Raw genomic sequence first — 115,343 nt, 5'->3', positions numbered from 1 at the left:
GGGCCGACACCGCCGGGGCGCTGAGCGAGCTGCTCGGCCGGGTTCCGGACGCCGCCGTGGTGGCGGTCGACATGCCGCTGGGGCTGCTGGCGGGAGGATGGCGCGAGGCGGACCTCATGGCCACCGCGATGGTGGCCCCGCACCGCTCCCGGGTCTTCCCCGTACCACCGCGCGAGGTCTGGGAGGCGGAGGGCTACGACGAGGCGAAACTGGTCTGCCAGCGGCTGACCGGCCGGATGCTGAGCCGCCAGTCGTGGGGTCTGGCCGCGAAGCTGCGCGAGGCGAACGCCTGCCGCGACGGGGGCGACCACCGGCTGTACGAGGTCCATCCCGAGGTCTCCTTCGCCGCCCTCGGCGAGGGGCGGCCGGTGCCCTGGAGCAAGAAGAGCTGGAACGGCCAGGCCGTGCGCCGCCGGCTGCTCGGGGACCAGGGCATCGTCCTGCCCGACGCTTTCGGACCGGCCGGGCGGGTGCCGCCCGACGACGTCCTGGACGCCGCGGCGGCGGCCTGGAGCGCGCGGCGCATCGCGCTCCGGGCCGCCCGGAGCCTTCCCGATCCGCCGCAGACGACGGAGGCCGGGCTGCCCGTCGCGATCTGGTACTGACCGGTCCCGGCGCGGATGGCGGGAGGCCGCCCGAGCCGTGCCTCGGGCGGCCTCCCCTTCCCCCACCCCTCGGAGGTGGACCGTGCGGACGCCAGGCGTCCGGTGTGCGGCGTCAGACGCTGACGCCGTGGGAGCGCAGATAGGCCAGCGGGTCGATGTCGGACCCGTAGCGCGGGCCGGTGCGGACCTCGAAGTGGAGATGGGGTCCGGTGGCGTTCCCGGTGCTGCCGGACCGGGCGATCCGGTGGCCCGCCTGGACCGACTGCCCGGTGCGGACCGTCAGCGCCGACAGATGCGCGTAGTGGGTGTAGAGGCCGTCGGCGTGGCGGACGATGACCTGGTAGCCGAAGGCGCCGCCCCACCCGGCCGCCACCACGGTGCCCGGGGCGGCCGCGCGCACGGAGGTGCCGACGGGCACCGCGAAGTCCACGCCGGTGTGATGGCCGCTCGCCCACCGCGAGCCACGAATGCCGTACCCCGCGCTGACCGGCCCGCTGACCGGGGCCGCATGCGGGCGGGCGGCCGTCTTGCGGACCACCGTGTGGCTCGAGATCGCCGAGGCGCGGTGGCGGGGCGCCGCCTTGTGCGGATGCCGGGAGCCCGCGGGCAGGGTCAGCCGCTGCCCCGGGTGGATCAGATCCGGGTTGGGGCCGACGGTCCCGCGATTGGCGTGGTACAGCGCCTTCCAGCCACCTTGGACGGACGCACGCGTGGCGATGCGGGACAGCGTGTCGCCGCGGACGACCGCGTAGGAGCCGGACGCCGCCGCGCGCCGGGCGGTGTGCTGCCGGGCCCGGGACTTCGCGGCGGACTTGGCCGACTTCTTGGGCTTGGCCGGGTGCTGGGCGCGGCGGTGGGCGTTCTGGCTCGTCACTCCGGCGGGTGGACCGGACCGGGTCAGCCGGCTGCGGACGGAGCACACCGGCCACGCGCCGGGCCCCTGTTTGCGCAGCACCGCCTCCGCCACGGTGATCTGCTGGGCCCTGGAGGCCAGATCGGCCCGCGCGGCGTAGGCGGTGCCGCCGAACGCCGCCCAGGTGTGCTGGGAGAACTGCAGCCCGCCGTAGTAGCCGTTGCCGGTGTTGATGTGCCAGTCGCCCCCGCTCTCGCACTTGGCGACCCGGTTCCAGGTGTCGACCGAGGCCGCGTGGGCGGCGCCGGTGCCGAGGAACGGCAGGACGATGCCGACACCACCCGCGGTGAGCGCCGCGCACAGCGGCGAGACCCGGCTGGGCGATGCGGGGCGTCGGTGACTTCCTCGTACGGCCATGAGGCTGGTTCCTCTCCACAACGGCTCTCGACGTCGCCCTCCGGAGGACCCGGCGGGCTGTACGAGTACCGCAGCCCGGCCCCGCCGGTCACAAGGCGCAGGGGGCCTCATGGACCGTCGCGCGCCGCCCGGTGCCACCCCGGAATCGGCTGACGCTCCCTCAGCTGTGTGGTGGGAGGCGCATGGAGGGCCGGGGGCGCACGGCCGCCGGCGGGGCGGGAGCGGCGGGCCGGGGGCGGGCGCGGGCGATCACGCGCCGCCGGACGCCCTCGTACGGCGGGAAATGATTCTCCGGGGCGCCGGACACGGCGGACGCTATTCCGCCGGATTGGTTTCCGGGTGATCGGAGACCGATCCCGGACGGCGGTCCGGGTGAATTTGGAGCCGGGGGGCGGAAGGTTGAAGCGCGGACGAGCGGCGGGCGGCTCAATACGGCGTCCGGTGCGGGGCGGGCGCGCGGCATGGGATCTTCTCCGGCGCTATTGCGTCGCCGCCCGGTCAAGATCGGCCGCTTGGCGGCCGGGCCCGGGGAGGCGGCCGTAACCGCGCGGCACCGCGCCGGAACCGACCGTTCCGGTCCTCTCCGCGGCATCCGGAGAATGCCGGGGAGGGGAGGAGGGGAAGGGGAGAGCGGGAGACGGCGGGAGGGGCGGGAAATAGGACGGCCTTGCGGTCGGGCGGGGAAGAGGGGGACGCATGAGCGAACGCGCCCGAGGTGCCCGGCGGAGTTTCCCGGGGCGCGGCGGGAGACTGAAACGTATCGACGGAGGCCCTGCCGCCGACCGTGGCCTTCAGGGGCGGGGCCGGCCGGGAGCGGCCGCGGCCCCGGGCGACGGCGGGGCGGGGAGACGACGAGGACACGACGGGAGACGGCGGGGCGACCGCCTCTTCTCGGGTCGCTCGCCTCCGGGCGCTCTGATCCGGTGCCGACACTCCTCGTCGACGCTCGCTCGTTCCTCGCTCCCGTCGCTTTCGGCACCGGCGCGCCCTACGGCTCGCTCCCGGGGGCGCCGGGCGCCGGGCGCCTAAGGGCTGTCCCAATCCCCAGCGGGCTCCCGGCGCCAGCCAACTCGTGGGCCATGCAACGGACTTGACTCGGCGTTTACCGTATCTCTTGTCGGGCATCGCCTCGCCGACGCCCGTGTACCGCGCCAGTTCTCCGAAAAGGGGCCGGCCGTCATGGCGGCGGGGAACTGGCGGAGAATCACGCCGCCCGTGTATAGCGGGAACCGCGCCGCCGCGCATATCATTGCCTCACATCGACTTCCTCCCTTCCAGCCGCTCGCGGGAGCGGCCCGGAATAATCACCCCTCACCCCGCCTGTCCGGGACCCGGGCGGCGCCGGGGGCCGCGCTTTTCCCGTGGCCTCGTCCGCCGCTCCCTGGAAACGGTTCGTTTTGGGTTCCCGTCGACGGAAGGCGCGGCGCGCCTACGGCGCATGCCGGTGGTCACCGGCCGTGCGCGGTGGATCATTCGGCGTACTCGGCGCTACGCCCCGCCGCTGGACGCCGGGCCGCGGGCGCATGGCGGAGCCGGGCCGTGCGATGAAACGCCGGTCGGGCACCGGGCGAGGGGGAACGAGCGCCCCGATCGGCCGCGCGGAGGCGCCGCCACCCCTGGGGTAAGGTGCCCGCGTGGCCACCGTTGTCGAGCTGACCTGCTATCCCATCAAGGGCTGCGCGGGCGTTCCCCTGTCCGAGGCGCTGCTGACGGAGGCGGGTCTGCGACACGACCGCGGCTTCATGGTCATCGGCGAGGACGGAGAGTGCCGCACTCAGCGGCGGGATCCTCGGCTCGCCGTCATCCGCCCCGCCATCGACCCGCACGGCACCCGGCTCACCCTGTCCGCACCCGGCGAGGACGAGGTGGCCATCGACGTCGACACCACCTCCGCCCGGCGCGAGGTCACCGTGTTCGGCACGCCCTACCTCGGCATCGACCAGGGCGAGGACGCCGCCACATGGCTTTCCCGGTTCCTGGGCGCGCCGAGCAGGCTGGTGCGGGTGCCCCCGGAACACGACCGGGTGACCGGCGGATGGATCCCCGGCACCTGTGGCTACGCCGACAGCGCCGCGGTGCACATCGTCTCCCGGGCCAGCCTGGACGGGCTGAACGAACGGATCGCCGAGGCGGGCGGCGCGGCGCTGCCGATGAACCGCTTCCGCCCCGGCATCGTGATCGGCGGATGGGACGAACCCCATCGGGAGGACCGGGTCCGCCGGATCGCCATCGGCGGTGCCGAGCTCGGCTTCGCCAAGCACACCGCCCGGTGCGTCGTGACGACGGTCGATCAGAGCGAGGGCGTCAAGGCGGGCCCGGAGCCCCTGCGCACCCTGGCCGGCTACCGGCGCGGCCCCGGCGGCGCCACCCTCTTCGGCTGCCAGTTCTCCGTGACCCGCGCCGGAAAACTGGCCGTGGGCGACGAGGTGGACGTCCTCGAGTGGGACGGGCCGCCGCCGGGGGAGTGACCGGGTCCGGCCGCCGTCCGGATCGGCGAAGGTGGCGGTCATCTGTCCCGGCTCAGCAGCTTCCCGTCCTCGCGGCCGATCCAGTACCGGCGCAGCACATCGAGGACCACCGACACCTCGCAGGCGGTGATGCCGGGGAGCGTCGCCAGATCGCGGGTGAGCAGCTCGGCCAGGCCGTCCTCGTCCCGGAACACCCCGTGGTGGATCACCGAGGAGGTGCCCGCCACGATCGAGACATAGCGCGCCGAGGGATGCCGGGCCAGTGCGTCGGCCACTTCGTGGATGGCCCCGGGCGCGGCGTGCAGTTCGATCACGACCTCCAGCGGATGGCCGAGCAGCGCCGGTTCGATCTCCACACGGGGCCGCACCAGCCCGCGCTGGAGGAGTGACTGGGTCAGCCGGTAGGCGGTGGACCGGCTGATGCCGAGCCCGCGCGCCACATCGGCGGCGCTCGCCCGGCCGTCCTGGCGCAGCAGCTCCATGGCCCGCAGCTCGTCGTCGCTGAACCCGGTGACGGACGCGGGATCCGCCACCGGATCCGCGACCTCCCGCAACGCCCGCACCTGGGCGTCGTCCAGCCGCCGCAGCCGCCAGGAGTCGGACTTCGCCGTCGCCCGCAGCACCAGTTCGGTATGGGCCGACCGCACACCCGGGACCGACGGGATCCGTGTCATCAGCAGCTCACGCGCCCGGTCGCGCCGGGTGGCGTGCAGGGAGCAGTAGACATCGGCGCGGCCCGTGGTCGTGGCGACGAACGGGATCTCGGGCAGCTCGGACAGCTGCCGGGCCACCTCCCACGCCTGCCCCGGGGCCGTGGCCACCCAGATGTGCATGGGGTTGCCCTCGGCCAGCATCGGCCACTCCACCTGCCCGATCACCCGCAGCAGCCGGTCCTCCGCGAGCCGGGCCAGCCGGCGGCCGACGGTGCTGGCGGAGCTGCCGAGCACCTCGGCCAGCGCGCTCAGCGGCGCCCTCGGCGCCACTTGCAGGGCGGCCACCAGATCGAGGTCGGCGTCGTCGAGCACGGGTGGTGTGGAGGGAACGGCTGCCATGGTGACGAATCTATCGTGCGATTGGTGCGTCATGTGTGGATCATTCTTGCGTAACAACTCTTTTACTTGCCTCATTCCGTCATGCCTTCTCTAATGGACGACCACTACTGCGTCGTCGACGAAGGAGCGCGGACGGTGAGTTCCAACGACACCACGACCACGCCCGGCAACACCCCCGGCAAACCGCCTCCCGACGCGCCCGGGGACTCCTCGGCCGCGCTGTCCGCACTGCTCCGGGTGCTCGGCGCCGTCGAGCGCGCGGGCAACAAACTTCCCCACCCCTTCTGGCTGTTCGCCGTCCTCAGCGCCGTCCTCGCACTGATCAGCTGGGGGCTCGCCACCGCGGACGTCTCCGCGGTCGACCCGGCGGGGGATAAGACCGTGGCGGTGCGCAGCCTGATCTCGGTCGACGGGGTGCGGTCGATGATCAACGACGCGATCACCAACTACGCCACCTTCCCACCGCTGGGCACCATCCTGGTCGTCATGCTCGGTGTCGCCGTCGCCGACCGGTCGGGGCTGCTCGCGGCGATGCTGCGGGCCGGTGTCGCCAAGGTCCCGGCGCGCTGGATGACCTTCGCCCTGGCCTTCACCGCGATGGTCGCCCACATCGCGTCCGACGCCGCCTATGTGGCGCTGGTCCCCCTGGGCGGGCTGGCCTTCCGGGCCATCGGGCGCAGTCCGCTGCTGGGGATCGTCGTGGCCTTCGTCGGCGTATCGGCCGGCTATGACGCCAGCCCGCTGATCACCCCGATGGACGCGGTGCTGTCCGGGCTGACCACGGCCGCCGCGCACACCGTGGACCCCGGCTATGTCGTCACCCCGCTGTCCAACTACTTCTTCTCCCTCGCCTCCTCGGTGGTGCTGGCCGCCGTGATCACCTTCGTCACCGAGAAGGTGCTGGTGAAGCGGGTGGCGGCGCTTCCGCCCGAGCCCGAGGAGGCGGACGGGCAGGCCGCGCACACGGCCGGGGACGCCCCGGAGGTCGAGCTCGCCCTGGCCCCCGAGGAGCGCCGCGGGCTGCGCCGCGCCGCCGTCGCCCTCGTCCTCTTCCTCGCGGTGATCGTGGTGGCGATGATCCCCACCGGGTCCCCGCTGCGCGGCGAGGGCGGCAGCATCGTCGAATCGCCCGTGCTCTCGGGGATCGCCGTGGTGCTCGGACTGCTCTTCGCCCTCCTCGGCGCGGTCTACGGGCGGGCGGCCGGCACCGTCCGCGGCGGCCGTGACATCCCGGACTTCATGGCGCAGGGCATGCGGGAGATGGCCCCCATCCTGGTGCTGTTCTTCGCCATCTCCCAGTTCCTCGCGTACTTCAAGTGGACCGGCGTCGGCCAGGTGCTCGCCATCCGCGGCGCCGATCTGCTGAAGGACCTCGGGGTCACCGGCCCGGTCGCCTTCCTCGGCATCGTGGTGGTGTGCACGGTGATCAATCTGGCGATGACCAGCGGTTCGGCCATGTGGGCGCTGGTGGCCCCGGTCTTCGTGCCGATGCTGATGCTGTTGCACATCCCCCCGGAGGCCACCCAGGCCGTCTACCGCATCGCCGACTCCTGCACCAACGCCATCACCCCGATGAGCGCCTACTTCGTCATGGCGCTCGGCTTCCTCCAGCGCTACCGCCGTTCCGCCGGAATCGGCACCCTCGCCTCGCTGACCCTGCCGCTGTCCGTGGCCATGCTGGTGGCCTGGACCCTGCTGTTCTACGTCTGGTGGGTGCTGGGCATTCCGCTCGGCCCCGGCGCGCCCGTCCGCTGATCCCCAGCCGCTCCCCCATCCACGCCACCCCCGGGAAGGACCGCCCTCGCATGACCCCCTCCGACCTCGCCGCCGCCACCGCCCAGGCGCTGCCCGAGATGATCGAAGACCTACGGACGCTGGTGGAGCTGGAGACGCCGAGCAACGACAAGCGGCTGCTGGACGCGGGACTCGCCACGATCAGCGGCTGGGTCGTGGACCGGCTCGGCGAGCCGGATGGAACCGAGCGCCACGACTGCGGACCGCACGGCGATGTGCTCGCCCTGACCTATCGCGGCACGGCACCCGGCACCGTGCTGATGCTGTGCCACTACGACACGGTGTGGCCGGCCGGAACGCTCGCCGAATGGCCCTTCGAGGTCGAGGACGGCCGGGCGAGCGGCCCCGGTGTCTTCGACATGAAGACGGGTCTGGTGCAGGCCGTCTGGACCCTGCGGCTGCTGCGCGAGCTGGAGCTGCCCCACCCCTCGGTGCGGCTGCTGCTCAACGGCGACGAGGAGATCGGCAGCCCCGCCTCCCGCCGCCATATCGAGCGGCTCAGCGAGGACGTCCTGGCCACGCTGGTCTTCGAGGCGTCGCTGGACGGGGCGCTCAAGACCTCCCGCAAGGGCGTCGGGCTGTTCGATGTGACGGCCCACGGCATCGAATCGCATGCAGGTCTCGACCCGTTCGCGGGCGCGAGCGCCATCCACGCGCTGGCCGAGGTCGTCCCGCGGATCGCCGCGCTCAGCGCCCCGGAGCGGGGGACCACGGTGAACGTGGGGCTGATTCAAGGCGGCACCGGTCGCAATGTGATCGCCGCGCAGGCGAGTTGCGGCATCGACATCCGGATCGCCGAACCGGAGGAGATGAAGCGGATCGACGCCGCGCTGCACGCCCTCGCCCCCTCCGACCAGCGGGTGCGGCTGACCGTCACCGGCGAGTGGAACCGTCCGCCGATGGTTCCGGGCGACCCGTCCCGCCGGCTGTTCGAGCGGGCCCACGCGATCGCCGCCGAACACGGCTGGGAGCTGGAGGAGACCGCGGTCGGCGGTGCCAGCGACGGGAACTTCGTCTCCGCGCTGGGCCGTCCGGTCCTCGACGGGCTCGGTGCCCTCGGCTCCGGCGCCCACGCCCGCCACGAACACACCGTGCTCGCCCCGATCCCGGCCCGCACCGCGCTGACCATCGACCTGCTGCGGTCACTGGCGGCCGACGCCACGTAACGGCCGGCACACCGGCGCCGCGCCGACGCCGACGCCGACGGCCCAGCGGCCGTCAGGCGTCGGCGGGCGGGAGGCGGTTCAGCAGACGAGGAAGTCCGCCTCGCCCGCCTTGGCGCCCTGGATGAACGCGATGATCTCGCTGTGGGTGTAGATCAGCGCCGGACCGTCCGGATCGGTCGACTGGCGGATCGCGACCCGGCCGTCGTCCAGCTTCATGGCTTCGACGCAGTTGCCGCCGTTGCCACCGCTCCACGGCTTGTGCCAGCCCTCACTGCCGAGGTCGCTCGCGCGCATGCCGTTGTGAATGCGATCCATTCCGATCAGAGCTCCTTGCGGAAATCCCGGAGGATTTCCTTTGTGCGTCGTGCGGTTGCCGCCTGGGCCGCCATGCGGTCCATGGCCTCCAGATGGGAGGCCACCTCGATGCGCTCATCGAGGTAGACGGCGCCGGTCAGGTACTCGACGTAGACCATGTCCGGCAGTTCGGGGACAGCGAAGCGAAAGAGGACGAAGGGCCCATACGTGCCCGGATGGTGCCCGGAGGAGAACTCCGAGACCTGCAAGGTGATGTGCGGCATCTCCACCGCCTCCAGCAGCCGGTCGACCTGCCGGCGCATCACCGCCGCCGAACCCACCTGCCGGCGCAGCACCGTCTCGTCCATCACCACCCACAGCCGGGGCGGATCCCGCCGGGTGAGCAGGGACTGCCGCTCCATGCGCAGCGCCACATGGCGCTCCGCCTGCCGGGGGCCGGCCTGGCCGACGGCGCCGGTCTGCATGACCGCGCGGGCGTAGTCCTCGGTCTGGAGCAGCCCGGGCACGAAGTGCGGCTCGTACGCCCGGATCATCTCGGCCGCGCCCTCCAGGCTGACGTGGACGCTGAACCAGTCCGGCAGGATGTCGTGGAACCGCTGCCACCAACCGGGCTTGTTGGCCTCCTCGGTCAGGGTGATGAACGAGTCGAGCTCCTCACCGGTGATCCCGTAGGCGTCCAGCAGCATCTGCACATACGGCACCTTCAGCGCGACCTCGGCGGTCTCCATGCGGCGGATGGTGGCAGGCGCCACCCGCAGCACCCTGGCCGCCTCGTCGCGCTTGAACCCCGCCTTCTCCCGCAGATCCTGCAGCCTCTTGCCGAGGACGACCTGACCCACGGTCGGGGCCGACCGCGGTTCGCTCACCTGAATCCCTCCCTGACCTCAGCAACGCTGATGTTCGCAGTGTGCCATGGCCAGTGCGGAACAGACACATTGCACTGACAACTCTGCACTTTTCAGAGTGCCGCTTGCCAAGTGTCCCCGGCGGTGCGCATAGTGGCGTCATGATCCCGTTACCGCGCTCCGTCGCGGCGACCGCAGGCACCATCGGCCCGACCTCTGTGAAGTGCCCTTCGATGACGTACGCCTTCGCCGGTGCGCTGACCGGCCTCGTCCGCGGCCGGTTCGGCCGGCGGGGATTCCGCGCGGTGTCCGGCCGCCACCGCCTTCAACTGCCCCCGGCGCTGCGGACGGACCGGGCCTACGACGCGGTGGGGGTCGCCGAGCGGCACGGTCCCGGGGTGATGGCCCTGCTGCCCCGGGCGGGATGTGTGCTCACCGGCGCCGGGTGCTGGTGGTGGATCGTGCCGCCGCATTCGGACGTCGGGGTCGACTGGCCCGCACCGGCCGTCTACGCGGTCGGCGCCATGGTGACCGGCCCGCCCGGGCGGCGGACCGGCCCCACGGGGAGGGAGGAGCCCGGTGTGGTGCACTGGCCGGGCGACGGGGAGCCGTACACCCATCCCCTGCTGCTGCACATCGCGGTCTGCGCGGCGGCCGGGGTCTCCCCGGCCTGGCCGTGCGACAACCGGCCGCCACGGTCATGACCTCGGAGCCGGGGCCCGGTCATGCGGTCGAGTCGTCCTGGAGGTACGCCGCGGGGCGCGGATAGCGCATCAGCGCCGGGGTCTGGCCGGTCGGGTCGTCGTCCTGCTCGCTGAGGGGAACCACCGGGGCCGCTGCCGCGGCCGCGGCCTTCAGCTCGGCGGGGTCATAGGTCATGGCCTGCGTCCGCTCCATCGGCGACGGCTCGGGGATTCCGGTGCCCTGCTGCCCGTAGGCCGGGATCTGATCGATCGTCGTCTCCTCGGGGCGGGTCTGGGCGTACGCCGCCGTCCCCTGCGCCTGTGCACCCTGGGCCTGGACCTGGGCCATCGGCATCTGGGAGGTCTGCGCCTGGGCGCCCTGGTACTGCGCGCTCTGCGGCTGGGGAGCCATCTGCATGAACGGTGCCTGGCCCTGCGGCGCCTGGCTCTGGGCCGGCTGCAACTGCGGCGCCTGGAACTGCTGCACCGGTGCCTGCTGTTGCGGGATCTGCGGCTGCGGGGCCTGGACCATCTGGGGCTGCGGCAGCGCGGCCGGGGCCTGGTACAGGGGCGGCTGGGCCGGGGGAGTGGCGACATACGCGGGTGACAGCTCCGGGAGCGGCTGCTGCTGGACGTACCCCGCCGAGGCGCCCGGGCCGGTGCCCGCGCCCGTGCCCGCGAAGGACGCCTGCCCGTACAGGTCGCCGGAGACGCCCTGCGGGGCCGGAAGGGCGGCCGCGGAGTACATCGGCTGGGGCTCCTGCGCCACCGGCGCCGCGGCCAGCTGGGGCGGCTGCTGGTAGGAGTAGTCCAGCGACGGCTGCTGGTCCCAGCTGACCTGCGGGGCGTAGAACGACGTCCCGTACAGCACCGTGCTCAGCCCGGTCAGCAGCCGCTGCACATCCGGCTGGGACCGCACCACCAACCGCATGAACTGGCTGCTGCTGCCCAGCTTGTTGCCGCATTCGCGCACCAGCACCTTGTGCTGGGACAACAGTTGGTCACGGACCCAGGTGCCGTCCGTACCGGCCGGCAGCTTGACGAAGACGAAGTTGCCCTGGGAGGGGTAGACCGTCATCCCGGGCAGCCCGGCCAGCTGGGTGGTCATCTGCTGCCGGTCGCGGCTGAGCATGCGCAGGCTCTCCACGTACTCCTGCCGGTACCGCTTCAGCATGAAGACGATGACCTCGGCGAAGGAGTTGAGGTTCCACTTCGGCAGCCGGGAGCGGATCTGCACGGCGAGCGACGGATTGGCCACCAGATAGCCGAAGCGCACCCCGTGCAGCCCGAAGTTCTTGCCGAGGCTGCGCAGCACGATCACGTTCGGGCGCAGGATGGCCTCGTCCACGACGCTCGGATACGCCTCGGCGTCCGCGAACTCCAGGAAGGACTCGTCGATCACGATCAGGTCGAGGTCGGCCAGGGCGTCCATGATGCCGATGAGGGCCTGGCGGGACACCAGCCCGCCGTCGGGGTTGTTGGGATTGCAGATCACGGCGACCCGGGAGCCCCGGGAGCGTACGAAGTTGACGAAGGCGTTGGGGTCGAGCGCGAATCCGCTCATTTCCGGGAGCTGGAACATATCGACCCGTTTGCCGGTCTCCATCGGCTGGTCGGTCCAGCGGCCGAAGGTGGGAATCGGCACCGCCAGGCTTTCCTTCACCAGCAGGTGGTCGATCCAGGTGATGAGCTCGGTCGAGCCGTTGCCCATCGCCATGGTCTGCGGCTGCAGCCCGAGCACATCGGCCAGTTCGGCGGTGATGGTCTCCGCGGAGCTCGGGTAGTAGGTGAGGATATCCCGCAGCCTGACCGCCATCACGGCGAACATCGCGGGGGTGGGGAAGTACGGATTGCAGGGGATGCAGAAGTCCACGAGCTCCTGTCCGCCACCCGTGACCCCGGCGCGGTTGAGCGCGAAGAACGACGGGCTGTGGGCGGTGCCACGGAAAAGCTCCATGGCATCACCGGTATTGCCGACTGCGGCAACAGTCACGGCGGGACCTCCTCGGTCGCATGAGCCGCGTCGACGCACTGACACGGCCGTAGCGGCTCGTCCCTCGAGCCTGACGCATGATCTCTCGAAGCCGGGGCGGGCGAGGATTTTCGTGGGGGTTGTGAAAACCTCCGGGACACATGCTCCGGTCTCGAATAGAATTCCGCCCCTTGCCCCTTGAGAATGCCGGCGCGGCCTTCAGGCCGTATCCCCCGGCGGGAGTTCGCCATCGGCCTCGCTGGTGCGGTGCTGTTCCGCTACCCAGACCGCCACCTGAGCACGCGAGGTGAAACCCAGCTTGCTCAAAATGTGCTCAATATGGCCCTCGGCCGTGCGCTGGGCGATGACCAGGGACGAGGCGATCTCCTTGTTGCTGAGCCCCCGCGCGACCAGCTGCGCGATTTCCGACTCCCGGGGCGTCAGCGGCGACGGCCGCCCGCCCGCCGCCGTCTCCCCGCTGGGCAGTTCGTCCTCCAGCGCGTACTCCAGCGCCTCGGCGTAGGACAGCCGGGCACCCTGTCTGCACGCCGCGTTGAAGGCCGGTTTGCCCAGGGCCCGCCGCACCGCGGCCTCGCAGTCCTCGTGGTAGTGGACGAGGTGCCCGTAGCCGGAGAGCGGGGCGCCGATGGCGTGCCAGAGGGTCCCCAGGGCGCCCAGCAGCCTGGCCGCCCGGGTGTGGTCCCGTTCGGTGGCCGCGATCCAGGCCAGCACCTCCAGATTGACCCCGACGCCCAGCGGGTCGTCCAGCGAGCGGTTGAACGCGAGGCTCTCCTTCTCCAGGGCGGCCGCCCGGGCGGTGTCGCCCTGGCGCCAGACGTCCACGCCGAGCGCCATCATCGTGTAGGCCCGGTGCCAGCCCTCCCCGTACGCGTCGCACACCTCAAGCGACTCCTCGCCCAGGGCGATCGCGCGCGGTGAGTCGCCGATGAAGGAGTGGGCGAGCGAGAGCCGGATGAGTGCCAGGGCCAGCCCCACCGGATCGCCGGTCGCGCGATGGCGGACCACGGCCTCCTCGTAGAGCGCGATCGCGGACCGGGTCTCGCCCCGGTACATGGCGACCATGCCGGAGTAGAGCGCGGTGTAGGCGAGCACCGGCTCCAGGCCCAGCCGGGTGCCGAGGGACCGGCTCTCCTCGAGCATGGCCGCGGCGGCGTCGATGTCGGACTGGATGACGGCCAGCCAGCTGTCGGTCCACAGGGCCCGCGCCCGTGCCCCGTCGGGTTCGGTGCACAGTGCGAGGGCCTGGTCCAGCCAGCGGCGGCCCTCGCCGAGGTAGTAGCTGGTGATCCAGTGGTAGAGCAGATCGGCGGCCATGTCGAGGCCGCATACGGTCTGCTCGGGCTCGGCCAGGCAGCGCTCCAGGGCGGTGCGCAGATTGGCGTGCTCCAGGTGGAGCCGGGTGAACCACTGCACCTGGGCCGGTCCGAAGAGCGCCGCCCGCGCGTCCGCGGCGAGCCCGCGGTAGTAGTCGCGGTGGCGCCGCAGCCGTACGGCCTCCTCCCCGGAGGCGGCCAGCCGCTCACGGCCGTACTGGCGCAGCGTGTCCAGCATCCGGTAGCGCACCGTCGTCCGGTGCTCCTCCCTGAGCAGCACCGACTTGTCCACCAGCTCGGTCACCAGGTCCAGGATCTCCTCGCGGTCGATGCCCTCGCCCGAGCAGACCGCCTCGGCCGCCTCCAGGTCCAGGCTTCCGGCGAACACCGAGACCCGGGCCCACAACAGCCGCTCCCGCTCGGTGCACAGCTCATAGCTCCAGTCGATCAGCGCCCGCAGCGTCTGGTGGCGGGGGAGGACCGTCCGGGAGCCGAGGGTGAGCAGCCGGAACCGGTCGTCGAGCCGGTCCAGCAGCTGCTGGACGGACAGGGCGCGCAGCCGTACGACCGCGAGCTCGATCCCCAGCGGGATGCCGTCGAGCCGGCGGCAGATCAGCTCCACCCCGTCCCGGTTGTCCTCGCTGAGCTCGAACCCGGGCACGATGGCCGCGGCCCGCTCGACGAACAGCCGTACCGCGTCCCACTGGGCGAGTGTCGCGAGCGACGGCCTGGGTCCCTCGGGGTCCGGCAGCCCCAGGGTGGGCACGGCCAGGCTCTGCTCACCGGCGGCTCCCAGCGCCTGACGGCTGGTGGCCAGCAGCCGCAGCCGGGGGGCCGCGCGCAGCAGCCGGTCGGCGAGCCGGGCGCAGTCCTCCAGGAGGTGTTCGCAGTTGTCGAGGACGATCAGGGCCTGCCGGTCCCGCAGATGGTCGACGAGGACGTCCATCGCCGGGCGGGAGGAGTGGTCGCGTATCTCCAGCGCCTCGGTGACGCCCTGGGCGAGCAGCGTGGGGTTGTCCAGCTCGGCGAGTTCGGCCAGCCAGACCCCGTCGGGGAAGGCCCGCCGCGCCTCGTCCGCGACCCGCAGCGCCAGCCGGGTCTTCCCGACCCCGCCGACCCCGGTCAGGGTGACCAGGCGGGACGCGGACAGCATCCGCTTGACCTCGGCCGCCTCGTGCCGACGTCCCACGAAACTCGTCACCTCGGCCGGCAGCCTGACTGTCTGCCGCCCGGTCGGGGTGCCTGTCGCCACCGCACCCATCGATGCCTCGCACCGGGCCCCGGGTGGGCGGGACCCGCGCCCCGCACGGACCCGAAGCCCTGTTTCCAGGCTATGCCCGGGCCCGGGGCCGCCGCACACACCCCGGGCTGGAGGTCGCCTGGAGTGCGCGACGGTCGACCGACCGTGACATTCCCGGTGGGGCAGGGGAGCGGGACGGGTACCGATGCGGGGATATCTCCCCTCGCCGCGCCCGGCCGCGTGGACCCAGGATGGTGGTCTCGGTGAGTTCCGCCGCCCCCTCTGGCGGAAGATCGAAGGTTCGGACCATGTGCCCCCACCAACCCCCATGTCCCCCCGCCGACGCACCGGACCATGATTCGGCGCGTCCGGTGGCCTCCCATCCCGGGCAGGGATGGAGCCTGCTCTGCAACGGAGTGGTGATCTTCACCGACACGGGCGAAATCCTTCCCGACGGGCGCGTCATCCCTGCCCCCCGGACCAGCCCCGACCCGTCAGCATGAACGCCGCCGCCCTCGCCCTCACGAACGGCTCCCCGATGAGCACCGAGCGCCGCCCCGACACGGCGCCTCCCGCCACCAGCGCCGGGACGTCCTGGCTGCTCCCCTCCGAGCCGTCCTCGGTGCCGACGGCCCGGCGGCTGGCGCTCGCCCAGCTGTCGGCGTGGACGCTGCACGACTTCGCCGACGACGCCGAACTGCTCGTCAGCGAGCTGGTCACCAATGCCCTGCGGCACGCGGGCGGACCGATCCGCCTGACGCTCTCCCTGTGCTCCGCCGACCGTGCCTTCCGCTGCGAGGTGGCGGACGAGGACCCCGGGCAGCCCCGGGTGCGCCGGGCGTGCGGCGATGACGAGGGCGGGCGCGGACTGCACCTGCTGGACCTGCTCTCCCGCTGCTGGGGATCCACCTGTACGGCGGCGGGCAAGGTCGTCTGGTTCGAACTCCACCCGCCTGCCACCGCCCTGGAGGCCGCACTGGAAGAGGCCCCGACGACCCCGTGATCGTGAGCCGACGAAGGGAGATGCCATAGACGACTTCACGCCTCGTACCCACACAGTGATACCGAACGGCCCGGGGACGGAATGGTGAACGCCCTCACCACGCCTTCCGTCTCCGGGCTTCGCTGATCGCGCTCGGGGCGGGACGACCGATCGGAGTTTCCTGATGACTGATCGGGGTTGCATGACGACTGATCGGGATTGATCGTCGTCATTCCGCTCGTGTAGCCTGCTGATCGCGGCAGCAGCACGCCTTTTCGAATTCTTCGCATTTTGTGGCTCCAGGAGGCTGCGTGGAGGACCGGAAAACGGATTCCGGTTTACCCGGCGCGCTGGTCGGACGCGCCGCCGAACTCGCCGCGCTGACCGCCCACGCGGAGGCCGCCCACAGCGGCCGTTCCGGTCTGGTGGTCCTGTCCGGTCCGGCCGGAATCGGCAAGACCAGCCTGCTGCGCACCTTCCTCGACGGCGACGCCTGCCGGAAGATGACCGTGCTGCACGGCGCCTGCGGTGAAGTGGTGGCCGGCGCCGGTTACGGCGGGGTGCGCGCCCTCTTCGGAAGCCTCGGGCTCTCGGCCGAGGACGCCCAGGACTCCCCGCTGCTGCGCGGCAGCGCCCGCCGCGCCCTCCCCGCGCTCAGCCCCCGCCCCGGCGAGGAGGGGCCGTCCACGGCCGCCGCCGTCTACCCGGTGCTGCACGGCCTGTACTGGCTCGCCGCCAACCTGATGACCCAGGGCCCGCTCGTGCTCGTCCTGGACGATGTGCACTGGTGCGACGAGCGCTCCCTGCGCTGGATCGACTTCCTGCTGCGCCGGGCCGACCAGCTGCCGCTGCTGGTGGTGCTCGCCCAGCGCAGCGAGGAGGAGCCGGTCGCCCCCGCGGCCCTGGCGGACATCCTCGCCCAGCCGCGCTCCGCGGTGATCCGCCTCGACCCGCTGACCGACGCCGAAGTGGCCGAAATGGCTCACCAGGTCTTCAGCGCCCCCGTCGCGCCCTCCTTCGCCGAACGCGCCGCCGCCGTCTGCGGCGGCAACCCGCTGACCGTCACCCGGCTGCTGCGCGAGCTGCGGGCCAAGGGCGTGGCGCCCGACGAGAGCGGCATCCGCGAGATCGCCGAGGTCGGGAGTTACGTGGTCGCCCTGTCCGTGCGCGCCCTCTTCGACGCACGGCCCGACTGGGTCCGGGACGTGGCCACCGCCATCGCGGTGCTCGGCGAGGAGGACGCGGAGCACATCGGCGCGCTGGCCGGAGTGCCCGTCACCCGGGTCACGGACGCCGTGGAGCAGCTGCGCGAGGCCGATGTGATGGCGCCGGACCGGGCGGACCTGGCCCATGACGTGGTGCGCTCCGCGGTTCTGGAGGCCGCGGGGGAGGAGCGGCTGGCCGAGCTGCGCGCCAGGGCGGCCCTGCTGCTGAGCGACGCCGGGCGGCCCGCCGAGGAGGTCGCCAACCAGGTGCTGCTGGTGCCCGGCACCCCCCAGCCGTGGATGGGCTGGGTGCTCCGGGAGGCCGCCGCCCAGGCCGAGCACCGCGGCGCCCCGGAGGCCGCCGCCCGCTATCTCTACCGGGTCCTGGAGGCGGAGCCGGACAGCCTGTCGGCCCATGTCTCGCTCGCCAAGGCGCTCGCGGAGATCAACCCCGCCGAGGCCATCCGCCTGCTCAAGCGGGCGCTGGAGCTGGCCACCGATATCCGCACCAAGGCGCCCATCGCCGTGCAGTTCGGCCTCACCTGCCTCACCGTCCAGCAGTCACCGGCCGCCGTACGGGTGCTCAGCGAGGTGCTCGACGAACTCGAGGCCGAGCTGGGGCCGGACCCCGATCCGCGCGACCGCGAGCTGCGCACCCTCGTCCAATCGACGCTGCTGATCAGCGGATCCGACGAGAAGGCCACGATCCACACGGTCCGGGAGCGCTTCGCGCGCATCCCCGAGCCCCCCGGGGACACTCCCGCCCAGCGCCAGATGCTCGCCATGATGACGGTCCTGTCCGCGATGGAGGGCCGCTCGGTGCGGCGGGCGGTGGGGCAGGCCCGCCGCGCGCTGAGCTCCGCGGACCGGCTCGACAACTGGTCGCTGCTCTTCTCCGCGTTCACCCTCGGCCTGGCCGACGAGATCGAGGAGGCGATGGAGGCACTGGAGCACGCGCTGCGCCACGGCCAGGACAACGCCGCGGTGTGGTCGTACGTGATCACCCTGTCCTACCGCGCCCTGCTGCTGCACGGCGTCGGCGCGATCCCCGACGCCCTCGCCGACGCCCAGACCGCCGTCGAGATCATCGGCGAGGAGCGCTGGAGCGCCAATGTGACCATGCCGCAGACCGCGCTCGCGACGATCCTGATCGACCGGGGCGAACCGGAGCGGGCCGAGGAGCTGCTGGCCGCCGTCACCCGGCCGAACCTGGACGGGTTCGTCATGGAGTACCACTCGTATCTCATGGCCCGCGCCCGGGCCCGCTGGGCACTCGGCGACAGCGCCACCGCGCTGCGGCTGCTGCTCGACTGCGGCGCCTCCCTGGAGGAGTCCGGTTTCGCCAACCCGGTGTTCCTGCCCTGGTGGACCGAGGCGGCCTGTCTGCTCGCGGCCGAGAAGCGGGCGGACGAGGCGCGGGACCTGGTCGAGCACGGCGCCGAGCTGGCCCGCCGCTGGAGCACCCCGCGCGCCTTCGGACTCGCCGCCCTCGCCCGCGGGGTGACCACCCCCGGCGAGGACGGCATCGCCCGACTCACCGAGGCGGTCGAGCACTTCTCCGGGTCGCCCGCCCGCTCCGAGCACGCCCGGGCCGAGTACCTGCTCGGCGGGGCGCTGCTGGACGCGGGGCGGCCGCGCGAGGCCCGGGAGCGGCTGCGCTCGGCCGTCGACCTCGCGCAGGGCTCCGGGGCGCTCGCGCTCGCCAGGGACGCCCGCAACCGGCTGGTCGCGGCGGGCGGCCGGAGGCGCGAGATCACCGCCTCACCGGTCGACCTGCTCACCGGCACCGAGCGCAAGGTGGCCCAGATGGCCTCGCGCGGGGCGGGCAACCGCGAGATCGCCGAGTCGCTGTTCGTCACCGTACGCACCGTGGAGACCCATCTCACCAGCGTCTACCGGAAGCTGAGCGTCAGTCAGCGCGGGGAGCTGGCCTCGGTGCTGAACGGCCCCAGCCTTCCCGACCCGCAGGCCCCCGCGTGGGTCTTCGCCTCGCGCGGCCGACGCTGAGCGCCTGTGTCATATCCCCGGCCGGGCGTGCGACGTCTGGCACGCTCCCCCAGCTACCGCTGGGAGGTGCCCCCTGACGCCGCACGCTGATCCGACCGGGGATATGACACAGGCTCTGACGCGTGCACGGCGGTTGGGCGACAGGTTCGCGCTCCATCCCAGGCATATAGTCGCACCATGCAGCTCAACGGGCTCCCGTTCCCCGGGCGTGAACGAGAGCAGGCCATGCTTGCCCAGACCGTCGCCGATCTCGGCCGGGGCCGTTCCTCGGTGGTGACACTGATCGGCAGGCCCGGTTACGGACAGAGCCGCCTGCTGAACCTCGCCGCCCGGCTGGCCGAGGACCAGGGCTTCCGGGTGCTGCGCGCCAAGGCGACCCCCGGCGAGCGCGATGTGCGCTACGGCGTGGTGGGGCAGTTGCTGGCCCCGATGGACGGGCTCACCCGCGGCTCGCTGAAGGCCCTGACCGGACAGGGGCCCGAGAGCCGCTTACCGGGCCTGACCGAGTTGCTGCGGACCGCCCGGGAGCGTCCCACACTGCTGGCCGTCGACGATGTGGAATGGCTGGACCCGGCCTCGCAGCGCTGGTTGGGGGCGCTCATACGGCGGCTGCCCGACGCCCTGATCGTGCTGCTGTTGAGCGGCACCGGCCCGCTCCGCCCCGGCGCGTGCCCCCTGTCCACCGCGCCGCAGCAGGTCATCACCCTCGAATGCGAACTGGCCCCGTTCGCCCCGCGCGACGTGGCCGCCACGGTCGCGCTGATCTGCGGCCGCCCCGGCGACAACGCCTTCATCTCCGCGGCCCTGGAGGCGAGCGCGGGCAACCCCGAGGTGCTGTCCGAGGCACTGCGCCGCTTCACCAAACACGGCTACGCGCCGGTGGCCGGGCGGGTGCCGGAACTGTCCACCATCACCGAGGCCGTGGGCGGTGAACACGTCGTCCGCGTGCTGGGAGGGCTGTCCGACACGGCCGTCGGGCTCGTCCGCGCGCTCGCCGTCTGCGGCGATCTGCTGGACGTCCCCCTGCTGTACGCGCTCGCCGGCCCCCGCGCCGCGCGCGAGCCAGGACTGCCCGAAGTGCTCCAGGAGAGCGGGCTCGCCATCGCCTCCGGGACCGGGCTCCGGCTGACCCGGCCCGAGGCGCGCAGCTGGATCCTCGCCGAGATGCCCGGCGACGAGCGGGCCGAACTCCACGCCCGCGCGGCCGAATTGGCCTACCGGGCGGCCGTGGCCGACGAGGACATCGCCCGGCTGCTGCTCGCCGCCCGCCCGGTCGACGAGCCCTGGGTGATCCCCGTGCTGCGCCGCACCTGCGCCGCGGCCCTGCGCGCGGGCCGGACCGCCCAGGCGATCGCCTGTCTGACCCGGGCGCTGGAGGAGCCGCTGGACCCGGCGCCGCGCGCCCAACTGGGCCTGGAACTCGCCGCCATAGAAGTGCTGGCCGCCCCCGAGGCGGCGGGCCGCCGGCTGGCGGAGATCATCCGCACCGGGGACGGCGGGCCCGGCCGGATCCGGGTGCGCGCCGCCGACCTCGGGCTCTCGCGCGGCGACGACAAGGCGTTGCGCCGCGCGATCGTCGAGGCGCTGCCCTCGACCGAAGGCGAGGAACGGGGGGCGCTCGCGGGGCTGTTCTGGCTCACCGAGTCCGACGGGCAGGACGACACCGATCTGGTGCCGGACGGAATCCCGCCGCTGCCCGACGACCCCACCTGCCCGGTGCAGGCCGCGGCGCGCGCCTGGCGGCTGGCCCTGCGCGGGGCGGACCTGACCACCGCCCGGGCGCTGGCCCAGCGGGTCTTCACCCTGGACGGCGGCGCGGGCGCCCTGATCCTGCCCCGGCTCACCGCCGCCCGGACCCTGCTGCTGACCGACGACCTGGACGAGGCCGAGGTCCGGCTGGACGTCCTCCACACCGACCTGCGCCGGCGGCAGGCGCGCGCGGCCGCCGCCCAGACCCTGGCCGTCCGCGGCGAGCTGAACCTGCGGCGCGGCCGGCTCGACATGGCCGAACGGGACGTGGCCGCCGCCGAGCGGTCACTGCCCCGCTCCCTCTGGCACCGCTACACCGTCCCGTATCTGCTGGCCGTCCGGATCCTCATCGCCCTGGAGCACGGCGACCTCGGCCAGGCCGGTGCCCTCGCGGCCGCCTCCGCCCCCGCCGAGTCGCGCGAGGGCGCCTCCTGGGGCTATCTGCTCTTCGCCAGGGCGCTGGTGGCCGTCAAGGACGACCGGCTGCCCGAGGCGCTGGAGCTGTTCCGGGCCACCGGCAGATGGCAGTTGGGCCGCGGGCGGATCAACCCCGCCCTGATGCCGTGGCGCTCGCTGGCCGCCCGGGTCCACGACGCCCTCGGCGACCACGAGGAGGCACGGCGGCTCGCCGACGAGGAGCTGGCGCTGGCCCGGTTGTGGGGCGCCCCCAACACGCTCGGCTGGGCCCAGCTGGGCGCCGGACGGGTGGCCCGCGAGGGACGGGTCGAGCGGCTCCGGGAGGCGGTGGCCACCCTGCGCGGCACCCCGGCCCGGCTCGCCTACGCGGGGGCGCTGTTGGAGCTGGCCACGGCCGAACTCGACACCGGGAACCCGCGCGCCGCGGCCCCCCTGGTGGCCGAGCTGTTCACCTTCGTCACCGCCCACCGGCCCTCCAGCAAGCTGGTCGCCAAGGTGCGCGAGCTGTCCGAGCGGACGGGGCCCTCCGCCGTCCGCGGACGCGTCCCGCATCCGGCGTGGGCGACGCTGACCGAACCCGAGCAGCGCACCGCCTCCCTCGTCGGACTCGGCCATGGCAACCGGGAGATAGCCGAAACCCTCTCCGTTAGCAGACGCACCGTGGAGCTGAGGCTCAGCGGCGCGTACCGAAAACTGGGGATCGGCGGCCGCGCGGAGCTGATCGCATTGCTGCGGGCGGCGCAGGGAGGCGGAATCGATGTTGCTTGAACGGGAGGCCGAGCTGGCGGGGGTCGCGGAGGCCCTGCGGGCCGCGGCGGCGGGCGACTCGTCACTGCTGCTGCTGACCGGCCCCCTGGGCATCGGCCGGACCGCGCTGCTGCACCAGCTGCCGATGCTCGCCGAGGGCGAGAAGATCAGGGTCCTGCGTGCCAACGCCGCGCCGATGGAGCAGGACTACGACCTCGGGGTGGTCCGCCAGCTCTTCGACAGCCTGCTCACCGGCGCCCCGGAAGAGCTCCGCGGGCACCGCATCGAGGCAGAGGTCGACCTCTGCCGGACGGTCTTCTCCGACGACGCCCCGCCGCTCGACGAGAACGGGGCCGTCACCATCCCCGAGGAGGCGCTGTACGGCCTGCGCTCGGTGCTGGCCATCGCCGGCGCCGAGCGCCCGCTGCTCATCCTCGTGGACGATCTGCAGTGGGTCGACACCCCCTCGCTGCGCTGGCTCGCCTTCCTCGTCAAGCGGCTGCACGGGCTGCGCGCCGTGGTCGTCTGCGCGCTGCGGGACGGCTACCGGCGCCCCGGGGACCCCCTGCTGCGGGAGATCGTCGAGGCGGCGCGGCGGGTGCTGCGCCCCGCGCCGCTGTCGCTGGGCGCCACCAAGGAAGTGATCCTCGAGCAGTTCGGCGTGTCGGGGGACGAGGAGTTCGCCCGCGCCTGTCACGAGAGCTCCGCGGGCAACCCGCTGTTCCTGAAGTCGGTGCTGGTGGAGCTGGCCATGCGCGGCCACCGGCCCACCGCCGAGCACGTCGAGACGGCCCGCTCCCTGCGCCCCGCCCAGCTGCGCGAGCGGCTGGCCAGCTCACTGCGTGCCCAGCCCCGGCCGCCGCGCGACCTGGCCGCCGCCATCGCGGTCCTCGGCGATCAGGCCGAACCGGAGCTGCTGGCCCGGCTGGCCGGGCTGGACCCGATCGGCTTCCTGGCCGCGCTGCGCGACCTCCACCAGCTGGGGCTGCTCGCCGCCGAGCAGGAGCCACGCTTCCTCCACCGGGTGGTGCGGGACGCGGTCGAGTCCTCGATGACCGTGGCCGAACGGGAGCGGCTGCACGACGCCGCGGCGGCGCTGATGTACCACAACGGACGCCCCGCCGAACTCGTCGCCGCCCAGCTCATGGCCGTCACCACCTCCGACCACCCCTGGGCGGTGGAGGTGCTGCGGGCCGCGGCGGACACCGCGCTGCGCCGCGGCGCGCCCCGCACCGCCGCCCGCTATCTGCGCCGCGCCCTCCTGGACGGCTCGCTGGCCGGGGAGGGCCGGGCCCGGCTGCTGATCGATCTGGCCACCGCGGAGCGCGGCTTCGACCCGGCCGCCTGTGAACGCCATATCTCCCAGGCGATCCCCCTGCTGACCACGGCCAGGCTCCGGGCCGCCGCGGCCCTGCGGATCTCGCCCAGCATCGTGGGCCTGGGGCCCCCGTCGGCCATCGATCTGCTGCACCAGGTCGCCGAGGACCTGGGGCCCGCCGCCTCGCTGGAGGGCACGGCCCGCGATGTGGCGCTGCGGCTCGAGGCGCGGCTGCGGCACGCCGGACACGAGGACCCGGCGGAGCTGGCCACGGCGGTCGAGCGGCTGTCCGCGCTGGGGGATGAGCCGCCACTGCTCACCCCCGCCGAGCGTGAGCTGACGGCGGTGCTGCTCAACGCGGCGGTGCTCACCGCCCGCTGGCCCGCGGTCGAGGTCTCCCGGCTGGCCAACCGCATCCTGGAGCGCGAACCGGCCACCTCCGACCAGGTCCACAGCCCGCTGCCGCTGGTGGTGATCGGGCTGGTGGCCGCCGATTCGGTACGGGGGATCAGCTCCTGGCTGGCGATGGAGCGGCAGACGCGGCGGCAGGGCGGCACGGTCGTGGACGCGCTCGTCAACGTCCAGCAGGCCATGGTGCTCAGCGCCCGTGGCCGCGTCGCCCAGGCCCGCGAGTACGCCGAGCGCGCCGTGCGGCTGGCCGAGGTGCACTGGCAGGAGACCGGGGTCGTCTCCACCCTCGCCCTCACCCGCGTCGCCCTTGACCTCCAGGACTCCGCGCTGATCGAGCGGATTCTGGACGGCCCCGGCCGGCGCCGCTCCTCGAGCCTGGCCCTGACCGCGGCGCTGCAGTTCGTCAAGGCGGCGCAGGACGCCGAGCAGGGCCGCTGGACCAGCGCCCTGGAAACCCTCCTGGCCTGCGGCCGGCAGCTGGAGGCGTCGGGCTGGCGCAATCCCGTGCTCTTCTCCTGGCGGCCCTGGGCGGCCGACCTCCAACGGCGGGTCGGCGACCCCTGCGCGGCCGGGGCGCTGGCCGAGGAGGAGCTGCTGCGGGCGGCGGAATGGGGCGCCCCCGTGGCGCTCGGCCGCGCGCTGCGGGTGAAGGCCCGGTTGACCGACGGCGACCAGGGGGTGCGGCTGCTGCGCGAATCGGTCGATGTGCTGCGTGCCTCGGCCAATGAACTCGAACTCGCCCGCACGCTCCTGCTGCTGGGCAAGCGGCTGAGGCCGGGAGGCGGCGAGGCGGCGGCGGTACTCCGGGAGGCCGCGGCCCTGGCCTCGGCGTGCGGGGTGCCACGGCTGGTCGAGCGGATCCGCGCGGCGGACGGCAGCGGTGCGGCGGCCGCCCCGCCGGAGGCGACCCTCACCCGTACCGAACGCACCGTGACCTCCCTCGTCGGACGCGGCCTGACCAACCAGGAGGTCGCGGCCGAGCTGGGGGTGAGCTCCCGCGCCATCGAGAAGCACCTGACGAGTTCCTATCGCAAGCTGGGCGTCTCCGGGCGGCGCGAGCTCATCGAGCTGCTGCCTCGCATGCATTCGTGAACAGCGCGTTAACGGCGATAATTGGACGCTGTTTGACGAGGATTCGTGAACCGACCGTACCGGCCCACCGAAGGGGTGGGGTGCGGACCGAACCTTCGGGGCACCCCACCACGGGATTGGGCGGCGACACCCCTGTTGACGTTGACTTCCGTGCCCGTAGATCCCTAGTCTCAATTCTGAAATCAACATTCGGAATTGAATATTGATATTCGATTCCGAATACTGAGAATTAGGAAGGGATGGCAGTCCCTTGGCATTGCCTTTACTAGCGGATTCGGCTCGGCCAACCCCCCACGAGCTTGGACACGAGCAGACCGAGTACACGGATCTATTGCGCCAGTTCGATCAGCCAGGGGCGTGTGTCGTCTGTCTCGACCCGTCGCTCATCGTCCAGCAGGCGAACCGGGAATTCTTCCGGCAGTTCGACGACGCCTCCTCGGACGTGTGCGGCCGCGACTTCATCGACCTAGTCCACCCCAGCGTCCGACAGGCGCTGAAGCGGCAGTTCACCCGGCTCCTCGACGGCTCCCGCCACCGGTTCACCACCCATGTGGTGGCCATCGGGGCCGAGGGGGCCGCCTTCACCAGCGGGCTCACCGCCGTGGCGGTGCGCGAGGGCACCGCCCATGTGGCCTCGGTCCTCGTGGTGATGCGTCCCACGGCGGGTGGCGAGGAGGTGGACATGGTCACCAACCGTAAGAAGCTCCTCACCGAGACCGAGGCGCGCATCCTGGAGGGCATCGCCGCAGGGCTCTCCACCATCCCCCTGGCCTCCCGGCTCTACCTCAGCCGGCAGGGTGTCGAGTACCACGTGACTCGGCTGCTGCGGAAGCTGCGGGTGCCCAACCGCGCGGCCCTCGTCTCCCGCGCCTACTCCATCGGCGTACTCAACGTCGGCTGCTGGCCGCCAAAGGTCGTTGACGACTTCGTCAAATGACCCCCCGAGCCGCGGAGGTCCACGAACGCGCCACGGCCGGCCCGGATTCGATCCGGGCCGGCCGTGGCGCGTCGCCGTCTCAGGACGGGGCCGGGCCCCGGGACAGCCGCAGCAGACGGAAGGCGGTGAGCGCCACATGGAGCTGGGTGCGCTGCTCACCCGACTCCAGATCGCAGCCCAGCACCCGCTCCACCGAGTGCAGCCGCTGGTAGAACGCCTGCCGGGACAGGTTCGCGCGCCTGGCGGCCACCGTCTTGTTGCCCGCCGCGTCCAGGAAGGTGTGCAGCACCGGCAGCAGATCGGTGCCGTGCCGCTCGTCGTAGTCCACCAGCCGCCCCAACTGCCGCTCCACGAACTCCTGGAGCCGCACATCGCCGCGCAGCGCGTACAGCAACTGCCGCAGCCCGATGTCGGACAGCTCGTGGAACGCCTTGTCCGGCGTCCCCGGAACGGCGGCGTCCGCGACCCGCGCCGCCTGCTGGAACGACCGGGCGGTCTGCGACAGGTCCGACACCTCCGAGCCGACGCTGATCACGGCGTCCGGCCGGGACTCCCGCACCGACCGGCTCAGCCGCTCCACCAGTGGCCGCCACGGCGTGGCGGCCGGCAGGGCCAGCAGCACCCCTATGTGGTCACCGGGCACCGCGCCGACCAGCACGGCGGCCCCGGCCGCGCCCAGCTCGTCCGTCAGCCGGTCCTCCAGCTCGGTCGTCTCCCCGGCGCCGGGCCCGGGGCTGACCAGCACCACCATCAGCCGGCGGCCCGCGACCGGCACGCCCAGCGCCTCGGCCCTGGCCCGGGCCTCGCCCCTGGACCGGCAGCGCTGCTCCACCAGATCCAGCAGCAGCGTGCGCTGGGCCCGCCGCTCCCAGCGGGTGTGATGGGTGAGCCGGGCGATGGTCAGGGCCGTGGCGGTGCGCTCCAGGACCATCGCGTCCTCGGGGCCGACCGCCGGGTCCCCGGCGCCGTCCGGGAGCATCAGCAGCCGCCCCCACCGCTCGCCCCGGTACTCCACCGCGGTCACCAGCCAGTCCTCCGGGCCGCTCAGCCCGGTCCGGTCGGGCGAGGGCGTGGCGCGCGAGCGCCGCTCCCAGCCGGTCAGCGCCCCCTCCACCCCGCGCCCCGGTGAACCGCAGATGACGGCCTGGTGCACCAGGTTCTCCAGCACCACGGGGTGCCCGCTCAGCTCGGCCGCCATGTCCACCACCTCCTCGGGCCCGGCGCCGCGCAGGGTCAGCGCGGTGAAGGTGTCATGGACGTCCTGGGCCCGGCGCAGGCTCTCCACCTGACTGCCGACGATCAGGGAGTGGAGCACCTGGGTGACCTCCACGAAGTTCACCGTCCGGGAGAGCAGGACGAGCGGGAAGTCCCGCGCCAGACAGGCCCGTACCAGCTCCGAGGGCGGCCGGTGGTAGCGCCGCACCAGCTCGATGACCAGCCCGGCGGCGCCGATGTCCGCGAGCTCGTCGACATACCGGCGGACCAGCGCCGGGTCCTCGGGCAGCGGCATCCCGGTGGTCAGCACCAGCTCCCCGCCCTTGAGGAAGGACGCCGGGTCCACCAGCTCGGTGATGTGGACCCAGCGGACCGGCCGGGCCAGCTGCCCGTGGCCGGAGACCACCTCCGGCGCCCCGGCGGCCAGCACCGGAAGCCGCAGCACCTCGGCGAGGCTGAGCGGCGGGCGCCCCGGGATCCGCGGGGGCTCCGAGGGGCGGCTCCGCGGCCGTCCGGCAGCGTCGTGCGCGGTGCCACCGGAGCCGTTCATGCCGCTCACTCTGGCAAGCCCGCACGCCGAGCGCAACCACGATCCCGGTCGACCCCTTGACAGGACCCGCCCCCGGAGTCGTTGACAGATCGTCCATAGCGATCACCACCCCGCGACACAGTGATCATTGTCCTGACCGGGTCCGCCCCCTCACCCTCGAAGTGTCCGAGCGCATCGCCGACCCGTGGGTGTGGGAGAGAACATGACCAATCTGTCGCCGCAGCTCCGTCAAGCCACTCCGGTGGTCGCCGTCCGCGGAGAGGGCGCCTACGTCGACGGTGAGGACGGGCGGCGATACCTCGACTTCACCGCGGGCATCGGCGTCACCAGCACCGGGCACTGCCATCCGCGGGTCGTCGCCGCCGCCCAGGAGCAGGTGGGCACCCTCATCCACGGCCAGTACACGACCGTGATGCACCCGCCGCTGCGGCGGCTGGTCGAGAAGCTGGGCGAGGTGCTCCCCACGGGTCTCGACAGTCTGTTCTTCACCAACTCCGGCAGCGAGGCCGTGGAGTCGGCCCTGCGCCTGGCCCGCCAGGCCACCGGCCGGCCCAACGTCCTGGTCTGCCACGGCGGATTCCACGGCCGCACCGTGGCCGCCGCCTCCATGACCACCTCCGGGACCCGCTTCCGCTCCGGTTTCTCGCCCCTGATGAGCGGCGTCGTGGTGACCCCGTTCCCCACGGCCTACCGGTACGGCTGGGACGAGGAGACCGCGACCCGGTTCGCCCTGCGGGAGCTGGACTATGTCCTGCAGACCATCTCCCCGCCCGACGACACCGCCGCGATCATCGTCGAACCGGTGCTCGGCGAGGGCGGCTACGTGCCCGCCACCGAGGGCTTCCTCCAGGGCCTGCGGGAGCGGGCCGACCGCCACGGCTTCCTGCTGATCCTGGACGAGGTGCAGACCGGGGTGGGCCGCACCGGACGGTTCTGGGGCCATGACCACTTCGGCGTCCGCCCCGACATCCTGGTCACCGCCAAGGGGCTGGCCAGCGGCTTCCCGCTGTCCGGCATCGCCGCCTCCGAGGAGCTGATGAGCAAGGCGTGGCCCGGCTCCCAGGGCGGCACCTACGGCGCCAACGCCGTGGCCTGCGCGGCGGCCGTCGCCACCCTCGACGTGGTCCGCGAGGAGAACCTCGTCGCCAACGCCGAGGCCATGGGGGCGCGGCTGCGCAGCGGTCTGGAGGACGTGGCCGCCAAGACCCCCGCCATCGGCGATGTGCGCGGCCTCGGGCTCATGCTGGCCAGCGAGTTCGTCACCGCTGACGGCGAGCCGGACCCGGCGACCGCGGCCCGGGTGCAGCGCGCCGCCGTGGACGAAGGGCTGTTGCTGCTCCTGTGCGGCGCCTGGAACCATGTGGTCCGGATGATCCCCGCCCTCGTCGTCGACGAAGCGGCGATCGACGAGGGTCTGCGCGCCTGGTCCGCCGCCGTCAGCGCCGGCACAGCGGACTCCTGACGCGCACCGCACATCCGCCCACACGGGAGCCCGATCCGCCCGCCGGTCCGAACCCCTCGGACCGGCGGTGGTCCGATAGGAGATTGCCCCTATGTCCACCCCCTCGTACCCCTCGGCCGCCGAGGTCCTCGCCGCGGTGCCCAAGCAGCTCTTCATCGCCGGGTCGTGGTCCGACGCGGCGGGCGGCCAGACCATGCCGGTCGACGACCCGGCCACCGGCGAGGTGCTGTGCGACGTCGCCGACGCCGCCCCCGCCGACGGGCAGCGCGCCCTGGCCGCGGCCGCGGAGGCCCAGGAGAAGTGGGCGGCCACCGCGCCCCGTGCGCGCAGCGAGATCCTGCGCCGCGCCTATGAGCTGATCATGGAGCGGGCCGACGCGCTCGCCGCGCTGATGACGGCCGAGATGGGCAAGCCGCTGGCCGAGGCGCGCGGAGAGGCGGCCTACGCCGCGGAGTTCTTCCGCTGGTTCTCCGAGGAGGCCGTGCGCGTCGAGGGCGGGTTCTCCACCCTGCCGGACGGCAAGAACCGCATGCTGCTGATGCGCCGCCCGGTCGGCCCCTGTCTGCTCATCACGCCGTGGAACTTCCCGCTGGCCATGGGCACCCGCAAGATCGGCCCGGCGATCGCCGCGGGCTGCACCATGGTGCTCAAGCCCGCCCCGCAGACCCCGCTGTCCAGCCTGGCGCTGGCCGGGATCCTGGCGGAGGCGGGGCTTCCGGCCGGGGTGCTCAACGTGGTCACCACCTCCCGCGCCGGAGAGGTGGTGGAGCCGCTGCTGACCGGCGGGCACGTCCGCAAGCTCTCCTTCACCGGCTCCACCCAGGTCGGCCGCACCCTGCTCGCCCAGAGCGCGCCCGCGGTGGTCCGCACCTCCATGGAGCTCGGCGGCAACGCCCCCTTCATCGTCTTCGAGGACGCCGACCTCGACGTCGCGGTCGAGGGCGCCATGACCGCCAAGATGCGCAACATGGGCGAGGCGTGCACGGCGGCCAACCGCTTCTTCGTCCACTCCTCCGTGGCGGCCGAGTTCGCCGACCGGCTGGCCCGCCGCATGGGCGCGCTGGAGGTCGGCCCCGGCAGCCGCCCCGGTGTCCAGGTCGGGCCGCTCATCGACCAGGCGGGCCGTACCAAGGTCGAGGAGCTGGTCGCGGACGCCGTGGCACGCGGCGCCGAGGTCCTGGTCGGCGGCAGCACCCCCGAGGGCCCCGGCTGCTTCTACCCGCCCACCGTGCTCACCGGGGTCTCCCCGGCCAGCCGGCTGATGGAGACCGAGATCTTCGGACCGGTCGCGGCCGTGCTCACCTTCGACGACGAGGACGAGGTCGTCGCCACCGCCAACAGCACCGAATGGGGCCTGGTGGGCTATGTGTTCACCCAGGACCTGGGCCGCTCGCTGCGGGTGAGCGAGCGGCTCGAGGTCGGCATGGTCGGCCTCAACACCGGACTGGTCTCCAACCCCGCGGCCCCCTTCGGCGGCGTCAAGCAGTCCGGGCTCGGACGCGAGGGCGGCCGCGTCGGCATCGACGAGTTCCTGGAGTACAAGTACGTCGCGGTGCCGGTCTGACGACGGCCCTCCGCACGGCCGGCGGGCGCCCTGCCCTCCGCACGGCCAGGGCGCCCCCGCCGGAACCGCCGGGGGCGCCCGGGCGTTGCCCTCATGGACGCGTTGCCCCAGATACGCGGCGGTGAGGAGCGGACATGGGCGAGTTGGTGCCCGGCGGGAACCAGGCGCTGCCCGACGGCGCGCTGACCATCCGGGTGCCGGGCCCGTTCGACCTGTCCGCGCTGATCACCGACGAGGACGGAAAGGTCGCGGGCGACGGCGACTTCGTCTTCTTCAACCAGCCCACCGCGCCCGGCGCCCGGCTGGACGGCGACACCGTCACCCTGCGGCCGCGGGCGCTGCGGCCCGGCGCCGCCCGCGTCACCCTCGTCATCAGCCCCGCCGACCCGGGCACCCCGCTGGGGCGGCTCCCGGCGCCCGTGCTGAGCGTGCTGGACGAGCGGGGAGCGACGCTGGCCCGGTTCGCCCCGCCGCGCCCCTCGCGGGAGACGGTGCTGCTGCTCGCCGAGATCTACCGCCGTGGCGGCGGCTGGAAGGTGCGGGCGATCGGCCAGGGGTACGCCGACGGACTGGCCGGTGTGGCCCGGGACTTCGGTGTGGACGTCGCCGACGACGGAGCCGCCGCCGCGCCCGGGGCTCCGGCGCCTGGCATGTCTCCCACGCTCGCGCCTCCCGCCCCGGCGCCTCCCGCGCCCGTCGACGGGGCCTCGCGGCAGGCCCTCGACGTGGTGAACGCGGCGCGGGCGCGGGCCGGGGCCGCGCCCGTGGCCCTCGACGGACGGCTGACCGCGGCCGCCGAGGCGCACGCCCGGGCCATGGCCGCCCACGGCGCGCTGGCGCTGGAGGGCCCGGACGGGACCTCGCTCTTCCACCGGATCGCCGCGCACGGATACCGCCCGCTGACCATCGCCGAGCACATCGTCTCCGGGCCGCGCACCCCACGGGAGTTCGTGGACTACTGCCTCCAGGGCGCCGAGCGCCGGGGCCCGTTCCACGACCCGGCCCTCGTCCACCTGGGCATCGGCCGGGCCGACGGGCCCACCACCGGGGACGTCTACTGGACGGCGGTGTGGGCCCGGCCGTTCACCCCGGACGGGCTGCTGCGCCTGGCCTCCGAGGTCATCGCCCTCACCAACGCGGAGCGCGCCGCCGCCCGGCTCGCGCCCCTCGCCCCGGACCCACGGCTGACGGCGGCCGCGCAGGCGCACAGCGACGACATGGCGGCCCGCGACTTCTACTCCCACACCGGTCCCGAAGGGCATCAGCCCTGGGACCGGGCCCGGGCCACCGGGGCCACCCACCGCGGCATCGGCGAGAACATCGCGTGCGGCCAGCGCTCCCCGGAGGAGGTGGTGCGCGGCTGGATGAACAGCCCGGGCCACCGGGCCAACATCCTGAAGCCCGACTTCACCCACATCGGCGTCGGCCACGCCACCGGCAGCCGTGCGGGCACGTACTGGACCCAGGTCTTCGGCGCCGCCTGATGGCACCCCCGACCCTGTCCGCCTCCGGCCGCGGCGTCAGGTGCGCGACTCCAGACCGCGCCGTGTGGCGCTCCCGTACACCCCGTTCGCGTCGCCCCGGATCCCGTACCACACCTGGAACCGGGAGACGGCCTCGGCCAGCGTCTGGTCGTACTGGCCGTTGACCTGCCCGCCCTGGTACACGTTCGGGACCCGCAGCAGCCGCTCCTGGAGCTCGGTGACCTCCGGGCCGGTGCTGCCGAGGGTCAGCACATCGCCCGGGTCGCCCGGCGGCGGCAATGCGTCGTCCGGGCCTTGCGAGGCGGGGGCGCTCGGCGTCTGCGGCGCGCCGGAGGTCGCGGGCGCGCTGGACGACGCGGTCGGTGTGGCCGACGCGCCGCCCCCGGCCGCGCCGGACGCCGAGTCCCGGTCCACCATCACCACCAGCGAGAGGGCGACCCCCGCGCCGAGCCCGGCCAGCACCAGCAGCGCGGCGCTGGGTTTGCGCCGCCCGGCCGGTGCGGGCGGCGCGGGCGGTTGCTGAGGCGCCGCCGGTGCCTCCTGCGGGGGCCAGGCGTCGGCGGTGGACGGGCCGCCCGTCATCTCCTGGGTGTCGTCATCCGCCATGGGCGGCGCCTCGGGCGGCAGCTCGGTGCCCGGCGGGCGGAAGAGGTCGAGCTCCTCCATCCACCCCTCGACCGGCCCCTCCTGGGCCTCGTCGTACTCCGGCGTCGCGGGGAAGACGGCGGTCGGCTCGATCACCTGACGCCCGGCTGGTCGGTCCGGATCGGGTTCGGCTGCCATACAGACCTCCTTATGCGCCCCACACCATCACGCGGGGATACGGACGCGGGCGCGGGAAGATTCAAGCCGATCGTGAACCTTGAGGCCCCGGAGCGCCGCGGCACCGGTGTGGCGTGGCGCCGCCGGGTAACCCCTCCTGAGAGGGTGCCCATGGCCTCGGGGACGTCGAAGGGAGCCGTGAGATGGAGCGGACCACATGCTGTGTGGTGGGCGGCGGGCCGGCCGGGATGGTCCTCGGCCTGCTGCTCGCCCGGGCCGGGGTGGAGGTCACCGTCCTGGAGAAGCACGGGGACTTCCTGCGCGACTTCCGCGGCGACACGGTGCACCCCAGTACCCTGAGGCTCCTGGACGACCTGGGCCTCGCCGACCGGTTCGCGGCCCTGCCGCAGCGGCATGTGCACTCCATCCAGCTGCCCATAGGGCGGGGCGGCGAACTGTTCACGGTCGGCGAGATCGGCTCACTGCCGGGGAAGTACAACTACGTGGCGATGGTGCCGCAGTGGGACCTGCTCGATCTGCTGGCGGACGAGGCCAAGCGGGAACCCACCTTCCAACTGCGGATGAACACCGAGGTGACCTCCTTCCTCATGGAGCGCGGACGGGTCACCGGAGTGCGCTACCGCGACCGCACGACCGGCTCCACCGGCGAGCTCCGCGCCACCCTCACCGTGGCCTGCGACGGCCGGGGGTCCCTCGCCCGCGACCTGCCGGAGCTCGGACTCCAGGAGTTCGCCTGCCCGATGGACGTCTGGTGGTTCCGGCTGCCGCGCGAGGAGAGCGACCCCCGGGGGCTGGTGGGCAACGCCGGCGAGCGCTTCCTCACGGCGATGATCGACCGTGGTGACTACTGGCAGTGCGCCGCCCTGATCCCCAAGGGGGCCGACGCCACGTGCCGCGCCGAAGGTCTCGACCGGTTCCTCGCCGCGTTCACGGAGGCCACCCCGTGGATGCGGCAAAGGCCCGACCGCGCACCGGGCCCGCGGTCCTGGGACGAGGTGAAGCTGCTGGACGTACGGATGGACCGGCTCCGCCGCTGGCACCGCCCCGGACTGCTGTGCGTCGGCGACGCGGCCCACGCGATGTCGCCCGTGTTCGGGATCGGCATCAACCTCGCCGTCGAGGACGCGGTCGCCGCCGCCCGCCATCTGGCCCGGCCGCTGCGCGAGGGCACCGTGGGCCTCGCCGACGTACGCGCCGTCCAGCGCCGCCGGTGGCCGACCACCGTCGCGACGCAGGGGCTGCAGCGGATCGCCCACGCACGGGTCATCGGGCCGCTGCTGCAGGGACGTTCACCGGTCGCCGGAGGGCAGCCGCTGCGGCTGGCCGAAGTGCTCACCAAGGCGCCCTGGCTGAAGCGGGCACCCGCGTACTTCCTCGCCTACGGCGCGGGCCGCGAGCGGCCCCCGGCCGAGGCGCTGCGCCGTTCCGGATGAGCCGGTGGAGCCGGGTGCGGACATCCCTCCGCACTCGGCTCCCGGCATGACGAAGGCGTCTCAGACGATGCCCTCGGCGATCTCCGCCTGCTCACGTGCCGTGCCGTACGCGGACGGCGTGTTGTACGAGCGGCGGGCCACGAACCACCAGATCGTGGCCAGCAGCAACACCACGGCCAGCGCGATCGAGGCGTAGTTCATCGAGTCCGCCGTCACCGGGCTGGACTGCGGCAGACAGAACAACACCGTCACCACCGCCACCCAGACCACCGCGATCCAGCCCACCGGCTTGCTCCAGCGGCCCAGGTGCCACGGGCCCGGCTGGAACCGGTCCCCGGCACGCAGCCGCAGGAAGATGGGGATGGCGTAGGCGGGCGTGATCCCGATGACGTTGATGGCGGTCACCGCGCCGTAGGCGGTCTCGGAGTACAGGGACGGCAGGGCCAGCACACACGCCACCACCACCGACAGCCAGACCGCGAGCACCGGCGTCTGGGTACGCGAGCTGACCCGCTGCCACAGCCGTGAGCCCGGCAGCGCGCCGTCCCGGCTGAAGGCGAACACCATCCGGCTGGCCGCCGCCACCTCGGCGTTCCCACAGAACAACTGGGCCACGATGACGATGAGCAGCATCGCGGTGGCGCCACCCGTGCCCAGGGCGTCGATCAGGATCTGTGCCGGCGGCACCCCGGTGGCGCTTCCCTGCGTACCGGCGTAGTCCTGGATGGCGAAGGTGAGCCCGGCCAGCAGCACGAACCCGGCCACCCAGGACACCCAGATGGCGCGGACGATCCCCCGGGCGGCGTAGACGGAGGCGTTGGAGGTCTCCTCGGACAGATGGGCCGAGGCGTCGTAGCCGGAGAAGGTGTACTGGGCGAGCAGCAGTCCGATCGCGGTCACATACAGCGGATTCGACCATCCGGTGTCATTGACGAATTCGGTGAAGACGAATTCGGGCGACTGGTGGTGGGAGGGCACGATCGCCAGCGCGCCGACGATGATGGCGACGCCCGCCAGATGCCACCACACACTGACCGAGTTGAGCACGCTCACCAGCCGCACCCCGAACAGATTCAGCGCCGCGTGCAGCAGCAGAATGCAGACGAAGATGAGCATGGTCGATTCCGGTGTGGGGTCGAATCCCCACTGGAGGTTGAAGAGCGCGCCGGTGAACAGGGCGGCGCCGTAGTCGATTCCGGCGATGGCCCCGAGCAGCCCCAGCAGATTGAGCCAGCCGGTGTACCAGCCCCAGGTCCGTCCGCCCAGCCGGTCGGCCATGTAGTACAGCGCCCCCGAGGTGGGGTACGCGCTGGTCACCTCGGCCAGGGCGAGCCCGACGCACAGCACGAAGAGCCCCACTCCGGCCCAGCCCCACATCATGACCGCGGGGCCCCCGGTGTCCAGCCCGAAGCCGTACAGCGTCATGCATCCGGAGAGAATGGAGATGACCGAGAAACTGATGGCGAAATTGCCGAAGCCGCCCATGCGGCGGGCCAAAACGGGTTGATAACCGAGCTCACGCAGCCGCTGTTCATCGTCCCGGTGGGGGGCGGGACTCGAACTCGACCATGCCGTGGACATGAATGTACCTCCGGAATGCTGGGGCGGGCGATGGGTGGTACAGGTGGGGGGAAATCGACTCAGCCGCCGGCCCCGGGTCTTGGCCCGCGGGCGCCGGCCAGTGAGCGGACCCGGGCGCGAAGAAACATTTCTTCAGCCAGGGCGCGGTCGCTGGCGTCGCGGGTGCGGTAGGCCCAGGGGAGCGGGGTGAAGTACGGCCCCAGCGTCTCGAAGACGCGGGCCGCGTCGGAGAACAGCAGCGCGCCCCACAGGGCGTGTGCCAGATGGTTGAGATCGAGCAGGGAACTCGTCATGACGTCCGCGTGGTCGAACCAGCCGTGCAGCGCCTTCTTCGCGTCCCGGGTGGCGTCCTCGGTGGCCCAGTGAAGGTCGAGCGCCTTCTCGTAGCCCCGCTCCTCGCGGTACCGCTCGACATGGACGTACAGCGGCAGCACCTGCAGCGCGGACCCCTCGGGCGCGCCCGAGACCACCCACTGCACGAAGTTGACCGCCTCGGCCAGCGAACCCCCGGCCCGTCGGGCGTACACGAACTGCAGCATCCGGTGGTACGCCTCGCGGTTGTACGGATCGCGCCGGTCGGCCTCCGCCAGCAGCCCCCAGGGGCCGGGGAACAGCAGCGGGCCGGGCGGGGCCACCCGGTGTTCCTCCTGCCGCTGCTCCTTGTCCAACTGGGCCAGGGCCAGCAGACACACCCAGGGCACCGGATCCGCCGGGGAGTTGTGCGCGGCCAGCTGGCAGGACTGCCACGCCTCCCGCCACAGCTCCCGGGTGCGGGGGTGTCCCTCGCGGTGTGCGCGCACCGCGCGCTCCACCCCGACCCGGGTGTGCATCACCAGCGCCGCCACGCTCCGCGGCTCCTCGGCCCGCCACGCGTCCACCACATTGGATCCGGCGGCGGCCGTGGCCAGCACCTGGGTGCGCTGGGTCCACAGCGACCAGGTGGGAGTCTCCGCGAGCAGATTGCGCATCGATATCCAGCGTCCGGTGCGCAGATCCTGCAGCGCGACGCGCAGCCCGCCGTCATAGCCCGCGGGGTGGTACACGGGGCGGAACTCTTCCTCGGGCATCGGATGACTTTCGTACGGGGCTGACGTACCGGACGCGGGAAAACGATGGGCCTGGGGGATGATTGCAGGGATCTTATAGTCCTGGCGCAACGATTCGGGAACGGGGGACTCCGGTCCGTGCCCGAACGGGCGTCTTGACGCCCGCCCCGCGCCTGCACCAGGCTTTCCGCAAGATCTCCGCGCCCCGAGAGCGCGCCGTCCCCGTGCCCGAGCCGTCCCCCGAGCCCGAAGCGATCCGCCCGTCCCGAGCGAAGAACCGGACATGCTGCCTGCAGAGCGTCGCCACCGCACCCCGGCCGACCCCGCGACCGGCCCGGTCCTCGCCATCGACCAAGGCACCTCCGGCACCAAGGCGCTGGTGCTCTGCCCCGAGCGCGGGGTGATCGGCTCCGCCGAGGTGCCCGTACGGCCACGCCATCTGCCCGGCGGACTGGTCGAGGTCGATCCGGCCGCGCTGCTCACCTCGGTCCTCGACGCCGGGCGCCGGGCTCTCGCCGCCGCGGGGGAGCCGGTCGTGGCGGTCGGGCTGGCGAACCAGGGCGAGACCGTGCTGGCCTGGGACCCCGTCACGGGAGAGCCGTTGACGGACGCGCTGGTCTGGCAGGACCGGCGGGCCCGGACGGTGTGCGAGCAGCTCGCGCCGCACGCCGGGACGCTACGCGAACTCACCGGCCTGCCCCTCGATCCGTACTTCGCGGCGCCCAAGATGGCGTGGATCCGGCGCCATCTGACCGGCGAGGGCGTGGTCACCACCAGCGACGTCTGGCTGGTCCACCGGCTCACCGGCGCGTTCGTCACCGACGCCGCCACCGCCGGGCGCACCGGGCTGCTCGACCTGGACCGCGTCGCCTGGTCCCCGAAGGCGCTGGACCTGTACGGGCTGACCGCCGAACGGCTGCCGCGCGTCGTCGACGCCGCCGGGCCGGTCGGCACCACCACGGCCTTCGGCGGCGAGGTCCCGCTCACCGGGCTCCTGGTCGACCAGCAGGCCGCCCTGCTGGCGCAGCGGGTGACCGAGTCGGGCACCGCCAAGTGCACCTACGGCACCGGCGCCTTCCTCCTCGCCCAGACCGGCGACCGGCCCCTGCGCGGTCCTCACGGCCTGGTCTCCTGCGTGGCCTGGCGGTTCGGCGGGCGCACCAGCTACTGCCTGGACGGGCAGGTGTACACCGCCGCCTCCGCGGTGCGCTGGCTCGGCGACCTCGGGGTGATCCAAGGGCCCCAGGACCTCGACCCGGTCGGTGGGACCGTGCCCGACGCCGGGGGAGTCACCTTCGTACCGGCGCTCGCCGGACTCGCCGCGCCGTGGTGGCGCGGCGACCTCAAGGGCTCGCTGACCGGGCTCGGCCTCGACACCACCGCCGGACACCTGGTGCGCGCCCTGTGCGAGGGCATCGCCGCCCAGGTCGTGGAGATCGCCGAGGCGGCCGTCTCCGACCTGGGCGCGCCGCTGACCGTCCTGCGCGTCGACGGGGGACTGACCCGCTCGGCGCTGCTGATGCAGACCCAGGCCGACCTGCTGCAGCGGCCCGTGGAGGTGTCGGCGCTGCCGGACGTCACGGCGCTGGGCGTGGGCGCCGCCGCGCGGATGGGGCTCGACCCGGGCCTGACGATCGAGGAGGCGGTCCCCGCGTGGGAGCCCGCCGCCGTCTACGAACCGCGGATCGGCGCGGAGCGGGCCGCCGAGCGGTTGGCCGCCTTCCGCTCGGCCGTGGCCGCGCTGCTGGACCACGCGCCGACGGCCGCCGCCCACGACTGAGGCCCCCGCGCACCAGGAGCCGTGTCCACCACCGAGCAAGGGACCACCATGACCGTTACGACCACGGGTGACCTCCCCGACGAGGTCTACGACGTGGCCATCATCGGCGCCGGGGTGGTCGGCGCCGCCATCGCCCGCGAACTGGCCCGGTACCGCTTGCGGATCGCCCTGGTCGAGGCGTCGAACGACGTCGGCAACGGCACGTCCAAGGCCAACACCGCGATCCTGCACACCGGCTTCGACGCCACCCCGGGCACCCTGGAGGCCCGCCTGGTGCGCGAGGGCTACCAGCGGCTGACCGCCTACGCTGCCGAGACCGGCATCCCGCTCGAACCGCTCGGCGCGCTCCTCGTCGCCTGGGACGGGGAACAGCTCGCCGCGCTGCCTTCACTCGCCGAGAAGGCCGCCCGCAACGGCTACGACGAGACGGCCATCCTCGACGCGGACGCGGTCTACGCCCGCGAGCCCCACCTGGGACCCGGCGCCCTCGGCGCGCTCGAGGTCCCCGGCGAGAGCATCATCTGCCCCTGGACGACGACGCTCGCCTACGCCACCCAGGCGGTCCGCGCGGGTGTCGCCCTGCATCTGAACTGCCCGGCCGGGGCCATCACCACCGGTGCCGAGCACCACGAGATCGCCACCCCGCGCGGGGTGCTGCGCACGCGTCACCTGGTGAACGCGGCGGGGCTGTACTCGGACGAGATCAACCGGCGGCTCGGCCACGAGGAGTTCACCGTGACCCCGCGCCGCGGCCAGCTGATCGTCTTCGACAAGTTCGCCCGCGGCCTGGTCGACCACATCCTGCTGCCGGTGCCCACCGCGCTCGGCAAGGGCGTGCTGGTGGCGCCGACCGTGTATGGCAATGTGATGCTCGGCCCCACCGCCGAGGACCTCGACGACAAGACCGCCACCGGATCGTCGGCCGACGGACTGGCCTCGCTGCGGGAGAAGGGCGCGCGGATCCTGCCGGAGCTGCTGGAGGAGGAGGTCACCGCGGTCTACGCCGGGCTGCGCGCCGCCACCGAGCACGGCGACTACCAGATCCACGCCGACCCCGGGCGGCGGTATGTCGCGGTGGGCGGCATCCGCTCCACCGGGCTCACCGCCTCCATGGCGATCGCCGCGCATGTGGCGGACCTCCTCGTCGGCTGCGGGCTGGACCCCGGGCCCGAGCGGGAGATCGAGCCGGTACGGATGCCCACCATCGGCGAGGCGTTCCCGCGCCCCTACCAGCGCGCCGACCTCATCGCCGCCGACCCCGCGTACGGCACCGTGGTCTGCCACTGCGAACGCGTCACCCGGGGCGAGATCCGCGACGCGCTGACCGCCACCGTGCCACCGGCCTCGCTCGACGGCCTCCGGCGCCGCACCCGGGCCCTGGCCGGGCGCTGCCAGGGATTCTTCTGCGGCGCCGAGGTGCGCGCCCAGTTCGAGGCGGCCACCGCGGCCCAGAACCGGACGGAGGCCCGGCGATGACCCCCACCGACCGCATCCACCGCAGCGTCGACGTACTGGTCATCGGGGCCGGACCGGCCGGGCTCGCGGTCGCCGCGCGGCTGGCCGCCGCCGGGGTGGGCCGGGTCGAGGTCCTCGACCGCGAACAGCGCGCGGGCGGCATCCCCCGCCACTGCGACCACACCGGATTCGGACTGCGCGATCTGCGCCGGGTGATGACAGGACCGGACTACGCCCGCCACCACACCGCCGCCGCCATCCGCGCCGGGGCGGTGCTGCGCACGGGTGTCACGGCCACGGGCTGGGCGGCGCCGCGGACCGTGGACATCACCGGCCCGACCGGCCTGGAGCGGATCACCGCCACGGCCGTCGTCCTGGCCACCGGCGCCCGGGAACGCCCGCGCAGCGCCCGGCTGGTGCCCGGCACCCGGCCGGCGGGCGTCTACACCACCGGGCAGTTGCAGCAGGCCGTCCTGCACCACCAGAGCGTCGGCCGCCGCGCCGTCATCGTCGGCGCGGAACGGGTCAGCTACTCCGCGGTGGCCACCCTGCGCCGGGCCGGGGCCGAGGTCGCCGCCATGGTCACCGACCAGCCCCGCCACCAGACCCACCCGGCGCGCCACCTCGGCACCCGGCTGCGCCACGGCGTACCCCTGGTCACCGACGCCACCGTGGCCGAACTGACCGGCCGGGAGCGGCTGGAGAGCGTACGGCTGCGGCACCGGGACGGCAGGACCGCGGCCATCGGCTGCGACACCGTGGTGTTCACCGGCGACTGGATCCCCGACCACGAACTGGCCAGGAGCGCCGGGATCGCCCTCGACCCCGGCACCCGGGGCCCGGCCACCGACGCCGAGTTCCGCACCGGCGAACCCGGGGTCTTCGCCGTGGGCAATCTGCTGCACCCGGTCGAGACCGCCGATGTCGCCGCCCTCGACGGCCGGTTCGCCGCCGGGCCCGTACTGCGCCACCTCACGGGCGTGCCATGGACCCCGGGACCGCTGCCGGTGCGGGTCGAGGCGCCGCTGCTGTGGATCTCACCCAACCGGCTCACCCCGGACGGGCCCCGTCCGCCGCGCGGCCGGTTCACCCTGCGCACCACGCGGTTCCTGACCCGGCCGGTGCTCACCGTCAGCCAGGACGGCCGGACGCTGCACCGCGGGCGCCTTGCCTCTACGGCGGCGCCCAACCGGCCGTTCCACCTGCCCGCCGACTGGATCGCCGGGGCCGACGCACACGGCGGCCCGGTGCGCATCACCGTGGACTGACCTGGCCTCAGGGGTCCTTGCACTATGCCCGCCCGGGTCGCGCGGCCTGGCACCGCACCTCGCCGCGTTGCCGAAACGCCCACGTGGCTCCGCCACGAGGGCGCTCCGGCGCCTTGCGATGCTCCCCCAGCTACCGCTGGGAGGTGCCCCCTGCACCAGGCCACGCGACCTTATCGGGCGCTCATAGTGCAAGGACCCCTCAGCCGAGGCCGCCGGGCATACCGCGCAGCCGCTCCATCTCGCGCCGGTCGCGCTTGGTGGGGCGGCCCGTCCCGCGGTCGCGCAGCCCGATCGGCACGGTGTGCTCGCGCGGAGGCGGCGGCGGGCTGTTGTCGACGTAGCACTCCACCGCCACCGGCGCCCCGACCCGTTTGCGCACGATGCGCGAGACGACCACGACCCGGTCGCGCCCCGCATGGCGCAGCCGCACCTCGTCCCCGGGCCGCACCGTGTGTGCGGGCTTGACACGCTCGCCGTTGACCCGGACGTGCCCCGCGCGGCAGGCCGCGGACGCCATGGAGCGCGTCTTGGTCAGCCGCACGGACCAGATCCAGCTGTCCACCCGTACGGACCCCTCGTCTGAAGCCATACCCCGACTCTAATGTCTAAGGTGCGACGCATGAGCGCACATTTCGACGTGGTGGTCCTGGGAGCCGGGCCGGGTGGCTATGTCGCCGCGATCCGCGCCGCCCAGCTGGGCCTGAGCACGGCCGTGGTCGAGGAACGCTACTGGGGCGGCGTCTGCCTGAACGTGGGCTGCATCCCGTCCAAGGCCCTGCTGCGCAACGCCGAGCTGGCCCATCTGTTCATCCACGAGGCCAAGGACTTCGGCATCCGGGTGAACGGCGATGTCACCGTGGACTACCGCGACGCGTTCGAGCGCAGCCGCAAGGTGGCCGACGGACGGGTCAAGGGCGTCCACTATCTGATGAAGAAGAACAAGATCACCCAGTACGAGGGCCGGGGCGCCTTCACCGGGCCCCACGACATGCGGGTCACCCGCTCCGGCGGCGGCACGGAGACGCTCACCTTCGACCACTGCGTCATCGCCGCAGGCTCGCTCACCAATCTGCTGCCCGGCACCTCCCTCAGCGAGCGGGTGGTGACCTACGAGGAGCAGATCCTCTCGCCCACCCTGCCCGGCAGCGTCCTGATCGCGGGCGCGGGCGCCATCGGCGTGGAGTTCGCGTACATCATGCACAGCTACGGGGTGCAGGTGACGCTGGTGGAGTTCATGGACCGGATCGTGCCCCTGGAGGACGAGGAGGTCTCCGCCGAGCTCACCCGGCGCTTCCGCAGGCTCGGCATGAACATCCTGACCTCCACCCGGGTGGAGGCGATCAACGACGCGGGCCCCGCGGTCAAGGTCATGGTGACCACCGGAGGCCAGCGGCAGACCCTCCAGGCCGCCCGGGTGCTCCAGGCCATCGGGTTCCGGCCGCGGGTGCACGGATACGGGCTGGAGCACACCGGCGTCCGGCTCACCGAACGGGGCGCCATCGGCATCGACGGCCGGTGCCGCACCAATGTGCCGCACATCTTCGCCATCGGCGACGTCACCGCCCAGCTGATGCTCGCGCACGCCGCCGAGGCCATGGGCATCGTCGCGGCCGAGACCATCGCCGGGGCGGAGACCATGGAGCTGGACTATGTGATGATCCCGCGCGCCACCTTCTGCCAGCCGCAGATCGCCAGCTTCGGCTGGACCGAGGCCCAGGCGCGCGAGCGCGGCTTCGACGTCCGGGTGGCGAAGTTCCCGTTCACCGCCAACGGGAAGGCCCAGGGGCTCGGCGACCCCGTCGGCTTCGTCAAGCTCATCAGCGACGGCCGCCACGGTGAGCTGCTGGGCGGCCATCTCATCGGCCCCGAGGTCACCGAGCTGCTGCCCGAGCTCACCCTCGCCCAGCAGTGGGATCTCACCGTGCACGAGGTGGCCCGCAACATCCACGCCCATCCGACCCTCAGCGAGGCGGTGAAGGAGGCCGTCCACGGGCTCGCCGGACACATGGTCAATCTGTGACCGCCGGTGCCCCACCCCGGCCGCCACCAGGTGTGCGACCCGGCGATGTGCGTTAGACAGAGCATGTGAACGTGCGCTCGCGCTTGAGCTCGCGCAGTGTCGGCGGGCAGGTGTTCGCCCTGATGCTGATCATCGTGACGCTCCTGGTGCTCGCCGCGGGGGCCACGCTGTCCCTCCAGGCGCGCGGCAGCCGGGACACCCAGGCCCGGGGCCGTGCGCTGACCGTCGCACGGACCGTCGCCGTCGCCCCCGGCGTCCAGCGGGCCCTGGAGTCCCGCGACCCCTCCAGGACCCTCCAGCCCTACGCCGAGAAGGTCCGGCGGCGGACCGGTGTCGACTACATCGTGGTGACCACTCCCCGGGGCATCCGCTGGAGCCATCCGAACCCCAAGCTGATCGGCAAGCGCGTCGACGGCAGCCTCTACCCGGCCACGGTGGGCCGGGCCTTCACCGACAAGACCCCGGGCGTCACCCGCCCGGCCCCCTCGATCCGGGCCGCCGTGCCGGTTACCAACGCCCGGGGCCGGGTGATCGGCGTCGTCAACGTCGGGGTCTCCATCCCCTCCGTGGCCCGCACGGTCGGCCGTCAGCTGCCGGTGATCTACGGCTCCACGGCCTTCGCCCTGCTCCTGGGCGGGGGCGGTGCGGCGCTCGTGGCCCGGCGGCTGCGGCGCCAGACCCACCGGCTCGGCCCAGCCGAGATCACCAGGATGTACGAACACCACCACGCCGTGCTGCGCTCGGTCCGGGAGGGGGTGCTGATCCTCGACGACGAGGGACGGCTGCTGCTCGCCAATGACGAGGCGCTGCGCCTGCTGGGTCTCGCACCCGACGCGCACGGACGGCAGATCACCGACGTCGGCCTGCCCCCGGAGATCGCCGGGCTGCTCGCCTCCGCACGCGAGGCCACCGACGAGGTGTACGAGGTCGGGAACCGGCTGCTGGCGGTCAACCAGCGCCCGGCGGAGCGGGACGGACAGCCCTGGGGCAGCGTCGCCACCCTGCGGGACACCACCGAGCTGCGCTCCCTGACGGACAAGGCCGACCGGGCCTACGCCCGCCTCCAGCTGCTGTACGAGGCCGGTGTCCGGGTGGGCAGCAGCCTCGACATGGAAGGCACCGCCCAGGAACTGACCCGGGTCGCCGTGCCGCGCTTCGCCGACTACGCCACCGTCGATCTGCACGAGGCCGTACTGGGCGGCGAGGAGCCGGGCGACCGGTCGCCGCTGCGCCGGACCGCCTTCAGTGGCGTGAGGCAGGACCCCCCGCTGCGCCGGGTCGGCGAGCGCGTCTCGTCCTTCCCCGTCACCCAGCGGGCCGGGGGCACCGGCCAGGCGCGCGTGTTCGCCGTCGGCGAGCTGCCGTCCTACGCCGACTGGACGCCCCAGGACCCGGAGCGGCTGGGGTGGGTGATGGAGTACGGCATCCACTCGCTGCTCACCGTGCCGCTCAGCGGGCGCGGCGTCCGGCTGGGCCAGGCGGCGTTCTGGCGCTCGGGGGACGCCCCGCCGTTCGACGAGGAGGACCGCACCTTCGCCGAGGAGCTGGCCGGTCAGGCGGCCGTCGCCATCGACAATGCCCGCCGCTACGCGCGCGAGCACGCCACCACCCTGGCCCTCCAGGAGAGCCTGCTGCCGCGCGGCCGCCCCGAGCAGCAGGCCGTCGTGGCCGCCCAGCGCTATCTGCCCGCCCCCGGCGGGGTGCGGGGCGACTGGTTCGACGTCATCCCGCTGTCCGGGGCCAGGGTCGCCCTCGTGGTCGGCGATGTCGTCGGCCACGGACTGCACGCCGCCGCGACCATGGGCCGGCTGCGCACCGCCGTGCGCAACTTCTCCGTCGTGGACCTTCCGCCCGATGAACTGCTCGCCCGGCTCGACGACGTGGTCGACCAGCTCGACCGGGAGGAGACCGCCGTGGGCGGCGGCGCCGGGGCCACCTGTCTGTACGCGGTCTACGACCCGGTCTCCCGGCACTGCACCCTGGCGCGGGCCGGTCATCCGCCCCCGGCCCTGGTCCGTCCCGACGGCTCGGTGACCTTCCTCGACCTGCCCGCAGGACCGCCGATGGGCCTCGGCGGACGGCTCTACGAGGCGGCCGAGACGGAGCTGCCCGAGGGCAGCCGTCTCGTCCTCTACACCGACGGGCTGGTCCGGGACCGCGAACGGGACATCGAGGCCGGGCTCGACCAGCTGCGGGACGCCCTCACCGATGCCGACCCCGACCCGGAGCGGGCCTGCGACTCCGTGATGGCCGCCCTGCTCTCGCCGCGCCGCACCGACGACGTCTGCCTGCTCATCGCCCGTACCACCGCCATGGACGCGCGCCGGGTGGCCTCGTGGGACCTCCCGGCGGACCCGGAGGTGGTGGGCCGGATGCGGGCGGCCGTCGCCCGCACCCTGGCCGAGTGGCACCTGGAGGAGGCCGCCTTCACCACCGAGCTGGTGGTCAGCGAGTTGCTGGGCAACGCCATCCGGCACGCGGTGGGTCCCGTGCGGCTGCGGCTGCTGCGCAACCGGGCGCTGATCTGCGAGGTCGCCGACGGCAGCACCACCGCGCCCCATCTGCGCCGGGCGGCCACCACCGACGAGGGCGGGCGCGGGCTGTTCCTCGTCGCCCAGATGGTCCAGCGCTGGGGCACCCGCTACACCAGCCGGGGCAAGATCATCTGGACCGAGCAGGACCTCCCGGCCGCGGCGCGCGCCCCGCGGTGACCAGGCGGTCAGGCCGAGGCCGTCGGCGCGCCCTCGCGCCGCTCCCATGCCACCTGCGCCAGATCGGCCATGGTGGCCACGAGGTCCGCCGCCTCCTCCACGCCGTTCAGATGCCGGTACTCCGAGCCCACCGTGATCACCAGCCGCTCGGGCAGGCCCAGCGACGGATAGGCGTTCTCGGCGATCAGGGTGCGGGCCGCCTCCAGGGCCGGTACCCCGGCCGTGTGCAGCTGCCGGGTGCGGTCCCGCAGATGCTCCAGATAGCCGATGTGGCCGTGGACCCCCTCCCGGTCGAGCACCGGGCCATGGCCGGGGACGATCACCTCGGCCCCGGTCGCGAGCACCCGCTCGCACGCGGAGATCACATTGTCCAGCGGGCCCGCCCAGTGCACCGCGTGGTCGCCGGGGTCCTGCGGACCGGAGGCGAAGATGACATCGCCGGTGAACGCCACCTTCTGCCGCGGCAGATACGCCACCAGATCGCCCGCGGTGTGCGCGGACTCCAGGCTGAACAGCCGCACCGGCACCTGGCCCACGCGCAGGTCGAGTTCGCCCACGAAGGTGAGCGTCGGCTCGACCACCTCGGTGGCGGACCAGTCGAACCGCCCGAAGTGCCGCTGGAGGTACCAGCCGAGCGGAGTCGCCGGATCGCTGCCGTGCACCAGGCCGTGCAGCTGTTGCGGCGAGGGCTCGTACTCGATGTGGCCGAGCGCCTCGCGGGTGGCGACGATCTCCGCGTCCGGTACGACCTCCGCGCCCCACAGGTGGTCGCCGTTGGCATGGGTGACGATCACCCGCTCGATCCGGCCCCCGTCGGGCAGCAGGGCACGGCTGTGCTGGAGGAACTCACCGGCCATCCGACGGTCGTAGGGGCTGTCGATCCAGGCGGCGTGGCCGTCGGGCGAGACGATCAGACCGCAGTTGGCCAGACCCCAGCCGGCGCTCGGGGTGGGGGACCAGATGTGCACACCGTCGGCCACGGTGAGGAGGGGGGATTGCGAGATCATGGACGCACACTATGCCCGAGCCACGCGCCCGCGGCAGGTGGCCCGCCCTCCCCGCGCGGTTCCCCGGCCGCCCGGCCACCGCCGCGTCGGGCCGTCCATCGGCGGGTCGGCCGTCAGGCCCGCCCATCGGCGGGTCGGTCGTCAGGCCGTCATCGGCAGGTCGGTCGGCCCGACCGGTGCCGGGAGCGTCGTGGAGCCCGCGAGATAGCGGTCCACGGCGGCCGCGGCCGAGCGGCCCTCGGCGATCGCCCAGACGATCAGCGACTGGCCACGGCCCGCGTCACCCGCCACGAACACCCCCTCCGCGCTGGTGGCGAAGGACGCGTCACGGGCGACGGTGCCGCGCTCGTCGAGCTCGAGACCGAGCTGGTCGATCAGCCCGCCGTCCCGCTCCGGGCCGCGGAAGCCGAGGGCCAGCAGCACCAGATCCGCGCGCAGCACCCGCTCCGTGCCCGGCCCGGGGCCGCCATCGGCACCGGTCCCGACCAGACGCAGCGCCCGGACGCCGCCGTGCGGCCGCTCCGCGTCCGGTGCGGTCCCCTCGAAGCGGACGGTGGCCGCGGAGAAGACCCGCGCGTCCACGTCCGCCTCCGGAGCGGCCGCCAGCTCCCGCGCCTCCTCATGGGCGGCGGACATCCGGTAGATCTTGGGGTAGGTGGGCCAGGGCTCGCCCTCGGCCCGCTCGTCGCCGGGCCGGGGGTGGATGTCCAGCTGGGTCACGGAGGCGGCGCCCTGCCGCAGCACGGTGCCCAGACAGTCCGCGCCGGTGTCCCCGCCACCGACGATGACCACATGCTTGCCCTCGGCGGTGATCGGCGGCCGGGCGTAGTCGCCCTCCAGCACCCGGTTGGCCATCGGCAGATACTCCATCGCCTGGTGGATCCCGGCCAACTCCCGGCCCGGGACGGGCAGTTCGCGCCAGGCCCGGGCGCCCACGGCTATCACGACCGCGTCGTAGCGCGCCCGGAGCTCGGCGGCGTCCATATCGGTGCCGACGTCCACGCCGGTACGGAACTTGGTGCCCTCCGCGCGCATCTGCTCCAGCCGCCGGTCCAGATGGCGCTTCTCCATCTTGAACTCGGGGATGCCGTAGCGGAGCAGTCCGCCCGCCCGGTCGTCGCGCTCGTACACCGCCACGGTGTGCCCCGCGCGGGTGAGCTGCTGGGCCGCGGCCAGGCCCGCGGGCCCCGAGCCGATGACGGCGACGGTCCGGCCGCTCAGCCGGTCCGGGGGCTTGGGGGTCACATGGCCGCTCTCCCAGGCCCGGTCGGCGATGGCCACCTCGACGTTCTTGATGGTGACCGCCGGCTGGTTGATGGCCAGCACACAGGCGCTCTCGCAGGGGGCCGGGCACAGCCGGCCGGTGAACTCGGGGAAGTTGTTGGTGGCGTGCAGCCGCTCGCTCGCGCGCAGCCAGTCGTCACGGGAGACCAGGTCGTTCCACTCCGGGATGAGGTTCCCCAGCGGGCAGCCCTCGTGGCAGAACGGGATGCCGCAGTCCATGCAGCGGCCCGCCTGCGCGTTGATGATCGGCAGCAGTCCGCCGGGCGCGGGAACCTCGTCCCAGTCCCGCACCCGCTCGTCCACCGGACGCCGGGGTGGAAGACGGCGCGGTGTGGTGAGGAAACCCTTGGGGTCGGCCATGACGACCTCCCCTTACCCGTGTCGTGGTCCGGCCGCTTTCACCCCACTGTACGACCGCTGGTCAGCCGGTCCAGGGTCGCCGCGGTCTCGGCCATGATCCGGTCCACCAGCTCCGCGCAGGAGGGCAGATCCCCGATCACCCCGGCCACCTGACCTGAGGCCATCACCCCCGTGTCGGTGCGGCCGTCCACCATCGACGCCTTCAGCAGCATCGGGGTGGTGGCGGCCAGCAGGACCTGGCTCCAGGTGAGGTCCTTGCCGTGCCGCATCGCCAGCCCGTCGCGCACCATCCGCGGCCAGCTCAGCCCGGCCAGCCGCCGGAACGCGGCGGCGTGGCGGACGGCGCGCAGGAGCGCGGCGGCGCGGCCGGAGCGCTCGAGGGAGTCGACCAGCTCGCTGCGGAGCATCCGGTGCGGGAGCCCGTCGACCGCCGTGGTGACGGTGACATCGGTGACCGCCGCCGCCAGATAGCGCGCCTTCACCGCGTCCGGGACCGTGCTGTCGGAGGTGAGCAGGAAGCGGGTGCCCATGGCGATCCCCGCCGCCCCGTAGGCGAGCGCGGCCGCCAGCCCCCGCCCGTCGTGGAAGCCGCCCGCGGCCACGACCGGGATGTCCACCGCGTCCACGACCTGGGGGAGCAGCACGGTGGTGGCCACCTGCCCGGTGTGGCCACCGCCCTCGGCACCCTGCACCACCACCGCGTCCGCGCCCCAGCCCGCCACCTTCTCCGCGTGGCGCCGGGCGCCCACGGACGGGATGACCACCACCCCCGCGTCCTTCAGCCGGTCGATCAGCTCACGTCTGGGAGCCAGCGCGAACGAGGCGACCCGTACCCCCTCCTCGACGAGGATCCGCACCCGCTCCCCGGCGTCCCCGGCGTCGGCGCGCAGATTGACGCCGAAGGGGGCGTCGGTGCGGGCGGCGACCTCGCGCACGGCCGAGCGCAGCCGCTCGGGCGACATGGTCGCGGAGGCCAGGATGCCCAGCGCCCCGGCGTTCGCCACGGCGGACACCAACCGGGGCCCGGCCACCCACCCCATGCCCGTCTGGACGATCGGATGGCGCACCCCGACGAGCCGGGTCAGCGGGGTGTCCATCAGGACGGCACCTCCCGCTCGCGGGCCCCCTCCGGGTCGATGACCTCCCGGATCAGCCGCAGCTCGGCGGGGGTCGGCTCCCGGGTGCACGGGACGTCGTCGGCGATGTCGAGGGGGAAGCCGGTGGCCTCCCGCACCGCCTCGGCGGTCACCCCCGGATGCAGGGAGCGCACCCGCAGGGTGCGGTCGGGCGTGGCGAAGTCGAGGACCGCCAGATCGGTCACCACACACCGGAGGTCATGGAAGCGGGCCGCGGCCGGCCCCGCGGCCGCCAGCCGGTCGTATCCCACCCCGCACACCATGTCGACACGTTCGACGAAGACCCGCCGTGAGTGCCGGGGCACCCAGTAACTCGTGGGGTTGTTCAGGGTGTTGACCGGCGCTCCCCGCACCCCCAGCAGTTGCCGTGTGGGCCGCTTCCAGTCGCCGATACAGCTGATGTTCTGGTTGCCGTGGCGGTCGAGCTGGCTCGCGCCCATCATCACGTGGCGCCGGCCGCCGGTGACCATCGCCAGGTGCGCCCGGTACGGCAGCCACCCCTCCACCACCTCGGGATCGCCGCCCACGATCATCGCCTCGCCGTCCGTCAGCATCAGCTCGGGCGCGAAGGTGAGCTTGGCCAGCCGGGCGCCGATCCTGGGCACCGCGCCCATCGGGGCGGCCAGGATCTCCCCGTCGCCCCGCCATGCCTCGGCACAGGCCACCACGCAGTACTCGGCCCGGGTCACCCCGCCGGTCATGCGCCCTCCCTCCCGAACGCCGCCACCGCGGCCCGGTACCGCTCCTCGTCCCCGGACAGAAACCGCTTCGTGAACTCCCGCCACGCCTCCGGGTCGGCGGCCGCCTTGGCGTACGCGCTCTGGAACGCCTCGTCCCGTCCGTAGTCGGGGACGCAGGAGGTGAAGTGCGCGCCCTGCGGGGCCTCGATCACACCGGTCACCGCATGCCGTTTGACCAGCAGTGTCCGCGGATCGCCCGCCTCCGCGAACTCGGAGGTGGTGACGACGCGTTCACAGCAGAGATACGTCTCGGCGGCCGCCTCGCAGAACAGGTCGTCGAAGTACGGATCGGGTCCGAGGTACTGCCCGTTGCCCTGTGCGTCCGCCCGGTTGAGGTGCACCAGCGCCACGTCCAGGCGCAGCGCGGGCACCGCGACCAGCTCCTCACCGTCCTCGTACGGCGATGTCACCGTCCGCAGGCCGGGGTTGACCGTCATGACGTCCGAGCCGAGTCCCGCGCGGACGGGCAGGAACGGCAGCCGGTGCACGGCGGCGGTCAGCCCCCACATCATCATCGCCTCGTCCAGCTCGGTCAGTTCGATGTCCCCCCGCTCGCGCGCCGCCCGGAAGTGCGGCTCCAGGGGGATCGAGTCGAGCGTCGCGAAGGCCGTCACCAGCTTGCGGATCTTCCCGGCGGCGGCCAGCAGCCCGACGTCGGGGCCGCCGAACGAGACCACGGTCAAATCGCCGACCTCCGACCGCAGCAGGGCGCGGACCAGCGCCATGGGCTTGCGCCGCGACCCCCAGCCGCCGATGCCGACCGTCATACCGCTGCGGATCCGGCCGACGGCCTCCTCGGCCGTCATCCTCTTGTCGGCCAACGCCGCTCACCCCTTCCCGGTGCTCCTGGCGACGAACGCGTCGCGGTGCCCGTCGGACAGGCCCGCCAGATTGGCCTCGAAGGTGAAGCCCTGCTCAAAGCGGTAGCTGTGACGCACATCGACCGGATCGATGCCGTTGATGGCCGCCTTCGCCAGCCGCAGCAGCGCACCGTCCTTGGCGGCGATCTCCCCGGCCAGCTCCAGCGCCGCCTCCCGCAACTCGGCGCGCGGCACGACCCGCCACACCGAGCCATGGCGGTGCAGCTCCTCGGCGGTCGCGGTGCGCGCCGTGTAGTACAGCGCGCGCATCAGGTGCGGCGGGACCAGCCGCGCCAGATGGGTGGCCGCGCCCAGCGCGCCCCGGTCCAGCTCGGGCAGGCCGAACGTGGCGTCCTCACTGGCCACGATCGCGTCGGCGTTACCCACCAGCCCGATGCCGCCGCCCAGGCAGAAGCCGTGGACGGCGGCGACGACCGGGACCGGGCAGTCGTAGACGGCGGCGAACGCCTCGGCGCATCCGTGGTTGGCGCCGATGAGCGCCGCATGGCCCTCGGCCGCCTGGATCTCCTTGATGTCCACGCCCGCGTTGAAGCCCCTGCCCTCGGCGGCCAGCACCACACAGCGCACCGACGGGTCGGCGCCCGCGGAGCGCAGTGCGTCGGCCAGCTCGTACCAGCCCCGCACGGGGAGGGCGTTGACGGGTGGGAAGTCCATGGCGACCAGGCGGACGCCGGCCGCGGGGGCGGAGGTGGAGACACCCATGAGCAGATCCGATACCTTTCCACCAAACATTTGTTAGGTGAGAAGGTAGCAGCGCTCATCGCACAGCGGGAGGTGTCTTGTGGCCGTCACCATCGATCTCGCCGGGCGCGTCGCCGTGGTCACCGGCGGCACGCGCGGTGTCGGAGCGGGGATCACCCGGGCCCTGCTCACCGCCGGGGCCGAGGTGGTGATCTGTGCGCGCCACGCCCCCGGCAAGCCCATCGAGGCGGACGGGCGCACGGCGCGCTTCGAACCGCTCGACGTCCGGGACCCGGACGCGGTCGAGGCGTTCTTCGCCCGGCTGCGCGGCTCCCACGGGCGGCTCGACCTGCTGGTCAACAACGCCGGGGGAAGCCCCTACGGGCTGATCGCCGAGGCCGGGCAGCGGCGCGCGGCGCGCGTCGTCGAACTCAATCTGATCGCTCCCATGACCGTCTCCCTGAGCGCGTACGAGCTGATGCGCCATCAGGAGGGCGGGGGCTCGATCGTGATGATCGGCAGCGTCAGCGGCACCCGGCCGTCCCCCGGCACCGGCCCCTATGGAGCCGCCAAGGCAGGGCTGGAGAACCTGGCCCGCACCCTGGCCGTGGAGTGGGCCCCCGCGGTCCGGGTCAACACGCTCGTGCTCGGCATGGTCCGCACCGAACTGTCGCATCTGCACTACGGGGACGAGGCGGGCATCGCCGCCGTCGGCCGGACCGTGCCGCTCGGGCGGCTGGCCGAGCCCGTCGAGGCCGGAGACGCCTGTGTGTTCCTCGCCTCGGGGCTGGCCGCGTACATCAGCGGCGCCAGCATCGCCATCCACGGAGGCGGGGAGCGCCCCGCGTTCCTCGACGCCGCAAGCGTCAACCAGCCGGCCCCCGGCACCGGCCGGGCAGAACCACGGGAGGACTGAGATGAGCGGACTGTGCGAGGGGCGCGTCACCGCCGTCACCGGAGCGGGCCGCGGCCTCGGGCGCGCCCACGCGCTCGCCTTCGCCGCCGAGGGCGCGAAGGTCGTCGTCAACGACCTCGGCGTGGCCCCGGACGGCGCCGGGGCGTCGGCGGGCCCGGCCCAGCAGGTCGTCGAGGAGATCCGGGCCGCGGGCGGGGAGGCGGTGGCGCACGGCGGCGACATCGCCACCACCGATGGCGCCGCCTCCCTCGTGGCCACCGCCCTCGACACCTACGGCCGGCTCGACACCCTCGTCAACAACGCCGGATTCCTGCGCGACCGGATGCTCGTCAACCTCGGCGAGGACGAGTGGGACGCGGTGATCCGCGTCCACCTCAAGGGCCACTTCCTGCCGCTGCGGCACGCCGCCGCCCACTGGCGCGCCGAGGCGAAGGCGGGCCGTACGCCGGTCGCTCGGGTGGTCAACACCAGCTCCGGGGCCGGGCTGCTGGGCAGCGTCGGACAGGGCAACTACTCCGCGGCCAAGGCCGGGATCCTCGGCCTGACCTCGGTGGCCGCCGCCGAACTCGGCCGCTACGGGGTCCAGGTCAACGCCATCGCACCGGCGGCCCGCACCCGGATGACCGAGACGACGTTCGCCGGTGACATGGCCGCGCCGGAGGACCCCGCCGCCTTCGACGCGATGGCCCCCGCCAATGTCTCACCGCTCGTCGTCTGGCTCGGCTCGGCCGCGTGCGCCGGGGTCACGGGCCGGGTCTTCGAGGCCGAGGCCGGGCGGATCACCGTCATGGAGGGCTGGCGGCCGGGCCCCACCGCCGACAAGGGCGCCCGCTGGACCCCCGCGGAGGCGGGCGAGGCCGCGCGGAAACTCCTCGCCGGAGCCGCACCGCCGGGGCCGGTGTACGGGGCACCCTGACGGGCCGTCCGGCCCCTGTGGGGTGGGGATGTCCCCCGTACGGGAAGGGCGGTAGCGGGATGGGAGCCCGGTGCGCCGCGACGGCACGATGATCCGCGAACGGCACAGGGCAACAAGGCAAGGAGCGGGTTCGTGTGGAGCCCCCCGGTGGTCCCCGCGCCGCTTCGCGCCCAAGGCCGGTGTCGCGGCCGCTACTCCGCCGCGGCCGTCAGTGTGGGCACACAGCCGGCCAGCCGCAGAAGGGTGCTGAAGCGCGAGGCGAGGACCGGATGGCCGTCCGCCGCGGGGTGCAGCCGGTCCGAGCCCTCGGCCTCCAGCATCAGCCGCGTATGGACGGGGCCGAACACATCGGGGCCGTGGAGGTAGTGCAGCCGCGTGTCGCCGTGGTCGCGCAGCAGGGTCACGGCCCGGCGTACGCGCGCCCGGCACTCGCGCATCGTCATCCCCGAAGGACCCGGCACCTCCTCCCGCTCGGGCGCGGTGATCGTGGACATCACGGCGAACGGGGTCGCGGGGTGGCCCTCGCGCACGGTGCGCACGAAACCGACGAGCGCCGAGACCAGCGCGTCGCGGCTGTGGCTGCCGAGCGCCTGGACGTTGACCCCGACGCAGAGGGTGAGGAGATCGGCCGGCAGATCCCGCATCAGCCGCGCCGTCATGGGCTCCAGACCGCTGGACCTGCCCAGGGCCAGCGAGGTGAGATCCCAGCCGTTCCGCCGGGCCACCAGGGCGGTCCAGGTCCGGCTGGGGGACGCGGCGCCGCGCCCCTGCGAGATGGAGCTGCCGCAGTGGACCCAGCGCGGCTGCGGCCCGGGGTCGTCGCCCGCCACGGCCGCGCCCGCCTCCACGGACAGTCCGCACAACCGGAACCGATGGTAGAACGGCAGCCACAGCTCGACCGTCGCCATCCGCCCCGGCAGCCCCTCGCACCGGAACTCGGCGTCCCCGCCGTGGGTTTCGAGCTTCACGGTGTGGGTCCGTCGCCCGTCGCACACCACATCGAGGTGGGCCCGCTCCTCGGGCCCGTTCAGCGTGGGCGCGGGGTCGGCCTGGTAGCGGCAGACGAGCGAGGAGCTGTCGGTGCGCAGCGTCACCCGCACCCCGGACGGCATCGCGGCCCGGCCCAGCCCGCCCTCGGGGAGATACAGCGCCGCCTCCTCGCGCGGCAGCCGCCAGGGGGCGGTCCATCCGGGACCCCGCCGCAGGGACACCGCGCCCCGGTAGCGCAACCGGGGGTCGTCGTGAGGGATCTCGAGCGAGGCGTCGAGCGAGGCGCGGGCGGGACGGGTCTGCATGGCCGCGAGTCTGGCACCCGCCTCGGACAAGTGGGGATAACGCGCCGCTCGGAGCTGCCGGGCTGTCCGACGGGAACCCCTAGGCCAAAGGGGTGATTTTCGGTACCCAGTGTGGTGAATCACCCCGCGCGTCGCTGTACTGGTCCTGACGACTGTGGGGTGCCCATCTCCCTGTCGGGGTCAGGACCGAGATCGTTTCCGCGTTCTCCGTTCCCGTCCTTCGGGCACCCCCGGCAGCGAGCGGCAGCCCCACCACCCTCACCCGAAGGGGCTGCATCATGTCAGTCGCAATCACTCCCGCCTCACCCGTGGCGTGTACCACGTTCACGGCGCAGGTCACCGCCATCCCCGCCGGGGTCAGCGCCGGAAACACCGCCACCTTCACCTACGACGGCCAGACCCAGACCGCGACCGTCGCCGCCAACGGGACCACCTCGCCGGTCACCTTCACCGCCGTGGGAACCGGGCCCCAGACCGTCACCGTGGTGTACACCAGCGGCGCCACCATCACCGGTACCGAGGTCGTCCCGGTCACCGTCACTCCCGCACCCCCCGGGACCCTGACGACCACCCTGACCGTCATGGGCACGACCACACACGCCAGCACGACCCTCACCTGCGCCGGCGGCACCTCCTCGATCAACGGCACGATCCAGTACACCCTGCCCGGCGGCGGGACGGTGTCGACGCCCGTCGTCAACGGCGTCGTGACCCCCGTCGACCTCGGGGTGCTGCTGACCTCGGGGCAGTCGGTGACGGCCACCTTCGTGGCGGCTGCCGGAACCTGCCCCGCGTGCACCTTCGCTCCGGTCACCACGAGCCTGTGCACGGTGGTGCTGCTGCCTCCGGCGGGGGTGGTCACGGCGGGCCAGCCGACCACTCTGCAGGCGCTGGTGCTGTGCAACGGTGTCCCGGTCAGTGGTGCCACGGTCTCCTTCTCCACTCCGAGTGGCACGTTGGGCACGGGGACGACGAACGCCTCCGGTCTGGCCTCGGCCACGGTCACCTTCCCCACTGCCGGGGCGACGACGGTGACCGCCACGGTTACCGCCACTCCCGCGGGCACCACCTGCAGCTGCACCGGGACGGCGTCGGCTCCGCTCCCCGTCGTGGTGGTGCCCGCGGCGGTCTGCACGGTGGTGCTGCTGCCTCCGGCGGGTGTGGTCACGGCGGGTCAGCCGACCACTCTTCAGGCGCTGGTGCTGTGCAATGGCGTCCCGGTCAGTGGTGCCACGGTCTCCTTCTCCACTCCGAGTGGCACGTTGGGCACGGGGACGACGAACGCCTCCGGTCTGGCCTCGGCCACGGTCACCTTCCCCACCGCCGGGGCGACGACGGTGACCGCCACGGTCACCGCCACGCCCGCCGGCAGCGCCTGCAACTGCACCGGATCGGCGTCCGTCCCCCTGCCCGTCGTCGTGCTGCCCGGGGCGCTCTGCACGGTGGTGCTGCTGCCGCCCGCCGGCCTGGTCACCGCGGGCCAGCCCACGACCCTTCAGGCGCTGGTGCTGTGCAATGGCGTCCCGGTCAGCGGTGCCACGGTCACCTTCTCCACTCCGAGCGGAACCCTGGGGACCGGGACGACGAACGCCGCCGGTCTGGCCTCGGCCACGGTCACCTTCCCCACCGCCGGGGCGACGACGGTGACCGCCACGGTCACCGCCACGCCCGCCGGCAGCGCCTGCAACTGCACCGGATCGGCGTCCGTCCCCCTGCCCGTCGTCGTGCTGCCCGGGGCGCTCTGCACGGTGGTGCTGCTGCCGCCCGCCGGCCTGGTCACCGCGGGCCAGCCCACGACCCTTCAGGCGCTGGTGCTGTGCAATGGCGTCCCGGTCAGCGGTGCCACGGTCACCTTCTCCACTCCGAGCGGAACCCTGGGGACCGGCACGACGAACGCCGCCGGTCTGGCCTCGGCCACGGTCACCTTCCCCACCGCCGGGGCGACGACGGTGACCGCCACGGTCACCGCCACGCCCGCCGGCAGCGCCTGCAACTGCACCGGATCGGCGTCCGTCCCCCTGCCCGTCGTCGTGCTGCCCGGGGCGACAACGCCGGGGCCGCTCCAGGCACTTCCCGCCTGCTGGCGGATCAGCCTGACCAACCCGACCCTCTTCCCGACCACCCTGACGGCCAAGGTGACGCCGCCGACCGCGGGCATCTCCGTGCAGTTCCTCGTGGGCGGCGTGCCCGTGGGGACGGCGACGACCGATGCGACCGGCACCGCCACCCTCCCGGTGAACCTCACCGCGTTGCAGATCCTCAACACGACCTACCAGGCGACCGCCGTCATCGGAGGCACCACGGTCACCTCTACAGCCTCCCTGCTGCCGTGCGTCCCGCCGGTGTGACCGTGGTCCACGGGTGAACCGGTACCAGTGAGGTGAACCCGTACCAGTGAAATGGGCTGTCCCCCGTCGTGCGAGTACGGGGGGCAGCCCGCCTCCAGTATGCCGCCCGACATTCTTCGCGTAGCATGATGAAACCAGACAAAAGCACCGCATCGCGCGATGGCAGGAGGGGCGCCGGATGGCCGAGGCAGACGCCGTCGTCGTCGGGTCCGGTGTCAACGGGCTGGTCGCCGCCGCGGAGCTGGCCCTGGCCGGATGGTCCGTCATCCTGGTGGAGCGCGAACCGGACATCGGCGGGTTCATCGCCACCGAGGAGCGCACCCTGCCGGGCTACCTCCACGACACCTACTCCTCCTGGCATCCGCTGTTCGTCTCCGGCCCGGCGTTCGCACGTCTGGGGGAGCCCTTGCGACGGCATGGGCTGGAGTACCGCAACACCGACGAGTGGGCCATCGCCAGCGTGGCCGACGACGGCAGGGTCACGCTCGCCCACCGCGATCCGGAGCGCACCGCCGATGGTTTTGCTCACCAAGCGGACCGGGCCGCGTATCTGGCCGCGCTCGGTCGGCTGGGCGCCAACATGGAGGCGATCGGCGGTCTGATGGGCGGTGAGCTCCGCTCACCGGCCGCCCTCCGCCACGCGGCCGCCCTGCTGCGCGGCGGCGGGCGGCAGGGGGTGGAGCGGTGGGTACGCCAGGTGGCCGCCAGCGGCCGTGGGTACCTGCGCGCGGAGTTCCGCGGGGACGAGGTGGACCACCTCTTCGCCCCGTGGCTGCTGCACGCGGGCCTGTCACCGGACCACGCGTCGGGCGGATTCCTGGTGACGCTGTTCGCCGCCACCCTGCATGGCGCCGGGGTGCCGGTGGTGGCCGGGGGCGCGGGCCGGTTCCTCGACGCCTTCAGGTCGCTGCTGACGACGACGGGCGTACGGGTGGAGACCGGCACCCGGGTCGACCGCATCCTCGTCGAGCGGGGCCGCGCCGTGGGAGTGGCGGCGGGCGCCCGGGTCTTCCGCGCCCGCCGTGCGGTCCTCGCCTCGGTGACCCCCACCGCCCTGTACGGCACCCTCCTTCCGGAGGGCTCGGTGCGCCCCGAACCGCGCGACGAGGCGCGGCGATTCCGTTACGGCCGCGCCGCGATGCAGATCCATGTCGCGCTCTCCGAGCCGCTCGGCTGGCGCGACGCACGGCTGAACACGATCCCGCTGGTGCACCTGACCGACGGTTCGGGCAGCACCGGTATCGCCTGCGCCGAGGCCGAGGCGGGCCTGCTGCCCCGGCGGCCCACGGTGGTGGTCGGGCAGCAGTACGTGCTGGACCCCGGCCGGGTGCCGCCCGGGGCCGCCGCGCTGTGGCTCCAGTTGCAGGAGGTGCCGTACACCCCGCGCGGTGACGCGGCCGGTGAACTGGACACCGCTCAGGGCTGGAGCCCGGAGCTGGCCCATGGCTACGCCGACCGGGTGCTGGACCGGATCGCCCGGCACGCACCCGATCTGCCCGGCAAGGTCCTCGCCGTCGACGTCATCGCGCCCCCGGACCTCGCCCGCCGGAACCCCAACGCGGTCGATGGCGACCCGTACGGTGGTTCCCTCGAACTCGACCAGAGCTTTCTCTGGCGCCCCCTGCCCGCCTCCGGACGGCATGCGACCGATATCGACGGGCTCTGGCACATCGGCGCGTCCACTCACCCGGGGCCCGGGCTGGGCGGTGTCTCCGGGCACATGGTCGCCACCGCGCTCACCAAAGGGCCGCGTTTCGCGCGCCTGGCGCGGCTCTCACCCGGACGAAGGCTCAGAGGCTGACGCCGTGTGACCGCAGATAGGCGAGCGGATTGATGTCCGAGCCGTAGCCGGGGCCGGTGCGGATCTCGAAGTGGAGATGCGGTCCGGTGGCATTGCCCGTCGAGCCGGAACGGCCGATCTGCTGGCCGCCGTTGACGCTCTGCCCGGCCCGCACCGACAGCTGCGAGAGATGGGCGTACTGGCTGTACTTGCCGTCCGGATGCCGGATGACCACCTGATAGCCGTACGCGTCGCCCCAGCCCGCCGAGACCACATGGCCCGAGCCCACGGCCTTCACCGAGGTGCCGATGCCCACGGGGAAGTCCACCCCCGTGTGGTAGCCGCTCGACCAGCTGGAGCCGGCCGCCCGGTAGGCGGTGCTCGGGCTGACACCGCTGACGGGAGCGGTGAAGCCCGAGGAGACGACGGGCTTGGCGGCCCGCTCCCGGCTGGTGTGCTTCTCGGCCTTCGGGTGCGGCGCGGGCTTCGGCTTCGGCTTCGCCTTGGCCTTGTGGTGGGGCTCGGGGTCCGCCTTGGGCTTGGCGGTGGCCTTACCGCCCCTGAGAGAGAGCTTCTGACCGGGGTAGATCAGATCGGGATCGCCGCCGATCGTCTCGCGGTTGGTCTCGTAGAGCGCCTCCCAGCCGCCGTTGACGTCGTGGGTGTCGGCGATACGGGACAGCGAGTCACCGCTGACGACCACATAGCGGCCGGACTTCGAGGAGGCGCGCCCCGGGAGACTGGTGGGCGTGGGCTTGCTCGCCGCGGCCTGCTGGGCCTTCTCCGGCCGATGGGTCTGCTCGACCGGGGCGGCGGCCGTCCTGACGGCCTTCTGGGCGCTCTGCTGCGGCGCCGCGTCGTCCCGCGTCAGACCGGCCTTGCCCGAACACACCGGCCACGCGCCGGGGCCTTGGCCGTCGAGCACCTTCTCCGCGATCGCGATCTGCTGGTCCTTGGTGGCCAGATCGGCCCGTGCCGCGTACGCCGTGCCGCCGTACGCCGCCCATGTGCTCTGCGTGAACTGCAGCCCGCCGTAGAAGCCGTTGCCGGTGTTGATGTCCCAGTTGTCGGTGGACTCGCACTGGGCCACCTTGTCCCAGGTTTCGCCCGAGGCCGCGGACGCGCCCGCGGCACCGATGAGTGGAAGGGCGATTCCGGCGCCGCCCGCCGTGACGCTCAGCGAGGCACGGGAGATGCGGTTGGGCTTGTAGCGGCGGTGGCGTCCCCGTAAGGGCATGGACGGCTCCTTCTCGTGCTGCCGGGTGCGGCGAGCTGCCGGGCGGGCCAAAGATAAGGGGACCGATTTGGCCACAACAAGAGGGAGTTCACCTGGAAAGAGGGCCACAGCGCGCTGTGCTGCGGCCCTCTTCCGGTTATGTGATGTGCATCACATCGAATTCGGTCGGTGGTTCGGGCGGGACACAGGGTGACCGGCCCGCCCCGGCCACCAGGAGAACGACCCGGCGGAGGGCTCGGACGGGGTGAACGGCTCGCCCACGGCCCGGACTCCGCCTCGCCCCCCGCACAGCGAGCCGCCGCCCGCGACCGGTGGTCCCGGGCGGCGGCGTACCGCGATCTGCCGAGGAGTTACCGGCGCACGGCGAGCGACACCGCGAAGCGGCCCTCCGCGTCGGTCCACCAGCGCCGCGACTCCATCCCCGCGGCGGCCAGTTCGGCCCGTACCTTCTCCTCCCGGAACTTGGCGGACACCTCGGTGCGGACCTCCTCCCCGGCCGTGAAGTGGACCGCGAGATCCATGGCGGGGATCTTCGCGGTGAGCTCCTTACGGGCCCTGAGCCGCATCTCGATCCACTCCTCCTCGGCGTTCCACACCGCCACGTGGTCGAAGTCGGAGGGGTCGAAGTCGGCGCCCAGTTCGCGGTCGAGCACCGTCAGCACGTTCTTGTTGAACGCCGCGGTGACCCCCTGGGCGTCGTCGTAGGCGGAGACGAGCGTGGCCTCGTCCTTGACCAGGTCGGTGCCGAGCAGCAGCGCGTCGCCGGGCGCGAGCAGTTCGCTCACCGAGGCGAAGAAGGCGGCGCGCTCCGCCGGCAGCAGATTGCCGATGGTGCCCCCGAGGAAGGCCAGCAGCCTCGGCCCCGGGGTGTCGTCGGGCAGCGCGAGTCCGTTCATGAAGTCGGCCACCAGCGCGTGCACCGTCAGCCGTGGACGCTCGGCCAGCAGGCCCTCCCCGGCCAGTTCCAGCGCGCTCTCGCTCACGTCGACGGGGACGTAGACGTGCAGATCCGGCAGTGCCCGGATCAGGTGGCGGGTCTTCTCGGAGGAGCCGGAGCCCAGTTCTATGAGGGTGCGGGCCCCGGTGGCGTCGGCGATCTCCGCCGAGCGGGCGACGAGGATCTCCCGCTCGGCGCGGGTCGGGTAGTACTCGGGCAGCCGGGTGATCTCTTCGAAGAGCGCGCTTCCCCGGGCGTCGTAGAACCACTTGGGCGGAAGCTGTTTGGGGGTGCTGGTCAGCCCGTCGGCCACATCGGCGCGCAGCGCGGCCGCGGTGGCATCGGCGGGCAGGGTGCGGGTGACGGTGAAGGGGCTCAACGGGAAGCCTCCTTGAGTGCGGTGAGCAGTACATCGGTGCGGGTGGCGGTGAGCAGGGTGCGGTCGGGGACCTCGGTCCAGCCGGGGTCCTGGTCGTACGGCTCGGAGGCCACCACCACGCCCCGCTCCGGATCGGCCAGGTACCACAGCGTGTCGCCCCAGGCGGTGGCGGCGATGGTCTCGCCGTCCATGAGCAGCAGATTGAGCCGTGAGTCGGGGGAGGCGCCGGCGAGCTGCCGGGCGGCCTCGGCCAGCGCCTCCGGCGGCGCGTGGCCCAGCCGCAGCCGGTGCAGCACCAGCGCCCAGACGAACGCCGAGTCGCACCGCGCCTCCAGGCCGAGCAGATCCGCCGGTGGCAGCGCGGCGGCGAGGTCCGCGACCGCGTGCGGCCAGCCGCGGATCGCCCCGTTGTGGCTGAACAGCCAGGTCCCCGAGGCGAACGGCGAGGCGCCCGCCTCGCCGTCCGCGCTCGCCTCGGTGGCATCCCTCACGGCGGCCATCAGCGCCCCGGTGCGCACCACGCGGGCCAGGTCGGCGAACGACAGATCGCCCCAGATGGGCCCGGCGCGGCGGTAGCGCGCGGGCACCGGGTCGCCCGACGCGTACCAGCCGACGCCGAACCCGTCGGCGTTGACCGTGCCGTGCGCCTGCCGCCGCGGCGCCCACGACTGCCGGAACAGGCTGTGCGCGGGCGCCACGACCACCTCGCCGATGGCGGTCCGCGGCCCGAGGTAGGCCAGGTGCCGGCACATCAGGAAGCGTCCCGCGCGGTGCGGAAGCCGGCGAAGATCTGCCGGCGGACCGGCAGGTCCCAGTTGCGGAACGTGCCCCGGCAGGCGACCTCGTCCACCGCGAAGGAACCGCCGCGCAGCACCTTGTGCGCCGGGCCGAAGAACACTTGCGAGTACTCGCGGTAGGGGAAGGCGCGGAACCCCGGATAGGGCAGGAAGTCGCTCGAGGTCCACTCCCACACATCGCCGATCAGCTGCCGCACCCCCAGCGGGGAGGCACCCAGCGGATAGCTGCCGGCCGCCGCGGGCCGCAGATGGCGCTGGCCCAGGTTGGCGTGGACGGGCGTGGGATCCTCGTCGCCCCACGGGTAGCGCCGGGACCGGCCGCTCTCCGGGTCGTGGCGGGCGGCCTTCTCCCACTCCTCCTCGGTCGGCAGCCGCCGCCCCGCCCAGCGGGCGTAGGCGTCCGCCTCGTACCAGCTCACATGCACCACCGGCTCATCCGGCGGCACCGGCTCCGTCACCCCGAACCGCCGGCGCAGCCACTGCCCGCCCTCGCGCCGCCAGAACAGCGGGGCGGCGAGGCCGTGCTCCTGGATGTACGCCCAGCCATCTGCCGTCCACCAGCGCCGCTCGGTGTAGCCGCCGTCCGCGATGAACCGCTGGTACGCGCCGTTGGTCACCGGAGTGGTGTCGATGTGGAAGGCCGGGACCAGCCGGTGGTGCGCGGGCCGCTCGTTGTCCAGGGCCCAGGGCTCGGCCGAGGTGCCCATGGTGAACGGGCCGCCCGGGACCAGCACCTCCTCGGGCAGCGCCGCGCCGTCCGCCGTGTCGGGCGGCGGCGGGGCGGTGAGCGCGGCGGGTCCGCGGCGCAGCTGGTGGGTGATGAGCATCGTCTCGTCGTGCTGCTGCTCGTGCTGGGCGATCATGCCGAAGGCGAAGCCCGCGTCCACCAGCGGGGCGCCGCGCAGCTCGATCCGCTCCAGGACGTCCAGCACCCGGCCGCGCACCTCATGGACATAGCCGCGGGCCTCGGCGGGCGCCAGCAGCGGCAGGGTGGGCCGCTCGGCGCGCGGATGCTCGAAGGCGTCGTATATGGAGTCGATCTCGGGGCGCAGGGCGTCACGTCCGCCGACCGCGCGCAGCAGCCACTGCTCCTCCTGGTTGCCGATGTGCGCCAGATCCCACACCAGCGGGGACATCAAAGGGGAGTGCTGGGCGGTGAGGTCGGGCTCGTCCACGCAGGTGGTGAGGGTGTGGGTGCGGTCGCGCGCGGTGCGCAGCGCCTTCTCGGCGCGCCGGCGCAGCGTCTCGGGGTCGATGGTGGGATCGGAATCGGGGGCGGTCATGACCGTCCCTCCTTACCGGTGAGGGGAGCGAGCAGATCGTCGGCGGGACATCGGCCGCGGAGCACATAGCGGTCGGTGAAGGCGGCGACGGCGGCCGTGATGGCGGGGGAGGCGCCGATACGCGGCAGCGCCTCCAGCGCCGTGGTGAAGCAGCTGACGGCGGCGGTGCGCAACTCGGGGTCGGCCAGACCGTGGCGGGCCGCGGCGCGCCACAGCGGATTGCCCGGTGCGGGGCGGGCGCCCGCGGTCTCGGCGAGCGGCTTCACCACCCGGTAAACCGTTTCAGCAGCCTCGGGATCGTCGAAGAGCGCGACCGTGACGGCGAGGGGGACGATCCATCCGTCCTCACCGCTCTGCGCGTCGATCATGCGCAGTTCCAGATGGCCGCGCGGGCGGACGGGGGGAAAGAGCGTGGAGATGTGGAAGTCGAGGTCGTCATGGGTGGGTGGCCGGGGCAGCCCCGTCCGGGCCCACCGGCGGAAGGTCACCCCGGACGGCACCGTCCAGGGCGCCTTCTCGTCCCGGATGGCCATCACGGGCGCGTCCAGCACGTAGTGGGACCAGGCCGTACGGGGATCCCGGCCGTCGGCCGGGGCGTGGGTGCGTCCGGGCTCCATCGCCGTCCACAGCGCCTGCCGGGTGGAGCGGTAGCCCGTGGGGCGGCCCTGGCGCAGGGGCGAGTTGGCGAACGCGGCGGTCAGCACCGCGCCCAGCAGATGGGCGAGCCGCCAGCGCCGTGCCATGCCGAGCGGTCCGGGCTCCTCGTGCCCGGCGTCCACGCAGACCTGCACGGAGGCGGTGTTGCACATCATGGAGCGCCCGGCAGGCCCCCGGCGGTCGAAGTAGGACTCCATGCACTCGTACCGGGGCGTGGTGAGGAAGCGTCTCGGTGGGCGCCAGGGGTCATGTCCGTGGCCGGCGAGACCGAGTCCGAGGCCGGTGAGTACGGAACGTACGAGGACCAGATCGGCGGCCGCGGACTCCACACACGCGGTGAGGGAGTCGGCCGGGAGGGAGCTGAGCTCCACCTGACCGCCGGGTTCGAAGGTGATGGCGGACCGCAGCGGCAGTCCGCGCAGGGCGGTGACCGCGGCTTCGAGCCGGGCCGCCTCGATGGGTCGTGCGGGGTCGTGCGGGTCGTACATGAGCCATTCGAGTTCGACGCCGATGCGGCGCGGCGGCCCGGTCTTGAAACAGATGCCGTGCAGCCTGGCCTCCATCTCGGCCTCGCTGATCGCCTTGTCGTCGGGCACAGTCGTCATCTCCCGTCCCGTTCCGGCAACGGCTCGCTGGGAAACGAGCCGATTTGTCGCCGTCCACTCTTTACCGCCGACGCGCCGGGCTCAAGGGTGCCTCCAGAGTTGCACAAGAGTTCATCCACCGCCGGGTGGGCAGGTCAGGATGGCTGACGGCGGTGGCGGTTCCGCTGCTCGTACCGACTGGTTAGTATGTTCGACCCGGCGCGGTACCGCGTTCCGACGATCCGTTTGTGGAGGCCACCGGATGCAGGCATGGCGAGTGCACGACAATGGCGAGCCCGGTGAGGTCATGCGCCTCGACGAGGTGCCGGACCCCGAGGCGGGACCGGGACAGCTGCTGCTGCGGGTCCGGGCCGTCAACGTCAACTTCCCCGACGCCCTGCTGTGCCGCGGCCAGTACCAGGTGCGCCCGCCCCTGCCGTTCACCCCCGGCGTCGAGGTGTGCGGCGAGGTCGTCGCCGTCGGCGAGGGCGCCGAGGCCGTGGTGGGCTCCCGCGTCCTGGCCACGCCCACGCTCCCCGCGGGCGGCTTCGCCGAGCTGGTGCCCGTGGCGGCGGCGGCCGCGCTGCCCGCGCCCGACGCCCTGGACGACGCCGAGGCCGCGGCGCTGCACATCGGCTACCAGACCGGCTGGTTCGGCCTGCACCGCAGGGCCCGCATCCAGTCAGGCGAGACGCTCCTGGTGCACGCCGCCGCGGGCGGGGTCGGCAGCGCCGCCGTCCAGCTCGGCAAGGCGGCCGGGGCCACCGTGATCGGGGTCGTCGGCGGTGACGACAAGGCCCGGGTGGCCAGCGAGCTCGGCTGCGACCTCGTCCTCGACCGGCGCGCCGACGACATCGTGGCGGCCGTCAAGGAGGCCACCGGCGGACGTGGCGCTGACGTCGTCTACGACCCGGTCGGCGGCGACGCCTTCGTCAAGTCCGTCAAATGCGTCGCCTTCGAGGGCCGCATCGTGGTCGTCGGCTTCGCCAGCGGCGTCGTCCCCCAGGCCGCCCTCAACCACGCCCTGGTCAAGAACTACGCCATCCTCGGCCTCCACTGGGGCCTGTACAACACCCACGACCCGGCCGCCATCCGCGCCTGTCACGAGGAGCTGACCGAGCTCGCCGCACAGGGCACCGTCAAACCGCTGGTCAGCGAGCGCGTACCGCTGAAGGACGCGGCCGGCGCCGTCCAGCGCGTCGCCGACGGCGTGACCACCGGCCGCGTGGTCGTCGTCCCCGGGCAGGACGCCGGAGGGGATCGATGAGCACCACCCGGCACCGCCCCGCCGTGGACGCCGACGAGCTGCGCCGCCGCGTCCGCGAGCTCCTGGACGCCCATCCGCCCGCCACCACCGACCGCCTGGACTTCCTGCGCGCCCGCTTCGACGCCGGGCTCGCCTGGGTGCACTACCCGGCCGGACTCGGCGGCCTGGACGCCCCGCGCTCCTTGCAGGCCGTCGTCGACGCCGAGCTGGAGGCCGCGGGGGCGCCCGACAACGACCCCCGCCGCATCGGCATCGGCCTCGGCATGGCCGCCCCCACCATCCTCGGCTTCGGCACCGACGAGCAGCGGCAGCGGCTGCTGCGCCCGCTGTGGACCGGCGAGGAGGTGTGGTGCCAGCTGTTCAGCGAGCCCGGCGCCGGATCCGACCTCGCGGCGCTGGCCACCCGTGCGGTGCGCGACGGCGACGACTGGGTGGTCGACGGACAGAAGGTCTGGACCTCGAGCGCCCATCTCGCCCGCTGGGCCATCCTCATCGCCCGCACCGACCCCGGCCAGCCCAAACACCGCGGCATCAGCTACTTCGTCTGCGATATGACCGACCCCGGGGTCGAGGTACGGCCACTGCGCCAGATCACCGGCGAGGCGGAGTTCAACGAGGTCTTCCTCACCGGGGTGCGCATCCCCGACAGCCGGCGGCTCGGCGAGATCGGCGAGGGCTGGCGCGTCGCCCAGACCACCCTGATGAACGAGCGGGTCGCCATCGGCGGCGGCCGTGTCCCCCGCGAGGGCGGCATGATCGGCCTCGTCGCCGACACCTGGCGCGAGCGGCCCGAACTGCGCACCCACGACCTCCACCAGCGGCTGCTGCGGCTGTGGGTGGAGTCCGAGGCGGCCCGGCTCGCGGGCGAGCGGCTGCGCCAGCAGCTCGCGGTCGGCCAGCCCGGCCCCGAGGGCTCGGCCATGAAGCTCGCCTTCGCCCGCCTCAACCAGCACATCAGCGCGCTCGAGGTCGAGCTGCTGGGCGAGGAGGGGCTGCTCTACGACGACTGGACCCTGCGCCGCCCGGAACTGGTGGACTTCACCGGGCGCGAGGCCGGCTACCGCTATCTGCGCGCCAAGGGCAACTCCATCGAGGGCGGCACCTCGGAGGTGCTGCTCAACATCATCGCCGAACGCGTCCTGGACCTGCCGCCCGAGCCGCGGACCGACAAGGACGTCCCGTGGAAGGACCTGCCCCGATGAGCGCCGCCGACCTGCTCTACTCCGAGGCGGAGGACGATCTGCGCGCGGCCGTACGGTCGCTGCTCACCGACCGATGCCCGCCCGCGACGGTGATGTCCGAGGCCGAGAGCGGCCGGGCGTACGACGTGGCGCTGTGGCGCGCGCTGGGCGCCGAAATGGGCACCGCGGGGCTGCTGGTGCCGGACAAGCTCGGCGGCCAGGGCGCCACCGCGCGTGAGGCGGCGGTGGTGATGGAGGAACTCGGCCGCGCCGTCGCCCCCGTGCCCTACCTCACCAGCGCCGTCCTCGCCGCCGCCGCCCTGCTCGGCTGCGACACCGGCCAGGAGGCCGTGGCCCGGCTGCTCGGCGCGCTCGCCGAGGGCCGTACGGTCGGCGCCCTCGCGGTGCCGCTGTCCACCGTGGCCGTGGTGCCCGGCGATGGGACGGGCGCGCCTGCCGCGACCGTACGGGCCGACGGCGACGGCGCGCTCAGCGGCCAGGTCTCCGGTGTCGCGGGCGCGGCGGGCGCCGATGTGCTGCTCGTCCCCGCCACCGGCGCGGACGGCTACGGTCTTTACGCCGTGGAGACCGCCGAGACCAGCGTCACCGTCGAACCCCTCACCTCGCTCGACCTCACCCGCCCGCTCGCCGCGGTGACCCTCACCGGCGCCCCGGCCCGCCGGCTGGCCGGGCCCGACCGGGCCGAGGCGGCCATCGGGCGGGCGCTGCTGACCGGGGCCGGGCTGCTCGCCTCCGAGCAGCTGGGCGTGGCCGAGTGGTGTCTGACCGAGACCGTCCGCCACACCAAGGAGCGCCATCAGTTCGGGCGCCCCATCGGCTCGTTCCAGGCGCTCAAGCACCGCATGGCCGCGCTGTGGCTGGAGCTGGTCTCGGCGCGCGCCACCGCCCGGTACGCCGCCGACGCACTGGCCACGGACAGCCCGGACACACCGGTCGCGGTGGCCGTGGCCCAGGCGCACTGCGCCGAGGTGGCGGTGCACGCGGCCGAGGAGTGCGTCCAACTGCACGGCGGCATCGGCATGACCTGGGAGCACCCGGCGCATCTGTATCTCAAGCGGGCCAAGAGCGACGAGATCGCGCTGGGCACCCCCGGCCGCCACCGGCAGGCGCTCGCCGGGCTGGTGGATCTGCCGGCCCCCACCGGCTGACCGGCCGGATCCGGCGAACCCGCCCCCGCTCCGCGATCACGCCACTAGAGTGCCGAACAGCTGTGCGGCACATCGGGTGGGTCCGGAACGGGGGCACATGATGAGCGACTACGACTACATCGTGGTGGGGGCGGGCTCGGCGGGCGCCGTGGTGGCGGCCCGGCTGACGGAAGCCCCGGACGTACGGGTGCTGCTGCTGGAGGCCGGGAAGGACGACGCCGCCGAGCAGATCCACGACCCCACCGCGTGGTTCACCCTGATCGGCGGTGAGCACGACTGGGGCTACACCACCGTCCCGCAGCCGGGCCTGGCCGGGCATCCCCAGGCCGCGGTGCGCGGCAAGGTGCTCGGCGGCTCCAGCAGCATCAATGTGATGACCTACGTCCGCGGCCACCTCGGCACCTTCGACGCCTGGGCCGCCGACGGCTGCACCGGCTGGGACGCCGCCTCGGTGCTGGAGGCCTTCCGCGCCCTCGAGCACACCGAGGGCCGCGACCCCCGCTTCCGGGGCACCGGCGGTCCGCTGCGGCTCGGCCGGGCCGGGACGCCCAACCCGCTGAGCACCGCCTTCCTCGACGCCGCCAAGGAACTCGGCCACCCCTACAACGACGACTTCAACGGCGCGGAGAGCGACGGCGCCGGGCGCCATGAGTGGACCATCCACGAGGGGCGCCGCCAGAGCACGGCGGTCGCCTATCTCGATCCCGCGATGGACCGCCCCAACCTCACCGTCCGCACCGAGGCCCAGGCACACCGGCTGCTCTTCGAGGGCACCCGCTGCGTCGGCGTCGAATACGCGGGCTCCGGCGGTGCGGCACGGCGGGTGCGCGCGGCACGGGAGGTCATCGTGTGCGCGGGCTCGGTGGACTCGCCCAAGCTGCTGATGCTCTCCGGCATCGGCCCGTCCGGCCATCTGCGCGACGTGGGCGTCCCGGTGCTGGTGGACGCACCCGAGGTGGGGGCCAACCTCCAGGACCACCCGCTGGTCGGGCTGGTCCACGAGGCGGGCACCCCGCTGCCGCCGCCCCCGCCGACCACCGCCGAGGCGGCCCTGTTCACCCGGACCGACCCCGGGCTGCCCGGCCCCGACCTCGAGGTGTTCCTCTTTCACATCCCGTTCCACCCCAGGCTGCTGCCGTTCCCGCCGAACAGCTTCACCCTGACGGCCGCCGCGATGCGGCCCCACAGCCGGGGCACGGTCCGGCTCTCCGGCGCGGACCCCGAGGACCGGCCGCTGATCGACCCCGGCTATCTCGGCGACGAAAGGGACCTCGCCACCCTCGTCCAAGGGGTCGAACTGGCCCGGTCGCTGGCCGCCACCGACGCGTTCCAGGCGTGGCAGCCGCGCGAACTGCTGCCCGGCCCCGGGGTGAGCGGCCGGGACGGACTGGCCGACTTCGTCCGCGAGAACGCCGGCACCTACTTCCACCACGTCGGCACCTGCCGGATGGGCGGGGACGAGCAATCGGTGGTGGACCCCCGGCTGCGGGTCCGGGGCGTCGAGGGGCTGCGGATCGCCGATGGATCGATCATGCCGTCGATCGTCTCGGCCAACACCAACGCGGCCTGCGTCATGATCGGCGAGATGGCCGCCGAGCTGATCCGCGCCGACGCCTGAGCGGGCTCGCCACGCCCCCTCACCGCGCGGGGGCGACCGCCGGGGAGCAACCGAACAGCAGATCGGCACCCGTATGGAGCACCAGGTGGCGGCGGTCCAGGGGCGATTCTGGGCCACACTGACGGCCGGATTCCGATGCTCCGTAGTGGCCGAGGAGGCTCCCCATGGCCATTTCCATCTCCGTGGTCCTGCTGCTTCTGATCCTCACAGTGGTGTTTCTCCGCAGCGGCGGACTGCGCATCTCGCATGCGCTGGTCTGTGTGACGCTGGGCTTCTACCTGGCGAGCAGCAGTGTGGCGCCCACCATCTCCGAGGGGCTGGCAGCCACCGCGGACGTGGTCAGCAGCGTCCGTCCCTGATCCACGCCCGCGGCGACCGGTCTCCGACGGCCGGGCTCAGCGGCCGATCTCGACGTCCTCCAGCACACCGAGGGCGTCGGGCACCAGAATCGCCGCCGAGTAGTAGGCGGAGACCAGATAGGACGTCACGGCCTGCTCGCTGATGCCCATGAACCGGACGTTCAGACTCGGCTCGTACTCATCCGGGATACCGGTCTGATGCAGACCGATGACCCCCTGGCTCTCCTCGCCGGTGCGCATCGCCAGGATCGAGCTGGTACCGGACTCGCTGATCGGGATCTTGTTGCAGGGCAGCAGCGGAACCCCGCGCCACGCCCGCACCGCGACCCCGGCCACCTCGACGCCCTGCGGATACAGACCACGGCTGCTGCACTCCCGCCCGAAGGCGGCGATGGTGCGCGGATGCGCGAGCAGGTACTGGGTCTTGCGGCGCCGGGCCAGCAGTTCGTCGAGGTCGTCGGGGGTGGGCGGGCCGCTGCGGGTGTGGATGCGCTGGGAGAGGTCGGCGTTGTGCAGCAGGCCGAATTCGCGGTTGTTGACGAGCTCGTGTTCCTGGCGTTCGCGCAGGGCCTCGATGGTGAGGCGGAGCTGCTGCTCGACCTGGTTCATGGGTTCGTTGTAGAGGTCGGCGACGCGGGTGTGGACGCGCAGCACGGTCTGGGCCACGCTCAGCTCGTACTCCCGCGGCTCCAGTTCGTAGTCCACGAACGTGCCCGGCAGGACCGGCTCGCCCGAGTGGCCGGACGCGATGGCGATATCGGCCTCACCGCGCCGGTTCTGAGCGGGCGCGGTCCGCTCGGAGAGCCCCCGGAGATGGTCGCGCAGCGACGCGGAGCGGTCGGCGGCCTCCTGGACGACGCGGCGGGGGAGGGTGAGCACCGTGGTCCGGGTGACGGCCCGGGCGGTGAACTCCCAGGTGCGCTCCGGACCGGTCAGGACCGCGTCGCCGAAGTACTCCCCGTCGGCCAGCACCGCCACCGTGCTGCCCTGGTCATACGCACCGGGGGCGATCTGGCGGACCTTGCCATGGGCGATCAGGAACACCTGGTCGGCCGGGCGGCCCGCCTCCACCAGCACATCCCCCGGCGCGTACTCGCGCTGGACACAGCCGTCGGCCAGCGACTCCAGTACGGAGGTGTCCCCGAAGCCGCGCAGCGTCGGCAGCTCGCCCAGTTCCGGGGGGATGACCCGCACCTGTGATCCGGTGGTGATGAACTCCACCCGCCCGTCCCCGACCGTATAGGTCAGCCTTCGGTTCACCCGGTACGTACCGGCCGACACCTGGACCCAGGGGAGGACGCGCAGCAGCCACCGGGAGGAGATGGCCTGCATCTGCGGAACCGACTTGGTGGTGGTCGCCAGGTTCCGCGCGGCGGCCGTGCCCAGGCTCAGCGGCTGCTCACCGGACTCCACGGAGGTGGTCATAAGTGCTCATCACCTAATTTCAGTAGCTATTCGGGAAGGTATGCGGAGGCCACAGGCCCGGTCGGGTGGACGTCAGCGTCCGTCGGGCGGATTCAGAGCCCGACTTCCACGTCCTCCAGAATTCCGAGCGCGTCCGGGACGAGCACGGCCGCGGAATAGTAGGCGCTGACGAGATACGAGATGATGGCCTGCTCGCTGATTCCCATGAACCGCACCGAGAGGCTCGGCTGGTATTCGTCGGGAATTCCGGTGCGGTGCAGTCCGATGACCCCCTGGTTCTCCTCCCCGGTGCGCAGAACGAGAATCGAGCTCACCCCGCTCCGGGAGACCGGAATCTTGTTGCACGGGAGGATGGGCACGCCCCGCCAGGCCGGCAGCGCATGCCCGTTCACCTCCGTGGGCTGCGGGGAGATGCCATGGCTGTTGAACTGCCGGCCGATCGCCGCGATGGCGCGCGGATGCGCCAGGATCAGCCCCGGGTCCTTCCAGACGGTGGCCAGCAGCGCGTCGAGGTCGTCGGGGGTGGGCGGGCCGCTGCGGGTGTGGATGCGCTGGGAGAGGTCGGCGTTGTGCAGCAGGCCGATCTCGGGGTTGTTGACGAGCTCGTGTTCCTGGCGTTCNCTGGGCCACGCTCAGCTCGTACTCCCGCGGCGCCAGCTCGTACTCCGCGAAGGTGCCCGGCAGGACCGGCTCGCCCGAGTGGCCCGAGGCCAGCGCGATGGCCGCCTCCCCGTGCTCGTTCCGCTCGGTCTCCGGCTCCGAGCGCACCGCCTCCACATGCGCGCGCAGCTCGGGTGAGCGGTCCAGCTGCTCCTCGAACTCCTGCCGGGGCAGGGCCAGCACCGTGCAGGACGTCACGGCCTTCACGGTGATGCCCCAGGTGCCCGCCTCGGCGGCGGTCAGCTCCGGCTCCCCGATGTGGTCGCCACCGGCGGCCGAGCCGACCACCGAGGGCTCGTCGAACGCGCCCTCGGTCAATTTGTCGACCTTGCCGTGGGCGATGAGGAGGAGCTCATCGGCCGGACGCCCGGCCTCCACCAGGACATCGCCGGGCGCGAACTCCCGCTGGGTGAAGCGGTCCGCCAGGGCCTCGAGCACCGCGGTGTCCTCGAACCGGCGCAGCAGCGGCAGCTCGCGCAGCTCGACCGGGATGACCCGCACCTGCGATCCGGCGGTGGTGAACTCCACCCGGCCGTCCCCGAGCGTATGGGACGCCCGGCGGTTCACCCGGTAGGAACCACCCGGAACCTGCACCCACGGCAACATGCGCAGCAGCCACCGCGAGGTGACGCCCTGCATTTGCGGAACGGATTTGGTCGTCGTCGCCAGATTCCGCGCGGCCGCCGTGCCGAGACTCAACCGCGGCTGCGAAATGTCGGTACCGGAACCCGGTTCAACGGACGTCGTCATCGTGAATGCCCACCCATCCCTGTACGGACCTTGAAGAAAAATTCCGCTCGAGCAACTGCCAAGCTATCAGCGGACTTTGGGCGGTTGCATTCACTCAAAAGAGTGCCCGGGTGAGGGTTATGACGGCCGCCGCCGACGGGTAAACATTCCGATTGCGCCGTGGGCCGACGGCCGCCGCGCCCCGCCCGTACTCCGGCGCGCGCATCCGACCCGCGCCCCCACGGGCACCGCCGTCACCGCCCCGGCACCTCGGGAACGGCGAGGAAATGGCCGGGGACCACCCGTGGAACTCTTCGCTCAGTACTGCCCTTTGGGTGTACGGCCGCCCGATACTCACTGGCGTCGAGCCTGCGTATCCGGCACCGCGCCGGGTCGAGAGCCGGGAGGCCCCATGGACCGCCGTACACGCCGTGCCTTTGTCGTCACCCTCGGAGCCGCTCTGGCGGGCGGCGCGGCCGCGCCCGCGTTCGCGAGCACGTCCGCCGCGTCCGGCGACACCGCCGTCGCGAAGGACAACTCCACAGACGGCTCGAGGGACCGTTCCAAGGGCGAGCGGCCGCTGGCCAGAGCCCACGCCCACAACGACTACGAGCACCCGCGTCCGCTCCTCGACGCGCTCTCGCACGGCTTCGGCAGCGTCGAGGCCGACATCTGGCTGGTCGACGGCCAGCTGCTGGTCGCGCACGACGCCACGGACCTCGACCCCACCCGCACCCTGGAGTCGCTCTACCTCGACCCGCTGGCCCGGCGGGTGCGGGCCAACGGCGGCCGGGTCTACCGCGGTTACGACCTGTCGCTGCAGCTGCTGATCGACCTCAAGACCGCCGGGGAGCCCACCTACCTGGAGCTGACCAAGCGGCTGCGCCGCTACGGCCACCTGTTCAGCGCCGCCTACGGCGGGGTCGGCGGCCGGGTGCGCCGCGGCGCGGTGACCGCCGTCATCTCCGGCGACCGCGGCGCCCGGGCCCCCATGGAGGCCGAGAAGGTGCGCCACGCCTTCTACGACGGACGGCTGGAGGACCTCGGCTCGGGCGTTCCCGCCTCCTTCATCCCGCTCATCAGCGCCGACTGGACCAAGACCTTCACCTGGACGGGAGCCGGTCCGATACCGGCGGCGGAGCGCGAGACGCTGCGCCGCCTCGTCGCCTCCTCGCACGACGCCCGGCAGACCGTGCGTTTCTGGGCCACCCCGGACGTGGCGGGGCCGGCGCGCGACGCCCTGTGGCGTGAGCTCCTGGCCGCCGACGTGGACTACCTCAACACCGACGACCTGGCGGGCCTGGAGGCCTTCCTGCGCGCGGCCCGCTGACGCCTCGCGGGGCGGCGGCGGGGAGAAAATCACTGCGGGGAGAAAATCACTCGCGTGCCGCCGCCCGCACGGCCATGCTGGCCCTCATGCTCATCAGGACCGCCACCGCCGAGGACTGGCCCGCCATCTGGGCCTTCCTGCGCCGCATCGTCGCCGCGGGGGAGACCTACACCTACCCCCGCGATCTGGACGAGGACCGGGCCCGCGAGATCTGGATGCTGGAGCCCCCGAGCCGTACCGTCGTCGCCACCGAGCCCGGCGGCACGGTCCTCGGCTCGGCCAAGATGAACCCCAACCACATGGGGCCCGGCGCGCATGTCGCGGGGGCCAGTTTCATGGTGGCCCCCGAGCACGGCGGGCGCGGTGTGGGCCGCGCCCTGGGCGAGCATGTCCTGGGCTGGGCGCGCGCCGAGGGCTACCGGGCGATGCAGTTCAACGCCGTGGTGGAGAGCAACACCCGGGCGGTGGCGCTGTGGCGCTCACTCGGCTTCGAGGTCATCGGCACCGTGCCCAAGGCGTTCGCCCACCCCACGAACGGCTATGTGGGGCTGCACATCATGCATCGCTTCCTCTGATCCCGGCCGGCTCACCGGCCCCGGCGGGGTCCCTGAACCCCGCCGGATCGTCGAGGACCGCCTGCACCACCGAGCTGGCCGCGCCCAGCAGCGGTCCGTCCGGGCCGAGCCGGGAGACGGTCACCGCCCCGCTGCCCGGACGGGCCGGGTCGGTGAGCCGCCGGCCCAACTCCCGCTCCAGGGCGGGCAGCAGCCAGGGCGCCAGCGGCGTCAGCGCGCCGCCGAGCACCACCTTCTCCGGGTCCAGGAGGTTCACCGCGCCCGCGAGGGCGATCCCGAGCGCCGAGCCCGCACCGCGCAGCGCACGCCGCGCCCGCTGGTCCCCGCTCGCCGCCCGCACGGCCAGCACGGCGATACGGCCGCCGGGGCCCGGGTGCTGGGCCGTGGCCTCCTCCGAGGTCAGGCCGCTCGCCCGCAGCACCGCCTCCTCGCCCGCGTACTGCTCCAGACAGCCGCGCCCGCCGCAGGCGCAGTCGGGCCCGTCGGGACGCACCGGCACATGGCCCAGCTCGCCCGCGAAACCGTGGGTGCCGCGCAGCAGTTGCCCGTCGAGCACGACCGCGGCGCCGATGCCGATCTCGGCCGAGACATGGACGAAGTCCCGGGGCGCCGGGTCGTGGCCGCCCCGCCACAGCTCGGCGAGCGCGCCCAGATTCGCCTCGTTGTCCACGGTCACCGGCAGACCGGGCAGCGCCGCGCGCAGCTCGGGGCCGATGTCCACCCCCTCCCAGCCCAGGTTGGGGGCGCGGACGACCCGCGACGAGTCCCGCGCCACCAGGCCGGGCACCGCCACCGCCAGCCCCACCGGCCGCAGCCCGCCCAGCTCCGCCTCCGCCGCGACCTGCCGGACCAGGCCGGCGAGCTGGGCGAGTACCGGGTCCGGTGCGCGGTCGCGGTTCGCCGAGGCGAGCTCCGTACGGGCCCGTACCCGCCCGGCGAGGTCCACCGCGCACACCGCGAGGTGGTCGACCCCGATCTCCGCGCCCAGCCCGGCCGGACCGTGCTCGTTGAGCTGGAGGGCGCTGCCGGGGCGGCCGACCGTGCCGGGCCGGGAGGGGCCCAGCTCGACCAGCAGCCCGTCCCGGATCAGCTCGTCGACGAGGGTGGAGACGGCGGCGCGGGTGAGCCCCACCCGCGCCGCCACCGCGGCACGGGACAGCGGGCCGTGGGCGGCCACGGCGTGCAGCACGAGGGAGAGATTGCGCCGGCGCATCGCCTGCTGGGTGTTGGGCAGTGGCGCTGCCACCTGAATCCGTCTCCTCTCGGCCGATCCGCTCATTGTGCCGGGCCGGTACGACACCGGGGCGCCCGGCCGCCGCCGTACGGCGTTCACGCGTGGCGCGGCGCGCTCACGCGTGGCGCAGCAGGCCGTCCGCGTCCGCCAGCACCCGGGAGAGCCGCTCCAGCGCCGCCTCGTCGCGGGGCACCGGATCGTAGGACGGCCCCTCGGCGGTGGACCAGCGCCGGGCCACCGCCGCCGGGTCCTCGCCCAGCACCAGCCCCGCGGCCTGGGCGGCGGCCCCGAGGGCGACCAGTTCCTCGGCCCGGGGCACCTGGACCGGGCGTCCGCTCAGCCGCAGGACCGTCTCCCGCCACGCCGTGCCCTTGGCGCCGCCGCCGATGAGCAGCAGCGGGGCGTCGGACGACGCGTCCTCGTCCAGTACCTGGTCCAGCGCGGTGAGCAGGGCGAAGACGGCGCCGTCGTAGGCGGCCTGGAGCACCTGGCCCGGTGTGGTGTCGTGGCGCAGACCGTGCAGCAGCCCGGAGGCGTGCGGCAGGTTGGGGGTGCGCTCACCGTCGAGGAACGGCAGCAGCACGGCCGAGCCGCCCGGCTCCACCGCCTCCCGGTCGCGGCCCAGCAGCGCCGCGATCCGGTCGACCGCGAGCGTGCAGTTGAGCGTGCAGGCCAGCGGCAGCCACGCGTCACGCGTGTCGGCGAAGCCGGCGACCACCCCGGTGGGGTCGGCGGGCCGGTGCACCGAGACCGCGTAGACGGTGCCGGAGGTGCCCAGGCTCAGCACCGGCTGTCCCGGGCGCAGGCCGAGCCCCAGGGCGGCCGCCATGTTGTCGCCCGTGCCGGTGGCCACCAGGGCGCCGGTGGGCAGCGGCAGATCGGGCAGCTCCCGCACGGTCCCGGCGGCCTCGCCATGGCGCAGCACGCGCGGCAGCAGCTCGGGGGAGAGCCCGACCAGGTCCAGGATCTCCTCGTCGTAGGACTCGGTGCCCGAGGCCCACCAGCCGGTGCCCGAGGCGTCGCCGCGGTCGGTGGTGCCGTAGCCGGTGAGTCGCTCGGTGAGGTAGTCGTGAGGGAGCCGGACGGCCGCGGTGGCGCGGGCCGCCTCCGGCTCGTTCTCCATGAGCCAGGCCCACTTGGTGACGGTGAACGACGTCGGGGGCACGCTGCCGATCCGCTCCGCCCAGGTCTTGGGGCCGCCCAGCTCCTCGATGAGCCGGTCGCGCTGCGGCGCGGAGCGCACATCGTTCCACAGCAGGGCGGGCCGCACCGAGCGGCCCGAGGCGTCCAGCGTGACCAGACCGTGCTGCTGGCCGCCCACGGAGACCGCGGCCGCCTCCCGGGCCGGGGTGCCGCACTGGCGCAGCGCCTCGGTGAGCGCCTCCCACCACTGCTCGGGGACGGACTCCTTACCGGTGCCGTCGCTGCCGCCGCCGACGGTGTGCGGGGCCTGTCCTCGGGCGACGACCGCACCGGTCGCGGAGTCGACGACGAGCGCCTTGGTCGACTGCGTGGAGCTGTCCACGCCGACGACGAGCGGTCCTTGCGGCACGGGCACGGCTGCTGCTGCCATCTCGCGCTCTCCCTTGCGTCCATGGGTCGTGCGGTGTGCGGGCTGTACGGGGCTTCCCCGGAATGCTCGCGCATACTAATTTGTAAAGCGCCATGACGAAATAGGCGAGGGAGCCGCGATGAGCTACAACCCCACCCCCGAGGACAGGTTCACCTTCGGACTGTGGACGGTCGGCTGGCAGGGCCGGGACCCGTTCGGGGACGCCACCCGCCCGGCGCTCGACCCCGTGGAGTCCGTGACCCGGCTCGCCGAACTCGGCGCGTACGGCGTCACCTTCCACGACGACGACCTCATCCCCTTCGGGGCCTCGGAGACCGAGCGCGAATCGCACATCAAGCGCTTCCGGCAGGCCCTGGACGCCACCGGGATGACCGTGCCCATGGCCACCACCAACCTCTTCACCCATCCGGTCTTCAAGGACGGCGCCTTCACCGCCAACGACCGGGATGTGCGCCGCTACGCGCTGCGCAAGACCATCCGCAACATCGACCTCGCCGTCGAGCTGGGCGCGAAGACCTATGTGGCCTGGGGCGGTCGCGAGGGCGCGGAGTCCGGCGGCGCCAAGGACGTGCGCGCCGCGCTCGACCGGATGAAGGAGGCGTTCGACCTGCTCGGCGCGTATGTCACCGAGCAGGGCTACGATCTGCGCTTCGCCATCGAGCCCAAGCCCAACGAGCCGCGCGGCGACATCCTGCTGCCGACCGTCGGCCACGCCCTGGCCTTCATCGAGCGGCTGGAGCGGCCCGAGCTGTACGGGGTCAACCCGGAGGTCGGCCACGAGCAGATGGCCGGGCTGAACTTCCCGCACGGCATCGCGCAGGCGCTGTGGGCGGGCAAGCTCTTCCACATCGACCTCAACGGCCAGAACGGCATCAAGTACGACCAGGACCTGCGGTTCGGCGCGGGCGATCTGCGCGCCGCCTTCTGGCTGGTCGACCTGCTGGAGACCGGTGGCTACGAGGGCCCGCGCCACTTCGACTTCAAGCCCCCGCGCACCGAGGACATCTCGGGCGTCTGGGCCTCGGCGGCGGGCTGCATGCGCAACTACCTCATCCTCAAGGAGCGCGCGGCCGCCTTCCGCGCCGACCCCGAGGTCCAGGAGGCGCTGCGGGCCTCGCGCCTGGACCAGCTGGGCCTGCCGACCCTCGACGAGGGCGAGACCCCGGCGGCGCTGCTCGCGGACCGCACCGCCTTCGAGGACTTCGACGTCGAGGCGGCCGCCGAGCGCGGTATGGCCTTCGAGCGCCTCGACCAGCTGGCCATGGACCATCTGCTGGCCGCGCGCGGCTGACCGTGTCCGACTGATCGTGTCCGGTCGGCCGTGTCCGGCCGCCGGTCCCGCCCCCCGACGGGACCGGCGGCCGGGGCTCTCACCGGCTCAGGGCTCCGGCAGCCGATTCAAGACCCCGGCTGCCGACCGCTCAGGACGACGGCTGCCAGCCGCCGAGCCAGTCGGCGATCTCGTAGTCCGCGGCCTGGGCGTCGGTCAGCTGCGGCCGGTCGGTGCTCGCCGCACCGGAACCGGCGCCGGTGTTCTTGTACTCCGCGAAGCGGTCGTCCTTCCAGGAGAAGCCGCTCATGTCCGTCCACGGTGTGGTCTTGATCGCCGCTGACAGATCCGTATTGCGGACGATCGCCTGCGGATCGAGACTGGCGTCGCCGCCCGCGTGCCAGGGACGGCCGAGATAGAACGACCGGCTGCTGACATCTCCGGTGATGTTGCTGTTGATGAACAGGAAGCCCTTCTTCCCGGCCGCCGTCGAGGGCGCCGCGACATAGCCGCCGGAGCTGCCGTCGTAGCGCTTGACGAGCCGGATCGCCGACTTGTTGATCACGGCGGAGGCCCGGCCGAAGATGAAGTCGACATTTCCCTGGATCCAGGCGTTGTTGACATACACCCGGCCGACCTTGTCCTTGCTCGCCGAGTCCAGCAGCAGGGTGTCCTGGTCCCCGACCGCGCCGATGTTGTCCAGGACGATCCGGTCGCCCGCGGTGCGCAGCGCGACCGCCTGCTTGTCGGTGATGCTGGTGTTGCCCTCGTTGAAGTCGTTCACGAACTGCAGATTGCGGGCCTGGAAGTCATCGGCCTCGACGGCCACGGTCGCGCTGCCGCTGGTGCCGTAGGTGCCTCCGCCGGGCTTGGGGGTGCCGGAGGCGTTGTTGTAGACGATCGTCACGTCGTTCTTGCTGCTCGTGGTCCCCACCAGCCGGATGTGCGGCTTGTTGGCGGGGATCTTCACCGTCTCGCGGTACGTACCGGGCTTGACGGAGATGGTGACGGCGGACGGGTTGTTCGCCGGCACCGCGTCGACGGCCGCCTGCACGGTGGTGTAGGTGCCGCTGCCGTCCTTGGCCACCACGATGGTGGCCGCCGCGGCGGCCGTGGGCGCGGCGGCCGTGGGCGTCGCGGCGTGGGCCGGGGCGACGGCGAGCCCGACGCCGGTGGCCAGGGCCAGGGAGCCGATGAGCGGAGCGGGGCGGCGGCGCCGGGGGCGCCGTGGACTGAGGGTCATGGTCGGTGACTCCGTCCCGTGGAGGCGTGCCGAGGTGGTTGACGCCTTACGGTCTCCACGGGCAACCCAAAGGTTGCCGCCCGGCTGCCTTCGGCGTGGCTGGCTCCTCGCTCCGGCTGGATCTTCGGCCTGTCTCGTCCACGGTCACCGGCCGCATCGGACGGGGCAACGCCGAACCATGGTCCGGCAGCCCGTACGGGCTGGCCCGCGAGGCGTATTTCGGCCGCTCCGCGAGCCGGGGCGACGGCCCGGGCCTCACCCCTTCCGTACGGGCGGCCGGGCTCGCTGCTTCCCTGAGGCCGGACCTCGTGCCTTCCTTACCGGCAGCACCGGCAGCGCTATCGGGATCGGGCGAACCTCCTGGCCCGAGGCCCGAGGCCCGAGGCCCGAGGCCCGGTACCGGTGGCGGAGGGACACCGCCACCGGTACCGGCCGTGCACCGCGTCAGCCGTCGGAGCCGGGCATCGCCAGCGCCGCCGCCGGGTCGAGTCCGGCCGGGCCCGCGGGCCACCAGCGGCCGCGTTCCCTGCGGTACGGCCACCAGCGGCCGTCGTGGCCGTAGCGCACCTGGAGATCGGCGCCCACCACCGTCCAGCGGTTCGCCGTGGCGCGCAGCCGGGGCGCCTGCTCGTCCCCCTCCCAGGCGGCCGCGAGCTGGGCGCGGGCCCGCGCGAGGGCATCCGGGTCCGGCGTCCACTCCTCCTCCAGCACGGTGAGCGCGGCGGCCCCGCCGTCCTCCCAGGCGCGGACGGCCCGCGCCAGATCGGCGCGGTCGCGCCCGCAGCCGGCCGCGAGCCGGGCGGCGATCGGGGCCGGGGGACCGGCGGCGGTCAGCCGCACCGTGTCCTCCCACACCGTCAGCGCGGCCGGGACCGGGGAGGCGGCGTGGCCGGGCGCGAGCGCCTCGGCCAGCAGCCGCTGGGCGCGTACCGCGGCGTCCGCCGCCAGGAACTCCAGCGCGGCCACGTCCAGCCCCTCGGCCGGCTCCGTGCCGCCCGCCAGCGCCGGAGGGCGGCCGGGCGCGGCGACGGCGGGCGGGGGCTCGGGCAGCGGGGGCGGCCCGGGCGCGGCGAACGCCTCCCGGGCCGGTACGCCCTCCGGGGCCGGGGGAGGGGCCGGGGGAGCGGCGTCCTCCGCCGGCTGCGGAAGGTGCCGGGCGGCCCGCGCCGCGCTGCGCACCTGGAGCTCGTCCAGCAGCTCCCGCTCCCCGCGTCCGCGCATCAGGAGCAGCACATACGGATCCTCGTCCAGCAGCCGGGCGAGCTGGTAGCACAGCGCGGCCGTGTGCGGGCAGTGGTCCCACGCCTCGCAGCCGCACTCCGGCTCCAGATCGCCTATCCCCGGCAGCAGTTCGACGCCCACGGCCGCCGCGTCCTCGGCCAGCTGCGGGGGCATGTCGCGGTCCAGCAGGGCGGCGATATGGCCGGAGCGGTCCGCGACCACCCCCAGCAGCCGGTCCCATTCCGCGTCGGTGAACTCCCGCAGCAGCACATCGGACCGGTACGGCGTGCGGTCGCGGTCCCGCACCACGGCGGTGACCCGGCCGGGGCGTACGCACACCGCTCCCACCGCTCCCTCGCGCGCCTGCTTGCGGCCGCGCTTCAGCTGCTCGCCGTCCAGCGCCGTGTCCTCCAGGGCCTTCAGCCACGCCTGGCCCCACCAGGTGCGGGCGAAGCCGCGGCCACGGGCGGGCGGCAGTGCGGCGAAGGTGCGCTCGGACTCGGTACGGCTCATCGTTCGGTCCCCCTCAGCTCCACGAGCTCCGCCAGCTCGGAGTCGGTCAGTTCGGTCAGCGCGCCTTCGCCGGAGCCGAGCACGGCGTCCGCCAGCTCCCGCTTGCGCGTCAGCATCGCGGCGATGCGGTCCTCCACGGTCCCCTCCGCGATGATGCGGTGGACCTGCACCGGCTGGGTCTGGCCGATGCGGTACGCGCGGTCGGTGGCCTGCGCCTCGACGGCCGGGTTCCACCAGCGGTCGTAGTGCACGACATGACCGGCCCGGGTGAGGTTGAGCCCCGTGCCCGCCGCCTTCAGCGACAGCAGGAACACCGGGACCTCGCCGTCCTGGAAGCGCCGCACCATCTCCTCGCGCCGCGCCACCGGCGTACCGCCGTGCAGCAGCTGGGCCGGCACCCCGCGCGTGGCCAGGTGGTCCTCGAGGATGCGCGCCATCTGGACGTACTGGGTGAAGACCAGGACGCTCGCGCCCTCGGCCAGGATGGTGTCCAGCAGTTCGTCGAGCAGCTCCAGCTTGCCGGAGCGCCCGGGGATCACCGGCCGGTCCTCCTTCAGATACTGCGCCGGGTGATTGCAGATCTGCTTCAGACCGGTGAGGAGCTTGACGATGAGTCCGCGCCGGACGAGGCCGCCGGTGCCGGAGATCTCGGCGAGGATCTCGCGCACCACCGCCTCGTAGAGCCCGGCCTGCTCCTTGGTGAGTGCCACGGCCCGGTCCGTCTCGGTCTTGGGCGGCAGCTCGGGGGCGATACCGGGGTCGGACTTGCGGCGCCGGAGCAGGAAGGGGCGGACCAGTTTCGCCAGCCGCGCGGCGGCCTCGGGGTCGCTTCCGCTCTCCACGGCCTGGGCGTAGCGCCTGCGGAACGCGCCATGGGTGCCCAGCACTCCCGGCGTGGTCCAGTCGAGGATCGCCCACAGCTCGGAGAGGTTGTTCTCGATGGGGGTTCCGGAGAGCGCCACCCGGGCCTTCGCGCCGATGGTGCGCAGCTGCCGCGCCGTCGCCGAGAACGGGTTCTTCACGTGCTGCGCCTCGTCCGCGACCACCATGCCCCACGGTCCGGCCTCGGCCAGCCGCTGGGCGTCGAGCCGCATGGTGCCGTAGGTGGTGAGGACGAACTCCCCGTCCGCAAGGCCGTCCAGGCTGCGCGCGGAGCCGTGGTAGCGGCGCACCGGGGTGCCCGGCGCGAACCGCTCGATCTCGCGCCGCCAGTTGCCCATCAGCGAGGTGGGGCAGACCACCAGAGTGGGTCCGGAGGCTTCGGGGATGCCCATGCGGTGCAGATGGAGCGCGATGAGGGTGATGGTCTTGCCGAGCCCCATGTCGTCGGCGAGACAGCCGCCGAGGCCGATCGAGGTCATCCGGACCAGCCAGTCCAGGCCGCGCAGCTGATAGTCGCGCAGTGTGGCGGCCAGGGCGGCGGGCTGGGACACGGGCGTCCGCTGGGCACCGGCGGTCCCCTCGGGGTCGGCGAGGTGGTCCCGCAGGGCCTCCAGCCAGCCGGTGGCCCGCACCTCCACATCGGTGCCGTCGGCCTCCGTGCGACCGGTAAGGACGGCACCGAGGGCGTCGGCAGGGGTGAGCTTGCGGTCCTGCCGGTCCTGGACCCGGCGCGCCGCCTCCGGGTCGAGGAGGACCCATTGGTCGCGCAGCCGTACCACCGGCCGGCTGGCCTCGGCGAGCCGGTCGAGCTCGGCACGGGTGAGCTCCTGGTCGCCTACGGCGAACCGCCAGCTGAACCGCAGCAGCGCGTCGGCGGAGAGGAAGGCGGGGAACCGGGGCCCGGCGTCGTCCTGAGCCTCGTCGTCGCCGTCCGGGCCGATGACGGCGCGGACGGTGAGCCCGCGGGCCAGCTCCCTGGGCCAGTGCACCTGGACACCGGCGGCGTCCAGCGCTCCGGCGGCCGGACCGAGCAGCTCGGTGACCTCCTCGTCGGCGAGGTCGAGGGCGTCGGGCACGGCGGCCGACAGCAGCGGGGTGAGCGGCGCCCAGGCGCGGGCCGCGCGCCGCAGGGTCAGCAGGGCGTCCATACGGGCGCGCGGACCGAGGGCCGGGGCGATGGGCGAGGTCCCCGCCCAGACATCGGCGGCGTCCGCGACCAGCGCCGGGTCGGTGAGGCTGTGCAGCTGGAGGACGGCACGGAAGCGCGGCCCGTCCGCCTTACCGTTCCCACCGACGCCGTGCAGCAGCTCGATACGGATCGAGAGCCGCACCCCCGCGTCGTGCCCGGCGGCCACGTCGGCGGCCCAGGCGCGCTGTTCGGGCAGCCGCCGTGGCGCCGGGGCGGCGAAGGCGGGGCCGCCCGCGGCCAGCGCCGCCGCGGGCGAGCGCGGCAGCCCGTCCGCCACCGCGTCCAGGAACGCCCGCAGATGCCGCTCGGGCTCGGGCAGCAGCACCGGCCCGGAGACGGGCAGCGGGGTCGCGTGCGCCGTGGGCGGCATGGCGGCGGCCAGCTCGCGCACCCGCGTCAGATCGTCGGGGGCGAGCGGGCCGACGCGCCAGGCGTCGTGGTCGGTGGCACTGAGTCCGGGCAGCAGCCTTCCGCGGGCCGCGAGTTGGAGGGCGAGTACGGCGGCGGCGCCCCAGAAGGCCGTGGCGGGGTCGCACTGCCCCGGACCGGCCTGCGCGGCCCGCGCCCGGGCCCGGGTGAGCACCGGCAGCGCGTCGCCCAGGGGCAGCACGAGCGCCCTTACGGTACGCGTCTGGACGTCGAGGCCGGTGGGGTCGTCATGGGGATCGTCATCGGCGCCGTCCACCGGGACGACGACCGTCAGCTCCTCGGTGGAGCCGGTGGCGGGACCGGAAGGAGGCGCGCCGTCCGGCCGCCAGAAGGCGACCCGGCCGGTGCGTGCCGGGTCGCCGGGCAGGAAAACGGCGGTGCAGCGGGAGAGTTCGGCGATGTCGGAGGGTGTTGCCGCGGAGGGTGGTGTCACAGCGCTGAGCGTTCCTCAAATTTGACTAGTCGAGCCCGGGCCGCCCGAGGGTACAGGATCACGGCGCGAGGAGGAACCGGGTGCCGCCGGTGTCCGTTGTGTGGAGTGAGTGCGGCTATGGGCCGCGAAGGAGGCGGGTGAGATGTCCACACGCGCGAAGGTCGCCACCGGTGGTGTGGTGGCGGGTGTGATCCTGCTCTGGGTGTTGCCCTTCTGGGCGGCGCTGCTGGTGATGGTGGGAGTGCCGGCGGCGGCCTATCTGCTGCTGGACCCCTCCCAGCGCCGCAGGCTGAACAGGGTCACCCGGAAGCAGCTGGGCCGCTGAAGCAGCTGGGCCGCTGAAGCAGCTGGGCCGCTGAAGCGGCCGGGCCGCCGAGCGCGGCCGCGGAAGGCGGCCGGCTGGGCCAGGGGCCACGGGCGGAGCGCAGCCGGGAGTGACCGCGCAGTACCGATCGCGGACCGCCCGCGACCCCGTTCCGGCCCGGCCGGCTGGGGAGCGGTCATGCCCCCTTGGGCTCCGCCGAGGCCCGGAGCAGCGTCCGGACCCGGGCTTGAGAGGGCCGCGGCGACCGTAAGGGCGCGGAATCACCCGCGTCGGCGTGTCCGACCGGCCCGGACCCGGCGTGCCCGACCGGCCCGGACGGCATCGCTGACCGGCTCCTGGCGGCAGCCTTGACCGACCCCGTACGGGAGCGGGAAGGGCGGGGCGTCAAGGTCTCAGTGCGGGCGCACGGCCAGCTTGTCCAGAGCCGTCAGCAGCCCCGGCAGCTCGGGGCCGCGGCCGACCGGCAGCACCTCGCCCGGTGCGTCGTCCAGCAGCACGAACGCGATGTCGTCGGTCCGGGCCACCATGCTCCAGCCCGGCCCGTCGGCCCGGAGCGTCCTTGCGTCACCGGAGGCGAACGCCGAGCGGACCCGCCCCAGCGGCGGGGGTGAGTCCAGATAGCCACGCGCCTCCTCGAGCACCCGCCGCACGCCCCCGTGCGGCTTCTCGCCCGGGGACACGAACGTCACATCGCTGTCGACCTGCTCACGCCAGATCGCCCACTGGAGCGCGATCTCGTCGGCGCCGAGCCGCCGCTGGGCCGGGCCCCACCGCTCGGAGTCCGGTGGCGACAGCGGCGCCCGGGAGGCGTCTTCCCCCAGCTCGGGGTCGGGCGCGGGGTCATGGGGAGCCGGTACGCCCGGGGCGGCCACGGCCACCGCGAGCGGCCAGCCGGGAAGCGAGGCGACCACCGTGCGGTCTTCGATGGCCAGGGCGTACTCCATGCCGCAGTCCCAGGTCGCGATGGCGATGGCCACGAGCGACACATCGTCGGTGACCACCGTCCAGCGGGCGCCGCCGCCGTCCTGCCCCAGCACCAGTCCGTAGCCGGTCTCGTACGGCTCCAGCCCGAGCGCGGCACATGCCTCGGGATAGTCGTCGCCGAGCACGCTCGGGAATTGAGCGGGTGTCAGCAGCACCGCGGTCAGCACATACAGCGCCTCGTCGCGTGACTCCTCCGTGGCGGGCACGACAGCCTCCTCCTGCGCATGCGGATCCGATGAGCGATCCGTCGTCGCGCACCTTAACCACCCAGTAGCCACGGAGTCGAGACATCGGGAGGCGGTCGGCCCTCAGCCGTCGGTCGCCGCCCGGAGCGTGTCCAGCGTGCGCCGCAGCCAGGACAGTTCGGCCTGCCTGGTGGCGCGGGCGATGGTGAGGATGCCGCGCCGGAAGGGATCCTCGACCTCTTCGGCCCGCAGCGGGCGGTCGCCCTCGTAGAAGAAGCTCGACGGCTGGCGCAGAAAGGCCATCCGGCGCTCCAGCACCTCCGTCTGGGCCGACGGGTCGTCGAGGTGGCGCAGGAACGCCAGCACGGTGAACCAGCGGTTCTCGTCGGTGATGTCGACGTCAGCCGGATGCGCGAGGCGGCGGCGCAGCTCCGTCTGCCCCTCGGCGGTCAGCGTGAGCACGTGCCGGGGCGCGGCCCCCGCGCCCGGCTGGGTCCGGCGGGCCAGCAGACCGGCCCTCTCCAGCCGCTTGACCGCCGGGTAGAGGGTGGACTCGGCCACGGGTTTCACATGTCCGGTCAGCGCGGCGATGCGCTTGCGCAACTCATAGCCGTGCAGCGGGGCGTCATGGAGGAAGCCCAGGATGGCGAGTTCGAGCATGGCCGCATTGTGCCGCATGGCCGCTGTACCTCGCTGAGGCGCTACATCGACATCGATGTATTGTCGCCGCCCGACGCGATCCTTGAGCGACCTACTCAGTCGACTTCGCGGACGGAGAGCGCCAGAAAACGCGTGTCCTCGTCGGTGTACGACTCCAGCCGCCAGCCGGCGTCCGCCAGCAACGGCCGCAGCTGGGGCTCCGCCCGCAGGTCGTCGGGGGTGAGGGCGCGGCCGTGGCGGGCGGCGAGAGCGGCCCGGCCCACCGGATGGAACAGCGTGAGCCGCCCGCCGGGGCGCACCACCCGGGCCAGTTCGCGCAGGTTCTCGCGGGGGTCCGAGAGGTGGGAGATCAGCCCGGCGGCGAACACCGCGTCGAGGCGGCCGTCGCGCAGCGGCAGCCGTGCCACATCGGCGAGGGCGAGGCCCGCGAAGCCGTCCCGGCCCTCGCGCAGGGCGGCGTCCAGCATGGCGGGTGTGAGGTCCACTCCGAGGACCGTCCCCCCGGGGCCGACCGCGGCGCGCAGCGCGGGCAGCGCACGCCCCGTTCCGCACCCCGCGTCGAGCACCGCGTCCCCGGGGCGGAGCCCGAGGTCGGCGACGGCGGCGGCGTAGGCGGGGCCGTCGTCCGGGAAGCGGCGGTCCCAGTCGGCGGCTCGGGGGGTGAAGAAGTCCCGTACATCGGCCGCGCTGTTTCCGTGGGAGGGCTCATGGGGCACGGGAACTCCTCGGGACACCTGGGATACGACGGTGGGACGCTGCGCTGAGCAAGCAGCCTACGCCCGCATCGAGTGCAGATTCGGACGCTTATCGATCGCTCTGGCATCTGACTCTGTCAATTTTCAACAGGTTCCGTAATGCGCCCTCAATGTGCGCCCCCGCCGGGGCTAGCGTCCCTGACCCAGGGGGAACACCTGGAGCGCCGCACGGCGCGGCGCATCCCGACCGAGGGAGACCGCCCATGACCAAGCCGCGCAGCACCGCCGCACGCTCCATGGCCGATCTCGACCGGATCTTGAACGATCTGGTGGCCGGGGCCGCAGGCGTACGCCATGCCGTGGTGCTCTCCCGGGACGGGGCGACGGTCAGCGCGTCCGGTGGGCTCTCCCGCCATGAGGCCGAGCACCTGGCCGCCGTCGCCTCCGGGTTCCACGGCATCGCCGCGAGCGCAGGGCGCCGGGGGCGCGGTGGCCCACCCCGGCGGACGATGATCGAGATGGCGGCGGGCACCCTCTTCGTCGCGGCGCTGGCCGACGGCGCCTGCCTGGCCGTGCTGGGCACCGCGGGTGCCGAGCCGGCCGTGATCGCTGAGGACACGACCCGGCTCGTGGACCTGGTGGACCGGCGGCGCCGTCCATGGCCCCGCCGACGGTTCGGCCGGATGCGCCGGGGTACCCGGAAGGGGCCCCGGAAGATCATTCCCACGACTACGGCGAAGGGATGCGGCGATGCGAGCGGTGACCTGGCAGGGCCGACATGATGTGCGGGTCGAGACGGTGCCCGACCCCATCATCAAGGAGCCGACGGACGCGATCGTCCGGATCACCACCACGGGGCTGTGCGGGTCCGATCTTCATCTGTACGAGGTGCTCACGCCGTTCATGACCCCCGGTGACATCCTCGGCCACGAGCCCATGGGCATCGTGGAGGAGACCGGCCCGGAGGTGACGCACATCAAGCCAGGCGACCGCGTGGTGGTCCCGTTCCAGATCGCCTGCGGACACTGCTGGATGTGCCGCTCCGGTCTGCCGACGCAGTGCGAGACCACCCAGGTCACCGAGCACGGAATGGGGGCTGAGCTCTTCGGCTACACCAAGCTCTACGGCGCGGTGGCCGGCGGCCAGGCGGAGTATCTGCGGGTGCCGCAGGCCCAGTACGGCCCGATCAAGGTGCCCGAAGGAGTCCACGACGACCGCTACGTCTATCTGTCCGACGTATTGCCCACGGCGTGGCAGGCGGTTGAGTACGCGGAGCTGCCGCGCGGCGGCACGCTCGCGGTCCTGGGGCTGGGCCCCATCGGGCTCATGGCCTGCCGGGTGGCGAAGGTCCAGGGTCTGGCGGACCGGATCATGGGCGTGGACCTCGTCCCCGAACGGCTGCGCCGGGCGCGCGCCGACGGCGTCGAGGTCCATGACCTCAATGACTTCTCCGGCCAGGAGGACCTGGTCGAGGCCGTCCTCTCCACCACCGGCGGCCGAGGACCGGACGCGGTCATCGACGCGGTGGGGACGGAGGCCCACGGCAGCCCGCTGGGCCGGACCGCCCAGCGGGCCACGGGTCTCCTGCCGAGGGAATGGGCCGCCAAGCTCACGGAGAAGGCCGGGGTCGACCGGCTGGCGGCGCTGCGGCTGGCCATCGCGCTGGTGCGGCGCGGCGGAACGATCTCCCTCAGCGGGGTCTACGGCGGGATGGCCGATCCGCTGCCTCTGATGACCATGTTCGACAAGCAGATCCAGCTGCGGATGGGCCAGGCGAACGTGCGGCGCTGGGCCGACGACATCTTCCCGCTGCTGACGGACGACGACCCGCTGGGCGTCGACGGGTTCGCCACCCATCGCGTGCCACTGGAAGAGGCACCCCGCGCCTATGAGATGTTCCAGCACAAGGAGGACGGTGCGATAAAGATCCTCATGCGCCCGTAAACGTCGGATGGGCCGGGGTGCGTCATGAAGGGTTGGATTTCGGTCGAATCTCGCTACTCGGCGACCCCGGAGAGCGCGAGCACCTTGTCGATGCGCACCCTGACCAGCAGCTCGCCCGGCACGCCATTGCGGGCGCCGTACTCCTCGGCCCGGTCCTCGCCCATGTAACGGGCGGCGATCCGGGTGGCCCAGTCGCGGACCTGCCCCAGATCGTCGATGAGCTCGGCGCGTCCCCGCAGGGTGACGAAGGCGAACGGCGGCCTGTCGTCGTCCACACAGATGGTGAGCCGGCCGTCCCGGGCCAGGTTCCGTCCCTTGACCGTCTCCTGACCTGTGTTGAAGACGAGGTCGTCGCCGTCGAGCAGGAACCACACGGGGGCGAGGTGCGGACTTCCGTCGGCCCGCACCGTCGCCAGCTTCGCGGTGCGAGTGCCCTCCGTGACGAACTTCTGCCACTGATCCTTGGTCATGTTCTGTGCCATGTCCCCATCCTGCGTCAATCAGCGCACAAGCGTGGGGTGCCGGGCGGGGTGGGTTGCCCAGACGGCGGCAGTGAGAAAGGCTGGCACGCAGCTGAAGGGGAATCGGGGAGGAATCGGATATGGCAGTGAACAAGGGGCTCGACTGGTTACTGGACGACCTGACCGAGCGGATCGCGGAGATACGGCACGCGCTGGTGCTGTCCAACGACGGGCTGGTGACGGGGGCGAGTTCCACGCTGGTGCGCCAGGACGCCGAGCACCTGGCGGCGGTGGCGTCCGGGCTGCACAGCCTCGCCAAGGGATCCGGGCACCACTTCCGCACGGGCCGGGTGCGGCAGACGATGGTCGAGTTCGACGAGGGCGTCCTCTTCGTCACGGCGGCGGGGGACGGCAGCTGTCTGTGCGTGCTCACCGGGCCGGACGCGGATGTGGGGCAGGTCGCCTACGAGATGGCGCTGCTGGTCAACCGGGTGGGGGAGCACCTGGGGGTCGAGGCCAGGCAGGAGAGCGGAGCGCCCAGCTGATGCCGCGCGGAAGTTATCCACAGGCCTGACCGACCGTCTTGCTTCGCGGCTATCGTCGTCACTGTCAGTGATTGAGGCAGTGCGGGGGAGGACGTCGCATGGCAGTGCGGGTGGATCAGGAGCTGCGGGAGAGCCAGGGGCCGTGGAGCCCGGAGTGGCTCGGCGAGCCGAGCGTGCCGGGACGGGCGAGCGGGCCGGGAGACCCTGGCGGGCCGGCGGGGCCGGGGGGATCGGGCGAGAGCGTCGCGTTCGGCGCGGCGGCCCGGGCGCTGGGGCTCACCACGCGCCAGTTCGAGCTGGCCGTTCAGTTGGGGGAGGTGCGCACCGTCACCACCGATCTGGGCCGGCGGGTGGCGTGCGAGGAGCTGAGGCGGGTGACCGCCGCCGAGGGCTTCCCGGAAGCGCTCATCGCCCGTCTCCGCGTGGTCGGCACCGCGGAGGGCGCGGAGCTGCTCGGCATCACCCAGGGGCGGCTGACCCGCCTCGCGCGCGGGGGTTTCTTCGCCCCCGTCCGGTTCTATGTCAATCGCTATCGGGCCGTCGTATGGCTCTATCTGGCGTCGGATCTGACCGAGTTCGCCGTCAGGCAGCCGGAGTTGCTGAGCGGCCGCACGCCGCCGGGGCTGAGCGCCGCATTGGCCGCCGGGGAGGACTGGCGGGCCGCCAAATGGCGCAGCCGCAGGATCGGCCAGCTGCTCGCCCAGACCGAGGACCCCTGGGAGCGGGCCGCGGTCCTGGCCTCGGTGCTGGGCTCCGTCGAGCTGGCCTCGGCCGTGGCCGATCCGTATGAGCGGGCGCATCTGCGGGAGCTCCGCCCCGCGCTCGTCCGGACGCGCCCCGATGCGGGTGCGGTCCGGGATGTCATCGACACGGTGGTCACGGCGGACGATCCACGGGAGATCCGGCGCTATCGGGCCGCCCTCGCCTCGTCGTTGGACGACGCCCGCCGGGCCCGGTCCGCGCCGCGCCCGGACGCCGGGCCGGAGCCGACGCTCGATGACCACACCCCGGTTCCGGGCCGCCCGCGGAGCCTGTGGCAGAAGCTGATCGGCAGGCGATGAGTCACGGCGCGGCCACGACGGTGGGGCACGCCACGGCGCGGCACACCACGGTGGGGGTCAGTCGCCGTCCGCGGCACCCTCGGCGGGCGGCAGCGGACGAAACAGTCCCTCTTGCACCACGGACACCAGGAGCCGGCCCGCGCGGTCGTAGATCCGGCCGCGCGCCAGTCCCCGGCCGCCCGTGGCCACGGGCGACTCCTGCTCGTAGAGAAACCACTCATCGGTGCGGAACGGCCGGTGGAACCACATGGCGTGGTCCAGCGAGGCCATGTCGAAGCCCCGTGGGCCCCACAGCGGCTCGATCGGAACCCGCACCGCGTCCAGCAGCATCATGTCGCTCGCATAGGTGAGCGCACAGGTGTGCACCAGCGGGTCGTCCCCGAGCGGCCCCACCGCGCGCATCCATACGGCACTGCGCGGTTCCGCGCCCTTGAGCTCCTCGGCCGTCCAGCGCAGCCGCTCCACGTAGCGGATGTCGAAGGGCTGCCGGCGCTCCATGCGGGCGAATGCCTCGGGGAGCGTGCCCAGATGGGCGCGGACCTCGTCGGCGAGGGTCGGCAGACCCTCCGGCCCGGGCACATCCGGCATCGGCAGCTGCTGCTCGATACCGGGCTCAGGAGAATGGAAGGAGGCCGTCAGATTGAAGATCGTGCGACCCTGCTGGATGGCGACGACCCGGCGGGTGGTGAAGGAGCGCCCGTCCCGGACCCGCTCCACCTGGTACACGATGGGCACGCCCGGCCGACCCGGCCGCAGGAAGTACGCGTGCAGTGAGTGCACCGGACGCTGCCCATCGGTGGTCCGCCCGGCGGCCACCAGCGCCTGGCCCGCCACCTGCCCGCCGAACACCCGCTGCAGCGACTCATCGGGGCTGCGGCCGCGGAAGATGTCCAGCTCGATCCGTTCCAGGTCGAGCAGATCGACCAGGCGCTCGGCGGGATTGGTCATCGATGGTGCTCCTTCGCTGAGGGGGCCGGGCCGGTCCCCGGCGTGGACCGCGTCCAGGAGGCTACAGTTGGCCCACGTCGGTGACCCGGACCACCGCCCGGCCCTCCTCGTCGGAGGCGGCGAGATCGACCTCCGCCGAGATGCCCCAGTCATGGTCGCCGTTCGGGTCGTCGAAGGTCTGCCGCACCCGCCACAGACCGTGCTCGGGGTCCTCCTCGATCCGCAGCAGCTTCGGCCCGCGGGCCTGCGCTCCGGTCCCGAGCTCCTCGTACTCCTCCCAGTACCCGTCCAGCGCCTCCGCCCAGGCGTCCTCGTCCCAGCCGGAGTCGGCGTCCATCTCCCCGAGCTCGGCGACCTTGTCCAGCGCGGCCAGCTCCACCCGGCGGAACATGGCGTTGCGCACCAGCACGCGGAAGGCGCGGGCGTTGGCGGTGACCGGCCTGACCTGGTCGGCGCGCTCCTGCGCCTCCTCCGCCGACTCCTCCTCCGGGTTGGCCAGCTGCTCCCACTCGTCGAGGAGGCTGGAGTCGACCTGCCGCACCATCTCGCCGAGCCAGGCGATGATGTCCTGGAAGTCATCGGACTTCAGATCGTCCGGCACGGTGTGGTCCAGGGCCTTGAAGGCGCTGGCCAGGTAGCGCAGCACAATGCCCTCGGTCCGCGCCAGGTCGTAGAACGAGGTGAACTCGGTGAAGGTCATCGCCCGCTCGTACATGTCGCGGATCACCGACTTGGGCGAGAGCGGATGGTCGCCGACCCATGGATGGCTTTTGCGGTAGAGCCCGTACGCGTGGAAGAGAAGGTCCTCCAGCGGCTTGGGGTAGGAGATGTCCTGGAGCCGCTCCATGCGCTCCTCGTACTCGACGCCGTCCGCCTTCATCGCGGCCACCGCCTCACCGCGCGCCTTGTTCTGCTGCGCCGCCAGGATCTGCCGGGGGTCGTCCAGTGTCGACTCCACGACCGAGACCATGTCCAGGGCGTAGGAGGGCGATTCGGGGTCCAGCAGCTCGAAGGCGGCCAGCGCGAAGGTGGACAGCGGCTGGTTGAGCGCGAAGTCCTGCTGCAGATCCACCGTCAGCCGGACGATCGGGGCGCCCCCGTCCTCGCCGTCGGCGTCCCTGGGCTTCACCTGCTCGACCACCCCGCCGTCCAGCAGCGAGCGGTAGATCGCGATCGCCCGGCGGATGTGCCGCAGCTGGTTCTTGCGCGGCTCGTGGTTGTCCTCCAGCAGGTGGCGCATCCCCTCGAAGGCGTTGCCGGGACGGGCGATCACCGACAGCAGCATCGCGTGGGTGACCCGGAACCGGGAGGTGAGCGGCTCGGGTTCGGAGGCGATGAGCTTCTCGAAGGTGTTCTGGCCCCAGTTGACGAAGCCCTCCGGCGCCTTCTTGCGGACCACCTTGCGGCGCTTCTTCGGATCGTCCCCGGCCTTCGCCAGCGCCTTCTCGTTCTCGATGACGTGCTCGGGCGCCTGGGCCACCACAAAGCCCGCGGTGTCGAAGCCGGCCCGTCCGGCCCGGCCCGCGATCTGGTGGAACTCCCGGGCCCGCAGCGTCCGCACCCGCTGACCGTCGTACTTGGTCAGCGCGGTGAACAGGACGGTGCGGATGGGCACGTTGACGCCCACGCCCAGGGTGTCCGTACCGCAGATGACCTTGAGCAGCCCGGCCTGCGCCAGCTTCTCCACCAGCCGCCGGTACTTGGGCAGCATGCCCGCATGGTGCACACCGATCCCGTGCCGGACGTAACGGGACAGGTTGCGGCCGAACTTGGTGGTGAAGCGGAAATTGCCGATCAGCGAGGCGATCTCGTCCTTCTCGGCGCGCGAGCACATATTGATGCTCATCAGCGCCTGGGCCCGCTCCACCGCCGCCGCCTGGGTGAAGTGGACGATGTAGACGGGCGCCTGCTGGGTCTCCAGCAGCTCGGTCAGCGTCTCGGTCAGCGGCGTCGTCCGGTACTCGTAGCTCAGCGGCACCGGCCGGGTCGCCGACCGCACGACCGCGGTGGGCCGCCCGGTGCGCCGGGTCAGATCCTCCTCGAACCGGCTCACATCACCGAGCGTCGCCGACATCAGGATGAACTGCGCCTGCTCCAGCTCCAGCAGCGGGATCTGCCACGCCCAGCCCCGGTCCGGCTCCGCATAGAAGTGGAACTCGTCCATCACCACCTGACCGATATCGGCGTCCTTGCCGTCCCGCAGGGCGATGGACGCCAGCACCTCGGCCGTGCAGCAGATGACCGGCGCGTCCGCGTTGACCGACGCGTCGCCGGTGAGCATTCCGACGTTCTCGGTGCCGAAGAGCTTGCACAGCTCGAAGAACTTCTCCGAGACCAGGGCCTTGATCGGCGCGGTGTAGAAGGTGACCTCGTCCCGGGCGAGCGCGGCGAAGTGGGCGCCCGCCGCCACCAGGCTCTTGCCCGAGCCGGTGGGGGTCGAGAGGATCACATTCGCCCCGGACACCACCTCGATCAGCGCTTCCTCCTGGGCGGGGTACAGCGAGATGCCCCGCTCCTCGACCCAGGTGGAGAACGCCTCGAAAAGTGCGTCGGGGTCGGCGTCGCTCGGCAGCTGATCGATAAGAGTCACGCACCTATACTGCCTGGTTTCCCCGCCGGGGCGGGAACCGGCTGTACGTGCGAAGATCGTCCGCCGCTAGGCTGTGCCGGGCCGAAGCAGTCAACTCCCGCTCGGAAGCGGGAAAGAACAGGGGCGGGGTACGACCATGATGGGACCGGCGCATTCGCTGTCCGGGGCGGCGGCCTGGCTGGGGGTGGGGGCGGCGGCCGCGGCGGCCGGCCACGCGATGCCCTGGCCGGTGCTGGTCGCCGGCGCGCTGATCTGCGCGGGAGCGGCGCTCGCCCCCGACCTCGACCACAAGGCGGCGACCATATCGCGCGCCTTCGGGCCCATCTCGCGGGGACTGTGCGAGGTGATCGACAAGCTCTCGTACTCCGTCTACAAGTCGACCAGGAAGGCGGGCGACCCGCGCCGCTCTGGCGGCCACCGCACCCTGACCCACACCTGGGTATGGGCGGTGCTGATCGGCGCCGGAGCCTCGGGGCTCGCGATGATCGGCGGCCGCTGGGCGGTGCTGGGCATCCTCTTCGTCCATATGGTGCTGGCCGTCGAGGGCCTGCTGTGGCGGGCGGCGCGGGTCTCCAGCGATGTCCTGGTGTGGCTGCTCGGGGCGGCCAGCGCCTGGATCCTCGCCGATGTGCTGCACAAGCCCGGCAATGGCTCGGACTGGCTGTTCAGCGCACCGGGCCAGGAGTACCTCTGGCTGGGCCTGCCGATCGTGCTCGGCGCCCTGGTCCACGACATCGGGGACGCGCTCACCGTCTCCGGCTGCCCGATCCTGTGGCCCATCCCGATCGGCCGCAAGCGCTGGTACCCGGTCGGTCCGCCGAAGGGGATGCGGTTCCGGGCCGGCAGCTGGGTCGAGTTGAAGGTGCTGATGCCGGTCTTCATGCTGCTCGGTGGCATGGGCGGACTCGCCGCCCTCGGCGTGATCTGAACCCCGGACGGCACCGGGGCGGCCCCGGGCAGTACCGGGGTGGCCACGCCGGTGCGCGGCCACCCCTCCCGCTACTGGTGCCAGGAGCGCCACAGCGCGGCGTACGCCCCGTCCGCCCCGACGAGTTCGTCATGGCTGCCCAGCTCGGTGATCCGGCCGCTCTCCACCACGGCGATCACATCAGCGTCATGCGCCGTGTGCAACCGGTGGGCGATCGCGACCACGGTCCTGCCCTCCAGCACCCGGCCCAGAGACCGCTCCAGATGGCGCGCCGCCCGCGGGTCCAGCAGCGAGGTGGCCTCGTCCAGCACCAGCGTGTGCGGATCGGCGAGCACCAGCCGGGCCAGCGCGATCTGCTGCGCCTGTGCGGGGGTGAGCGCGAGACCGCCCGAACCGACCTCGGTGTCCAGGCCCTCGTCCAGCGCGCGGGCCCAGCCGTCGGCGTCGACGGCGCCCAGCGCCGCCCACAGCTCGGCGTCCTCGGCGAAGGCGCGGGCCAGCAGCAGATTGTCCCGCAGCGAGCCCACGAAGACATGGTGCTCCTGGTTGACCAGGGCCACATGCTCCCGGACCCGCTCGGTCGGCATCCGCGCCAGCTCCGCACCGCCCAGGGTCACCCGGCCGGTGCGCGGGGAGTAGATACCGGCCAGCAGCCGCCCCAGAGTGGACTTCCCCGCCCCGGACGGGCCCACCAGCGCCAGCCGCGTCCCCGGGGGCACCTTCATGGACACCTCGTGCAGCACATCGCTGCCCTCGTGGTAGCCGAACCGCACCTCGTCCGCCCGCACCTCCCGGCCACCGGGGACCACCCCCTCGTCGGCGGGGCCCGCCTCGATCTCCCGCACCCCCACCAGCCGGGCCAGCGACACCTGCGCCACCTGGAGCTCGTCGTACCAGCGCAGGATCAGCCCGATCGGCTCGACCAGCATCTGCGACAGCAGCGCCCCGGTGGTCAGCTCGCCGATCGACATCCAGCCCCGCATCACGCACAGGCCGCCGATCATCAGCACCGAACCGGTGATCAGCGTGTAGCTCACATTGATCACCGGGAAGAGCACCGAGCGCAGCCAGAGGGTGTAGCGCTCCCACGCCGTCCACTGCCGGATGCGCAGCTCGGACTGGGCGATCCGCCGGTCGCCCAGCCGGTGGGCCTCGATGGTCCGCCCGGCGTCCACGCTCTCGGTGAGGGACGCGGACACCGCCGCGTATCCTGCCGCCTCCGAGCGGTAGGCGCTCGGCGCGCGCCGGAAGTACCACCGACAGCCGATCACCAGCACCGGGAGCGCCACCAGTACCGCGAGACCCAGCGGGGGAGCGGTCAGGGTCAGCGCGCCGAGCAGCAGGCCGGTCCACAGCACACCGATGGCGAGCTGGGGCACGGCCTCCCGCATCGCGTTCGCCAGCCGGTCGATATCGGTGGTGATCCGGGACAGCAGATCCCCGGTCCCGGCCCGCTCCAGCACCCCCGGGGGCAGACCCACCGACCGTACGAGGAAGTCCTCCCGCAGATCGGCCAGCATCTGCTCGCCCAGCACCGCCCCGCGCAGCCGCACCAGCCGGACGAACACCGTCTGCACCACCAGCGCCACCGCGAACAGCGCCACGGTGCGCCCGATGTGGAGGTCCTTCTCGCCCTGGGAGAGATCCTCGACCACGCCACCCAGCAGCTGCGGGCCGACCATGGAGGCGAGCACCGCGGTCGCGTTCACGACCATCAGCACGGTGAAGGCGGCCCGGTGCCGCCGCAGCAGCTCACGCACATAGGCCCGCACGGTGGTGGGTGTGCCGACCGGCAGCGTCGTCGCCGACTCCGGTGCGGCCGGGTCATAGGCGGGCGGTGCCACGCCGATCATGCCGACTCCTCGATCTGTTCCTCGATCCGCCCGATGTCTTCCCGCGCGATGTCCTCTCGCACGGTGCCCTTCAGGCCGTGGCCGGCCGACCCGGTGGGCCGCTCGGGCCACCGCACGGCGGCCTCGCCGTCCGTCTCGCGGGTGACGACCGCGCGATACGCGGGATCGGTGCCCAGCAGTTCACGGTGGGTGCCCACCCCCGCCGCCTCGCCGTCGGCCACGAACACCACCCGGTCGGCCCGGTCCAGCACCAGCGGGCTGGAGGTGAACACGATGGTGGTCCGGCCCGTCCGGAGCCGCCGCACCCCGTCGGCGATCCGCGCCTCGGTGTGCGAGTCCACCGCGGAGGTCGGCTCGTCCAGCACCAGCACCTCCGGATCGGTCACCAGCGAGCGGGCCAGCGCCAGCCGCTGCCGCTGGCCACCCGACAGTGAGCGGCCGCGCTCGGTGATCCGGGCGCGCATGGGGTCGGCGTCGCCCTCGTCGGCCGCCGACGCCTGCGCCAGCGCCTCCAGCACATCGCCGCACTGGGCCGCCTCCAGCGCCTTCTCCGCCGAGACCCGCCCGGACCTCGGCACATCCAGCAGCTCGGCGAGCGTCCCCGACAGCAGTACCGGGTCCTTGTCCTGCACCAGCACCGCCGTGCGCGCCGAGGCCAGCGCCACCTCGTCCAGGGCGACCCCGCCGAGCAGCGCCGACGGCGCCCCGCCGTCGTCCCCGTCGCCCGGGCCGCCGTGTGCGGGATGCCCGCCGAGCCGGTCCGCCAGCCGCCCGGCCGCGTCCGGATCGCCGCACACCACCGCGGTCAGCACCCCGCTCGGCGCCAGCATCCCGCTCACCGGGTCGTACAGATCCCCGCCGAGGGGTGCGGTGGCCTCCTGCGCTTCCGCGCGCTCGCCCCCGTAGGATGCCGCGGTGGCCACGGATGCCGCGGTGGCCGCGCCCTCGCCGCCCGCGGAGGAGCGCCGCAGCGCCAGCACCCGGGCCGCGCGCCGCGCGGAGGGCCGGGAGAAGGAGTACGCCATGGCGATCTCCTCGAAGTGCCGCAGCGGGAAGAGCAGAAAGGTGACCGCGCTGTAGACGGTGACCAGCTCGCCCACCTCGATCCGCCCCTCGCGGGCCAGCGACACCCCGTACCAGACCACACCGATCAGCAGCAGCCCCGGCAGCGCCACCTGTACGGCCGCGATCAGCGCCCACATCCGCGCGCTGCGCACCGCCGCGGCCCGCACCTCCTGCGAGGCGTCCCGGTAGCGGCTCAGGAACAGCTCCTCACCGCCGATGCCGCGCAGCACCCGCAGCCCGGCCACGGTGTCCGAGGCCAGCTCGGTGGCCCGGCCCGCCTTCTCCCGCTGGTCGTCGGCCCGGCGCGCCGCGCGCGGCAGCAGCGGCAGCACGGCCAGCGCCAGCGCGGGCACACCGACCGCCACCACCACTCCCAGCGCGGGCTGGTAGAACACCAGCGCCACGCAGAGCGCGACGGTGGTGATCGCGGCCGCCGCGAAGCGGGACAGGGCCTCCACAAACCAGCCGATCTTCTCGACATCGCCCGTGGAAACGGCGACGACCTCACCGGCCGCCACCTTCCGGGTGAGCGTGGACCCCAGCTCCACCGCCTTGCGGGAGAGCAACTGCTGCACCCGGGCCGCCGCCGTGATCCAGTTGGTGACCGCCGCACGGTGCAGCATGGCGTCCCCCAGCGCGGTGAGCACGGTGAGCCCCACCATCAGCGCCCCGGCCATCGCCAGCCGGGAGCCGGAGCGGTCCACCACCGCCTGCACACCGAAGCCGATGGCCAGCGGGAAGGACACCAGCGCGGCCATGTGCACCAGACCCCAGAGGGCCGCCTTGACCTGACCGCCCAGCTGATTCCTGCCCAGCCAGAAGAGAAACCTCGGACCTGACCGCACGTCGGGTCGGCCGGGATCGGGGTACGGAAGATCGCGAATGTGCATGACGTCCCAAGGTCGGGCGGGCGGCGGAGGGAGGGGAGGGCAGGAGACGTGCCAGGCTGACGTTCTCACGCTGCGGATTTCAACTGGTTTTCCCGGGACCGGCCGGAACACGCCAATCCCGCATGCCGCACTGTCCTATGGGGGTGGGACCATGGGGACATGCGAATTTCCGGCACGATGTCCATGCGTGCGGCGGCCGCGGCCGCCGCGGCCCTCGTCCTCCTCACCGCCTGTGGCGACGGCGGCGGTGACAGCGGTGGTGACAAGGGCGCGGACCAGGGCAAACAAGCGCTGCGCGGCGGGGCGCCCACGTCGGATCCCACGCGTATCCCGGACGTGGGGGACACGCTCCAGTCCCGGATCCCGGACCAGTCCCGTCAGGTCGTGGCGGTCTACGGCAAAGGGGTGAACTCCGCGGACGCGACCGTGGTCCTCTACACCAAGGAGGGCAAGGCATGGGAGCGGACGCGCAGTTGGGCCGCGCACAACGGCAAGCGCGGCTGGACGACGAGCCATCACGAGGGCGACAAGCGCAGCCCGGTCGGGGTCTACACGCTCAGCGACGCGGGGGGTGTGCTGCCCGACCCCGGTGCCCGGCTGCCGTACACGTCGTCCGGATCCTTCGCCGCGCCGCACTACTGGCCCAAGTCCCACTGGACGGACTTCAACTACGTCATCGCCATTGACTACAACCGCGTCAAGGGCACCTCGCCGCTGGACCAGACCCGGCCCGAGGGGCAGAGCAAGGGCGGCGGCATCTGGCTGCACATGGATCACGGCAGCGGCACCTCGGCCTGTGTCAGCCTCTCCAAGTCCGGTATGGAGTATCTGCTGAAGAACCTCGACCCCAAGCTGCACCCGGTGGTGGTCATGGGGGACAAGGCGCATCTGGCCGCCTGAGCGCGGCACCGGGGATCTCCCGGCAGTCACACGGAGCCCGGTGGCGGGGTCACACGGACCCGGTGGTGCGGTCAAGGGCTCTCAGCGGCGCGGTCGCCCAGATCTCAGCAGCGGTGGTCCGGGGCGCCGGACAGGGTGTCCAGCAGCGCGCCCAGCGCCTCGCGCTGCTGATCGCTGAGCGGCGCCAGGATGTCCTCCGCGGCGGCCCGGCGCGCCTCGCGCAGCGCGCGCAGCGTGGAGCGCCCGGTGTCGGTGAGCTCGACGCGCACCACCCGGCGGTTGGTCGGATCCGGTACGCGGCGCACCGAACCATGCGCCTCCAGGGCGTCCACCAGCGTCGTCACGGCGCGCGGGACCACCTCGAGGCGCTGGGCCAGGTCCGCCATCCGCGGCGGCCGGTCGTCATGGGCGACGGTGCGCAGCAGGCGGGACTGGGCGGGGGTGATGCCCAGCGGCTCCATATGGCGCTTCTGGGCGCGGTGCAGTCTGCGGGTCAGGCGCAGCAACTGCTCCGCGAGGAGGCCGGATGTCTCGGACGTGGGCATGATCGCAGTTTATCAGGACGGGATTCATTGTGAGCATAGGTAACAATGAGCTATGCTCTCAAAATCCGCGCCGACGCGGCCACGGCTCGACCATGCCGACACCCGCGGCGGCCACCCTGTCTCCAGAAGGAGCCCATGCACCCCGACACACCTCCGTCATGGACCCCGTCCGCCCAGGAGCCCGAGCAGCCCGCCCAGGTGCGCCGCATCCTCCGGCTCTTCCGTCCCTATCGCGGCCGTCTCGCCGTGGTCGGCCTGCTGGTCGCCGCCTCCGCGCTGGTCTCGGTCGCCTCGCCGTTCCTCCTCCGGGAGATCCTCGACACCGCCATCCCCGACGGCCGCACCGGACTGCTCACCCTGCTCGCCCTCGGCATGATCGCCGCGGCGGTCGTCAACAGCGTCTTCGGCGTTCTGCAGACGCTGATCTCCACCACCGTCGGCCAGCGCGTGATGCACGATCTGCGCACCGCCGTCTACGACCGGCTGCAGCGCATGCCGCTCGCCTTCTTCACTCGCACCCGCACCGGCGAGGTGCAGTCCCGTATCGCCAATGACATCGGCGGTATGCAGGCCACCGCCACCTCCACCGCGACCTCCCTGGTCTCCAACCTCACCAGCGTGGTCGCCACCGTGGTCGCGATGCTCGCGCTCGACTGGCGGCTGACCGTCGTCTCCCTGCTCCTGCTGCCGGTGTTCGTCTGGATCAGCCGTCGCGTCGGCGCCGAGCGCAAGAAGATCACCTCACAGCGCCAGAAGCAGATGGCGGCCATGTCCGCGATGGTCACCGAGTCCCTGTCGGTCAGCGGCATCCTGCTCGGCCGCAGCATGGGCCGGTCCGAGTCGCTCACCCAGCAGTTCGCCCAGGAGTCCGAGCGCCTCGTGGGTCTGGAAGTGCGCTCCAACATGGCCGGCCGCTGGCGGATGTCCACCATCGGCGTCGTCATGGCCGCCATGCCCGCGCTGATCTACTGGGCCGCGGGCATCGCCCTCCAGGCCGGTGGCCCCGCCGTCTCCATCGGCACGCTCGTCGCCTTCGTCTCGCTCCAGCAGGGGCTGCTCCGGCCCACGGTGAGCCTGCTGTCCACCGGTGTGCAGGTGCAGACCTCCCTCGCCCTCTTCGCCCGCATCTTCGAATACCTCGACCTGCCGATCGACATCACCGAGCCCGCCGACCCGGTGCGCCTGGAGAAGGTGCGCGGCGAAGTCCGCTTCGACGGCGTCGACTTCGACTACGACAGCACCCCGCCCGGCCCCTCAAACGGCTCGTCGAAGAGCACCGTGCCGAAGAACACCGCGTCGAAGGGCACCGCGTCGAAGGGCACCCTGCGCGGTATCGATCTGACCGTCCCCGCGGGCGGCAGCCTGGCGGTCGTCGGACCGACCGGCTCCGGCAAGACGACCCTCAGCTATCTGGTGCCCCGGCTCTACGACGTGACCGGCGGCCGGGTGCTGATCGACGGGGTGGACGTGCGCGACCTCGACTTCGACTCCCTCGCCCGGGCCGTCGGCGTCGTCTCCCAGGAGACCTATCTCTTCCACGCCTCCGTCGCCGAGAATCTGCGCTTCGCCAAGCCCGACGCGACCGATGAGGAGCTCGTGGCCGCGGCCGAGGCCGCCCAGATCCACGGCCACATCGCCTCCCTCCCGGACGGCTATGACACCCTCGTGGGAGAGCGTGGCTACCGCTTCTCCGGTGGGGAGAAGCAGCGTCTGGCCATAGCCCGCACGATTCTGCGCGACCCGCCCGTCCTCATCCTCGACGAAGCCACCAGCGCCCTGGACACCCGCACCGAGCAGGCCGTCCAGGATGCCATCGACGCACTGTCGGCCGGTCGCACCACGATCACCATCGCCCACCGGCTCTCCACCGTGCGTGACGCCGACCAGATCGTCGTGCTCGACGGCGGCCGCATCGCCGAGCGGGGGACCCACGAGGAGCTGCTGGCCAAGGACGGACGCTACGCCGCACTGGTGCGGCGCGACGCCCATCTGTCGCCGGTGGTCCCCGCCGTCTAGCGCCCGAAGCCCTCCGCACGACCCGCGGAGTGAGCGGGCACCCGTACGGTATTGCTCCTGCTGGACCAGCACCCACTCGTTCTCCGACCACTCCGGTGGGAGATCGGCGGAGAGGTCCTCACGGGTCTGCGCGGTGAGGATGTCATCGCACGGCCGCGACATATCGAGCAGCCGGTGCGCGCGTCGCCGATGACCTGATGACCAGCAAGATCACATCTCCGGCTCTAGCCGGCTGCGGCAAAGGTCAGCGGAAATGCCTCGCCGGAATCCGCGTAACGGTGGAACCGCCCGACCCAGGACGGCTCCTTGAGGGCCCGGATGTGGGTGCGGGGCAGCGCGATGTGCACATCGCGGCCGCCGTTCTGGTCGGCCGGGGTCGGCGCGATATGCACGGTCCAGGGAATGGGGGTGGGGGAGAAGTCGTACCAGAAGGGGGCGCCCTGCCCGAAGTCGAGGCGATAGAAGGGCAGCTTCGACCAGTTGTTGATCGCGATGGTGGTGTCGAACGAGTCCAGCGCCATGGTGGTCATGACGCGCTTGAGGCGCCCCGCGTCGCGTTCGGCGCACAGGAACGCCACTTCCTCGCGGATTCGCTCCTCCGTGTTCTCGGCGTAGCCCGCGCGGATCGCCGCGGCGACCTCGCCGAGCGGGCGCGAGCGCAGTTCGGCCGCGGTCATCCCGGGCCGGGTGTTGGTGACGGCGTTGCCCCAGTAGTCATCAGGAACGGCCGCGCCGACGAACGAACGGAAGTCGGCGATGAGGCCGAGCCGTTCCTCGCTCGCATCGGGGCGGTCACGCAATGCGCCGAGCACTTTCCACAGATGGGCGGTGAGCGCGTCATTGGTCGACACCCACCGCTCCGTGCCCGCGAGGTCGGCCATCGCGGCGTCCTTCATGGCGGCCAGCTCGGCGGCGGTGAAGCGGGTGGTCACCGTCGTCACACTGCCGAGGCTGCCCTTCAGGGCGCGGCCCACGAAGGCGGCCTTCCGGCCGCGCCCGGTGACCGTGAAATGGGCGCCGCCGGTGAGGCCGCCTGTGTGGGTGTCATCGGAGGCCGAGGCGCCGAGCGCGTCGATGACCCCGCGGTCATGGCTGGGCTTGGCGTACCCGAGGCCCCGGTGCTCGTGCGACCAGGCCTCCAGGAAACTCATATAGCTGGACCCGTCGCCCACCGCGTGGTTCATCGTGAGCCCCAGGATGGAGCCGCCGCCCTTCATATGGGTGAGCTTCACCGTGAAGAGCGGCGTGTCGCGGTCGACCACCCAGAACGGCATGGCGTGACTGAGATAGCGATCCAGTCCCTTTTTCGCCGTGTGGCGGGGCCCGTAGTCCGGCATGGGCACGGATGCCTGGGCCTCGACGAAGCGCACCCCGGAGTCGTCGCAGAGCACACTGAGACCGCCGTCGGGGTCCTTCTTCATGCGGCCCGAAAGGACGGGGAAGTTACGCAGCGTCCGGCCGAGGGAGGCGCGCAGCGCCTCGCCGTCGAGCGTCTCCCGGTAGAAAAAGGCGCGGGTCGTGTAGACCGTGCTGAAGAGCATGTCGTAGACGCTCAGCCGTACGCGGTCACCGCTCGCCTCTCCGGCACACACGGTGAACGATCGCTTGGCGCCGCTCTCGGTGGCGGAAGCCGTCATACTCACACGCTCTTTCGTCGGGCCCAAACGCACTGTCATCTCGACGAGTTGACCCTAACCCCACGGGTGCGAGCGGCCTCCTGAAGGGGAACCGGGTTTAGGGAAATTCCCCAACTTCCGTCCGGCCTCGATCTTTCTCGGCGGCCGTGAGCGTGTTACGGGGCGTCCGGATCTTGATCTGCTGTGACTTCGGGGCCGCGACGACGTAGCCCGGCCCGGCCTCCTCGAGCATGCGGCGGAAGCGCCAGTCCTGGCCGTAGAGAGCGTCCGCCGTCACCCACGCGATGGGCAGGGGTGAGGCAAGGGCCCGGACGACAAGGCTCCGGGCAAGCTCGGTCTTGGTCGCGAAGGCCCGGGCGTCGGGCGCCCCTGCCGCGCGGCACCGTTCCCGGTCGGACGTCCAGGACTTCGGTGCTGCAAGCCGGCCGGGGCGTCGTGGCCGACATACTCCGCGAGCCTCAAGCTCCGAAGCCCAGGCACCAGGCCGCACATCGTTTGGCGCGATCAGCACAACAGCCATCGCAAGCCACCGGTCACGAACCCCGCCACATGACGGTGGGGTTGGAGAAGCCGAGTCCGGGGAAGGAGGGAGGCGAGCGATGGGGGCGCGACGCTCGGACGTCGCGGACGGCGCGGTGAGTCCACCCGCGCGCACGGGGTCAACAGCTCCCGCCTTTGTCTAAGGAAATTCGCAGATGTTGTCTGCGGGGACCTTTGGGTGCGCTTTTGAGCCGACCGCGAAGCTAGCATCGACATCGAGTCAGCCGGTGTAGCCGCCGACGACCTCGATACATGGGTTATAAATCGATGGAGGAGTCTTGGTCGACGCCCTGCACCCCCCTGTGTCAATGCCTACCAAGCGGAGCCGCCCCTTCAACCCTCCGGATGGCTACACCCCCCTGCGCGAGCGGGAGCGGATAACGCGCATGAGTTATCACGGCGGGACGACCGGGTGGCTCATCACGCGCCACGCGGAAGCGAAGGAACTGCTCACCCATAAGAGCTTCAGCGCGCGCCAGGAGGGGATAATCTCTCCTGTCCCCACGGAGCTGGGGTACGCCGGCCCGGCCGATCCGGGCGCCTTTGCGAAGACGGATGACCCGATCCACAGCCGGTATCGCAAGCTGGTCACCGGCTTTTTCACGGTTCGGCGCACGCGTCAGTTCACCCCCATGATCGAGCGAATCGTGCACGAACAACTCGACGACCTGGAAAAGGCCGGACCGGGCGCCGATCTGGTGGAGGTCTTCACCGAATCCGTTCCCTCCCGGGTGATGTGCGAGATGATCGGCGTCCCCGAATCGGAGCGGAAGACCCTGCAGCGGCACGTGGAGACGCTCGGACGGCTCTCCTGTACCGTTCCCGAGGCGCTTGCCGCGGTGTCCGGGATGAGTGGATTCCTGTCGCGCTTCGTCCCCGTCAGGATGGACGACCCCCGAGACGACCTCCTCGGAGATTTGATCCGGGGCGGACAGCTCGATGAGCAAGAACTCATGGGCATGACCGCCACGTTGATCACCGGGGCCTTCGACACCACTGGCAACATGCTCGCCATGGGCGTCTTCACCCTGCTCGAGCACCCCGATCAACTCGCCAAGCTCCGCGAGGACCCGGAGCTCATGGGGAACGCCGTCGAGGAGCTCCTCCGCTTCCTCACCATCTCCCACCTCGGGGCCAGCCGGTGGGCGCTGGAAGACGTCGAGTTCGCCGGCCAGAGCATCAAGAAGGGCGAGGTGGTCACCGTCGCCCTCCCCGCCGTCAACCGCGACCCCGAGCGCTACGACAACCCCGATCAGCTGGACGTCGGCCGTACGGACCACGGTCACCTGGCACTCGGTCACGGCGTCCACCAGTGTCTCGGTCAGCACCTCGCCCGCACGATCCTGCGCGTCGGCTACGAGGCCCTGTTCGACAGGTTCCCCACGCTGCGGCTGGCCGTGCCGGCCGACGAGGTCCCCATGCGCGACGACTTCGTGCACTACGGCCCCAGGTCGCTGCCCGTCACCTGGGACGACTGATCGAGATACCAAGCGGTGGATGTGACGGACGATGCGGAGTTCTCGCATCGTCCGTCAAGCAAGTTGGCCCACAAGACATGCCACGAACAACAAGGTAGGACTGAGACCCGATGAGGATCACCGCCGACCGTGAGGTGTGCTGTTCGGCTGGCCAGTGCGCGCTGATCGCGCCTGACCTGTTCGACCAGAGCGACGAGGACGGCTCCGTCGTTCTGCTCGACGCACAGCCCGACACCGGACGGCTGGACGTTCTGCGAGAGGTCGTATCCCGCTGCCCGACCGGTGCGATCCGTGTGGAAGAAGACCCTGGCGTGTGAAAACAGCGCATGAAATTTCGGGGGCATGAATAGCGCCGGAGAAACGCAGAGTGGCAAGAGTCACACGGCCGGTGAAACGCTACTGAAACCAAAACCCGGGAACACGCCCCGGGGTGTCGACCACGCCTGAGTGGGTTTCTAGGGTTTCCCTTATGGGGGCAGAGCTAGCGTGGTCGGTGTCCGTCTGGCGAACCGTGTTTTCATTACTTTCAGGGCCGTTGCGCTCTTCCAGCGAACGACGTGTTTAGTGTGGAGTTTTTGATGCCTGCTGCATCCAACCAGAACAAGGCTGTTGAAGCGCTGCGCAAGTCGTTCAAGGAAATCGAGCGGCTCCGGCGTCAGAACCGCCAGCTGACCAGTGCGGCCACCGAGCCCATTGCGATCATCGGTATGGCCTGCCGATTTCCGGGTGGAGTGAATTCTCCGGAAGCGCTGTGGCAGTTGGTCGCCGACGGATCGGACGCGATCTCGCCCTTCCCGACAAACCGTGGCTGGGACGTGGAGGGGATCTACAATCCGGACCCGGAACATCCGGGTACCAGTTACGTTCGCGAAGGCGGTTTCCTCCACGACGCGGACCAATTCGACTCCGCGTTTTTCGGCATCTCGCCTCGTGAGGCCCTGGCCATGGACCCCCAGCAGCGGCTGCTGCTGGAGACGTCGTGGGAGGTGCTGGAGCGGGCGGGCATCGACCCCGCGTCACTGCGTGGCAGCCAGACAGGCGTCTTCACCGGTGCCATGCACACCACGTACGCATCCGAGGCCGCGCAGATCCCGGACGAGATCGAGCCGTACCTCCACAACAGCGCCACCACCAGCATCGCCTCGGGCCGTGTCTCCTACACCTTCGGCTTCGAAGGCCCCGCACTGACCGTGGACACCGCTTGCTCATCGGCGCTGGTCGCCCTGCATCTGGCCGCTCAGTCGCTGCGCCAGGGCGAGTGCTCCATGGCACTGGTCGGCGGTGCGACGGTCATGGTGAGTCCCGAGGGTTTTGTCACCTTCAGCCGGCAGCGCGGTCTGGCCGTCGACGGCCGGTGCAAGGCGTTCGCCGACGGAGCCGACGGCACCGCATGGTCCGAGGGCATCGGTGTGCTGCTGGTGGAGCGGCTGTCCGACGCGCGGCGCAACGGGCACCGGATACTCGCGGTGGTGCGCGGCTCCGCAGTGAACCAGGACGGCGCGAGCAACGGTCTGACGGCCCCCAACGGCCCGTCACAGCGCCGCGTCATCCGGCAGGCCCTGGAAAACTCCGAGCTGACTCCCAGCCAGATCGACGCGGTCGAGGCGCACGGTACGGGTACGACGCTGGGCGACCCGATCGAGGCGCAGGCGCTGCTGGCCACGTACGGGCAGGACCGGCCGGAGGGGCGGCCGCTGTGGCTGGGCTCGCTGAAGTCGAACCTCGGCCACACGCAGGCCGCTGCCGGTATGGCCGGCGTCATGAAGATGGTGCTGGCGATGCGGCATGGTGTGCTGCCGAAGACGCTGCACATCGACGCTCCGTCGAGCCACGTGGACTGGTCCGAGGGCCAGGTCGAGCTGTTGACCGAGGCGCGGGCATGGCCGGAGACGGGCGAGCCGCGCAGAGCAGGCGTGTCGTCGTTTGGTGTGAGCGGGACCAACGCGCATGTGATCCTGGAGCAGGCTCCCGAGGTCGAGGTGGCCGAGGTCGAGGCCGAGGAGCCCGCTGACGGTGGTGTCGCGGGCATCGCGGGTCCCGTGGCATGGGTGGTGTCGGGCAAGAGTGACGCCGCGTTGCGGGCGCAGGCCGGGCGGTTGCGAGAGTTCGTGGCGGAGCGTCCGGAGCTGGGCGCAGCCGATGTGGCTCTCTCGCTGGCGACGACCAGGTTCGCCTTCGAGCAGCGCGCCGTCGTGACCGGGGCCGGCCGTGAGGAACTCCTCGAGCGTCTGGAGGCGGTGGCCGAGGGGGTGAAACTTCCCGGTGTGGTCTGGGGGAAGGACGCCGAGACGCCTGGCCGGTCGGTGTTTGTGTTCCCGGGGCAGGGGGCGCAGTGGGTGGGTATGGCGGTGGGGCTGCTGGAGTCCTCGCCGGTGTTCGCGGAGGCGATCGGCGAGTGTGAGTCGGCTCTGTCGGCGTATGTGGACTGGTCGTTGACGGATGTGCTGCGCGGTGCCGAGGGCGCCCCCGGTTTTGACCGGGTGGATGTGGTGCAGCCGGTGTTGTTCGCGGTGATGGTGTCGCTGGCGAGGCTGTGGCGTTCGGTGGGTGTGGAACCGGATGCGGTGATGGGTCACAGTCAGGGTGAGATCGCGGCGGCGTGTGTGGCGGGTGCGCTCTCGCTGGAGGATGCCGCGAAGGTGGTGGCGTTGCGGTCGCAGGCGATCGCGGCGGGTCTCGCGGGCCGTGGTGGCATGGTGTCGGTCGGCCTGTCGGCGGACGCCGCCAAGGAGCGTCTCGCCGCCTGGGACGGCGCGATCTCGGTGGCGGCGGTCAACGGTCCCGGTTCGGTCGTGGTGTCGGGTGACCCGGGGGCGCTGGATGAGATGGTGGCCCAGCTGGAGGCCGAGGAGGTGCGGGTCCGCCGGGTCCCGGTGGACTACGCCTCGCACTCCGCCCACGTGGAGGCGATTCACGAAGAGCTGCTGAAGGTCCTGGCCGACCTTCAGCCGCGTTCGTCGGAGGTGCCGTTCTACTCGACGGTGACCGGTGAGCTGGTGGACACCGCAGGTCTGGACGCGGACTACTGGTACCGGAACCTGCGGCAGACCGTTGAGCTGGAGGCCACCACCCGAAAGCTGTTGGACGACGGCCACACCGTGTTCATCGAGGCGAGCCCGCATACCGTACTGATGCTGCCGTTGCAGCAGACCGTGGAGGCCGCTGAGGCCCAGGCGGTGGTCGTCGGCACGCTGCGGCGGGATGAGGGCGGGCCCGAGCGGTTCCTGACCTCTGCCGCCGAGCTCTATGTGAGCGGGGTCGGCGTCGATTGGCGGAAGGTGTTCGCCGGCCATGGTGGCCGCCGCGTGGAATTGCCGACGTATGCCTTCCAGCGGGAGCGCTTCTGGCTTGACGCTCCTGCGGGGGTGGGCGATGTGGGCTCGGTGGGGTTGGGCTCGCTGGGGCATCCGTTGCTGGGTGCGGTGGTGTCGTTGGCCAGTGGTGGCGGAGTGCTGCTGAGCGGGCGGCTGTCGCTGGCCACGCATGGGTGGCTGGCGGATCACGCCGTCCACGGGGCGACGTTGCTGCCGGGGACGGCGTTCGTGGAGCTGGTGGTACGGGCGGGCGATCAGGTCGGCTGTGGTCGGGTTGAGGAACTGATCCTGGAGGCGCCGCTGATCGTGCCCGCGAAGGGTGGCGTACAACTTCAGGTAGAGGTGGGGGAGGCGGACGCTTCCGGCTTCCGTGAGGTGAGTGTGTTCTCGCGGGAGGAAGCGGACGGGGAGGGCGCCGCATGGGTGCGGCATGCCCATGGTGTGCTGGGTTCGGCCGTGCCCAGCTCCGAGGTGCCGTTCGACTTCGGTGTGTGGCCTCCGGCGGGGGCCGAGTCGGTCGATGTGTCAGGTGAGTATGTGCGGGCCGCGGAGCACGGGTTGGAGTATGGGCCGGTTTTCCAGGGGCTGAAGCGTGCGTGGCGGCGTGATGGTGAGGTGTTCGCGGAGGTCGAGCTCCCGGAAGGAGAGCGGGAGCGGGCGGGCCAGTTCGGGCTGCATCCGGCGCTGTTCGACGCGGCGTTGCACGCGATGGGTGTGAGCGAGGGCCTGGCGGGTGGTTCGGGGAGTCTGCTGCCGTTCTCCTGGCGTGGGTTCGCTCTGGAGGCGGTTGGTGCGACATCGCTGCGCGTGCGGCTGGCGTCGGCGGGCGCCGGGTCGGACGCCGTGTCGGTGCTGGTGGGGGATGAGTCGGGGCGTGGGGTGGCGTCGGTCGAGTCGCTGGTGTTGCGTCCGGTTGACGCGGATCAGCTGAACGCCGTGGGCGGGGTGGCGCGGGATGCGTTGTTCCGGGTCGAGTGGGTGGACGCGCCCGGGGCTGTCGTGGCGGGTGAGGTCCCGCCACGGACAGAGGTCGTGCGGGTCGCCTCCGGTGGTGCGGACGTGGTGGGCGAGGTGTACGGGCGGGTCCTCGAGGTCTTGGAGCGGGTCCAGGGGTGGTTGGCGGATGAGGACCGTGCGGGTGAGCGGCTGGTGGTGGTGACCCGGGGCGCTGTCGATGCGGGCGATGGCGTGGCGGACATGGCGGGGGCCGCGGTGTGGGGCCTGGTGCGGTCCGCTCAGTCGGAGAATCCCGGGCTCCTGGTACTGGTGGACACCGATGACGTGGAGGGAGTCGCGGACGTTCTCCCCGGGGTGCTGGCTCTGGGTGAGGAGCAGGTGCTGGTGCGGTCGGGTGCGGTGCGGGTGCCGCGTCTGGGCCGGTCGCTGCCTTCGGGGGACGCTCCGGAGTCGGGGGCGTTCGGTTCCGGAGCGGTGCTCGTGACGGGCGGTACAGGTGTGCTGGGCGGCTTGGTGGCGCGGCATTTGGTGACCCGGCACGGCGTCGAGAAGCTGGTGTTGCTCTCCCGTCGTGGTGCGGAGGCCGAGGGTGCGGCCGAGCTGCGCGCCGGGTTGGAGGCCGCCGGCGCCGAAGTGGTGATCGCGGCGTGTGATGCCGCGGACCGTGTGGCTCTGGCCGGGGTGCTGGAGGGGTTGCCGGAGGGTTTTGGTCTGAGTGGTGTGGTGCATGCGGCGGGTGTGCTCGACGATGGGCTGCTGACGTCGTTGACGCGTGAGCGGGTTGAGCCGGTGTTGCGGGCGAAGGTGGACGCGGCGTGGAATCTGCATGAGCTGACGGCGGGGATGGACCTGTCGGCGTTCGTGCTGTTCTCCTCGGCCACCGGTGTGCTGGGCGGTGCCGGGCAGAGCAACTACGCGGCGGCGAACGTGTTCCTGGACGGCCTGGCGTCCTGGCGCCGGACCCGGGGGCTGCCGGGTGTGTCGATGGCGTGGGGTCTGTGGGCCGAGGCCAGCGGCATGACCGGACACCTCGGCGAGGATGACATCCGGCGGATAGCCCGCTCGGGCGTGCTGCCACTGGCCACGGACGAGGGGCTTGAGCTGTTCGACGCCGCTCTGGTCTCGGACGTGGTGGTCCCCGTTCTCTTCCGGCCGGACATCCCGGCGCTGCGCGCGCGGGGTGCCGAGCTCCCCGCCCTCTTCCGCAACGTCGTACCGGGGATGGCCGTCCGGCGTGTCGCGGGTGCCGGAGACGCGGACGCGGACGAGATCGCCGCCCGCCTGCGGCGGCGACTGGTCAGCATGTCCGAGGCGGATCAGGAACAGTTCCTGCTCGAAGAGGTGATCCGCGTCCATGTGGCCGCCGTCCTGGGACATGCCAAGTCGGACGCCGTGGAGGTGGGCCGCCCCTTCAAGGACCTGGGCTTCGACTCGCTCACCGCCGTGGACCTGCGGGCACGTCTGAGCGCGGAAACGGGTCTGCGCCTCCCGGCGACACTCGTTTTCGACTACCCGAACCCGACGGTACTGGCGGGCCATCTGCGTTCGGAGATCCTCGGCTCCCACGACAGGACCATCGCGGCACCGGGCGGCGGGTCCTTCGGGGCCCCGTCGCGCACCGACGAGGAGCCGATCGCGATCGTGGCCATGAGCTGCCGCTTCCCCGGTGGGGTGCGGACGCCCGAGGAGCTGTGGCAGTTGGTGATGGAGGGCACCGATGCCACGTCGCCGCTCCCGTCCAACCGTGGCTGGGACCTCGAGTCCACGTACGACCCGGACCCCTCGCACGAGGGCACGTACTACGTCCGCAACGGTGGCTTCCTCTACGAGGCGGACCAATTCGACCCGGAGTTCTTCGGGATTTCGCCGCGTGAGGCGCTGGCGATGGATCCGCAGCAGCGACTGCTGCTGGAGACGTCGTGGGAGGCGTTCGAGCGGGCCGGTATCGCTCCGGAGGCGGCGAAGGGAAGCCGGACCGGCGTCTTCGTCGGGGTCATGTACAACGACTACGGTGCCCGTCTGGAAGGGAACGCCCCCGTCGGCTTTGAGGGCTACCTCGGCATGGGCAGCGCGGCCAGCGTGGCCTCGGGCCGGATCTCCTACACCTTCGGCCTCGAGGGGCCCGCCGTGACGGTGGACACGGCGTGCTCGTCGTCGCTGGTCGCGCTGCACCTGGCGGTCCAGGCGCTGCGCCAGGGTGAGTGCGACATGGCGCTGACCGGTGGTGCGACGGTGATGTCCACACCGGTCGCGCTGGTGGATTTCAGCCGTCAGCGCGCGCTGTCCGCGGACGGCAAGTGCAAGGCGTTCAGCAACAGCGCCGACGGCTTCGGATTCGCCGAGGGTGTCGGGCTGCTGCTGGTGGAGCGGCTGTCGGACGCCAGACGCAACGGGCACGAGGTGCTGGCCCTCGTCCGGGGTTCGGCGACGAACCAGGACGGTGCGTCCAACGGCCTGACCGCCCCGAACGGCCCGTCTCAGCAGCGGGTGATCCGCGCGGCGCTGGCGAACGCCGGGCTGTCGGCGGCCGAGGTGGACGCGGTCGAGGCACATGGCACCGGCACCCCGCTGGGCGATCCCATTGAGGCGCAGGCCCTGCTGGCCACCTACGGCCAGGACCGGCCCGCGGACCAGTCGGTGTGGCTCGGCTCGGTGAAGTCGAACATCGGCCATGCGCAGGCGGCGGCCGGTGTGGCTGGTGTCATCAAGATGGTCATGGCAATGCGGCACGGCGCGCTGCCGANGGCCGGTGTGGCTGGTGTCATCAAGATGGTCATGGCAATGCGGCACGGCGCGCTGCCGAAGACGCTGCACATCGATGAGCCGTCGCAACACGTGGACTGGTCCGCGGGCGGAGTGCGCCTGCTGACGGACGATATGCCCTGGCCGGAGACGGGACGGCCGCGGCGTGCGGCGGTCTCCTCCTTCGGAATGAGTGGCAGCAATGCCCACGCCGTACTGGAACAGGCCCCGCTCGACGACGCTCCCAGCCCTGCCGCCGATGACGAGGCCCCGGCCGGGAAGCTTCCGGAGATCACGCCGTGGGTGCTCTCCGGACGGTCGGAGACCGCGGTGGAGGCGCAGGCGGAGCGGCTGCTGGCCCATGTGCGTGAGCGCCGAGAGCTGTCGCCCGCCGATGTCGGGCTGTCGTTGGCGACCACGCGCAGTGTGTTCGAACACCGCGCGGTGGTGCTGGCGGGCGACGGGGACGGCCTCATGAACGGCCTGGGTGCGTTGGCCGAGGGGAACGTGTCGCCTGGTGTGGTACGGGGAGTGGCGGCCGCCCGGGACCAGGCAGTGTTTGTCTTCCCTGGTCAGGGGTCGCAGTGGGTGGGGATGGCGG

81 protein-coding genes and 3 pseudogenes (1 of these 84 running past the window's edge) are annotated in these 115,343 nt (G+C 72.7%); 43 read left to right on the top strand and 41 right to left on the bottom strand.

What is annotated here, in order from left to right; all coding sequences use genetic code 11:
- On the top strand, nt 1-605 hold the 3' portion of the coding sequence (locus IEJ02_RS18485; RefSeq protein ID WP_191065880.1) for a DUF429 domain-containing protein. The gene continues 130 nt to the left of window position 1, outside the view; the window shows 605 of its 735 coding nt (coding positions 131-735); its start codon lies off the left edge, out of view; the stop codon is at nt 603-605.
- Nucleotides 606-717: 112 nt separating this feature from the next.
- Here the strand turns inward: IEJ02_RS18485 and IEJ02_RS18480 are convergent, their stop codons facing one another.
- The gene (locus IEJ02_RS18480) at nt 718-1,875 is read right to left on the bottom strand and encodes a transglycosylase family protein (protein WP_191065879.1); all 1,158 of its coding nucleotides are present in this window, start codon (nt 1,873-1,875) and stop codon (nt 718-720) included.
- Between the two features lie 1,634 nt (nt 1,876-3,509).
- On the opposite strand from IEJ02_RS18480, the gene IEJ02_RS18475 reads away from it, so the two are divergent.
- Nucleotides 3,510-4,343 carry an MOSC domain-containing protein gene (locus tag IEJ02_RS18475; RefSeq protein ID WP_191065878.1) on the top strand — a complete coding sequence of 278 codons (834 nt, stop codon included), beginning with the start codon at nt 3,510-3,512 and terminating at the stop codon, nt 4,341-4,343.
- Nucleotides 4,344-4,381: 38 nt separating this feature from the next.
- On the opposite strand, the gene IEJ02_RS18470 is transcribed toward IEJ02_RS18475, so the two are convergent.
- A complete protein-coding gene (locus IEJ02_RS18470) occupies nt 4,382-5,395 on the bottom strand; it encodes an Lrp/AsnC family transcriptional regulator (protein ID WP_191065877.1) in 1,014 nt (337 codons plus the stop codon).
- A gap of 93 nt (nt 5,396-5,488) precedes the next feature.
- Here IEJ02_RS18470 and IEJ02_RS18465 point away from each other — a divergent pair, with 93 nt between their 5' ends.
- The gene (locus IEJ02_RS18465; RefSeq protein WP_223864046.1) at nt 5,489-7,150 is read left to right on the top strand and encodes an AbgT family transporter; all 1,662 of its coding nucleotides are present in this window, start codon (nt 5,489-5,491) and stop codon (nt 7,148-7,150) included.
- Nucleotides 7,151-7,200: 50 nt separating this feature from the next.
- A complete protein-coding gene (locus IEJ02_RS18460; RefSeq protein WP_191065876.1) occupies nt 7,201-8,355 on the top strand; it encodes a M20 family metallopeptidase in 1,155 nt (384 codons plus the stop codon).
- Between the two features lie 78 nt (nt 8,356-8,433).
- Here the strand turns inward: IEJ02_RS18460 and IEJ02_RS18455 are convergent, their stop codons facing one another.
- Nucleotides 8,434-8,670 carry a DUF397 domain-containing protein gene (locus IEJ02_RS18455; protein WP_044567659.1) on the bottom strand — a complete coding sequence of 79 codons (237 nt, stop codon included), beginning with the start codon at nt 8,668-8,670 and terminating at the stop codon, nt 8,434-8,436.
- A gap of 5 nt (nt 8,671-8,675) precedes the next feature.
- Nucleotides 8,676-9,536, bottom strand: coding sequence for a Sco1979 family transcriptional regulator (locus IEJ02_RS18450; protein ID WP_191065875.1), 861 nt, complete (start codon nt 9,534-9,536; stop codon nt 8,676-8,678).
- A gap of 140 nt (nt 9,537-9,676) precedes the next feature.
- Here IEJ02_RS18450 and IEJ02_RS18445 point away from each other — a divergent pair, with 140 nt between their 5' ends.
- On the top strand, nt 9,677-10,219 hold the full coding sequence (locus IEJ02_RS18445) for a hypothetical protein (protein ID WP_223864037.1): 543 nt from the start codon (nt 9,677-9,679) through the stop codon (nt 10,217-10,219).
- Nucleotides 10,220-10,238: 19 nt separating this feature from the next.
- Here the strand turns inward: IEJ02_RS18445 and IEJ02_RS18440 are convergent, their stop codons facing one another.
- Together IEJ02_RS18440 and IEJ02_RS18435 are read right to left on the bottom strand one after the other, a co-directional pair.
- Nucleotides 10,239-12,155, bottom strand: a complete 1,917-nt coding sequence (locus IEJ02_RS18440; protein ID WP_191065926.1) for a pyridoxal phosphate-dependent aminotransferase — start codon at nt 12,153-12,155, stop codon at nt 10,239-10,241.
- Between the two features lie 234 nt (nt 12,156-12,389).
- Nucleotides 12,390-14,693, bottom strand: coding sequence for an ATP-binding protein (locus IEJ02_RS18435; protein ID WP_275561880.1), 2,304 nt, complete (start codon nt 14,691-14,693; stop codon nt 12,390-12,392).
- Between the two features lie 359 nt (nt 14,694-15,052).
- On the opposite strand from IEJ02_RS18435, the gene IEJ02_RS48630 reads away from it, so the two are divergent.
- The 6 genes from IEJ02_RS48630 to IEJ02_RS18410 all read left to right on the top strand — a co-directional run bounded on the left by IEJ02_RS48630 (nt 15,053) and on the right by IEJ02_RS18410 (nt 25,609).
- Nucleotides 15,053-15,247, top strand: coding sequence for a DUF5999 family protein (locus IEJ02_RS48630; RefSeq protein WP_223864036.1), 195 nt, complete (start codon nt 15,053-15,055; stop codon nt 15,245-15,247).
- Nucleotides 15,244-15,747: an ATP-binding protein gene (locus IEJ02_RS18430; protein ID WP_137981576.1), complete on the top strand. Its 504-nt coding sequence runs from the start codon at nt 15,244-15,246 to the stop codon at nt 15,745-15,747. The genes IEJ02_RS48630 and IEJ02_RS18430 overlap by 4 nt, the downstream gene beginning before the upstream one ends.
- Nucleotides 15,748-16,037: 290 nt before the next feature.
- On the top strand, nt 16,038-18,938 hold the full coding sequence (locus IEJ02_RS18425) for a helix-turn-helix transcriptional regulator (protein ID WP_191065873.1): 2,901 nt from the start codon (nt 16,038-16,040) through the stop codon (nt 18,936-18,938).
- 177 nt (nt 18,939-19,115) lie between these two features.
- The gene (locus IEJ02_RS18420; protein ID WP_191065872.1) at nt 19,116-21,872 is read left to right on the top strand and encodes an AAA family ATPase; all 2,757 of its coding nucleotides are present in this window, start codon (nt 19,116-19,118) and stop codon (nt 21,870-21,872) included.
- Nucleotides 21,862-24,672, top strand: a complete 2,811-nt coding sequence (locus tag IEJ02_RS18415; protein WP_191065871.1) for a helix-turn-helix transcriptional regulator — start codon at nt 21,862-21,864, stop codon at nt 24,670-24,672. The genes IEJ02_RS18420 and IEJ02_RS18415 overlap by 11 nt, the downstream gene beginning before the upstream one ends.
- Before the next feature lie 331 nt (nt 24,673-25,003).
- Entirely contained in the window at nt 25,004-25,609 is a 606-nt protein-coding gene (locus tag IEJ02_RS18410; protein WP_191065870.1) for a LuxR C-terminal-related transcriptional regulator, read from the top strand.
- Nucleotides 25,610-25,688: 79 nt separating this feature from the next.
- Here IEJ02_RS18410 and IEJ02_RS18405 read toward each other — a convergent pair whose 3' ends face one another.
- Complete coding sequence (locus tag IEJ02_RS18405) at nt 25,689-27,374, bottom strand: PucR family transcriptional regulator (protein ID WP_191065869.1); 1,686 nt, start codon at nt 27,372-27,374, stop codon at nt 25,689-25,691.
- A gap of 202 nt (nt 27,375-27,576) precedes the next feature.
- Between IEJ02_RS18405 and IEJ02_RS18400 the strand changes: the two genes are divergently transcribed.
- The 3 genes from IEJ02_RS18400 (at nt 27,577) to IEJ02_RS18390 (ending at nt 31,884) form a co-directional block, all read left to right on the top strand.
- Nucleotides 27,577-28,836, top strand: a complete 1,260-nt coding sequence (locus IEJ02_RS18400; protein ID WP_191065868.1) for an aspartate aminotransferase family protein — start codon at nt 27,577-27,579, stop codon at nt 28,834-28,836.
- A 91-nt stretch (nt 28,837-28,927) separates the two neighbouring features.
- Nucleotides 28,928-30,400, top strand: a complete 1,473-nt coding sequence (locus IEJ02_RS18395; RefSeq protein WP_191065867.1) for an NAD-dependent succinate-semialdehyde dehydrogenase — start codon at nt 28,928-28,930, stop codon at nt 30,398-30,400.
- A 134-nt stretch (nt 30,401-30,534) separates the two neighbouring features.
- On the top strand, nt 30,535-31,884 hold the full coding sequence (locus tag IEJ02_RS18390; RefSeq protein ID WP_191065866.1) for a CAP domain-containing protein: 1,350 nt from the start codon (nt 30,535-30,537) through the stop codon (nt 31,882-31,884).
- A gap of 36 nt (nt 31,885-31,920) precedes the next feature.
- Here IEJ02_RS18390 and IEJ02_RS18385 read toward each other — a convergent pair whose 3' ends face one another.
- Complete coding sequence (locus IEJ02_RS18385) at nt 31,921-32,667, bottom strand: peptidoglycan-binding domain-containing protein (protein ID WP_223864035.1); 747 nt, start codon at nt 32,665-32,667, stop codon at nt 31,921-31,923.
- Nucleotides 32,668-32,849: 182 nt separating this feature from the next.
- On the opposite strand from IEJ02_RS18385, the gene IEJ02_RS18380 reads away from it, so the two are divergent.
- Nucleotides 32,850-34,100, top strand: a complete 1,251-nt coding sequence (locus tag IEJ02_RS18380) for an FAD-dependent oxidoreductase (RefSeq protein WP_191065865.1) — start codon at nt 32,850-32,852, stop codon at nt 34,098-34,100.
- Between the two features lie 60 nt (nt 34,101-34,160).
- On the opposite strand, the gene IEJ02_RS18375 is transcribed toward IEJ02_RS18380, so the two are convergent.
- Both IEJ02_RS18375 and IEJ02_RS18370 read right to left on the bottom strand, forming a co-directional pair.
- Entirely contained in the window at nt 34,161-35,681 is a 1,521-nt protein-coding gene (locus IEJ02_RS18375; protein WP_191065864.1) for an amino acid permease, read from the bottom strand.
- 59 nt (nt 35,682-35,740) lie between these two features.
- Nucleotides 35,741-36,748: a hypothetical protein gene (locus IEJ02_RS18370; protein WP_191065863.1), complete on the bottom strand. Its 1,008-nt coding sequence runs from the start codon at nt 36,746-36,748 to the stop codon at nt 35,741-35,743.
- Between the two features lie 262 nt (nt 36,749-37,010).
- On the opposite strand from IEJ02_RS18370, the gene IEJ02_RS18365 reads away from it, so the two are divergent.
- The 3 genes from IEJ02_RS18365 to IEJ02_RS18355 are packed head-to-tail and all read left to right on the top strand — an operon-like array spanning nt 37,011 to nt 41,230.
- Nucleotides 37,011-38,507 carry an FGGY family carbohydrate kinase gene (locus tag IEJ02_RS18365; protein WP_137981586.1) on the top strand — a complete coding sequence of 499 codons (1,497 nt, stop codon included), beginning with the start codon at nt 37,011-37,013 and terminating at the stop codon, nt 38,505-38,507.
- A gap of 48 nt (nt 38,508-38,555) precedes the next feature.
- The gene (locus IEJ02_RS18360; RefSeq protein WP_191065862.1) at nt 38,556-39,983 is read left to right on the top strand and encodes an NAD(P)/FAD-dependent oxidoreductase; all 1,428 of its coding nucleotides are present in this window, start codon (nt 38,556-38,558) and stop codon (nt 39,981-39,983) included.
- Complete coding sequence (locus tag IEJ02_RS18355; RefSeq protein WP_191065861.1) at nt 39,980-41,230, top strand: NAD(P)/FAD-dependent oxidoreductase; 1,251 nt, start codon at nt 39,980-39,982, stop codon at nt 41,228-41,230. The genes IEJ02_RS18360 and IEJ02_RS18355 overlap by 4 nt, the downstream gene beginning before the upstream one ends.
- A 199-nt stretch (nt 41,231-41,429) precedes the next feature.
- Here the strand turns inward: IEJ02_RS18355 and IEJ02_RS18350 are convergent, their stop codons facing one another.
- Nucleotides 41,430-41,819 (bottom strand): RNA-binding S4 domain-containing protein, encoded by a 390-nt coding sequence (locus IEJ02_RS18350; protein ID WP_191065860.1) that lies wholly within the window; start codon nt 41,817-41,819, stop codon nt 41,430-41,432.
- A 30-nt stretch (nt 41,820-41,849) separates the two neighbouring features.
- Between IEJ02_RS18350 and lpdA the strand changes: the two genes are divergently transcribed.
- Both lpdA and IEJ02_RS18340 read left to right on the top strand, forming a co-directional pair.
- Nucleotides 41,850-43,250, top strand: a complete 1,401-nt coding sequence (gene lpdA, locus IEJ02_RS18345) for a dihydrolipoyl dehydrogenase (protein ID WP_191065859.1) — start codon at nt 41,850-41,852, stop codon at nt 43,248-43,250.
- Nucleotides 43,251-43,372: 122 nt separating this feature from the next.
- Nucleotides 43,373-45,961: a SpoIIE family protein phosphatase gene (locus IEJ02_RS18340; RefSeq protein ID WP_498067039.1), complete on the top strand. Its 2,589-nt coding sequence runs from the start codon at nt 43,373-43,375 to the stop codon at nt 45,959-45,961.
- Between the two features lie 8 nt (nt 45,962-45,969).
- Here IEJ02_RS18340 and IEJ02_RS18335 read toward each other — a convergent pair whose 3' ends face one another.
- The 6 genes from IEJ02_RS18335 to IEJ02_RS18310 all read right to left on the bottom strand — a co-directional run bounded on the left by IEJ02_RS18335 (nt 45,970) and on the right by IEJ02_RS18310 (nt 52,071).
- Nucleotides 45,970-46,968, bottom strand: coding sequence for an MBL fold metallo-hydrolase (locus tag IEJ02_RS18335; RefSeq protein ID WP_191065857.1), 999 nt, complete (start codon nt 46,966-46,968; stop codon nt 45,970-45,972).
- Nucleotides 46,969-47,109: 141 nt separating this feature from the next.
- Complete coding sequence (locus IEJ02_RS18330) at nt 47,110-48,612, bottom strand: glutamate synthase subunit beta (RefSeq protein WP_191065856.1); 1,503 nt, start codon at nt 48,610-48,612, stop codon at nt 47,110-47,112.
- A 38-nt stretch (nt 48,613-48,650) separates the two neighbouring features.
- Nucleotides 48,651-49,709: an NAD(P)H-dependent flavin oxidoreductase gene (locus tag IEJ02_RS18325; RefSeq protein ID WP_191065855.1), complete on the bottom strand. Its 1,059-nt coding sequence runs from the start codon at nt 49,707-49,709 to the stop codon at nt 48,651-48,653.
- Nucleotides 49,709-50,449 carry a CoA-transferase subunit beta gene (locus IEJ02_RS18320; protein ID WP_191065854.1) on the bottom strand — a complete coding sequence of 247 codons (741 nt, stop codon included), beginning with the start codon at nt 50,447-50,449 and terminating at the stop codon, nt 49,709-49,711. Before IEJ02_RS18320 ends, IEJ02_RS18325 begins: the two co-directional genes overlap by 1 nt.
- Nucleotides 50,446-51,309 carry a CoA transferase subunit A gene (locus tag IEJ02_RS18315; protein ID WP_369075650.1) on the bottom strand — a complete coding sequence of 288 codons (864 nt, stop codon included), beginning with the start codon at nt 51,307-51,309 and terminating at the stop codon, nt 50,446-50,448. Before IEJ02_RS18315 ends, IEJ02_RS18320 begins: the two co-directional genes overlap by 4 nt.
- A 6-nt stretch (nt 51,310-51,315) precedes the next feature.
- Nucleotides 51,316-52,071 (bottom strand): enoyl-CoA hydratase family protein, encoded by a 756-nt coding sequence (locus tag IEJ02_RS18310; RefSeq protein WP_191065853.1) that lies wholly within the window; start codon nt 52,069-52,071, stop codon nt 51,316-51,318.
- Nucleotides 52,072-52,150: 79 nt separating this feature from the next.
- On the opposite strand from IEJ02_RS18310, the gene IEJ02_RS18305 reads away from it, so the two are divergent.
- Together IEJ02_RS18305 and IEJ02_RS18300 are read left to right on the top strand one after the other, a co-directional pair.
- On the top strand, nt 52,151-52,966 hold the full coding sequence (locus IEJ02_RS18305; RefSeq protein ID WP_191065852.1) for an SDR family oxidoreductase: 816 nt from the start codon (nt 52,151-52,153) through the stop codon (nt 52,964-52,966).
- Between the two features lies 1 nt (nt 52,967).
- A complete protein-coding gene (locus tag IEJ02_RS18300) occupies nt 52,968-53,882 on the top strand; it encodes an SDR family oxidoreductase (protein ID WP_191065851.1) in 915 nt (304 codons plus the stop codon).
- Between the two features lie 191 nt (nt 53,883-54,073).
- Here the strand turns inward: IEJ02_RS18300 and IEJ02_RS18295 are convergent, their stop codons facing one another.
- On the bottom strand, nt 54,074-55,177 hold the full coding sequence (locus tag IEJ02_RS18295; protein ID WP_191065850.1) for an SGNH/GDSL hydrolase family protein: 1,104 nt from the start codon (nt 55,175-55,177) through the stop codon (nt 54,074-54,076).
- A gap of 278 nt (nt 55,178-55,455) precedes the next feature.
- Here IEJ02_RS18295 and IEJ02_RS18290 point away from each other — a divergent pair, with 278 nt between their 5' ends.
- Together IEJ02_RS18290 and IEJ02_RS18285 are read left to right on the top strand one after the other, a co-directional pair.
- Nucleotides 55,456-57,525 carry an Ig-like domain-containing protein gene (locus tag IEJ02_RS18290; protein WP_191065849.1) on the top strand — a complete coding sequence of 690 codons (2,070 nt, stop codon included), beginning with the start codon at nt 55,456-55,458 and terminating at the stop codon, nt 57,523-57,525.
- A 178-nt stretch (nt 57,526-57,703) separates the two neighbouring features.
- The gene (locus IEJ02_RS18285) at nt 57,704-59,326 is read left to right on the top strand and encodes a phytoene desaturase family protein (RefSeq protein WP_191065848.1); all 1,623 of its coding nucleotides are present in this window, start codon (nt 57,704-57,706) and stop codon (nt 59,324-59,326) included.
- On the opposite strand, the gene IEJ02_RS18280 is transcribed toward IEJ02_RS18285, so the two are convergent.
- The 5 genes from IEJ02_RS18280 to egtA form a co-directional block, all read right to left on the bottom strand.
- Complete coding sequence (locus tag IEJ02_RS18280; RefSeq protein WP_191065847.1) at nt 59,316-60,542, bottom strand: transglycosylase family protein; 1,227 nt, start codon at nt 60,540-60,542, stop codon at nt 59,316-59,318. The two genes, IEJ02_RS18285 and IEJ02_RS18280, sit on opposite strands and share 11 nt — an antisense overlap.
- 350 nt (nt 60,543-60,892) lie before the next feature.
- On the bottom strand, nt 60,893-61,858 hold the full coding sequence (gene egtD / locus IEJ02_RS18275; RefSeq protein ID WP_191065846.1) for an L-histidine N(alpha)-methyltransferase: 966 nt from the start codon (nt 61,856-61,858) through the stop codon (nt 60,893-60,895).
- On the bottom strand, nt 61,855-62,610 hold the full coding sequence (egtC, locus tag IEJ02_RS18270) for an ergothioneine biosynthesis protein EgtC (protein WP_191065845.1): 756 nt from the start codon (nt 62,608-62,610) through the stop codon (nt 61,855-61,857). Before egtC ends, egtD begins: the two co-directional genes overlap by 4 nt.
- A complete protein-coding gene (gene egtB, locus IEJ02_RS18265; RefSeq protein ID WP_191065844.1) occupies nt 62,610-63,938 on the bottom strand; it encodes an ergothioneine biosynthesis protein EgtB in 1,329 nt (442 codons plus the stop codon). The genes egtC and egtB overlap by 1 nt, the downstream gene beginning before the upstream one ends.
- Complete coding sequence (egtA, locus tag IEJ02_RS18260; RefSeq protein ID WP_191065843.1) at nt 63,935-65,200, bottom strand: ergothioneine biosynthesis glutamate--cysteine ligase EgtA; 1,266 nt, start codon at nt 65,198-65,200, stop codon at nt 63,935-63,937. Before egtA ends, egtB begins: the two co-directional genes overlap by 4 nt.
- A gap of 241 nt (nt 65,201-65,441) precedes the next feature.
- Between egtA and IEJ02_RS18255 the strand changes: the two genes are divergently transcribed.
- From IEJ02_RS18255 to IEJ02_RS18235, 5 genes are all read left to right on the top strand, one after another.
- Entirely contained in the window at nt 65,442-66,446 is a 1,005-nt protein-coding gene (locus IEJ02_RS18255) for an NADPH:quinone oxidoreductase family protein (protein WP_191065842.1), read from the top strand.
- The gene (locus IEJ02_RS18250; protein WP_191065841.1) at nt 66,443-67,648 is read left to right on the top strand and encodes an acyl-CoA dehydrogenase family protein; all 1,206 of its coding nucleotides are present in this window, start codon (nt 66,443-66,445) and stop codon (nt 67,646-67,648) included. Before IEJ02_RS18255 ends, IEJ02_RS18250 begins: the two co-directional genes overlap by 4 nt.
- Nucleotides 67,645-68,796: an acyl-CoA dehydrogenase family protein gene (locus IEJ02_RS18245; protein WP_191065840.1), complete on the top strand. Its 1,152-nt coding sequence runs from the start codon at nt 67,645-67,647 to the stop codon at nt 68,794-68,796. Before IEJ02_RS18250 ends, IEJ02_RS18245 begins: the two co-directional genes overlap by 4 nt.
- A 100-nt stretch (nt 68,797-68,896) precedes the next feature.
- Nucleotides 68,897-70,414 carry a GMC family oxidoreductase gene (locus tag IEJ02_RS18240; RefSeq protein ID WP_223864033.1) on the top strand — a complete coding sequence of 506 codons (1,518 nt, stop codon included), beginning with the start codon at nt 68,897-68,899 and terminating at the stop codon, nt 70,412-70,414.
- Between the two features lie 164 nt (nt 70,415-70,578).
- Nucleotides 70,579-70,773 (top strand): hypothetical protein, encoded by a 195-nt coding sequence (locus IEJ02_RS18235; protein ID WP_020866016.1) that lies wholly within the window; start codon nt 70,579-70,581, stop codon nt 70,771-70,773.
- 36 nt (nt 70,774-70,809) lie between these two features.
- Here IEJ02_RS18235 and IEJ02_RS18230 read toward each other — a convergent pair whose 3' ends face one another.
- Nucleotides 70,810-72,198, bottom strand: a complete 1,389-nt coding sequence (locus tag IEJ02_RS18230) for a family 2B encapsulin nanocompartment shell protein (protein ID WP_191065838.1) — start codon at nt 72,196-72,198, stop codon at nt 70,810-70,812.
- Between the two features lie 92 nt (nt 72,199-72,290).
- Nucleotides 72,291-73,608, bottom strand: a pseudogene (locus tag IEJ02_RS18225) (cyclic nucleotide-binding domain-containing protein).
- A 391-nt stretch (nt 73,609-73,999) separates the two neighbouring features.
- Here IEJ02_RS18225 and IEJ02_RS18220 point away from each other — a divergent pair.
- Both IEJ02_RS18220 and IEJ02_RS18215 read left to right on the top strand, forming a co-directional pair.
- Complete coding sequence (locus IEJ02_RS18220) at nt 74,000-74,917, top strand: phosphatidylinositol-specific phospholipase C/glycerophosphodiester phosphodiesterase family protein (RefSeq protein ID WP_191065837.1); 918 nt, start codon at nt 74,000-74,002, stop codon at nt 74,915-74,917.
- 86 nt (nt 74,918-75,003) lie between these two features.
- On the top strand, nt 75,004-75,492 hold the full coding sequence (locus tag IEJ02_RS18215; RefSeq protein ID WP_369075649.1) for a GNAT family N-acetyltransferase: 489 nt from the start codon (nt 75,004-75,006) through the stop codon (nt 75,490-75,492).
- Here the strand turns inward: IEJ02_RS18215 and IEJ02_RS18210 are convergent.
- Together IEJ02_RS18210 and xylB are read right to left on the bottom strand one after the other, a co-directional pair.
- Nucleotides 75,473-76,771, bottom strand: a complete 1,299-nt coding sequence (locus IEJ02_RS18210; protein ID WP_191065835.1) for an ROK family transcriptional regulator — start codon at nt 76,769-76,771, stop codon at nt 75,473-75,475. The two genes, IEJ02_RS18215 and IEJ02_RS18210, sit on opposite strands and share 20 nt — an antisense overlap.
- A 70-nt stretch (nt 76,772-76,841) precedes the next feature.
- Entirely contained in the window at nt 76,842-78,299 is a 1,458-nt protein-coding gene (gene xylB / locus IEJ02_RS18205) for a xylulokinase (protein ID WP_223864032.1), read from the bottom strand.
- A 118-nt stretch (nt 78,300-78,417) separates the two neighbouring features.
- Here xylB and xylA point away from each other — a divergent pair, with 118 nt between their 5' ends.
- Nucleotides 78,418-79,590, top strand: a complete 1,173-nt coding sequence (xylA, locus tag IEJ02_RS18200) for a xylose isomerase (protein WP_191065834.1) — start codon at nt 78,418-78,420, stop codon at nt 79,588-79,590.
- A 130-nt stretch (nt 79,591-79,720) separates the two neighbouring features.
- Here xylA and IEJ02_RS18195 read toward each other — a convergent pair.
- From IEJ02_RS18195 to IEJ02_RS18185, 3 genes and pseudogenes are all read right to left on the bottom strand, one after another.
- Nucleotides 79,721-80,716, bottom strand: a pseudogene (locus tag IEJ02_RS18195) (pectinesterase family protein); the annotation flags it as partial.
- 540 nt (nt 80,717-81,256) lie between these two features.
- Entirely contained in the window at nt 81,257-82,546 is a 1,290-nt protein-coding gene (locus tag IEJ02_RS18190; protein ID WP_191065832.1) for an SWIM zinc finger family protein, read from the bottom strand.
- A complete protein-coding gene (locus IEJ02_RS18185; RefSeq protein WP_191065831.1) occupies nt 82,543-85,479 on the bottom strand; it encodes an SCO1167/SCO6262 family helicase in 2,937 nt (978 codons plus the stop codon). Before IEJ02_RS18185 ends, IEJ02_RS18190 begins: the two co-directional genes overlap by 4 nt.
- 142 nt (nt 85,480-85,621) lie before the next feature.
- Between IEJ02_RS18185 and IEJ02_RS18180 the strand changes: the two genes are divergently transcribed.
- The gene (locus tag IEJ02_RS18180; RefSeq protein WP_137981613.1) at nt 85,622-85,804 is read left to right on the top strand and encodes a tail-anchor membrane protein; all 183 of its coding nucleotides are present in this window, start codon (nt 85,622-85,624) and stop codon (nt 85,802-85,804) included.
- Nucleotides 85,805-86,196: 392 nt separating this feature from the next.
- Here IEJ02_RS18180 and IEJ02_RS18175 read toward each other — a convergent pair whose 3' ends face one another.
- The 3 genes from IEJ02_RS18175 to IEJ02_RS18165 all read right to left on the bottom strand — a co-directional run bounded on the left by IEJ02_RS18175 (nt 86,197) and on the right by IEJ02_RS18165 (nt 88,349).
- Entirely contained in the window at nt 86,197-86,994 is a 798-nt protein-coding gene (locus tag IEJ02_RS18175) for a hypothetical protein (RefSeq protein ID WP_137981614.1), read from the bottom strand.
- A 102-nt stretch (nt 86,995-87,096) separates the two neighbouring features.
- The gene (locus IEJ02_RS18170; protein WP_191065922.1) at nt 87,097-87,633 is read right to left on the bottom strand and encodes a PadR family transcriptional regulator; all 537 of its coding nucleotides are present in this window, start codon (nt 87,631-87,633) and stop codon (nt 87,097-87,099) included.
- A gap of 95 nt (nt 87,634-87,728) precedes the next feature.
- Nucleotides 87,729-88,349: a class I SAM-dependent methyltransferase gene (locus IEJ02_RS18165; RefSeq protein ID WP_191065830.1), complete on the bottom strand. Its 621-nt coding sequence runs from the start codon at nt 88,347-88,349 to the stop codon at nt 87,729-87,731.
- Nucleotides 88,350-88,591: 242 nt separating this feature from the next.
- On the opposite strand from IEJ02_RS18165, the gene IEJ02_RS18160 reads away from it, so the two are divergent.
- Both IEJ02_RS18160 and IEJ02_RS18155 read left to right on the top strand, forming a co-directional pair.
- Nucleotides 88,592-89,110, top strand: a complete 519-nt coding sequence (locus tag IEJ02_RS18160; protein ID WP_191065829.1) for a roadblock/LC7 domain-containing protein — start codon at nt 88,592-88,594, stop codon at nt 89,108-89,110.
- Nucleotides 89,079-90,272, top strand: a complete 1,194-nt coding sequence (locus IEJ02_RS18155; protein ID WP_191065828.1) for a zinc-dependent alcohol dehydrogenase — start codon at nt 89,079-89,081, stop codon at nt 90,270-90,272. The genes IEJ02_RS18160 and IEJ02_RS18155 overlap by 32 nt, the downstream gene beginning before the upstream one ends.
- A 53-nt stretch (nt 90,273-90,325) precedes the next feature.
- Here IEJ02_RS18155 and IEJ02_RS18150 read toward each other — a convergent pair whose 3' ends face one another.
- Entirely contained in the window at nt 90,326-90,754 is a 429-nt protein-coding gene (locus tag IEJ02_RS18150; RefSeq protein WP_137981617.1) for a PPOX class F420-dependent oxidoreductase, read from the bottom strand.
- A gap of 119 nt (nt 90,755-90,873) precedes the next feature.
- Here IEJ02_RS18150 and IEJ02_RS18145 point away from each other — a divergent pair, with 119 nt between their 5' ends.
- Together IEJ02_RS18145 and IEJ02_RS18140 are read left to right on the top strand one after the other, a co-directional pair.
- A complete protein-coding gene (locus IEJ02_RS18145; protein ID WP_020865999.1) occupies nt 90,874-91,278 on the top strand; it encodes a roadblock/LC7 domain-containing protein in 405 nt (134 codons plus the stop codon).
- 98 nt (nt 91,279-91,376) lie between these two features.
- On the top strand, nt 91,377-92,339 hold the full coding sequence (locus IEJ02_RS18140; RefSeq protein ID WP_191065827.1) for a DUF6397 family protein: 963 nt from the start codon (nt 91,377-91,379) through the stop codon (nt 92,337-92,339).
- Nucleotides 92,340-92,396: 57 nt separating this feature from the next.
- Here IEJ02_RS18140 and IEJ02_RS18135 read toward each other — a convergent pair whose 3' ends face one another.
- Complete coding sequence (locus IEJ02_RS18135; RefSeq protein WP_191065826.1) at nt 92,397-93,287, bottom strand: acyl-CoA thioesterase; 891 nt, start codon at nt 93,285-93,287, stop codon at nt 92,397-92,399.
- A gap of 61 nt (nt 93,288-93,348) precedes the next feature.
- Entirely contained in the window at nt 93,349-95,877 is a 2,529-nt protein-coding gene (locus IEJ02_RS18130; protein ID WP_191065825.1) for a DEAD/DEAH box helicase, read from the bottom strand.
- 136 nt (nt 95,878-96,013) lie between these two features.
- On the opposite strand from IEJ02_RS18130, the gene IEJ02_RS18125 reads away from it, so the two are divergent.
- The gene (locus IEJ02_RS18125) at nt 96,014-96,805 is read left to right on the top strand and encodes a metal-dependent hydrolase (protein ID WP_191065824.1); all 792 of its coding nucleotides are present in this window, start codon (nt 96,014-96,016) and stop codon (nt 96,803-96,805) included.
- 71 nt (nt 96,806-96,876) lie between these two features.
- Here IEJ02_RS18125 and IEJ02_RS18120 read toward each other — a convergent pair whose 3' ends face one another.
- Nucleotides 96,877-98,658 carry an ABC transporter ATP-binding protein gene (locus IEJ02_RS18120; RefSeq protein ID WP_191065823.1) on the bottom strand — a complete coding sequence of 594 codons (1,782 nt, stop codon included), beginning with the start codon at nt 98,656-98,658 and terminating at the stop codon, nt 96,877-96,879.
- Nucleotides 98,655-100,613, bottom strand: coding sequence for an ABC transporter transmembrane domain-containing protein (locus IEJ02_RS18115; protein ID WP_191065822.1), 1,959 nt, complete (start codon nt 100,611-100,613; stop codon nt 98,655-98,657). Before IEJ02_RS18115 ends, IEJ02_RS18120 begins: the two co-directional genes overlap by 4 nt.
- A gap of 159 nt (nt 100,614-100,772) precedes the next feature.
- Between IEJ02_RS18115 and IEJ02_RS18110 the strand changes: the two genes are divergently transcribed.
- On the top strand, nt 100,773-101,513 hold the full coding sequence (locus tag IEJ02_RS18110; RefSeq protein ID WP_191065821.1) for a L,D-transpeptidase family protein: 741 nt from the start codon (nt 100,773-100,775) through the stop codon (nt 101,511-101,513).
- Between the two features lie 104 nt (nt 101,514-101,617).
- Here IEJ02_RS18110 and IEJ02_RS18105 read toward each other — a convergent pair whose 3' ends face one another.
- Complete coding sequence (locus IEJ02_RS18105; protein ID WP_137981623.1) at nt 101,618-102,058, bottom strand: MarR family winged helix-turn-helix transcriptional regulator; 441 nt, start codon at nt 102,056-102,058, stop codon at nt 101,618-101,620.
- Nucleotides 102,059-102,193: 135 nt separating this feature from the next.
- Here IEJ02_RS18105 and IEJ02_RS18100 point away from each other — a divergent pair, with 135 nt between their 5' ends.
- A complete protein-coding gene (locus IEJ02_RS18100) occupies nt 102,194-104,074 on the top strand; it encodes an ABC transporter ATP-binding protein (protein WP_191065820.1) in 1,881 nt (626 codons plus the stop codon).
- A 224-nt stretch (nt 104,075-104,298) separates the two neighbouring features.
- Here IEJ02_RS18100 and IEJ02_RS18095 read toward each other — a convergent pair whose 3' ends face one another.
- Nucleotides 104,299-105,711, bottom strand: a complete 1,413-nt coding sequence (locus IEJ02_RS18095; RefSeq protein ID WP_191065819.1) for an acyltransferase — start codon at nt 105,709-105,711, stop codon at nt 104,299-104,301.
- A 97-nt stretch (nt 105,712-105,808) separates the two neighbouring features.
- A pseudogene (locus tag IEJ02_RS48625) lies at nt 105,809-106,132 on the bottom strand (transposase); the annotation flags it as partial.
- 751 nt (nt 106,133-106,883) lie between these two features.
- Between IEJ02_RS48625 and IEJ02_RS18085 the strand changes: the two are divergent.
- The 3 genes from IEJ02_RS18085 to IEJ02_RS18075 all read left to right on the top strand — a co-directional run.
- Nucleotides 106,884-107,729 (top strand): cytochrome P450, encoded by an 846-nt coding sequence (locus IEJ02_RS18085; RefSeq protein ID WP_223864030.1) that lies wholly within the window; start codon nt 106,884-106,886, stop codon nt 107,727-107,729.
- A 110-nt stretch (nt 107,730-107,839) separates the two neighbouring features.
- Entirely contained in the window at nt 107,840-108,046 is a 207-nt protein-coding gene (locus tag IEJ02_RS18080) for a ferredoxin (protein WP_014057308.1), read from the top strand.
- A 261-nt stretch (nt 108,047-108,307) separates the two neighbouring features.
- On the top strand, nt 108,308-115,343 hold a 7,036-nt coding region (locus tag IEJ02_RS18075; protein WP_191065817.1), incomplete at its 3' end, for a type I polyketide synthase.

It is taken from the genome of Streptomyces sp. 5-10, assembly GCF_014712245.1.
Taxonomy (GTDB): domain Bacteria; phylum Actinomycetota; class Actinomycetes; order Streptomycetales; family Streptomycetaceae; genus Streptomyces; species Streptomyces violaceusniger.
This window is presented reverse-complemented; position numbering and strand designations above follow the sequence as displayed.

Excerpts from the sequence above, each read along its gene's own strand:
- IEJ02_RS18480 (WP_191065879.1), bottom strand. The coding sequence starts at position 1,875 with ATGGCCGTACGAGGAAGTCACCGACGCCCCGCATCGCCCAGCCGGGTC.
- IEJ02_RS18470 (WP_191065877.1), bottom strand. The coding sequence starts at position 5,395 with ATGGCAGCCGTTCCCTCCACACCACCCGTGCTCGACGACGCCGACCTC.
- IEJ02_RS18465 (WP_223864046.1), top strand. The coding sequence starts at position 5,489 with ATGGACGACCACTACTGCGTCGTCGACGAAGGAGCGCGGACGGTGAGT.
- IEJ02_RS18460 (WP_191065876.1), top strand. The coding sequence starts at position 7,201 with ATGACCCCCTCCGACCTCGCCGCCGCCACCGCCCAGGCGCTGCCCGAG.
- IEJ02_RS18455 (WP_044567659.1), bottom strand. The coding sequence starts at position 8,670 with ATGGATCGCATTCACAACGGCATGCGCGCGAGCGACCTCGGCAGTGAG.
- IEJ02_RS18445 (WP_223864037.1), top strand. The coding sequence starts at position 9,677 with ATGATCCCGTTACCGCGCTCCGTCGCGGCGACCGCAGGCACCATCGGC.
- IEJ02_RS18440 (WP_191065926.1), bottom strand. The coding sequence starts at position 12,155 with ATGGAGCTTTTCCGTGGCACCGCCCACAGCCCGTCGTTCTTCGCGCTC.
- IEJ02_RS48630 (WP_223864036.1), top strand. The coding sequence starts at position 15,053 with ATGTGCCCCCACCAACCCCCATGTCCCCCCGCCGACGCACCGGACCAT.
- IEJ02_RS18430 (WP_137981576.1), top strand. The coding sequence starts at position 15,244 with ATGAACGCCGCCGCCCTCGCCCTCACGAACGGCTCCCCGATGAGCACC.
- IEJ02_RS18420 (WP_191065872.1), top strand. The coding sequence starts at position 19,116 with ATGCAGCTCAACGGGCTCCCGTTCCCCGGGCGTGAACGAGAGCAGGCC.
- IEJ02_RS18415 (WP_191065871.1), top strand. The coding sequence starts at position 21,862 with ATGTTGCTTGAACGGGAGGCCGAGCTGGCGGGGGTCGCGGAGGCCCTG.
- IEJ02_RS18405 (WP_191065869.1), bottom strand. The coding sequence starts at position 27,374 with ATGAACGGCTCCGGTGGCACCGCGCACGACGCTGCCGGACGGCCGCGG.
- IEJ02_RS18400 (WP_191065868.1), top strand. The coding sequence starts at position 27,577 with ATGACCAATCTGTCGCCGCAGCTCCGTCAAGCCACTCCGGTGGTCGCC.
- IEJ02_RS18395 (WP_191065867.1), top strand. The coding sequence starts at position 28,928 with ATGTCCACCCCCTCGTACCCCTCGGCCGCCGAGGTCCTCGCCGCGGTG.
- IEJ02_RS18390 (WP_191065866.1), top strand. The coding sequence starts at position 30,535 with ATGGGCGAGTTGGTGCCCGGCGGGAACCAGGCGCTGCCCGACGGCGCG.
- IEJ02_RS18385 (WP_223864035.1), bottom strand. The coding sequence starts at position 32,667 with ATGGCAGCCGAACCCGATCCGGACCGACCAGCCGGGCGTCAGGTGATC.
- IEJ02_RS18380 (WP_191065865.1), top strand. The coding sequence starts at position 32,850 with ATGGAGCGGACCACATGCTGTGTGGTGGGCGGCGGGCCGGCCGGGATG.
- IEJ02_RS18375 (WP_191065864.1), bottom strand. The coding sequence starts at position 35,681 with ATGTCCACGGCATGGTCGAGTTCGAGTCCCGCCCCCCACCGGGACGAT.
- IEJ02_RS18370 (WP_191065863.1), bottom strand. The coding sequence starts at position 36,748 with ATGCCCGAGGAAGAGTTCCGCCCCGTGTACCACCCCGCGGGCTATGAC.
- IEJ02_RS18365 (WP_137981586.1), top strand. The coding sequence starts at position 37,011 with ATGCTGCCTGCAGAGCGTCGCCACCGCACCCCGGCCGACCCCGCGACC.
- IEJ02_RS18360 (WP_191065862.1), top strand. The coding sequence starts at position 38,556 with ATGACCGTTACGACCACGGGTGACCTCCCCGACGAGGTCTACGACGTG.
- IEJ02_RS18355 (WP_191065861.1), top strand. The coding sequence starts at position 39,980 with ATGACCCCCACCGACCGCATCCACCGCAGCGTCGACGTACTGGTCATC.
- IEJ02_RS18350 (WP_191065860.1), bottom strand. The coding sequence starts at position 41,819 with ATGGCTTCAGACGAGGGGTCCGTACGGGTGGACAGCTGGATCTGGTCC.
- lpdA (WP_191065859.1), top strand. The coding sequence starts at position 41,850 with ATGAGCGCACATTTCGACGTGGTGGTCCTGGGAGCCGGGCCGGGTGGC.
- IEJ02_RS18340 (WP_498067039.1), top strand. The coding sequence starts at position 43,373 with ATGCTGATCATCGTGACGCTCCTGGTGCTCGCCGCGGGGGCCACGCTG.
- IEJ02_RS18335 (WP_191065857.1), bottom strand. The coding sequence starts at position 46,968 with ATGATCTCGCAATCCCCCCTCCTCACCGTGGCCGACGGTGTGCACATC.
- IEJ02_RS18330 (WP_191065856.1), bottom strand. The coding sequence starts at position 48,612 with ATGGCCGACCCCAAGGGTTTCCTCACCACACCGCGCCGTCTTCCACCC.
- IEJ02_RS18325 (WP_191065855.1), bottom strand. The coding sequence starts at position 49,709 with ATGGACACCCCGCTGACCCGGCTCGTCGGGGTGCGCCATCCGATCGTC.
- IEJ02_RS18320 (WP_191065854.1), bottom strand. The coding sequence starts at position 50,449 with ATGACCGGCGGGGTGACCCGGGCCGAGTACTGCGTGGTGGCCTGTGCC.
- IEJ02_RS18310 (WP_191065853.1), bottom strand. The coding sequence starts at position 52,071 with ATGGGTGTCTCCACCTCCGCCCCCGCGGCCGGCGTCCGCCTGGTCGCC.
- IEJ02_RS18300 (WP_191065851.1), top strand. The coding sequence starts at position 52,968 with ATGAGCGGACTGTGCGAGGGGCGCGTCACCGCCGTCACCGGAGCGGGC.
- IEJ02_RS18295 (WP_191065850.1), bottom strand. The coding sequence starts at position 55,177 with ATGCAGACCCGTCCCGCCCGCGCCTCGCTCGACGCCTCGCTCGAGATC.
- IEJ02_RS18290 (WP_191065849.1), top strand. The coding sequence starts at position 55,456 with ATGTCAGTCGCAATCACTCCCGCCTCACCCGTGGCGTGTACCACGTTC.
- IEJ02_RS18285 (WP_191065848.1), top strand. The coding sequence starts at position 57,704 with ATGGCCGAGGCAGACGCCGTCGTCGTCGGGTCCGGTGTCAACGGGCTG.
- IEJ02_RS18280 (WP_191065847.1), bottom strand. The coding sequence starts at position 60,542 with ATGCCCTTACGGGGACGCCACCGCCGCTACAAGCCCAACCGCATCTCC.
- egtC (WP_191065845.1), bottom strand. The coding sequence starts at position 62,610 with ATGTGCCGGCACCTGGCCTACCTCGGGCCGCGGACCGCCATCGGCGAG.
- egtB (WP_191065844.1), bottom strand. The coding sequence starts at position 63,938 with ATGACCGCCCCCGATTCCGATCCCACCATCGACCCCGAGACGCTGCGC.
- egtA (WP_191065843.1), bottom strand. The coding sequence starts at position 65,200 with ATGACGACTGTGCCCGACGACAAGGCGATCAGCGAGGCCGAGATGGAG.
- IEJ02_RS18255 (WP_191065842.1), top strand. The coding sequence starts at position 65,442 with ATGCAGGCATGGCGAGTGCACGACAATGGCGAGCCCGGTGAGGTCATG.
- IEJ02_RS18250 (WP_191065841.1), top strand. The coding sequence starts at position 66,443 with ATGAGCACCACCCGGCACCGCCCCGCCGTGGACGCCGACGAGCTGCGC.
- IEJ02_RS18245 (WP_191065840.1), top strand. The coding sequence starts at position 67,645 with ATGAGCGCCGCCGACCTGCTCTACTCCGAGGCGGAGGACGATCTGCGC.
- IEJ02_RS18240 (WP_223864033.1), top strand. The coding sequence starts at position 68,897 with ATGAGCGACTACGACTACATCGTGGTGGGGGCGGGCTCGGCGGGCGCC.
- IEJ02_RS18235 (WP_020866016.1), top strand. The coding sequence starts at position 70,579 with ATGGCCATTTCCATCTCCGTGGTCCTGCTGCTTCTGATCCTCACAGTG.
- IEJ02_RS18230 (WP_191065838.1), bottom strand. The coding sequence starts at position 72,198 with ATGACCACCTCCGTGGAGTCCGGTGAGCAGCCGCTGAGCCTGGGCACG.
- IEJ02_RS18220 (WP_191065837.1), top strand. The coding sequence starts at position 74,000 with ATGGACCGCCGTACACGCCGTGCCTTTGTCGTCACCCTCGGAGCCGCT.
- IEJ02_RS18215 (WP_369075649.1), top strand. The coding sequence starts at position 75,004 with ATGCTCATCAGGACCGCCACCGCCGAGGACTGGCCCGCCATCTGGGCC.
- IEJ02_RS18210 (WP_191065835.1), bottom strand. The coding sequence starts at position 76,771 with ATGAGCGGATCGGCCGAGAGGAGACGGATTCAGGTGGCAGCGCCACTG.
- xylB (WP_223864032.1), bottom strand. The coding sequence starts at position 78,299 with ATGGCAGCAGCAGCCGTGCCCGTGCCGCAAGGACCGCTCGTCGTCGGC.
- xylA (WP_191065834.1), top strand. The coding sequence starts at position 78,418 with ATGAGCTACAACCCCACCCCCGAGGACAGGTTCACCTTCGGACTGTGG.
- IEJ02_RS18190 (WP_191065832.1), bottom strand. The coding sequence starts at position 82,546 with ATGAGCCGTACCGAGTCCGAGCGCACCTTCGCCGCACTGCCGCCCGCC.
- IEJ02_RS18180 (WP_137981613.1), top strand. The coding sequence starts at position 85,622 with ATGTCCACACGCGCGAAGGTCGCCACCGGTGGTGTGGTGGCGGGTGTG.
- IEJ02_RS18170 (WP_191065922.1), bottom strand. The coding sequence starts at position 87,633 with ATGCTCGAACTCGCCATCCTGGGCTTCCTCCATGACGCCCCGCTGCAC.
- IEJ02_RS18160 (WP_191065829.1), top strand. The coding sequence starts at position 88,592 with ATGACCAAGCCGCGCAGCACCGCCGCACGCTCCATGGCCGATCTCGAC.
- IEJ02_RS18155 (WP_191065828.1), top strand. The coding sequence starts at position 89,079 with ATGCGAGCGGTGACCTGGCAGGGCCGACATGATGTGCGGGTCGAGACG.
- IEJ02_RS18150 (WP_137981617.1), bottom strand. The coding sequence starts at position 90,754 with ATGGCACAGAACATGACCAAGGATCAGTGGCAGAAGTTCGTCACGGAG.
- IEJ02_RS18145 (WP_020865999.1), top strand. The coding sequence starts at position 90,874 with ATGGCAGTGAACAAGGGGCTCGACTGGTTACTGGACGACCTGACCGAG.
- IEJ02_RS18140 (WP_191065827.1), top strand. The coding sequence starts at position 91,377 with ATGGCAGTGCGGGTGGATCAGGAGCTGCGGGAGAGCCAGGGGCCGTGG.
- IEJ02_RS18135 (WP_191065826.1), bottom strand. The coding sequence starts at position 93,287 with ATGACCAATCCCGCCGAGCGCCTGGTCGATCTGCTCGACCTGGAACGG.
- IEJ02_RS18125 (WP_191065824.1), top strand. The coding sequence starts at position 96,014 with ATGATGGGACCGGCGCATTCGCTGTCCGGGGCGGCGGCCTGGCTGGGG.
- IEJ02_RS18120 (WP_191065823.1), bottom strand. The coding sequence starts at position 98,658 with ATGATCGGCGTGGCACCGCCCGCCTATGACCCGGCCGCACCGGAGTCG.
- IEJ02_RS18115 (WP_191065822.1), bottom strand. The coding sequence starts at position 100,613 with ATGCACATTCGCGATCTTCCGTACCCCGATCCCGGCCGACCCGACGTG.
- IEJ02_RS18110 (WP_191065821.1), top strand. The coding sequence starts at position 100,773 with ATGCGAATTTCCGGCACGATGTCCATGCGTGCGGCGGCCGCGGCCGCC.
- IEJ02_RS18105 (WP_137981623.1), bottom strand. The coding sequence starts at position 102,058 with ATGCCCACGTCCGAGACATCCGGCCTCCTCGCGGAGCAGTTGCTGCGC.
- IEJ02_RS18100 (WP_191065820.1), top strand. The coding sequence starts at position 102,194 with ATGCACCCCGACACACCTCCGTCATGGACCCCGTCCGCCCAGGAGCCC.
- IEJ02_RS18095 (WP_191065819.1), bottom strand. The coding sequence starts at position 105,711 with ATGACGGCTTCCGCCACCGAGAGCGGCGCCAAGCGATCGTTCACCGTG.
- IEJ02_RS18085 (WP_223864030.1), top strand. The coding sequence starts at position 106,884 with ATGATCGAGCGAATCGTGCACGAACAACTCGACGACCTGGAAAAGGCC.
- IEJ02_RS18080 (WP_014057308.1), top strand. The coding sequence starts at position 107,840 with ATGAGGATCACCGCCGACCGTGAGGTGTGCTGTTCGGCTGGCCAGTGC.